Below are 111,883 nucleotides of genomic sequence, written 5' to 3'. Positions count from 1 at the left end.
GGCGGTGGCGGTGAACGTGGGCGGCGCCGGGCTGGCGATCGGTTCGCTGGCCAACCTGATCGCATTGCGGCTGGCGAACCAGCCGCATGGACTGCGGCTGTTCCACCGCGTGTCGATCCCGTTCCTGCTGGTGAGCGCGCCGTTGGTGTATCTGGCATGGCGGTGGCTGGGATAGCAACGCGTAGGAGCACCCTGTGCGCGAATGCTCTGACGCTTCGATCAGGGCCTAGAGCATTCGCGCACAGGGTGCTCCTACACAGGGCAGGCGCCGGGGCCGGCACGCGATCAATCGTCGTCGCGCGGCACGTTGACCTTGCCCTTCACCCCGCTCTGGCTGACGTCGCCGCTGCCCTTGGCGCCGAGGGTGAGGTCGCCACCCACGTCGTGCACGCCGAGGTCGCCCGAGCCCAGCGTGTCCGCATGCACGCTGCCGCCCACGTTGTGCAGGGTCACGTCGCCGGAGCCGATGCTGCCGACCTTCGCGTCGCCCTTGATGCCGCTCACCTTCAGGTCGCCCGAACCCACCGAGCCGGCCTGCAGGCTGCCCACGTCGCTGGCGTCCACGTCGCCCGAGCCCACGCTGGTGTCGAACGCCCCGGCGATGCTGGACACGTGCAGGTCACCCGAACCCACCGAGCTGTGCAACTGCTGCACGCCGTGCACGCTGGCGTCGCCCGAGCCCACGCGCACGGTCACCGGCAGTTCCGGCGGCAGTTGCACGTTGGCTTCGAGGTTCGTGGAGAAGCTGCCGAACAGATGGAACGAGAAGGTGTTCTGCCCGCCCAGTTCGATGATGAGCTGGTCGCCCTCGCGGCGCTGGGTGATCTGCAGCTTGTCCAGCAGCGACTGGTCGGAGGCGCAGGCGCGGCCGTTCACCACCAGTTGCCGCGCGCCCGGCGCGCCGTTGACGTGCAGGTCGTAGCTGTTGACGTCGATCTGCACGCCGCGCACGCCGGCGAGGTCGACCTGCAGGTTGCGCGGTGCCTGGTATTTGCAGCCGTCGGCGGCATAGGCGGCGAACGGGGCAAGCAGCAACAGGGCAAGGGCGGTGCGGCGCATGGCAGGACTCCTGGTTGGGTATCGCCTGTTCTGATGCGGCAGGACGGCAAAAGGTTGCAAGCCGCTTGCCGTAGAGCACACCCCGTGCGCGAAGGCTCTGACGCTTCGATCAGGGCCAAGGGCGTTCGCGCACAGGGTGCTCCTACGCAAAGCCGACGGTCAGCCTTCTTCCCGCTTGACCTGCTGCCACAGCGCCTCCTGCGCGGCGAGGTCGTGTCCGGCCAGCGTGCCGCCTGCCGTGGCGGCCAGTTGCTCCATGCGGCGGAAGCGGCGCTCGAACTTGGCGTTGGCGTGGCGCAGGGCACGCGAGAAATCCACCCCGGCATGGCGGGCGAGGTTGGCCGCCACGAACAGCACGTCGCCGATCTCGTCCTCCAGCCGCGCCGGGTCGGCGCCGGCGTCGAATTCGGCGCGCACTTCGTCGAGTTCCTCGGCCAGCTTGTCGAGCACCGGGCGATGGTCGGGCCAGTCGAAGCCCACGGTGGCGGCGCGTTGCTGCAGCTTGGTCGCGCGCTTCCATTCCGGCAGGCCATGCGAGACGCCGGCCAGCGCGCTGGCGTCGTGCACCCCGCCTTTCGCGGCGCGTTCGGCCGCCTTCAATTCTTCCCACGCCTGCTTCTGCGCGCCGAGGTCCGCGTAATGCGCGTCGCCGAACACGTGCGGGTGGCGGCGGATCATCTTGGCGTTGATCGCCTGCGCCACGTCGTCGAAGTCGAAGCGTCCCTGCTCGGCCGCCATCTGCGCATGGAATACCACCTGCAGCAGCAGGTCGCCCAGTTCCTCGCGCAGGTCGTCGAAGTCGCCGCGATCGATCGCGTCGGCCACCTCGTAGGCCTCCTCGATGGTGTAGGGCGCGATGCTGGCGAAGTCCTGCTGCACGTCCCATGGGCAACCCCGCTCGGGGTCGCGCAGGCGCGCCATGACCGCCAGCAGCTCGTCGATGCCGCGACGCGGGGCGTCGCTCATGGCAGGCCGGCGTCGTGCAGCCTGGCCACCCAGTCGAGGCCGGCGTCGCCCACCGCGATGAACTCGGGGTTGAGCAGCGATTCGCCACGGTCGTAGCGCAACGGCTTGCCGTGCAGGTCGAGCACGGCACCGCCGGCTTCCTCCAGCACGCATTGCGCGGCGGCGGTGTCCCATTCGCTGGTGGGGCCCAGGCGCAGGTAGACGTCCGCGCCGCCGCGCGCCAGCAGGCAGAACTTCAGCGAGGAGCCCAGCGGTTGCAGCACGAAGCCCTCGCCGAGCAGGCGGTGCAGGGCTTCCTCCTGCGAGCCCCCGTGCGAACGGCTGCCGGCGACGACGGCCGGCCGCGCCAGTGCGCGCGTGCCGATGCGCTCCCAGTCGCCGCCGTCCCCGGCCTGCCACCATGCGCCGATGCCGCGCGCGGCGGCGTACAGGTCGCCGGTGACCGGGGCCAGCACCACGCCCAGCACGGGCTCGTGCCTGTCGATCAGCGCGATGTTGACGGTGAACTCGCCATTGCGCTTCACGAATTCGCGCGTGCCGTCCAGCGGGTCGACCAGCCAGTGCCGCGCCCACGCGCGACGCTGCTCCCACGACACCTGGCTGGCTTCCTCGGAAACCAGCGGCAGCACGGGATCGAGCAGGGCCAGGCCCTCGGCGATCACCTTCTGCGCGGCGAGGTCGGCGGCGGTGAGCGGCGAGCGGTCGTCCTTCAGCTCGACGTCGAAGTCCTGCCGGTAGACCTCGAGGATGGCTTCGCCCGCGCGATGCGCCAGCATGGCGATGTCGAGCAGCAGGGAATCTTGGAACGGCGCGCTCACTTCAGTTGCATCCTTCCGGCAAGGTATTCGCGCGCCATGAACAGCGCGGCGATGGAACGGCCTTCGGTGACGTCGTCGCGCGCCACCAGCGTGTGCAGCTCGGCGAGCTTCCACGGCACCACTTCCAGCGGCTCGGGCTCGTCGCCTTCGAGGCGCTCGGGATAGAGGTCCTGCGCCAGCACCACGTGCGCCACGTGGGTCATGTAGGACGGAGACAGCGAGAGCACGTGCAACGGCGTCAGGCGACGCGCGCCGTAGCCCACCTCCTCCTTCAGCTCGCGGTCGGCGCCTTCTTCCACCGTCTCGCCTGGATCGAGCCTGCCCTTGGGCAGGCCCAGTTCGTAGCGCTCGAGGCCCACGCCGTACTCGCGCACCAGCAGCACGGTTTCCGCATCCAGCATCGGCACGATGATGACCGCGCCGAGGCTGCCCGATTTCGTGCGCTCGTAGGTGCGGCGCTCGCCGTTGGAGAACTCCAGGTCAACCTGCTCGGCACGCAGGAAACGGCTGCGCTCGATGTCGCGCTTCGCGTGGATGATGGGCGGCTTGGGCATCGTCGGATTGTAGCCGGCTCACCCGATCGGCGGCGGCAGGGCTCGTGCCTGCTGACGTCCGGCGAACGCGGCCCAGACCAGCAGGCCGAGCACGGCGCCATGCAGGATGCTGCTGCACACGCCCCAGACGCCCATGAACAGGGAAAGACGCTGCAGCGAGAGCTCGCCCGCCTCCCTTGCCGCCGGCAGCCACCAGCCCTGCATCCAGGCGCCGAACAGCGTCACCGCGAATTGCATCGCGCAGGCAAGCAGCACCAGCAGGGCCGGTCGCGGCGCGCACTGCCACAACACCAGGGCCAGCACGCCGCCGACCAGGGTGGCAAGCAGTGTCGGGCTCGCGCCCGCCAGGGCCATCAGCAGGACCATCATGGATCGCACCGTCACCCCGCTCCATCGCGGTCAAGCGAAAGCCGCCGCAACGCTTCGGCGTGGATCGCCGGCGTGCCGGCCAGCACGCTGCGCGTTTCCAGCGTCGGCGCCTGGCCGTCCAGGTCGGTGAACACGCCGCCAGCCTCGCGCACGATCACCGCCAGCGCGGCGATGTCGAGGATGTTCACGTCGGACTCGACCACCAGGTCCAGCGCACCGCGCGCGAGCAGGTGGTAATGGCAGAAATCGCCGTAGCCGCGGATGCGGTTGCTGTCGCGGATCATCGCGCCCAGCGCAGCCCAGCGCGCGTCGCCGGTGAGCGTCTTGACGTTGCCGGTGGAGATCGAGGCCTGCGAGAAATCCACGGTATCCGCCACGCGCACGCGTTCGCCTTCGAAGCACGTACCCTGCCCCGCGCTGGCCCACATCGTCTCGCCGTACACCGGCGCGCTGGACACACCCAGCACCAGTTCGCCGCGATTCATCAGCGCGATCTGGGTGGAGAAGAACGGCGTGCGGCGCACGAAGCTCTTGGTGCCGTCCAGCGGATCGACCAGCCACAGCAGGCCATCGCTCACGCCGTCGAAGCCGTATTCCTCGCCGTAGATGCCCGCCTCCGGCAAGGCTTTTTTCAGCACCGCGCGGATCGCCTGCTCGGCTTCGCGGTCGGCCACCGTCACCGGTGTGGCGTCGCCCTTGATCTCCACGTCCACACCGCGCTTCCAGTAATGCAGGATCACCTCGGCGGCGGCGGCGGCGGCTTCGCGGGCGGCGGCGAGGGCCTGCGCGGCGGTTTCGGCATTCATCGTGCGGTTTTTCCGGTGATGGCGGCGGCCATGCCGCCGCTGCGTGTGATGTGGATGCTGCCGTCGGCACCGGGCCGGCCCAGGGCGGCGAGCCAGCGCTGCAGCGCCGGGTCGGCGTGCCGTGCCTGCAGCATGGCTTCGAGCCGCCAGCCCAGCGGGCTCAATGCGAACTCGCCGGTCGTGCGCAGCGGGCCCTGGCCGTCGTCCTGCCATTGTGCATGGATCACGCCGCCCTGCGCGGCGAGCGTGCCATGCAAATCACCCAGCGGAACATCGCCGTTTTTCATATGCATCGCGGCTTGCCGCCACTGCCAGTCGGCCTGCAGCTCCAGTGGCCAGCCGCCCTGCAGTACGGCATGTTGCGCGTTCAACACCAGCTCGCCGCGCGGCTGGCCCAGCGGCAGGCGAAGGCGCGGATCGGCCAGTGCCGCCAGGTCCGCATGCGCCTGCAGGCCGCTCCATTCCACCTGGCCGGCCGGCAGTTTCCGCATGTGCCCGCGCAGGCCGAACCGCGGCCCCGCGAAATCGAGCTGCAGCTCGACCTGCCCGAAAAGGGCGCGATGCGACAACTGCCACTGCACGCGTCCCGGCACGCGACCGTCCGGCGACCGCACATCATCCGCATGGCCGTCCCACAGCGTGCCGCCCGCCTGCTGCAGGAGCACGCCATGCAGCGACGGCTGCAGCAACGGCATCGCCCAGCGCGCCGGCAACCACCACAGCAGCGCCGCGATGGCCAGCAACGGCACGGCCACGGCCGCAAGGATTTTTCCCAGGAGTTTCAAGCAGGCTTTCCGCAAGTTCCGTGCGCGCACTTGAGCGCGCAGCTACGGCCGCCGATCATAACCGGATGACGAACCCCGCCGACCGCAACGCCGCGCTCGCCGCGCGCGACCTGAAGCACATCTGGCATCCGTGCACCCAGATGCACGACCACGCCGTCGCCGGCGGCGTCCCGATGCTGCCCATCGTGCGCGGCGAGGGCGCGTGGCTGGTCGACGCCGAAGGCCGCCGCTACCTCGACGGCATCAGCTCGTGGTGGACCAACCTGTTCGGCCACGCCAACCCGCGCATCGCCGCCGCGCTGGCGGAGCAGGCGCGCACGCTGGAGCACGTGATCTTCGCCGGCTTCACCCATCCGCCGGCGATCGAGCTGGCCGAGGAACTGGTGCGCATCACGCCGGCCGGGCTGGACAAGGTGTTCTTCGCCGACAACGGCTCGGCGGCGATCGAAGTGGCGCTGAAGATGAGCTTCCACTACTGGCTCAACCAGGGCCATGGCGGCAAGACCCGCTTCATCGCGCTCACCGGCAGCTACCACGGCGAGACGCTGGGCGCGCTGTCGGTGAGCGACGTGGCACTGTACCGCAAGACCTATGCGCCGCTGCTGCTGACGCCGATCCTCGCGCCCTCGCCGGATGCCTACGAGGGCGAACCGGGCGAGACGCCTGCACGGGTCGCCGCGCGCCGCCTGGCCGAGCTGCGTGCCTTGCTGGAGCGCCACGCGCACGAAACCTGCGCGGTGATCGTCGAGCCGCTGGTGCAGTGCGCGGGCGGCATGCGCATGTACCACCCGGACTACCTCGCGGGCCTGCGCAGGCTCTGCGACGAATTCGCCGTGCACTTCATCGCCGACGAGATCGCGGTGGGCTTCGGCCGCACCGGCACGCTGTTCGCGTGCGAGCAGGCGAACATTTCGCCCGATTTCATGTGCCTGTCGAAAGGCCTCACCGGCGGCACCCTGCCGCTGTCGGCCGTGCTCACCACGCAGCATGTGTACGAGGCGTTCTACGCCGAATACAGCGCGGGCAAGGCCTTCCTGCATTCGCACAGCTATACCGGCAATCCGCTGGCCTGCAGCGCCGCGCTGGCCACGCTGGCGATCTTCCGCGACGAACCGGTGCTGGAACGCAATCGCACGCTGGCCGCCCATCTCGCCCGCCGGCTGGAGCCGCTGCGCGACCACCCGCACGTGGCCGAGGTGCGCCAGACCGGCATGATCGCTGCGGTGGAACTGGTGGCGGACAAGGCCACGCGCCGTCCCTTCCCCGCCGAAGACAGGCGCGGCCTGCGCGTGTACCTGCACGGCCTGCGGCGCGAAGCACTGCTGCGCCCGCTGGGCAACGTGGTCTATTTCATGCCTCCTTACGTGGTGAGCGAGGCGGAGATCGACCATCTGGTGGCGGTGGCGGCCGCCGGCATCGAGAGAGCCGTGGAGTAATCACCAGCATGCGCACCATCCGTATCCATGTCGACCTGCCGCTGGCCGTTGGGGCCGAAGTGGCCCTGCCGGCGCAGGCCGGCGAGCACGTGGCGCGCGTACTGCGCCTCGTCGCGGGCGATCCATTGACGCTGTTCAACGGCGACGGCGCGGACTATGCCGCCACGATACGCAGCGTGGGCAAGCGCGAAGTGCTGGTCGAGGTGCTGGACCGGCAACCCGTGGAGCGCGAGTCCCCGCTGCCGCTCACGCTGGCGCAAGGCGTGGCACGCGGCGAGAAGATGGACCTGATCGTGCAGAAGGCCACCGAGCTGGGCGTGGCGCGCATCGTGCCGCTGCTCACCGAACGTTCCGAGGTGAAGCTGGACGCCGCCCGCGCGGAGAAGCGGCTGGCGCACTGGCGCGCGGTGGCCGCCAGCGCCTGCGAACAAAGCGGCCGCGCACGCCTGCCGGAGATCCTTCCCACGCAGGCCCTGCCGGCCTGGCTGGCCTCGCTGGATGGCGATGCCGCGCTGCGGCTGGCGCTGCTGCCCGAAGCGGCGGTTTCCGCGCGCGGGCTGCGCCCCGGCGGCGAGGGCGCGTTGCTGGTGGTGGGGCCGGAAGGCGGGCTGGGCGAGCGCGACGTGGCGCTGCTGGATGAAGCCGGCTTCACCGGCCTGCGGCTGGGGCCGCGCATCCTGCGCACCGAGACGGCCGGCCTCGCGGCCCTGGCTGCGTTGCAGGCCCTGCACGGGGATTTCTGACCGCCGCAAGCGCGGCTATTTTTTCCTGCGCGCCTGCGCCAGGAAGACCACCGCGACGCCGATGAACGCCGCCCCGACACCGTAGAAGGCCGGCTGCCTGGCTATCGCCGCAGCGACGAATTCCATCACCGCCGCCACCGCGAACAACACGCTGGGCAGCCAGGCGCGATGGCGCTCCATCACGCCGCGCCGTCCAGTTCCTCCGGCTCGTCATCCGCGCCGGACAGGTCGTGCACTTCCTGTTCCCCGGGCTGGTCCTGCGCCAGCAGGCGCACCAGCTCCGCCTCGATGCCTTCGAGGTCGGGGATCACCGCCACGTCGTCGCGCACCAGCACCTGGGCACGCACGCCCGGCGGCAGTTCGTTGCCATCGTGGGTGGGGATGATGAGTTCGGAGTTGAGCGTGGTCAGGCGCGGGAAGCCCTGCGTGAGTACGGCGATGAAGGGCATCCTGGGATCGCCGCCCAGCGCCTTCAGCACGGCCACGCGCACGGTGAGCTCGGCGTCGCCCTCGCCCGCGCCGGCGAGGGTGGAAAACGACACCAGCGGCACGCGCCAGCCGCGCCAGGCGAAGCGTCCGACCAGCCATTCGGGCGCACCGGCCACCGCCTCGTGCACCGGCCGGGTGATGACTTCGGCCACGGTGGCGTTGGGCAGCAGCAGGCGCAGGCTGCCGGCCGGCACCAGCACGCAGCGGATTTCGCGGGGCAACTCGACGCTCATGGATAGACCTCGATCAGATGCGCCGCCAGTTCGTGCAGCGTTCCGGAATAGCTCACCAGCCGTTCGGCGAACAGGGCGCCGACCATGTCGGCGGAATACCCGCCTTCGGCGGACTCCACCCATACCTGGCCATTGCGGTCGTGGATCGCCTGCGCACCGGCCACCGCGTCGGTGGAACGGCCGGCGAACACGATGGCGAGCGCATCGCGCCCGAACGCGTTCGCCGCCATGGTGAAGCTGGCGTCGATGGACGGCTCCGGTGCATCGTCGCAGGTGCGCAGCTCGATGCTGCCGTCGCGGCGCAATTGCACCTGGGACGCGGCCGGAACCAGCAACACTTCGCCGGCACGGGCACGGCCACCTTGCCTGGCGAGCCGCACCGGCAGGCTGGAATGCTCCGACAGGCGCTGCAGCACCGCATCGGCCGACTGCGCGCCGAAATGCTGGGTAAGCAGGATGGCGTAGCGCGCGGTGGCAGGCAGGCTCGCGAGGAATTCGCAGACCGAATCCAGCCCATCGGATGTCGCGCCCAGCAACACCACGCGGCTGAGCGCGCTGCCGAGGTCGTCCAGCAGCATCTCGCTCGACTCCCGCTCCCATTCCTTCGGCGCCACGGCCTCCTCGATCGACACCAGCTCCAGCGTCAGCGTCGGCTTGAAATCCTCCGTCGCCGGCTCGACGTCCGGCGCGAGGTAATCCGCGGCGCTCACCTTGTGGATGCCGAAGTCGCCGGCCATGGCCGGCGCCACGGCGACTGCATCGTGATCGACCAGCGCCCAGCCATCCGGCGCAGCGGGCGCCCTGGCCGCCGCTTCCGCTGCAGCGGCCGTCGCGGGCGCTGCCTCGGCATGCGGCAGGGTGCTGAAATCGCCGTCGTGCAGCGGCAGTTCCTGGCGTGGCGCAGCGGGCGTGGAATCCTCGTCGGGCAACTCGCCTTCGCCGGCGAGCAGCGCGGCCAGCTCCGCCTCCAGGTCGTCCGTCGCAGCGAAGTCGTGCCCGTGCCCCGCATGTTCATCCGCGTCGCCATGCAGCGCGGCCGGGTCGGCGAGGGCGTGCATGTCCATTTCCGGCAACGCGACCACCGGCGCATCGGCCAGCGGCTCGGACGGCAGGGCGGATTCAGGCGTGGCCAGCAGGGCCGCCAGTTCCGCCTCGAGGTCGGCCGAGGTGGCGCGATCCTCCGCCTCGTGCCCAGTGCCGTGGTCGTACTGTCCGACCGGCTCCGGCACGTACGGCGCTTCCGGCTCTACTACGACCGACTCGACGGCCGCCGAGTCGGATGGCGGCACTTCGACAGCTTCGGCCACCGTCGGCAGCGTTTCCACGGCCTGTGCATCGGCCGGGCGCGGCGGATCCACGTCGCCGCTGGCCAGTACCTTCATCGCCAGGTGGCGCGCCCAGCGCGCGCGGTCCCAGCCACCCAGCGCGCGGCTGGCGCGGGCGTCGTTGAGCACCAGGCGCGGGCGATCGCCCTCGACCATGTCGAACAGGCGGTCGCAGGCCTCGTCGTCCTCTTCGTCCAGGTTCACCACCAGCACGTCGGGATCGAGCTGGTGCAGCAGCCCGGCGTCGAACCCGGCGACGGCGCCCTCGTGCAGGATGCGCGCACCGCGCTCCTGCAAGGTCTGGCGCAGGTGCCCCCCCAGCTCGGCGTCGTCGAACAGCAATGCCACCGAAGGCAGTGCCTCAACCATGGTGCGGCTCCTGCGAAAGCTGTTCGACGGCGCGCCGCTCCAGTGCCTCGGCGCGCTGGTCCAGCACTTCGGCGATCTGCGACAGCAGCTCGGCCTCCTGGTACGGCTTGCCGAGGTAGCGGTCCACGCCGATGTCGAACGCGCGCTGGCGATGCTTGTCGCCGGTGCGCGAGGTGATCATGATGATCGGCACGTCGCGCAGGCGCGGATCCGCCTTCATGTGGGTGGCCAGCTCGTAGCCGTCCATGCGCGGCATCTCGATGTCCAGCAGCATCAGGTCGGGCACGCGCTCGTGCAGTTTCTCCAGCGCGTCCACGCCGTCCTTCGCGGTGCCCACTTCGTATTCGTGGCGCTCCAGCACGCGGCCGGTGACCTTGCGCATGGTGATCGAATCGTCCACCACCATGACCAGCGGGCGGGCGCGCTGCTCCTCGATCTTCGGCAGCTCGACCGCGGCGAGGCCCTCGGACAGGCGCTGCTCGCGGCGCAGCACGCCATGGCGCACCAGCGGCGCCAGGTCGAGAATCACCAGCACCGAGCCGTCGCCCATGATGGTGGCGCCGAGCACGCCCGGCACCGAACTCACCTGCGGACCGACCGACTTCACCACGATCTCGCGCGAACCCAGCACCGCGTCGACGCGGATCGCCGCACGCAGGTCGCCGGTGCGGGCCAGCAGCAGCGGCGGCTGTTCGCCTTCCGGCACCGCGCCAGGCGGCAGGCCGAGCAATTCGGCCAGATCGTGGATGCCGAACTGCTCGTCGCCGTGCGCGAACACCGGTTCGTGCTCGGCCATGCGCGAGGCCAGTTCCTCGGCGTTGACGCGCGCCACGCCCTGCACCGAGGTCATCGGGATGGCGAAGGTGCTCTCGCCGATGCGCACCAGGATGGCCTGGGTCACCGCGAGGGTGAACGGCAGGCGCAGCACGAAGGTGGTGCCTTGCCCCTGCTGCGACTCGATCGCCAGCGAGCCGCCCAGCTGCTTGATCTCGTTCGCCACCACGTCCATGCCCACGCCGCGGCCGGCCAGCTGGGTGACCGTGCTGGCGGTGGAGAAGCCGGGCTGGGTGATCAGCGCGAGCACCTGGTCGTCGCTGAGGCGGGCATCGGCGGCGATCAGGCCGCGCTCCACGCCGCGCTTGCGGATGGCCTCGCGGTCGAGGCCGCGGCCGTCGTCGCTGACGCGCACCACCACCTCGGTGGCTTCGCGCGTCACCCGGATGCGCACCGCGCCCTCGGCCGGCTTGCCCGCCTTGCGGCGGTCTTCCGGCGATTCGAAGCCGTGCGCCACGGCGTTGCGCAGCATGTGTTCGAACGGTGCCTTGATGCGGTCGAGCAGGTTGCGGTCCATTTCGCCGTGCGCGCCGTCCACGTACAGCTGCGCGCTCTTGCCTTCTTCCTGCGCGGCCTGGCGCAGGGTGCGGCGCAGGTTCGGCACCATGGTGTCGAACGGCAGCATGCGCGTGCGCAGCAGGCCTTCCTGCAGCTCGGTGCTGACGCGCGACTGCTGTACCAGCAGGTTCTCCGCCTGGCGGGTCAGTTCGTCCAGCACGCCCTGGATGGACACCAGGTCGGACACCGACTCGGCCAGCGAACGCGAGTACTGCTGCAGCTGCGAGAAACGGTCGAGTTCCAGCGGGTCGAACGTGGTGGCGCTGCCCGCCTCGCGATGCTCGCGCTGGAAACGCGCGATGATCTGCGCCTCGGTTTCGATTTCCAGCATGCGCAGCTGGCTGCGCAGGCGCTGCACGGTCTGGTCGAGTTCGACCAGGTTGAAGCGGTAGCCGGATACCTGCTGTTCCAGGCGCGAACGGTAGATCGCCACCTCGCCGGCATGGTTCACCAGGTTGTCCAGCAGTTCGGCGCGGACGCGGATCTGCTCCTGCGCCGAAGGCGCATCGGCGCCCTGCTCCGTGGGCAGCAGCTCGGGCAACGGCTCGGCTGCGGCTGCGGTCGCCGCATGCCCCGTTTCGACAGGTTGTGCGGCCGGGGGCACCACGCGGGCCGCCAGGGCCGCGTCGTCGGCGAACCCCTGCTCGCCGGCCAGCGCCAGCAGGTGGTCGATCGCGGACTGCGGGTAAGCCGGCACCTGGCCTTGCCCGATCTGCTGCACCATGGTGTGCAGCTGGTCGAAGCTGGTCTCCAGCACGGCGATCAGCGGGAGCGCCTGCGCCTCGCCCGCCACCGGCTTTTCCAGCAGCGTTTCGATGGCGTGGGACAGGTCGCCCACCGACATCATGCCGGCGATGCGCGCACCGCCCTTGAGCGTGTGCAGGTCGCGCTGCAGTTCGCCCAGGTGGCTGCCCGCGGCCGGCTCGGCATGCCACTGCGCCAGCACGCCATCGGCGTGGTCGAGGATCTCGCGCGCCTCCTCGACGAAGACTTCGAGCAGGTCGGCGTCGATCGACAGGTCCGCATGGATGGGCGCCGCACCGGTGGCCGGCGCGGCGCGCACCGCCTCGTTGGCGGCGCGGCGCGCGGCTTCGGCCGCACGCTGCGCTTCCTGCCTGGCCTGCTCCGCCGCCGCGGCTTCCGCCGCGCGCTGCTCGGCCGCCGCCTTCTCCGCCGCGGCGCGCATCTGCGCCTCGGCGGCCTCGCGGGCGGCGCGTTCCTGCGCCAGCCGGGCCTGCTCGGCGCGTTCCTGCTCGATGCGCTCCTGCTCGGCGCGCTCCTGCTCGGCGCGTTCTTGTTCGGCCAGTTCCTGCTCCAGGCGCTCCTGTTCCAGGCGCTCCTGCTCGGCCTGTTCGCGTTCCGCCTGTTCCTGTGCGGCCTTCGCCTGTGCCGCCTGCTCGGCGGCGGCGCGTTCGGCCGCTTCCTGTTCGGCGGCTTCGCCCGCCTGCCGTTCGGCTTCGGCCTGCCCGGCTTCCTCGGCCGGCGCATCCGGCTCGAATGCGCCCAGTGCGACCATCAACTCGTTGGCGTAGTGGTCGTGCGAGCCATCGTCCAGCGGTGCCTGGGATGCAGGCTCCTCGACCGCGGCTGCCTCATGGGCATCCGCACCGGCTTCTTCCGCAACTTCGTCGGCCCGGGGTTCGGACACGGGCTGCGCCGCCTCCGCAGGATGTTCGGCGATGATGTGCGCGCCCTGCACTTCGGGGTAGCGGTCGCGCAGTTCGGTCAGCTGCAGCGTGAGCTGGTCGACGTTCGGCAACTGCGGCATGGCCACGTCGAACTGGGCCATGGTCTGGTCGACCACGTCGGCCGTGCGGTCGAGCAGGCGCACGCCCTCCACCGGCAGCGGCTGGGCCGTGTGGCGCAGGCGCTTGAGCAGGGTCTCCAGCGGCGACAGCAACTGGATGAGCAACGGGATGTCGACCATCGCGATGGCGCCATGCAGCGTGTGCACGGCGCGCAGCAGGTCTTCGCCCACCGGCAGTTCGCCACTGCCGCGATGGATCGCGGTGCGGATGGTCTGCAGGTACTGCGCGACCTCGCTGCGCAGGATCTCCAGCAGCACCGGGTCGACCGAGGGCAGCGGCGAGATGGCGAACGCGGCCGGCGGCTCCACCGGTTCCGGGGCGGCGATGCTGTCGGCTTCGGTGATGCCGGCGGACGGGACCGACGCGGCGGCGGCATCGAAGCGCGGCACGCGGCGACGCACGACGCGGCGCACGGTTTCCATGGCGGCTGGCGCGTGGTCCTCGATGCGCGCGGAAGCGTCGCCGGCGGCGAGCTTGCCGGCGGTCTGCATGATCGCCTCGATCGGCGCATGCGGCACGCCCTCGCCCTTCAGCGAGGCCAGCAGCTGCGGCAACGCGGCGATGGCGTGGCGCACCACGGCCTGCACGCCCTCGTGCGGCTCGATGGAGTGGTCGAGCACGCGGTTGAGCATGTCCTCCACTTTCCACGCGAACTCGCCCAGTGCGGGGATGCCGACCAGCCGGCCGGAACCCTTGAGCGTGTGGAACGAGCGGCGGATCGGCGTAAGCGCGGCCAGTTGCACGGGATCGGCCAGCCAGACGCCTTCGGCGCCGCGCAGGTTGTCGATCTCCTCCTGCATCTCCTCCAGGAAGATGTCGCGGATGTCGTCGTCGATGCCCTCGGCCTGCTGGTCGAAGTGGAAACCCTCGGCCAGCGCGCCATGCGCCGGCACCTGCTCCTCGATCTCTTCCTCGATCTCGATCCAGTCGGCATCACTGCCAGCGGCGGCGACGGACGCCGGCGGCATGGTGGATTCGGTCTGCGCGAAGCGCAGGCCGTCGACGTCGTGCGCCGGCGCCAGCTGCGGCGCCTCGGGCGCAACCAGCAGGTGGCTGAGGTCGCCGCCCGGGTACACGCTCACCGACTCGGACAGGTTCTCGTGGCCATGCGCTTCCGAAGCAGCCGTCGCCTCGGCCCCTGGCAGCGGACGCTCGGCCGGCAACGGCCAGTAGCCGAGCTGGCCCAGGCTGTGCTCGGCCACGTCGATGATGTGCGCCAGGCCGCCGCGGTGCTCGCGCGCCGCCTCCAGGTAGTACTCCAGCGCGGCCAGCGCATCGGCCAGGTGGTCCATCTGCATGCTGTTGGGCACGCGGCGATCGACCAGCAATTCGTTGTGGATGAAGCGGCCGATGCCTTCGGCCAGCTCGGCGGGACGATCGGCGGACAGCATGCGCGCGGCGCCGGCCACTTCGGCCATCTGCGCGGGCGCATCGGCCAGCCCGGCGTGGTCCCAGCCGGATTCGACGAAGCCGACGATGGCTTCCTTCACCTTGCCGGCGTTGCGGATCGCCTCCTGCATCACCGTGCTGAGGATGCCCTGCACCTCGCTGCGCGGCAGGGTCGTCGCGTCGGCGTCGTCCTGCCGCGTCTCCTCGCTCGCGCCGAGGCTCTCGATGTGGTCGTCCAGCGAGGCTTCCACGTACAGCAGCGCGCCGGCCACGTCGAGCAGGGTGTCCTCGTCGGCGGCACGCAGCTTGTTGGCGACCTCGTCGAGCACGCGGCGCTGCTCGTCCACCACCCGGCGTGGCACCGCCAGCGCCAGCATGCCGAGGGTGTCGGCGACGCGGCCCAGCAGTTCGCATTGCGGCGCCAGCGAGGCCGGATCGGCGTTCGGCTGGCGCTGGAACAGGTCGAGCGCCTCCTTGACGCGCAGCAGGTCTTCCTTGAGCGCCTTGGCCACCGAATCGAGCAGGGCGCGGTTGTGCCCGGCCATCGAGCTGCGGGCGTGCTCCAGTTCCTCGGCGTCGGGCAGCAGGCTGTCCAGCGCGTAGGTGCGGCGCAGCAGCTCCATGTGCGGGCTGTGCTGACGCGACTGCGCCACGATGTAGAGCAGGCGGTTGCACAGCTCGTCGGCTTCGCCACCGCGCAGGCTGTCCTCGCCCTGGTCGATCAGCTGGCGGATGTGGCGGTCGGCCCTGCCGATCAGCTGGCGCAGCTCGGTGGCATGGGCGCCGAGCATGCCGTGCTCCAGGCCCTCCACCACGCCGGCGGCGATCCACCACAGGCGCCGGCCATGCACGTGGTAGCAGCGCGCGGCGATCGCCAGCAGGGTCTTGCGCATGCCGGCCAGCGGTTGCGCCTGCGACTGGCCGCGGAACCACGCCAGCATGTGTTGCTGGAACTGCGGGCGCAGCGCGACCAGCTCGCCATGGCGCTCGCGCGCCTGCGCCTCGCTCATCGCGGCGGGCGCCTGCGTGGGCAGGAAGGCGTCGAGGTTGGGGCGGAACAGCGCCGCTTCGGTCAATGCCTCCTCGCCGAGGCTGGCGCGCAGGTCGTTCAGCAGCGGCAGCAACACCACCGGCACGTCGCGATGGCCGCTGGCGACGCGCTCGAGGTAGTCGGGCAGCTGCATCAGTCCGCGCATCATCGCGGCATAGGCGTCCTCGCGCTGCGCGACCTTGTCCTGCAGCAGCGCGATGGCGAGCGTTTCCATCTCCGTCGCCACCATCGCCGGGCCGGGCAGCTCGACCATCCGCAGCGTGCCCTGCACCTGGTGCAGGTTGTCGGCGCAGGAGCGCATGGCCTCGCCGCGCGCCGGGTTGTCCACGTAGGACTCCAGCGCTTCGCGGGCCCTCGCCAGGGTCTGCTCCAGCTCGGGGCGGACCCACTGCAGGGTGGTGAAATCGATATTGTCTTGAAGTCTCATGCACTTCCCTCAGCGGTCGCGCGGCGAATCGCCACGCCACCATCGAGACTGCCCCAGTCGGTAAATGTCGGCGCCAATCCGTCAGCCCGGCAGCTTGAAGTGGGCCACCGAACGACGCAGGTCGCTGGCCAGCTGCGCCAGCGTACCGATCGAGTCCGCGGTACGGCTGGCACCCTGCGAGGTCTGCGAGGTGATTTCCCGGATCGCGTTCATCGATTGCGAAATGTCCGTCGCCGCCGCCGACTGCTGGCGCGCCGCGCTGGAGATGTTCTGAATCAGCGCGGACAGGTCGTGCGACACGCGCTCGATGTCGCCCAGCGCGCTGCCGGCGTCCTCCGCCTTGCGCGCGCCGGCCACCACTTCGGCGGTGGTCTGCTCCATCGAGTTCACCGCTTCGTTGGTATCGGACTGAATCGTCTGCACCAGCGTCTCGATGCGCTTGGTGGCGCTGGTGGAGCGCTCGGCCAGTCGCTGCACTTCGTCCGCCACCACCGCGAAACCGCGGCCCGCCTCGCCGGCCGAGGCCGCCTGGATCGCCGCGTTCAAGGCCAGGATGTTGGTCTGCTCGGCGATGTCGTTGATGAGTTCCACGATCGAGCCGATTTCCTGCGAGGACTCGCCCAGCCGCTTGATGCGCTTCGAGGTTTCCTGGATCTGGTCGCGGATCGAGTCCATGCCGGAGATCGTCTCGCGCACCACCTCGGCGCCGTGCGAGGCGATCTGCACCGAGCGCTCGGCCACGTCGGCCGACTCGGCGGAGTTCTTCGACACGTGGTCCATCGAGTTGGCGATCTCGTTGATCGCGCTGGTCGCGGTGCTGATCTGCTGCGCCTGCTGCTCGGCCGAGGCGGCCAGGTGGCGGGCGGTGGTCTGCGTTTCCTGCGCCGACGAGGAAACCTGCTCGGAGGTCTCGTTGATCGTGGTCACCAGGGTGCGCAGCTCGTCGATGGCGTAGTTCACCGAGTCGGCGATCGCGCCGGTGATCTCCTCGGTCACCGTGGTCTTCACCGTCAGGTCGCCTTCGGCCAGCGCGCCCATCTCGTCCAGCAGGCGCATGATCGCCTCCTGGTTGCGCTGGTTGAGCGAGGTGGATTCGGCGAAGCGGCGGCGCTGGTCGCGCACCAGGCTGACCACCAGCAACAGGGCGAACGCCACCGCGCCGATCGCGGCGAGCAGGCCCCACCACACGTTCGGGAACAGGCGGCGCAGCGGCAGCTTGCCGACCTGCTCGGCCAGGTCGTTCGCGCGCAGCAGCACCGACTGCGAGTCCAGCGAGGCCTGGGTACCGGCCTGCTTCACCGCGGCGAGGTTGCCGGAGGCGGACACCAGCTTGGCCAGCGGGTCGGCCAGCTTGCCCCAGTTGCCCTGCATGTCGGTGAGGATCTTGCGCGCGTTGGCGTCGCCGATCGGCTTCACGCCGCTGTTGGCGTTGTTCTCGGTCAGCGCCTGCAGCACGATGCCGTACTGCTGCGCGTCGCGCTGCAGGCCGTCGGCGGCGGCCTGGGCGTTGTCGCCGCCCTGCAGCACTTCCTGCACGCGGCGGATGATGCGGTCGGCCGACAGCATCTGGCGCGAGGTGCCCAGCATCTGGTCGGCGCTGCCGTTGCGCTGCTGCAGGATGGTGACCACCTGCTCCATGCTGGAATTGAGCAGCGGCATCTGCTGCGACACGGTGCCCGCGTCCTGGCCGGATTCGAGCACCACGGCCTTGTTCGAGAGGATCTTGCCGATGTCGCCGTCCAGCTGCTTCCAGGCGCCGTCCAGCGCGCTGTAGGCGCGGCCGACCAGCGAGGCGTTGTTGTCGGCATAGGCGTGCATGCCGGTGGTCGCGTCGCCCTTGCCCAGCTTGCGCACGGCCGAGTCGATCGCGTTGCGGGTGCTTTCCAGCTCCTTGAACGAATCGGCGTTGCCGTCGGACGACTCCAGCGCGAACTTCGCGGTCTGCTGCGACAGCACCTGGATCTGCGTGGTCAGCGCGACGGCCTGCCGGTCCTCGCCGTTCTTCACGTTGAGCTGCCAGAAATCCAGCGCCGCGAAGCCGATCGCGACCAGCAACATGACAATGAGCGCGGTATTCCCCCGCTCCTTGCCTACGCCCCCAGTAGTGCTCATGTTCACCTCGTCCGTCTACTTCGCCGGATCGGCCCCGCCCCCTCGGGCGGCAACGGATCCTTGGTCTGCCATCTTGGAATTGCCGGCCCCTCGCGGCGCCGGACCTGCCCTTGCCGTTTGCAACCGCCCCGGCTCAGGCTGCGGCCTGGCGGAAATCCGGGGCGCGCACCAGCTTGCCCATGCTGAATATCGCCATCTGCTGCCCGCCCTCGCCCACCAGCTGCTCGGCGAAGCGGGACAACCGCGGGTCGTCCTCCTGCTCCGCCGTGCGCCGCTGCTCCTCATCCACGGTGCGCTGGCCGAACACCTCGTCCACCAGCAGGGCCACGCTGCCGCCGCCCTGGCGCACCACCAGCAGGCGCGCGCGATCGGTCTGCGGGGTGCGTTCGTCGAACAGGAATCGGCCGAAATCCACCACCGGCATCAGGTTGCCGCGCACGTTGGCCACGCCGAGCAGCCAGGGCTGCGTGCGCGGCACCGTGGTGAGCGGCGGCATCGCCAGCAGCTCGTTGATCTCGCCGATCTCGCTGACCAGGGTGCGCTGCCCCACGCGGTAGCCGATGCCGCGCCACAGGCCGGGCGCGTCCATTCGCTCGCGGGTGTCGGAGGCGTGCGCCAGCGACAACCGCTCGTAGCGGGCCAGGATCTCGAAGGGGGTGGGGCCGGACGGTGCGTTCATGCCGCGCTCGCGCTGGACAGCAACTGGTTGATGCAGGCGAGCAGCTCGCCCTCGTTCACCGGCTTGGTGATGAAGGCCCGCGCGCCCTGGCGCAGGCCCCACACGCGGTCGGTTTCCATCGCCTTGGTGGTGATCATCACGATCGGCACCCCGGACGTGAGCGGATCGCGGGTGAGCGTGCGCGTGGCCTGGAAGCCGTTCATGCCGGGCATGATGACGTCCATGATGACCAGCGCCGGCGGCGCACTGCGCACGCGCTCGATGCCTTCCTCGGCGTTGCCGACCGAGGCCACCTGATGGCCCGCGCGCTCGAGCAGCATGGTGAGCACGCGCACGTCGGTCGGCGAGTCGTCGATGATGAGAATATTGGCCACGGTTCCCCCTGAGAATCCGCAGTCAGCGACCGGCCGCGACGCCGACGTGCTGCTGGATGGCACCCAGCAACTCGTCGCGCGTGAACGGCTTGGTGAGGTACTGCTCGGCGCCCACGACACGGCCGCGTGCCTTGTCGAACAGGCCGTCCTTGGAGCTGAGCATGATCACCGGCGTGGCGCGGAACTGCGGGTTGTTCTTGATCAGCGCGCAGGTCTGGTAGCCATCCAGCCTCGGCATCATGATGTCGACGAAGATGATGGCGGGCTTCTGGTCGGCGATCTTGGCCAGCGCCTCGAAGCCGTCCACCGCGGTCAGCACGTCGCAGCCTTCCTTCTTCAGCAGGGTCTCTGCCGTGCGACGGATGGTCTTGGAATCGTCGATCACCATGACCCGCAGGCCGGCCAGACCATTCGCGTTCGCGTTCAGATTCATTTCTCCCCCTGTCGCCCGACACCGGACTCAGGACAACCAGCATGGCAGGCAACAAGCATGCCGCTGGCGCACATGACAAAACAACACTGGATATTGCGGTCCGCGACCCCGCTCTGCGGCGGGATGCACAGGATTCGTTGTTTACTGCCTGCCTGCCATTGCGTCAAGCAACATTCGCATCGTCAAGCATCCGTCGGCGCGCAATGTGACCCCTGCCGGCCAAGTCGGACCTCCAGCGGCATGTCGCATGTCGGAGGCAGGCGCGCTTGTGGCAACCAGCCGCGTGGGCGAACATCGGCGACCTGTCGCCGGCACCCGCGGCGCAAAAACCTTCTGCGGAGAATCACGATGCCACTTTCGGTCGCCGTGCTGATGGACCCCATTGGCGCGATCAAGCCGGCCAAGGACACCACCCTGGCCATGCTGCTGGAGGCGCAGCGCCGCGGCCATGCCCTGCTCTACATGGAACAGGGCGACCTGGCGCTGCGCGACGGCGCGCCCTGGGCGCGGCTGCGCCCGCTGGCCGTGCGCGACGACAAGCGCGACTGGTCCTCCCTCGGCGAAGCGCAATGGCGCGACCTGCGCGAACTGGACGTGGTGCTGATGCGCAAGGATCCGCCGGTCGACGCCCAGTTCGTCTACGACACCATGGTGCTGGAAGCGGCCCAGCGCGGCGGCGTGAACGTGGTGAACGACCCGCGGGCGCTGCGCGACTGCAACGAGAAGCTGTTCGCGCTGCAGTTCCCGCAGTGCATCGCGCCTACCCTGGTCAGCCGCGACGCCGGCGAACTGCGCCGTTTCGTGGCCGAATGCGGCGAGGCAGTGCTGAAGCCGCTGGACGGCATGGGCGGGCGCGGCATCTTCAAGGTCAGGGCCGGCGACAGCAACCTCAACTCCATGCTGGAAACCCTGCTGGCCGGTGGCCCGCACGGCGAGGGACGGCAGTTCGCCATCGCGCAGAAATTCATCCCGGCGATCAGCGCGGGCGACAAGCGCATCCTGCTGGTCGACGGCGAACCGGTGCCGTACGCGCTGGCGCGCATCCCGCAGGGCGACGAGTTCCGTGGCAACCTCGCCGCCGGCGGCCGCGGCGAGGGCGTGGCGCTGAGCGAGCGCGACCGCTGGATCGTCGCCCAGGTGGCACCGGAACTGCGCCGGCGCGGCCTGCGCTTCGTGGGCCTGGACGTGATCGGCGACTACCTCACCGAGATCAACGTCACATCGCCGACCTGCGTGCGCGAGCTGGATGCGCAGTTCGGCCTTAATATCGCAGGCCTGCTGTTCGACGCCATCGAGAACGCCGCTTCGTGAGTCCTGCCGCCGCACGCCCCGGTGCCGATCCCATCGGCGCCACCCTGCTGTTCTCGCTGTTGCTGCACGGCGTGCTGCTGCTGGGTATCACCTTCCATTTCGCCAGGACCGCCCCCGGCCTGCCCACGCTGGACGTCACCCTGGTCAACGTGGCCAACCGCGAGGCGCCGGACCAGGCCGACTTCCTGGCCCAGGCGAACAACCGCGGCGGCGGCCAGAGCGATCAGGCCGCGCGACCGTCGCAACCGGTTTCCGGCGCCCTGCCCAAGCCGCTGCCGGGCACGGCCATGCAGACGCTCGATGCCGCCGCGCCGCAACCGCGCGAAGCCACTCCGCAGCGCATGGTGACCACCAGCGGGCAAAGCGATTTCAGCGTGGCCAGCGACACCGCCCGCACCGAAGTGCCGCCGCAGGACGTCCCCAACGCCGAAGACCTGCGCCGCCAGCAGGAAATGGCCCAGCTCGCCGCCGAACTGCACGACCAGACCAAGGCCTACGCCAAGCGGCCGCGCAAGAAATACATCTCGGCCAGCACCAGGGAATACCTCTACGCCGCCTACATGCGCGGCTGGTCCGACCGCGTCGAGCGGGTGGGCAACCTCAATTACCCGGAGGAAGCGCGCCGGCGCGAACTGCACGGCGACCTGCTGCTCACCGTGGGCATCAACCGCGACGGCAGCATCCGCAGCATCGACGTGATCCAGAGCTCCGGCCAGCCGTTGCTGGACGCCGCCGCCAGGCGCATCGTGCAACTGGCCGCGCCGTTCCCGCCGCTGCCGGCCGAGGCGAAGGTGGACCAGCTCTACATCACCCGCACCTGGCAGTTCCAGCCCGGCAACGTGCTGCGGAGCAAGTGACGCGGCGCCGGCTTACAATGCGCGCATGAGCCGCACCGAACCCCCGACTCTCACCGGCCACTTCCTGATCGCCATGCCCGGACTGGCCGAGCCGCCGTTCTCGCGCGGCGTGGCCCTGCTCTGCCAGCACAGCGAGGAAGGCGCGGTGGGCCTGCTGGTGAACCAGCTGTCGCACTACCGCTTCGGCGACGTGCTGGCGCAGATGAAGCTGGAATGCAACGACCCCGAGCTGGTCGACGCACCGGTGCTGATCGGCGGCCCGGTGCAGCAGGAACGCGGCTTCGTGCTGCACCGCGAACCCGGCCACTGGGAGTCGAGCTACCGCATCAACACGCAGTGGTCGGTGACCACCTCGCGCGACATCCTGGTGGCGATGGCCGCGGGCGAGGGCCCGCGCCAGGCGATCATGGCGCTGGGCTACGCGGGCTGGGACGCCGGCCAGCTGGAACAGGAGCTGATGGCCAACGCCTGGCTCACCGTGGAGGCCAGCGAGCGCGTGGTCTTCGACACCCCGCTGGAGGAGCGCTGGAGCGCCGCCGCCGGCCTGGTCGGCGTCGACCCGCTGCAGCTCGCCGGCTACGCGGGCCACGCATGATGAGTTGCGCCTTCGGCTTCGACGTCGGCAGCAAGCTGATCGGCGTCGCCGTGGGCAACCGCGTCACCGCCAGCGCCCGCGCGCTCGGCATCGTGGCGGTGCGCGACGGCTCGCCCGACTGGTCCGCACTCGATGCCCTGCGTACGCAATGGCTGCCCGACACCCTGGTGGTGGGCCTGCCGCTCACGCTGGCCGGCGAGGAACAGCCTGCCAGCAAGCGTGCCCGCCGTTTCGCCGAACAGCTCCGGAACCGCTACGGCACCGCCGTGGCGCTGGTCGACGAACGCCACAGCTCGCAGGAAGCCGCGCACCGTTTCGCCGGCGCACGCGCCGCCGGCCTCAGGCGCCGCCGCGACGCCGCCGCCATCGATGCCGAAGCCGCCGCCGTGATCCTCGAACGCTGGCTTGCCAACCCATCTCCCGACTCTCCCGCCCAAGCATCCCCGCCATGAGCCCACGCCTGCGCCACCTCACCACGCTGGAACACCTGCCGCGCGCCAGCATCGAGCGCCTGCTCGACCGCGCCATCGCCCTGCGCGACGCCTGCGCGCACGGCACCCGCAAGCTGGACACGCTGGCCGGGCGCACCGTGCTCAACCTGTTCTTCGAGCCGTCCACGCGCACGCGCACCTCGTTCGAACTGGCCGCGCGCCGGCTCGGCGCCGACGTGGTGAACTTCGACATCGGTTTCTCCTCCACCACCAAGGGCGAGGCGCTGTACGACACCCTGCACACGCTGGAGGCGATGCACCTCGACGCGATCATCGTGCGCCACAAGGTGTCCGGCACGCCGGACGAACTGGTGCGCCACGCGATGAGCGGCGTGTCGGTGATCAACGCCGGCGACGGCAACCGCGCCCATCCCACCCAGGGCCTGCTCGACGCGCTGACCATCCGCCAGCACCGGCCGGATTTCGAGAACCTCGTGGTGACGATCTGCGGCGACATCCGCCACTCGCGCGTGGCGCGCTCCGACGTGCACGCGCTGGCCGCACTGGGCGTGGGCGAGATCCGCCTGTGCGGCCCGGCTGCGCTGCTGCCGGAAGCCGACGAGTTCCCGCAGTGCCGCCTCACCGAGGATTTCGACGGCGCCATCGCCGGTGCCGACGTGGCGATCATGCTGCGCCTGCAGAAGGAGCGCATGGCGGCCACCGAACTGCCCGACGAAGCCGCCTACTTCCGCCGCTACGGCCTCGACGCGCGCCGCCTGGCCCTGGCCGCCAAGGGCTGCCTGGTGATGCACCCCGGCCCGCTCAACCGCGGCATCGAGATCGCCGACGAGGTGGCCGACGGCGCGCAGTCGCGCATCCTCGAACAGGTGGCCAACGGCGTGTTCGTGCGCATGGCCGTGCTGGGCGAGCTGCTGGCGCGCTGAGCCTCCGCGCACCGGAGTCCGCCCGCCCCCACCGGGTGCCGCCTGCGTGCAGGCCGGGGGAAGCGAAGGGACGGGCGCCGGTTCGCGACCGGGCCACCGCACCGGGGCACGGGCAAGCGCCTCAGCCCCTGCGGACTGCCGCCTGACGGCCGCCATCTTGCATCGCAACAAGCACGCAAACGGGCATAATGCCCGCAACGGCTTTCACCACCTGGGGAACACCATGCAATCGAGGACGCGCTTCATCGCGCTGGGTCTGGCCTGTGTCGCGCTGGCGGCCTGCTCGCACAAGGACAAGAACGCACCGCTGGCCTTCGTGCCCGCTGACACGCCCTACGTGGCCGCCAACCTGGCCGTGCTGGACGACGACACGCGCAACGCGCTGCTCGCCCAGGCCGACCTGCAGCTGCCGTCGCAGATCGCGCAGATGCAGGCCTACGCCACCCGCCTGCAGGCCAACGATCCCGATGCCGCGCGCCTGGTGCAGGCCTTCGTCGCCGAGTACAAGGACAACAAGACGGTGGAGGGCTTCGCCCAGTCCACCGGCTTCGACCTCAAGGGCCGCTTCGCGCTGTACGGCGAAGGCATGGCGCCCGTGCTGCGCGTCGAGCTGAGCGACCCCGCTGCCTTCGAAAGCTTCGTGGGCCGGCTGGAAACCGCCTATGGCAAGAAGCTCGACACCGCCACCCTCGGCACGCAGACCTACCGCCAGCACGTGTTCGCCGCCTCCGGCAGCGAACTGGTGCTGGCCGTGGTCGGCAAGCAGATGGTGGCCGCCCTGCTCCCGGCCGACGTCGCCACGCCGCTGCTGCGCCAGACGCTGGGCCTCGATCGCCCGGCGAAGAGCCTGCAGGACGACGGTCGCCTCGACGCGCTGGCCAAGGACAAGGGCTACGCCAAGTGGCTGGTGGGCCAGCTCGACCTCACCCGCGCCTTGCCGCTGGTGCTCACCGGTTCCGACCCGCTGGTCGCCGCGGTGGAGAAGGCCCGTGCCAGCGCCGAATCGACCCAGACCGGCGAACCGCTGGCGAACCTGCTGAAGAGCTCGCCCGACTGCGCCCCCGAGGCCAGCCGCATCGCCGCGCGCGCGCCATCGATGAGCTTCGGCTACACGCGGCTGGATGCCACGCACCAGGACGGGCGCTTCGACCTGGCGCTGGCCGACGACATCGCCAAAGCCTTCAGCGGCCTCAAGGTGGAGCTGCCCGGGCTGGGCAGCGGCGCCAGCACCGCACCGTTCGATTTCAGCCTCGCCATGCCGGTGGCGGCCCTGCGCACGTTCTGGTCGGCGCAGTCGGAAGCAGTGGCGGCCAAGCCGTTCGCCTGCCCGATGCTCGCCGACCTCAACGACAGCTTCGCCAAGCTGGGCGAGGCGCTGCCGAAGACGGCCATCCCGCCGTTCGGCAACCTGCTCGGCCTGCGCATCGCGCTGGACACCTTCGGCAACGACAGCACCAGCAGCCTGCCCGATTTCACCGGCCGCATCGTGCTGGGCACCACCGATCCCGCCGGCCTGCTCGCCACCGGCCAGATGATGGTGCCCGCGCTGGCCACGGTGAAAGCCGCCGCCAACGCCACGCCGGTGGCGCTGCCGAAGGACGTGACCGGCATGCTCGGCCAGCCGGGCTGGCTGGCCAGCGGCGACAAGGCGCTCGCGCTGGGCATCGGCGCCGGCGAGGACGCCAAGCTGGCCGGCACCCTGCACGATGCCTCGGGCGAACCCGGCCAGATGGCGCGCATGCACCTCTCCGGCGCGATGTACCTGGACTGGCTGAAGTTCATGGAGAAAAAGTCCGACAGCCTCGCCGCCGCGGCCGCCGAGATGAGCAAGAGCGACGAGCCCGCGGTCGCCGGCGAACCGTCGCCGGCCGACGAGGCCGCGCAGGCCGCCGCCGACGCGGCCCGCAGCAAGGCGCAGTTCGCCGTGATGGAAGCGCAGGCGCAACGCGTGGACAGCATCGACGCCGAGATGCACGTGACCGACAGCGGCCTCGTCGTCACCAGCCACACCACGCTCAAGCAGTGAAAGAAAGAAGGCGCCCGATGGGCGCCTTCTTCGTTCCTGTGCGTCTGTAGGAGCGCCCCCTGTGCGCGATTGCCTTTCGCTTCGATCGGAGCACAAGGCAATCGCGCACAGGGTGCGCTTCTACATCGGAGGCATGGTTCAACGCTGCAGCAGGCCGCCGCCGAAGCTGTCGCCGCCGCGGGGCTGTTCCACCTCCACGCCGTCCAGGCCCTGCGACAGCGTGTGCGCGTCGCCGCCCTGCGCCAGCTTGATGCGCAGGCGCACCTCGTTCGAGCTGTCGGCGTGGCGCAGCGCGTCCTCGTAGCTGATCTCGCCGGCGTGGTAGAGCTCGACCAGGCTCTGGTCGAAGGTCTTCATGCCGAGCAGGGTGGACTCCTTCATCACTTCCTTGAGCTTGTGGATCTCGCCCTGGCGGATGTAGTCCTGCACCAGCGGCGTGCCCAGCAGCACCTCCACCGCCACGCGGCGCGCCTTGCCGTCCGGCGTGGGGATCAGCTGCTGCGCCACCACGCCCTTGAGGTTCAGCGACAGGTCCATGAACAGCTGCTGGCGGCGATCCTCGGGGAAGAAATGCAGGATGCGGTCCATCGCCTGGTTGGCGTTGTTCGCGTGCAGCGTGCACAGGCAGAGGTGGCCGGTCTCGGAGAAGTTGATCGCGTGCTCCATCGTCTCGCGCGTGCGCACCTCGCCAATCATGATGACGTCGGGCGCCTGGCGCAGGGTGTTCTTCAGCGCGTTCTCCCAGCTGTCGGTGTCGATGCCGATCTCGCGCTGGGTGATGATGCAGCCCTCGTGCTTGTGCACGTATTCGATCGGGTCTTCGATGGTGATGATGTGGCCGGTCGAATTGGCGTTGCGGTAGCCGATCATCGACGCCAGCGAGGTCGATTTGCCGGTGCCGGTGCCGCCCACGAAGATGATGATGCCGCGCTTGGTCATCGCCAGCTGCTTGATCACCGGCGGCAGGGTCAGCTCCTCGATGGTGGGGATCTTCGACTCGATCCGGCGCAGCACCATGCCCACGCAGTTGCGCTGGTAGAAGCAGGACACGCGGAAGCGGCCCACGCCCTGCGCGGAGATCGCGAACTGGCACTCGTGGGTCTTCTCGAACTCCTCGCGCTGCGAGGGCGTCATCACGTTGAGCACCATGTCGCGCGACTGCTGCATGGACAGCGGGCTCTGCGTGATCGGCACGATGCGGCCCTGCACCTTCATCGACGGCGCCACGCCGGCGGTGATGAACAGGTCGGAGGCCTGCTTGTGCACCATCAGCTTGAGGAAGGAGGTGAAGTCGAAGTCGCTCATGGCTTTTGTCCGGGATTCGGGATTCTGGATTGGGGATTCGGCGGAAGCAGCCAGCCTGACACCCAAGGGATTCGTGGAGCGGAAGGCTTTCCGAATCCCGCCTCCCGAATCCCGAATCCCGGCTTCACTTGAACAGGTCCTTGTTCTTGGCGTAGCTGCCCGCCTCGTCGCGCGACACCAGGCCGCGCTTGACCAGGTCCTGCAGGCACTGGTCCAGGGTCTGCATGCCGAACTGCTGGCCGGTCTGGATCGCCGAGTACATCTGCGCCACCTTGTCCTCGCGGATCAGGTTGCGGATGGCCGGCACCGCGACCATGATCTCGTGCGCCGCGATGCGGCCGCCGCCGGTCTTCTTCAGCAGCGACTGCGAGATCACCGCGCGCAGCGATTCGGACAGCATCGAGCGCACCATCGGCTTCTCGCCGGCGGGGAACACGTCGATGATGCGGTCGATGGTCTTGGCCGCCGAGCTGGTATGCACGGTGGCGAACACCAGGTGGCCGGTTTCCGCGGCGGTGAGCGCGAGGCGGATCGTCTCCAGGTCGCGCAACTCGCCGACCAGGATGTAGTCCGGGTCCTCGCGCAGCGCCGAGCGCAGCGCCTCGTTGAAGCCGTGCGTGTCGCGGTGCACCTCGCGCTGGTTGACCAGGCATTTCTGCGAGGTATGCACGAACTCGATCGGGTCCTCGATCGTGAGCATGTGCCCGTATTCATTCTTGTTGATGTGGTCGACCATCGCCGCCAGCGTGGTCGACTTGCCCGAACCGGTGGGACCGGTCACCAGGATCAGGCCCTGCGGCTGCTCGATCAGTTCCTTGAACACGCGCGGCGCGCCCAGGTCCTCCAGCGTGAGCACCTCGGAGGGAATGGTGCGGAACACCGCGCCGGAGCCGCGGTTCTGGGTGAACGCATTGACGCGGAAGCGCGCCAGGCCCGGGATCTCGAACGAGAAGTCGGTCTCCAGGAATTCCTCGTAGTCGCGCCGCTGCTTGTCCGACATGATGTCGTACACCAGCGAGTGCACCTGCTTGTGCTCCAGCGCGGGAATGTTGATGCGGCGCACGTCGCCATCGACGCGGATCATCGGCGGCAGGCCGGCGGACAGGTGCAGGTCCGAAGCCTTGTTCTTCACCGAGAAGGCAAGCAGTTCGGCGATATCCATCTGTGGTTCCCCTCGACCAGTCGTCGGATGCTGTGGCAATGGCTGCAGCGAAGGGACGATGTGCGGATGCGGCGCACCATCGATGCGCGGACACGCCCCGGCCACCCGACTCCCCCTGCAACGAGCCGATACTACTCGCGGCACGGGGCGAACGGCCAGCCTCCGCCGCGGTTTGCGCACCGCGTCACCGAAACCGCGGCGACGCAGGACGACGCCCACTCCGGTAAGGTATGCGGCCACTCCCCGCTACCCTGGTGCTTTCATGACACGCATTGCCTTCGTCGGCGGCGGCAACATGGCGCGCAGTCTGATCGGCGGCCTGCTCGCCACCGGCCTGGCGCCCGCCGACATCCGGGTGTCCGAACCGCTGGCCGAGACGCGCGACCGGCTGGGCCACGACTTCGGCATCGCCACCTTCGCCGAGAACCGGCTGGCCGTGGCCGACGCCGACGTGATCGTGCTGGCGGTGAAGCCGCAGGCCATGCCCAAGGTGCAGGCCGAGTTGCGCATGGCCATGCAGGACCGGCGACCGCTGCTCATCTCGATCGCCGCCGGCGTGCGGCTGGACCAGCTCGAACGCTGGCTGGGCAGGCTGCCCATCGTGCGCTGCATGCCGAACACCCCCGCGCTGATCGGCGCCGGCGCCACCGGCCTGTGCGCCAACGACCGCGTCAGCCCCGCGCAGAAGGCGCAGGCGCAGCACATCATGGACGCCGCCGGCCTCACCCGCTGGATCGCCGACGAGGCGCTGATGGACACCGTCACCGCGCTCTCCGGCTCCGGCCCGGCCTATTTCTTCGCCCTGGTCGAGGCGCTGGAGGACGCCGCCGTGGCGCAGGGCCTGCCGCGCGACACCGCCCGCGCGCTGGCCGCGCAGACCTGCCTGGGCGCTGGCCGCATGCTGGTGGAAAGCGGCGAGGATCCCGCCGAGCTGCGCCGCCGCGTCACCTCGCCCAACGGCACCACGCAGGCCGCGCTGGAAAGCTTCGCCGCCGACGGCCTGCCGCGCATCACCGCCCGCGCCGTCGCCGCCGCCACCCGCCGCGGCACGGAACTGGCTGACGCCCTCGACAAGGAACCGCACTCGTGAGCTACCTGCTCAATGCCATCGCCCTGCTGGTCGAACTGGCCTTCGACGCCGTCGCCACGCTGTTCCTGCTGCGGCTCGCCGCCGAAGCCTGCCGCGCCGACTTCCACAACCCGCTCAGCCAGTTCATCTACCGCACCACCAACCCGGTGCTGGCGCCGCTGCGCCGCGCGCTGCCGAACTGGCGCCGCATCAACCTCGCCGCCCTGCTGGTGGCGTGGCTGGCGATGCTGCTGAAGCGCTTCGTGCTGCTGGTGCTGGTGGGGCTGCTGCCGCATCCGCTCGGCCTGGTCGTGCTGTCGCTGGCCGAGCTGCTGGACTATGCCCTGCTGTTCTACCTGGTGCTGGTGTTCGGCTGGTCGCTGATGAGCATGTTCGCGCCCGACCCCTACCACCCGCTGCAGCGCCTGCTGGGCACCATCGTCGATCCCCTGCTGCGGCCGCTGCGCGGCAGGCTGCAGGTGGGCATGATCGACTTTTCGCCGACGGTGGTGATCGTCGCCCTGCTGCTGGCGAGGATGCTGGTGGCGCAGCCGTTGCTCGATCTCGGCACGCGGCTGGCGGTGATCGGCTGATTCCCGGCGGCCGGACCTCCGGCTGCGGCCGCCCGGTCGAGCCACGTCGAAAGTCATGCCTCCCGCGCGGGTCCGGCCACGCCCCGATCCGCTAGCATGCGCCGACATTCTTCCGGAGTCCTGCGCATGAAAGCGAACCCACGCCGCCTGTCCTGCTGCCTGCTGGCCGCAGCCGTGGCGATCGCCCTCGGCGGCTGCAACAACGCGCCGCCGCAGGCAGCGGGCACCGCCGCGCCTGCAGCCAGCACCGCCCCGGCCCGCGCCGCGACGGCGGCGGTTCCCGCGGCGAAGGCGGACGTGGTTGCCGCGAACGTCGATACCTCGGTGAACCCCGGCGACGATTTCTTCAGCTATGCGAACGGCGCGTGGCTCAAGCACAACCCCATCCCCGCCTCCGAAGCCACCTGGGGCATCGGCAAGCTGGTGCAGGAGGACCTGTACGGCAAGCTGCGCAAGATCAGCGAGGATGCCGCCGCGAAGAAGGACGCCGCGCCAGGCAGCGACGAGCAGAAGATCGGCGACTTCTGGAGCACGGCGATGGACGGCGACCTGGCCGAGCGCCAGGGCCTGGCGCCGCTGAAACCGGAGCTCGACCGCATAGCCTCCATCAAGGACGTGCCCGGCGCGCTCGACGAGGCCTTCGCGCTGCAGCCGCTGGGCGTCCGCGGGTTCTTCGACTTCGGCGTGCAGCAGGACGAGAAGCAGAGCGACGTGATGGCGGTCTACCTCGAGCAGGGCGGACTGGGCCTGCCCGAGCGCGACTACTACTTCAACACCGAGCCCGGCGTGGCCAAGGCGCGCGCGGCCTACGTCGTGCACCTGCGCAACATGTTCAGGCTGCTGGGCGAGGACGATGCCGCGGCGGGCGCCAGCGCCGGCCAGGTGATGGCCTTCGAGACCGCGCTGGCCAAGGTGTCGCGGCCGCTGGCCGACCTGCGCGATCCGCAGAAGAACTACAACAAGATGTCGCCCGCCGAGCTCACCCGCCAGTACACGCCGGGCATCGCGTGGAACCGGCAGCTGCAGGCGTGGAAGCTGGACCCGTCCTACGTGATCGTCGGCCAGCCCGAGTTCTTCGGCGGACTGCAGAAGCTGCTCGCGCAGACGCCGGTACCGGTGCTGCGCGACTACCTGCGCGTGCACCTCGTCGACGACTACGCCGCGACCCTCAGCAAGCCATTCGACGACGAGCACTTCGACTTCTACGGCCGCGTGCTAACCGGCCAGCAGGAACAGCAGCCCCGCTGGAAGCGCGCGCTGCGCGCGGAGAACCGCGCCATCGGCATGATCCTCGGCCGCATCTTCGTGCAGGACTATTTTCCCGCGAAGGCCAAGCAGCGCTACAACGACCTGGTCGAGGCCATCCGCACCGCCTACGGCGAGCGCATCGACAGGCTGGACTGGATGAGCGCCGCCACCAAGGCCAAGGCGCACGAGAAGCTGGCCGCGGTGACCAAGAAGGTGGGCTACCCGGACAAGTGGAAGGACTACTCCACCCTGCAGGTCGGCCGCGATTCGTGGGCGCAGAACGAGATGAACGCGCGGCGCTGGGCCTTCGACGACGAAGTGTCGAAGTTCGGCAAGCCGGTCGACCGCAGCGAATGGGACATGACGCCGCAGACCTACAACGCCTACTACAACCCGTCGAACAACGAGATCGTGCTGCCGGCCGCGCAGTTCATGATCCCCGGCTTCCAGGACGACCAGATCGACGACGCCGTGGTGTACGGCTACGCCGCCGCCTCGACCATCGGCCACGAGATCACCCACGGCTTCGACGACCAGGGCCGCCAGTTCGACGCCAAGGGCAACCTCGCCGACTGGTGGACGAAGGACGACGCGAAGAACTTCAACCAGCGCGCCGCCGTGCTGGCGAAGCAGTTCGACGCCTACGAGCCGCTGCCCGGCCTGCACATCAACGGCAGCGCCAGCCTCGGCGAGAACATGGCCGACCTGGGCGGCCTGCTGATCGGGCTCGACGCGTTCAAGAAGACCGCGCAATACAAGGACGGCGGGAAGATCGCCGGCTACACGCCGCTGCAGCGCTTCTTCCTCGGCTACGCGCTGGGATGGATCTTCGAGGAGCGCGACGCCATGCTGCGCCAGTCCCTGCTCAGCGACGTGCACGCCCCGGCGAAGTGGCGCGTGAACGGGCCGCTATCGAACATCCCCGATTTCTACCAGGCGTTCGACGTCAAGCCTGGCCAGCCGATGTGGCGCGACGCGAAGGACCGCGTGCAGGTCTGGTGATCGGCTTCAAAGCCCCTCTCCCTCCGGGAGAGGGGTTGGGGCGAGGGTTCGGTCAAGGCGCGCTACTGACGTCTCGCGCAAATCACCAACATCTCGCTCCGCCCGAACCCTCACCCGCCTCTCGGCACCCTCTCCCGGAGGGAGAGGGATTCACTTGGTGAGTACATCGCAAATTGCTCCGCGTATCGACTCACTGTGTACGCGCATTTGAACTGCCATCAACTCTCGGCTCCGGTACGGATGGCGTGAAAACCGCGAAGTCGAAAATCTCCGCCGCGAGCCCCTTGGGTGCGTCATCCAATGGCTCGATCCGCACATTCGCGAACGGCGCCCCGGGGGGAGCGTTGAACATGTGCGGGCCGCATCCCTGGCCGGGCTGGCAATTCCATGCGCTTCCCGCATCCGCCTGCACTTCGACGTAGAGCGGACGATCGTCCATCACCTGCTGGAGCACGGATGGCTGCGGGTGGCCCGCGAGCACGGCATAGCGCGAATGGACCCTGCCCATGTAGGCGACGACAAGCGCATTTTTCGGAGCGGTGGCCAATGCAGTCTCGAGCGCCTTCGCCATGCCGTTCTCTTTCCAGGCCAACTGGTCCGATTGCAGATCCGCCGGCCTGGTGGGGACGTCGGGCTCCATCAGGAAGACATCGACATCCCGCCCGCTCTTGCGCAACACGCGAACGGCTTCGACGAGATCGACCATCGCCCTGCTGCCACGACCGTCTGGCACGGCTTTCCAATACCCCATGCGCAGCATCGCCTTGCGGTCATCCGGCGACCCTCGCGACGCGAGATATGCCGCCACGTAGTCCTGCATCCAGGCAGGCCATTCCAGGCCAACGCGGACGGGACGGTCTTTCGATGCCGCCTGCACCAGTTCAGCGACGAGCGCAGGGGTCTCCGTGGTGCCATGTATTTCGCCAACGACGAGGAGCCGCCGATCAGCGGACTGGCGCTCAAGCTGCCGGACGGCGGCGTTCATCGTCATGGCGCCGGCAGGCGCCGGAGCCGCTGCTTGGTCACGGGCGGCACTGGATGCGGCACTCCTGGCGTCTGCCTGGCTTGCACCCAGCATCAGCAGGAACGTCACGAACAACGCCTGCTTCCAGCACTCGATCGAACGCATCTTTGGCTTCTCCCGGATCAGTTGAATGGCCGCTGGATGACCAGCTTCGCCATTGTGAAGCTCCCCGGGCCCTCGCCGGAATGACGAGCAAAGCCTAATCGCCCTGCCGCCCCGCCCACGCCACGATGACCCGATGGATCGCATCCAGCCCGTCGAACAACGCCGCCGGCCCCGGCTGCAGGATGATCGGCGACTTGATCTCGTGCAGCTCGCCGTCGCGCACCGCGGGGATCGCGTCCCAGCCCGGCCGCGCCGCCACCTTCTCCGGCCGGAAGCGCTTGCCGCACCACGAGCCGAGGATGATGTCCGGCGCGCGGCGCGCCACTTCGTCGCCGTTGGCGAGAATGCGCTGCTTCGCCAGCGGCTCGCGCGCCAGCTCGGGGAAGCAGTCCTCGCCGCCGGCGATCTGCACCAGCTCGGCCACCCAGCGGATGCCGGTGATGATGGGGTCGTCCCATTCCTCGAAATACACCTTGGGTCGGCGTGGCAGCCGCGCGGCGGCGACGCGGATGGCGGCGATGTGCTGCTCCGCGCGCTGCGCATAAACCTCGGCCTTCCCGTGCGCGCCGACCATCGCGCCCAGCCGGCGGATGTAGGCGAGGATGCCGTCCACGCTGCGGTGGTTGCTGATCCACACCTCGACGCCGGCCTTCACCAGCTCGCGCGCGATGTCGGCCTGGATGTCGGAGAAGCCGATCGCCAGGTCCGGTTCGAGCTTCAGGATCTCGCCGATCTTCGCGCTGGTGAACGCCGAGACCTTGGGCTTTTCCATGCGCGCCCGCGGCGGGCGCACGGTGAAGCCGGAGATGCCGACGATGCGCTGCTCCTCGCCGAGCGCGTACAACACCTCGGTGGGCTCCTCGGTGAGGCAGACGATGCGCCGGGGGAACGGATCGCTCACGCCGGATCTCAGGGATACAGCAGGCGGTGCGTCCAGGTCTGCCCGTGCCGGCTCCAGCGCACGCGGTCGTGCAGGCGGAACTCGGCGCCGTACCAGAACTCGACCATGTCCGGCTCGACCAGGAAGCCGCCCCAGTGCGGCGGGCGCGGCACCTCGCGACCCTCGAACTCGTGCTCGTAGCGCGCCACACGCTCGTCGAAGCTGTGCCGGTCGGGCAGGGTCTGCGACTGCAGCGAGGCCCAGGCGCCGATCTGGCTGCCGCGGGGACGGGTGGCGAAGTAGGCGTCGGATTCCTCCGCCTGCAGCTTGCGCGCCGCGCCCTCCACGCGCACCTGCACGCCGTGGCGCAGCTGCTTCCAGTGGAAGCACAACGCCACCTGCGGGTGCGCCGCCAGCTGGCCGCCCTTGTCGCTGTCGTAGTTGGTGTGGAAGCGGAAGCCCCGCTCGTCCACCCCCTTGAGCAGCACGATGCGCGAGGTCACCCGGCCGTCGGCCCCCACGCTGGCCAGGTTCATCGCGGTGGGCTCGGGGTCGCCGGAGGCCTTGGCCTCGTCCAGCAACTGCCGGAAAGTCTGCAGAATCTCGGGGGTCAGCATGGCTTTGAAACTTTTCCTTGAATCGTGGCGCGACCGCGCCATCATGACGCGGATGAAGCCGGATTATCTTAACGCAATCCCCCTCTCCGCCCTTGCCCGCGGCAGGCTGCGCCCACCCCTGGCGGAAGCCTGCCGATGACGGCCGCCAAGCCGCATCCGCCCGCCCCGAACGCCTCGCTGGCCGGCCACCTGCTGGACCAGTACGCCGGGCGCATCGCCCGCTCGCGCCGGCCCTACATCATCGGCCTATCCGGCCTGCAGGGCAGCGGCAAGAGCACGCTGGCGCGCGAGATGAAGGCGCAGGCCGAGGCGCGCGGCTGGGCCACCGAGGTGCTGTCGCTGGACGACTTCTACTACTCGCGCGCCGACCGCGAGCTGATGGCGCACCAGGTCCACCCGCTGCTGCGCACCCGCGGCGTGCCGGGCACGCACGAGGTCGAGCTGCTGCTCTCGGTGCTGGCCGCGCTGCCGCAGGCCTCGGAGAAGCTGCCGGTGGCGTGGCCGCGCTTCGACAAGGGGCGCGACACGCGCGTGCCGCCCTCGCGCTGGCCCCGCGTGACGCGTCCGCCGAAGCTGGTGATCGTGGAGGGCTGGGCGCTGGGCATCCGGCCGCAGCTGCAGGCCGCGCTGGAGACACCCGTGAACCGGCTGGAGCGCGAGGAGGATCCCGACGGCAGCTGGCGCCATTGGGTCAACAAGCAGTTGCGTGGCTATCAGCCGCTGTGGCGCAAGTTCGACGCGCTGATCGTGCTGCAGGCGCCCGGCTGGGACGTGGTGCGCCGCTGGCGCGGCGAGACCGAGGAAGAGCTGCTGGCACGGCACGCGCCGCTGGCGATGGACGCGGCCAGCATGGCGCGCTTCCTGCAGCACTTCGAACGGCTCAGCCGCCACGCGCTGGCCACCCTGCCCGCGCTCGCGGACAGCGTTGTGGAATACGACGACGATCGGCATATGACTGGACTCACGCACGCATAGATCGCCGTACCAGACCGGGCTCACGCACGCCCGGTCCGTTGCAGGAGCGCACCCTGTGCGCGATGGCTCTTGTTCCGATCAAGCATCAGAGCCATCGCGCACAGGGTGCGCTCCTGCATGCAGACAACTTACGCCGGCTCCACCTGCACCGCCGTGCCGTAGGACAGCACCTCGGTGACGCCCTCGGCCACGTCGTTGGCGTCGTAGCGCATCGCGACCACCGCGTTTGCGCCCATCGCACCGGCATGTTGCAGCATCAGCTCGAAGGCCTCCTCGCGCGCCTTCTCGCAGAGTTCCGTGTAGATCGTGATGTTGCCACCCACCAGGGTCTGCAGCGCCGCGCCGATATTGCCCACCACGCTGCGCGAACGCACCGTGATGCCGCGCACGATGCCCAGCGTGCGCGTGACGCGATAGCCGTGCAGGTCGTTGCCGGTGGTGACCATGCCGTGCGGGATCGGGAGGCTTGCCATGACGCGGACTCCGGTGGTGAGGGAGCTCAAGTATCCGGCAAGGCCGCGTAGCCGTCGCGTGCATCGGGCCATCGCGGTACCCAGCCGCCGGCGCGCAGGCGTGCATTGCGCAGCCGCTTGCTGCCCACGCCGACGGGCGCCGCCCCCTCGCGCGGCGGCGGTACGTCGAGCCTGCGGGCGATGAAGTCGCACAGCTCGTCCAGCGGCAGCGGCGTGTCGTCCACGCCCAGATACAGCGGCAACGGCGCAGGCAGGCACAGCAGGTGCACGATGGCCGACGCCGCGTCGTCGACGTGGATGCGGTTGGCCCAATGCGGCACCGCGCGCGGCACGCGCTGCACGCCGGCACGCAGACGTTCGGGCAACTGCGTGCGCCCGGGCCCGTACAGGCCGGCGAGGCGCAGCACGGTGGACGGCACGGCCTGCGTGGCCAGCCACTGCTCCGCTTCCAGCAGCAACGCGCCGTTGAAGCCCAGGGGCGCGGGCGGCGTGTCCTCGTCCACCCAGTCGCCACCGTGCTCGCCGTACACCGCGCTGGAGGACACCAGCAGCACCTGCTTCAAGGCACGCGCATCCAGCGCTTCCAGCAGATGGCGCAGGCCATCCACGAACAGCGCGCGGTACGCCGCCTTGTCGCGCGCACCGGGCGCGGGCAGGTAGACCACGCGGTTGATGCCCGCGGGCAAGCCACTCAAGGTGTGCGGCTGCGTGAGATCGGCTTCCAGCCAGCGCAGACCGGACACGGTTTCATGCGGCGAGCTGCGGCGCAGCGCCCATGCCTCGTCGCCTTGCGCCAGCAGGCGCGCAGCGACCCGCAAGCCCAGATCGCCGCAGCCGGCGAGCAATACCCGTTCAGCCATCCAAACACCTGCTGCTAAAGTGGCGAGATGAATCCGTCGCGCAACCTGTTCCTGATTGGCCCGACCGGCGCCGGCAAGACTTCGCTCGGCCGCCGCCTCGCCGCGCATTATGGCCTGCGTTTCATCGATCTCGACCGCGAGATCGAGCGCCGTACCGGCACGACCGTGAACATGGTGTTCGAGGTCGAGGGCGAGGCGGGTTTCCGCCAGCGCGAGGGCGCGCTGCTGGACGAATTCAGCGCGTGCGACGGCGTGCTGCTCGCCACCGGCGCCGGCGCGGTACTGGCCGCGCACAACCGCGCACGGCTGGCCGAATCCGGCTACGTGCTGTGGCTGCAGACCACCATCGACCAGCAACTGGAACGCCTGGAGCACGACACCCGGCGCCCGCTGCTGGCCGGCGCGGATCGCCGCACGCGGCTGGAGGCGATGGCCGCGATCCGCGATCCGCTGTACCGCGAAACCGCCGACCTCGCCCTGCCCGCCATCCACGGCATCGCCGCGATCAGCGCGCAGGCCATCGCCTTGATCGACCGACACTGGCAACGCCAGACACTCAGCGCATGAACCAGCACAACCCCATCACCCTCGACGTCACCCTCGGCGACCGAAGCTACCCGGTATGGATCGGCCGCGGCCTGCTCGGCGATGCCACGCGCTGGCGCGAACGCCTGCGCGGCCGCCACGTGCTGGTGGTCAGCAACACCACGGTGGCGCCGCTTTACCTGGATCGCGTGGCGCGCGGCCTCGACGGCTTGAAATTGGCCAGCTTCCTGATCGGCGACGGCGAAGCGCACAAGAGCTTCGCCAACGTGGAGCGCGCACTGGTCGCGCTGGCCGAACTCGGCGCCACCCGCGACGCCTGCGTGATCGCGCTGGGCGGCGGTGTGGTGGGCGACCTCGCCGGCTTCAGCGCCGCCTGCTGGATGCGCGGCATCGACTTCATCCAGATGCCCACCACCCTGCTGGCGATGGTGGATTCCTCGGTGGGCGGCAAGACCGGCGTCAACCTGCCGGCCGGCAAGAACCTGGTCGGCGCCTTCCACCAGCCGCGCGCCGTGGTGGCCGACATCGATACGCTGGCCACCCTGCCCGTGCGCGAATACCGCGCCGGCCTCGCCGAAGTCATCAAGGGCGCGGCGATCGGCGACGAGTCGTTCTTCGCCTGGCTGGAAGCGCACGCCGGCGCGCTGGCCGCGCGCGGCGACGATGCAGTGGTCGAGGCCATCGCACGCAAGCTGCGCTACAAGGCCGGCGTGGTGGCGCGCGACGAAACCGAGCAGGGCGAACGCGCCCTGCTCAACCTCGGCCACACCTTCGGCCACGCGCTGGAGACCGCAGGCCACTACACCACCCTGCTGCATGGCGAAGGCGTGGCGATCGGCATGCTGCTCGCCGCGCGCCTGTCGGAACGGCTGGGCATGGGCGACGCCGCCGACACCGCGCGCCTGCAACGCCTGCTGGAAACCGTGGGCCTGCCCGTGGCGATCCCGCCCGGCATGGATGCGCAGCAACTGCTGGCGCTGATGCGGCTGGACAAGAAGAACACCGCCGGCACGCTGCGGCTGATCCTGTGGCGTGGCATCGGCAAGGCGGAGATCGTGGGGGGCGTGGATGAAAACGACGTGCTGGCCGTGCTGCGCGAGGCCATCGCATCGCCGTAGCAGCGACTTCAACCGCGATCACGTAGCGCGAATCGCGGCTGAAGTCGCTCCTACAAAGCGCAAGCGCGTCCTATAAACTCTGCGCTCCGGCTCACGCCCAACGCCCAGCCCCATGCGCCTCTACCTGCAAAACCTGCCCGGCAGCGCCGAGCCGCCACGCTATGTCCAGATCGTGCTGGAGCAGGACCTGCTCGGCGGCTGGACGCTGTACCGCGAGACGGGCCAGCAAGGCGGCAAGGCCACGCTCAAGCGCGAGCAGTTCCTGGAGCGCGACGAAGCCATCGCCGCGTTCGAGAAGGCGCGCGACGCCCAGCTCAAGCGCGGCTTCCGCCTGATGTTCAGCCAGGGCCTCGACGGCCCCTACGGCCGCTGACCCGATGGACGCACCGCTGAAGAACGACCGCTTCCTGCGCGCGCTGCGCCGCGAACCCGTCGACACCACGCCGGTCTGGGTGATGCGCCAGGCCGGCCGCTACCTGCCCGAGTACCGCGCCACGCGCGAACGCGCCGGCAGCTTCATGGGCCTGGCGCAAAACCCGGAGTTCGCCTGCGAGGTGACGCTGCAGCCGCTGGCACGCTTCGACCTCGACGCCGCGATCCTGTTCTCCGACATCCTCACCGTTCCCGATGCGATGGGCCTGGGCCTCAGCTTCGCGCAGGGCGAAGGCCCGCAGTTCGCGCGCCCGCTGCGCAACGCCGCCGACATCGCGCGGCTGGCCGTACCCGACATGGACGGCGAGCTGCGCTACGTGATGGACGCGGTGCGGCTGATCCGCAGGGAACTGGCCGGCCGCGTGCCGTTGATCGGCTTCGCCGGCAGCCCGTGGACGCTGGCTTGCTACATGGTCGAAGGCGGCGGCTCGCGCGACTTCGCCACGCTGAAGGCGATGTGCTGGAACGAACCCGCGCTGGCCCACCGGCTGCTAGCCGTGCTCGCCCGCAGCGTGGCCGCCTACCTCTCGGCGCAGGCCGCGGCCGGCGCGCAGGCGCTGATGGTCTTCGACACCTGGGGCGGCCTGCTCGGCCCCGCGCCGTTCCGCGAGTTCTCGCTGCGCTACATGGCGCAGATCGTCGCCGAGCTGAAGAGCGACGCACATGCGCGCGACCTGCCGGTGATCCTGTTCTCCAAGGGCGCCGGCGCGCATCTCGTCGCGATGGCCGACTCCGGCTGCGCCGCGCTGGGCGTGGACTGGACGGTCGACCTCGCCGACGCCCGCCGCGCGGTGGCCGGCAAGGTGGCGCTGCAGGGCAACCTCGATCCCGCGATCCTGCGCGCCGGCCCCGGGGTGATCCGCCGCGAGGCGCGCGCGGTGCTCGACAGCTACGGCAACCATCCCGGCCACGTGTTCAACCTCGGCCACGGCATCACGCCGGAAGTCGACCCGGAGCATGTCCGCGTGCTGGTGGACGAGGTGCATGCCTACGGCCGGACGTTGCGCGGCGGCTGAGGCTTTGCGCCAGGCTATCGCCCTGGCCACGCTTCCCGCACGGCCACGATCATTCCATGCAGAAACCCGCGCCCGTCAACGGCGCGGGGCCTGGCATGGACACGCTCCGATCGCACCGGCTCGGCCGCACATCTCTGCCACGCATGGCGCACCGGCGACACGACGCGCCTCAGCGCGTGTGCACCCAGTGCACGTAGACGCCGTTGGCCCGGTCCTCGTCGCGAAAACCTTCGCGGCCGTCCATCACGATGCCCCAGGTCGAACTCGGCGCGCCGGCGCGGATGCGGTCCACCCGCACGTGTTCACCCTTGGGGATGGCGAAGCGCGTCTCCACCACCAGCACGGCATCGCGCTCGTAGACCAGGGTGGCGGGCCGGCCGCTGCCGGCGCCCCACCCCACGTGCAGTTCGCACGCCGTGGGCGTGTACACGCCGCGCTTGTCCAGGCTCCAACCTTCGGTCTTGCTGAGCAGCGACTGGAGCTCCGGGTGGTCCCAGTCCACGGTGTGGCCGGATGGCGGTTTGCTTCGATGACTCATTCCGGAGGAAATTCCTGGCCTGACATTGGCACCCAAAATGTCCACCACGCGCATGCGCGCGCACTTCGACTGGCGAACACGAAGGTATCGACCGCAAGGTTAAATTCCTGAGAGGCCGACGCGGGTCCGCCCGCGGAAGCAAGTCGCGTCAGCGAACCGCGGCGGCATCGATGGCGCCCGGCAGCCGCGTCCGCAACCAGCGTTCGCACGGCGCCGAGAACCAGCGCTCCACCATCGCACCCAGCAGCCAGCACGACGCCAGCGCCGGCAGGTACCACAACCACCCGTGCGCCGGATCGCCATCCAGCGCGTGGTACGCGCGGATCACGGCGAACACCACGAACATGTGGGTAAGGTAGATCTCGTAGCTCATGCGGCCCCACGAGCGCAGCCAGCCGAAGCCACGCAGCGGCGATGCGCCGCCTTCTCCGGCACGCCACTGGCAGCACAGCAGCAGGCACAGCGTGGAGCATGTGAGCAGCAGCATGTAGCCGTCGCGCAGCCAGTGCCACATCGCCCCGCCATCGAGCAGCACCGCCCCCAGCCCCAGCGCCCCCAGCCAGCCCAGCAGCAGCACGGTGCGCCGCGGCGGACGGCAGGCAGTGGCCAGCAATGCGCCGAGCACGCCGGTGGCGATCGCCGCCATGCCCGGCACGTAGGCCTTCTCCAGCCAGATCTCGTTGCCGTGCAAGGCGGCGCGCGCCCACGGCAGCGACAACGCGAGCAGCGCCAGCGGCGGCACCAGCAGCGCGCGACGCCGCAGCAGCAGGCAGGCCAGCGGGAAGCCGAGGTAGAACGCTTCCTCGATGGACAGCGACCACAGCACGTCCCACGAACCCGGCAGGTAGCCGGTGCGCCCTTCGTACCAGTTGAGATGCAGGCCCAGCGCCGACAGCAGCGCGCGTGGCAACGACTGGCCGGCGCGATGGATCACGTAGTCCTGCACGCCGAGCAGGTGCAGCACGCTCAGCACCGCGAGCAAGGCCAGCAGGCACGGCATGATGCGCGCGAAACGCCGTGCGTAGAACGCAGGCGCGTCGATCGCCGCGAGGCTGCCCCAGCGGCGCAGCGCGTTGCCCGCGATCAGGAAGCCGGAGATCACGAAGAACACGTACACGGCTTCGTAACCGTTCCAGTTCAGCCGGTTCAGCAGCCACGCCGGCAGCACGTCGGCCAGTGCGCTCTTCTCCAGCGGGATGCGGATGCCGAGGTGGTTGAACAGCACCAGCACGATGGCCAGTCCGCGCAGCAGGTCGATGCCGGGATTGCGGGATGCCGCCTTCGTCGTGGTGGAACGAACCGTGTCGCGCATGCATCCTGCCCCGTCGTGTCGAGCCGCGATGGTGGCGGTACGCACGCCGGCAGGCAAGACAGCGACGCGGCCTCAGCCCGGCGGTTCGGTGGTCCAGCGCGCCGCCGCGAAATCGATGAAGGCGCGGGTGCGTGCGGGCAGCTGGCGGCCCGACGGCCACACGATGTGCAGCGGCAGGCCGGGGAGCTGCCAGTCGTCCAGTACGGTTTCCAGCCGCCCCTGGTCGAGCAGCGGACGCACCTGCCATGCCGCCGCCACCGCGATGCCCAGGCCCGCCGCTGCCGCCGCGTTGCAGGCGGCGGCGTTGTCCGCGCGGAAACGGCCGCGCACTTCCACCGGCTGGCGGCGGTTGCCGCGGGCGTAGTCCCAGCGCTGCTTCGCGCCATCGCTCTGCCGCACGATGCATTCGTGCCGGACCAGTTCGGCCGGCTTGCGCGGACGGCCATGCCGCGCGAAGTAGCCAGGCGCGCCCACGGTGAGCATGCGCAGGGTGCCGAGCTGGCGCGCGTGCAGCCGGCTGGGTGCCAGCTCGCCCAGCCGCACGGCGGCGTCCAGCTTTTCGCGCTGCAGGTCGACATGCCGGTCGGCCACCACCAGTTCCACGGTCACGCCGGGATAGCGCTCCATGAAGGCCGCGATCAGCGGCACCAGGTAGGGCGCACTGAACTGGGTCGATCCGCCGATGCGCAGCGCACCGTCGATGCGCGCGCCATGCTCGGCCAGCTCGGAACGGGCCAGGTCGATGTCGGCCAATGCGGTGCGGATGCGCCCATGGAAGGCCAGCCCCGCCGCCGTGGGCTGCGCGCGGCGCGTGGTGCGCTGGACCAGTTCCACGCCCAGTTCGCGCTCCAGCGCCTGCAGCGAACGGCTCACCGCCTGCAGCGAGCGATGCAGCTGGCGCGCGGCCGCGGTGAGGTTGCCCTGCTCCACGATGGCGACGAAGACGCGATAGTCGTCCAGGCTGGCCACGGCATTCTCCCGATTATCGTGATAGTCCATCCATGGTAGCGACTATTCTCCCGAACGGCTGGCAGGCGAAGAATGACTTCCGTCCCTTCCCCACCGGAGACACGCCATGTCCGCACAGCTCCCCGCCGCCATCGACGGCAACGAGACGAACCTCGATCCGGCTTCGCCACTGGCCGCCCTCAGCGCGTTCTACCGCGCCTTCAACGGCCGCGACATCGAAGCGATGGCGCGCAACTGGCATGACGGCGCCGATGTGGCGATGAGCAACCCGCTGGGCGGCATCGCGCGCGGCTGGCCAGCGATCCGCGCGGTGTACCGGCGCATCTTCGAGGGCCGCGCACGCGTGCAGGTGGCATTCCACGACTACACCCTGCACGAGGCCGGCGACATGTTCTATGCGGTGGGCCGCGAGCGCGGCACGCTGGAACGCGACGGCCTCCGGCTGGCACCGGCGATCCGCACCAGCCGCCTGTTCCGCCGCATCGACGGCGCCTGGCGGCAGGTGCATCACCATGGCTCGTTCGACGACGCCAACCTGCTCGCCGCCTACCAGGAGGCCGTGCGATGAATACGGCGGCGACCACCGCCGAACCGGCCGCGCAAGCTCCGGTGCTGCTGTTCGCGGTAGCCACCGGCGTGATCGTGCAGAGCCTGTACGTGGCGCAGCCGCTGGTGGGCGTGATCGCCCATTCGCTGGGCCTGCCCGCCGCGGTGGTGAGCCTGGTCGCCACGCTGGCCCTGCTCGGCTACGCGCTCGGCCTGTTCCTGCTGGTGCCGCTGTGCGACCTGGTGGAGAACCGCCGGCTGGTGCTGGCGACGCTCGCGATCAATGCGGTGGCCCTGCTGGTCGCGGCGCTGCCGGTATCGGCGCCGGTCTTCCTCGCCGCCAGCCTGCTGGTGGGCTTCAGCGCCACGGTGATCCAGATGCTGATCCCGCTGGCGGCCGCAATGACGGCGGAAGCGCAGCGCGGCCGCGTGATCGGCAACATCACCAGCGGCATGATGCTAGGCATCATGCTGGCGCGCCCGCTGAGCAGCGTAGTGGCCGGCTATCTGGGCTGGCACGCCAGCTACGCCGTGCTGGCGGCCTCCATCGTGGTGGTGCTGCTCGCGCTGACGCGCTCGATGCCCCGCCTGCCGCCGCGGCAGCACATGGCGTATCCGGCCCTGCTGTCTTCGCTGGCCGCGCTGTGGCGCGCCGAGCCGCTGCTGCGCGAACGCGCGCTGTCGGTGGCGTCGTGCTTCGGCGCGTTCAGCGCTTTCTGGGGCATGGTGGCGCTGCGCCTTGCGGCAACACCATTCGGGCTGCACGCGAACGGCATCGCGCTGTTCGCGCTGGCCGGCGTGAGCGGGGCGATCAGTGCGCCGTTGGCCGGGCGGCTCGGCGACGCCGGCAAGGCGCGCGTCGCCACGCTCGCGGCGCACGCCTGCGTGGTGCTGGCGACGCTGCTTGCGTGGCTGGGTGGAAACGCACGGCTGCTCGCGTCGCCGACGCTGGCGCTGGCGATCCTGGTGGCCGCGGCGATCCTGCTCGACGCAGGCACCATCGGCGACCTCACGCTGGGCCGGCGCGAGATCAACCTGCTGCGGCCGGAGGCGCGCGGACGCATCAACGGCCTGTACACCGGCGTGTTCTTCATGGGTGGTGCGGCCGGCTCGGCGCTGGCCGGCCTCGCCTGGGCCCGTGCGGGCTGGGATGGCACCTGCCTGGCTGCATTGGGCTTCGGCCTGGCGGCCCTGGTCAGCGGCCTGCGCCGTCGCGCGCCATCGCCGCGAATTGCCGTCTGCGCGTCGTGAGCACAGCTATTCGTCCGCCGGATCCATGCCCGGGAAAAGCACCTCGGTGTAGCCGAATTTGGAAAAGTCGGTGATCCGGGACGGGTACAGCCGACCGATAAGATGGTCACATTCGTGCTGCACCACGCGAGCGTGGAAGCCTTCGGCGCGACGGTCGATGGGAGCGCCATTTGGGTCGATGCCCTGGTAGCGGATCAGGCTGTAGCGGTTCACCGCGCCACGCAGGCCGGGCACGGAGAGGCAGCCCTCCCAGCCCTCCTCCATGTCCTGCGACAGCGGCGTGATGACCGGATTGAGCAGGATGGTCTGCGGCACGGCGGGCGCATCGGGATAGCGTTCGGAATGCTCGAAGCCGAAGATCACCAGTTGCAGGTCCACGCCGATCTGCGGCGCGGCCAAGCCCACGCCGCCGGCCTCATGCATGGTGTCGAACATGTCGGCGATCAGGGCTTCCAGTTCGGCGCTGCCGACCATCCCGTCGGGCACCTGCGGCGCCACGCGCAGCAGGCGCGGGTCGCCCATCTTCAGGATCTCGCGGATCATCGCAGCCTCGACCGGGGAACAGGCTGCCCACTCTAGTGGAGCGAAGATGACGCTGGCGTGCCGGCGCATGAATACGCCGCGGCCGGCCGCAACCCGGGGCATTCGACCAAAGGCTAAACCGCATGGCATTGACCCCCGCCACGCCCGGCGGGACCCTTGCAGGGACTTTCGGGAGAGCAACCATGCACAGCGCAACCGTCAAACCCAGCCCGGCGGCGAAGATCCTCTGGGTCGCCATCGCCATCGTGGGCGCCTGGTGCCTCGGCGTGGTGGCGCTGCGCCGCGGCGAACCGATCAACGCGATCTGGCTGGTCGCCGCCTCGCTGTGCGTGTTCCTGATCGGCTACCGCTTCTACGGCAAGTTCATCGAGCACAGCGTGCTGCGCCTGGATCCCACGCGCGCGCCGCCGTCGGTGCTGCGCAACGACGGCCTCGACTACGTGCCCACCGACAAGTGGGTGGTGTTCGGCCACCACTTCGCCGCCATCGCGGGCGCCGGCCCGCTGGTGGGCCCGGTGCTGGCGGCGCAGATGGGCTACCTGCCCGGCACGATGTGGATACTGTTCGGCGTGGTGTTCGCCGGCGCGGTGCAGGATTTCATGATCCTGGGCCTGTCGCTGCGCAGGGATGGCCGCTCGCTGGGCCACATGCTGCGCGAGGAGCTGGGTCCGGTGCCCGGCCTCGTGGCGATGATCGGCGTGCTGGTGCTGATGATGATCGTGCTGGCGGTGCTGGCGCTGGTGGTGGTGAAGGCGCTCACGCACAGCCCGTGGGGTACGTTCACGGTGGCGGCGACGATCCCGATCGCGCTGCTGATGGGCGCCTACCTGCGCTGGCTGCGGCCGGGGCGCATCCTCGAGGTGTCGGTCATCGGCCTCGCGCTGCTGCTGCTGTCGATCTGGGCCGGCCGCTTCGTGGCGGGCTCGGACACGCTGGGGCCGATCTTCGACCTCGACGCCAAGGCGCTGGCCTGGTGGCTGATCGGCTATGGCTTCTGCGCCTCGGTGCTGCCGGTGTGGCTGCTGCTGGCGCCACGCGACTATCTTTCCACCTTCCTCAAGATCGGCACCATCGCGCTGCTGGCGCTGGCGATCTTCCTCGCCGCGCCGATGCTGCAGATGCCGGCGGTGACCCGGTTCATCGACGGCACCGGCCCGGTGTTCCAGGGCAACCTGTTCCCGTTCCTGTTCATCACCATCGCCTGCGGCGCGGTGTCGGGCTGGCATTCCATCATCGCCTCCGGCACCACACCCAAGCTGCTGGCGAACGAAGGCCAGGCGCGCCTGGTCGGCTACGGCGGCATGCTGTGCGAGGCCTTCGTGGCGATCATGGCCCTGGTGGCGGCGGTGTCCTTGCATCCGGGCGTGTATTTCGCGATGAATGCGCCGGGCGCGCTGATCGGTACCACGGCCGAACACGCGGCGCAGGTGATCAGCCAATGGGGCTTCGTGGTGACGCCTGATGCGCTGGTGCAGACCGCCAAGGACGTCGGCGAGCAGAGCATCCTCAGCCGCGCTGGCGGCGCGCCCACGCTGGCAGTGGGCATGGCGCAGCTGCTGCACAACATCATCCCCGGCGAGGGCATGATGGCGTTCTGGTACCACTACGCGATCCTGTTCGAGGCGCTGTTCATCCTCACCACGGTGGATGCCGGCACGCGCGTGGGCCGCTTCATGATCCAGGAGATCGCCGGCCTCATCCACAAGCCGCTGCAGGCCTCCGAATCGTGGGCCGGCAACCTGCTCGCCACCGCGATCTGCGTGGGGCTGTGGGGTTATTTCCTCTACCAGGGTGCGGTCGATCCGCTCGGCGGCATCAACACGCTGTGGCCGCTGTTCGGCATCGCCAACCAGATGCTCGCCGCGATCGCGCTGATGCTGGCCACCGTGGTGGTGGTGAAGCTGAAGCGCGAGCGCTACGTGTGGGTGCCGGGCATCCCGGCGATCTGGCTGATCACCTGCACGCTGGCGGCGGGCTACGAGAAGCTGGTCGGGCCGATCAGCTTCACCGCGGCCGCCGACAAGTACGCCGCCGCGCTGGCGGGCGGCCAGATGCTGGCGCCGGCCAAGACCGCGGCGGCGATGCAGCAGATCGTCACCAACAACCGCGTGGACATGGCGATGACCGCGATCTTCATGGCGCTGGTGGTGGCGATGACGCTGTTCTGCCTCAACGCGCTGGCCAGGGCCTGGCGCACCAACCATCCCACCGCGCACGAGGAACCCTACGTGGCGCTGGCGGCCACGCAGCACTGACGCCATGGGCATCCACGCGCGACTGCGGGCCACTTGGAAACGGGCGGTGCAAACCGCCCGCCTGTGCTGCGGCGTGCCCGACTACGACGCCTACGTGAGGCACCTGCGCGAACACCACCCCGAACGCACGGTGCCCAGCTACGCCGAGTTCTTCCGCGAGCGGCAGGAGGCGCGCTACAAGGGCGGCGGCGGGCGCTGCTGTTGAGAGCCCGTTCACGGTCCCGGGCGTTCCGCGCCACGGGATCGCGGGCAGGCCCTACAAAGCCGCCGGCAGGCTCTAGAATGCAAGGCTCCCGTGGCCCCGGCCTGGCAATCAGGCAGGGTCACGCGTTTCCGGACGGACGCCAGCGGCGGTTGCGCCAGCGTCCAGGTGCAGTGCATGCCAGCAGCAACGAGCTTCGCCAATTTCGGGTACTTCGCCACCGCGCTGATCGCGACGGCCGCGGTGGCAGTGGCTGCAGGCATCCAATTCCTGCTGGTCGGCTGGCGCCGCGGCGGCGACCGCACGTCCCAGGCCTTCGCCGTGCTCTGCCTGTGCGTGGCGACGCTCGCGTTCGGCCGCGCGGGCGTCTACTCGGCGCAGACCCTGCCCCATGCCATGCTCGCGCTGCGCGTCCTGGCCGGCGCCGTGCTGCTCGCGCTGCCGGCGCTGATGTTCTTCGTCGCCGGCTACACGAACCGGCCGATGCCGCGACGCCTGGCCGTGGCCGTGCTGCTGCTGACGCTGGGCATGTCCGTGCTCAACCTGTTCGAACCGGGCACCGTGATGTACGCCTCGGTGCAGGCTGCGGCGCCCCTGCAACTGCCCTGGGGCGAAACCCTCTACGCCATCGACGGCACGCGCTCGGCATCCGGGCGGGTGTTCTACTGGCTCTGCTACGCAGCCTTCGCGTGGACGTTCTACCGCGCGCTCCGCCAATGCGCAGCGCATGACCAGCGCCTGCGCGGCGCCATGCTGCTGGCCTGCCTGCTGGTGCAGTTCCTCGCCCTGCTGTGGAGCACCGTCGTGATCGACGCGATGGGGCGCCCCTACCCTGCCACCGACGCCTTCGCCTTCCTGTCCTTCGTGCTGCTGATGGGCCTGTGGCTGGTCGGCCAGATGCGCACGCACACGGCGCAGCTCGAACGCACCGCCGCGCAGTTGCGCGCGGAAGCCGCGACCCGCCACCAGGCCGAGCAAAGCCTGCGCCATGCCGCCTGGCACGACGCGCTGACCGGCCTGCCCAACCGCCTGCATGCACTGGACAGGTTGTGCGGCCTGCTCGACGACGCCGAGCGCAGCGGCCTGCACGGCAGCGTGCTGCTGGTCGACCTGGACCACTTCAAGACCATCAACGAATCGCTGGGCCACCGCTTCGGCGACCTGCTGCTGCAGGCCGTCGCCGAACGCCTGTCCGACGCGGTGCCCGATGCCATCGCCGTGGCACGGCTGGGCGGCGACGAATTCCTGGTGCTGCTGTGCCCCACCTCCGCCGATGCCGCCACCGCCGCGCGGCGCGGCACGGCCATGGCCGCGCACGTGCTTGCCCACCTGGCCAAGCCGCTGGTGGTCGAGCGCCGCCCGCAGGCCATCGGCGCCAGCATCGGCGTGGCGAGCTTCCCCGACGCCGGCGTCGGCGCCGCCGACATCGTGCGCCGCGCCGACATCGCCCTGCATCGCGCCAAGGCCGCCGGGCGCCATGCGGCGCGGCTGTTCGAGCCGCAGATGCAGGCCGAGGCGGATGTCCGGCTGGAGCTGGAGCGCGGCTTGCGCCTCGCCCTGCAACGCGACGAGCTGACGTTGCACTTCCAGCCGCAGGTGGATGCCGCCGGCCGGCTTGCCGGCGCCGAGGCCCTGCTGCGCTGGCGCAACCCGGCCCAGGGCATGCTGCTGCCCGGCGGCTTCATCCACATCGCCGAGGAAACCGGGCTGATCCATGCCCTGGGCCTGTGGGTGGTCGATGCCGCCTGCAGCCAGTTGCGCGAGTGGCACCGGCAAGGCCTCGCCGCCGGCATCCACCTTTCGATCAACGTCAGCCCCTGGCAGATCACCCAGCCGCAGTTCGCGGACGACCTCGCCGCGCACGTGCGTGCCGCCGGCATCGAGCCCGCCGCGCTGACCCTGGAATTGACCGAGAGCGCCCTGCTGGGCGATTTCGATGCAGCCCGGCAGACGCTGCAGCAGCTGTCCGATGCCGGTTTCCGGCTGTCGCTGGACGACTTCGGCACCGGCTATTCGTCGCTCGCCAGCCTGCAGCAGTTGCCGCTGGACGAGCTGAAGATCGACCGCTCCTTCGTCCTCGCGCTGCAACCCGGCAGCGCCAACCCCCTGGCCGGCTTCATCGTCGACATCGGCAAGCGGCTGGGCATGACCACCGTGGCCGAGGGCGTGGAAACCGCCGAGCAACAGACCACGCTGGCCGCGCTGGGCTGCAACCTCATGCAGGGCCATTTCATCGGCATGCCCATGCCCGCGGAAGAATTCCAGCACTGGCTGGCCGCACGCCACGCTACCGACGCCGTGCCCGTGGGCGCGCCCTGACCTATACGCCATGCCCCAGACCCAAGCCGCCCTCGCCAACCCCTCCCACCATCGCACCGGCCTGCGCGTGATCGCGGTCTACGAAATCATCAAGACCACCTGCCTCGTGCTGGTGGCCGTCGCCGCCTTCCACCTCGAGCACCAGCAGAACTTCGACCGGCTGGTGTACTGGCTGGGACACCTGACCCTCACCGACAGCAACGAATTGCGCTGGCGGCTGGTGGACGCATTGCAGGACTTCGGCCCCAACCGCTTCGTGGCGGTGGGGCTGGTGGCGCTGGTCTACGCCGTACTGTTCGGCATCGAGGGCGTGGGCCTGTTGATGGGCAAGTACTGGGCGGAGTGGTTCACCGTGATCGCCACGGCTTCGCTGATACCGCTGGAACTCTACGAAACCGTGCGCCACTTCGGCTGGGTGAAATTCGCCACGCTGGTCGGCAACGTGGTGATCGTGGTGTATCTGGTGCGCGTGGCGTTGCACACGCGGGAGCTGCGCAAAGTGTCGCCGGCGCCGGGCAGGCCACTCGAGCCCGTCCGCCCTCACACCTCGTGATGCGCCGCCTCCGCCCCCAGCGCCGCTGACCGGCGCGGCATCAGCTCCACCAGGTACATCGCCCCCAGCACCAGCGCACCGCCGGCCAGCATGCGCCAGGTGAGCGCATCGCTGCCCAGGGCCACGGCGAAGGCCGCGGCGAACACCGGTTCGGTGGTCATCACGATGGCGGCGCGGGTAGCGGGAAGATGGGCCTGCGCCCAGGTCTGCACCAGGATCGCGCCGGCACCGGCGACCAGGCCCATGTAGAGCACGGCCAGCCATGCGGCGCGGTCAGGCGGCAGCATGGGCCCGCCGTGCGGCCACGTCGCAAGCAGGCAGACCAGCGCGATGGCGACCATCTGCAGCGCCGTCAGGCCGAAGGCTACGTCCGGGCGCGACCATTGCCCCAGCAGCACGATGTGCAGCGCATACAGCACGGCCGAGGCCAGCGTGAGCCAGACTCCCGCATCCACCGACACGCCGTTGAGCGAGAGCAGGGCGAGCCCCGCCGTGGCCAGCCCCACCGCGAACCACACCACGCCGGCCATGCGCTGGCCGAGCAGCAGCGTCGCGAGGATGGGCGTGAACACCACGTACATGCCGGTGGCGAAACCGCTGACGCTGGGCGAGATCAGCGCCAGGCCCCAGGTCTGCAGCAACTGGCCGCAACCGTAGATCACGCCCAGCGCGAGGCCACGCGCGACGCCCGTGCGTCCCAGGCGCCAGACATGGCGCGGGAACAACGCCAGCATCGCCAGCGCGGCGACGGCGAAGCGCACGGCGAGGAAATCCGCCACCGGCATGCGCGCCACCACGTCCTTGATGAGCACGAAGGTGGAGCCCCATACGGCGGTCATCGCCAGCAGGCCGAGCGTGGGGAGCAGGGTGGTGCGTGGGTTCATCGGGCGGGATGGCGAAAGTGGCGTGGAAGAAGATGGCAATGCGCGGGCCGCGCGCTATTTCCCCGCCACCTTCCGCGCCAGCTGGCCGGGGACCTGCACGAGGAAATGCGCCCAGATGCCCAGCCAAACCGTCGCCGCCACCAACGGGTTGCGCGCGGCGGGATCGAACTTGCGGAACCAGCGCCACATGCCGCGATGCTTGTGGCGACTCACGAACACCGGCCGGTGCCGGCTGGAGCCGCCCTTGGCGTGCGGCACGCGCACGTCGCCGGCCAGCAGCACGCGCCAGCCGGCGTCGCGCACGCGACGGCACAGGTCCAGGTCCTCGCAATGCAGGAAATAGCCTTCGTCGAAACCGCCCAACCGCTCGAACAGGCTGCGCGTCATCAACATCAGCGCGCCGGATACCGCCTCGGCCTCGACCAGGCCATCCGGCATCACGCCCTCGACTTCGACCCGCTCGCCCTTGCCGCCGGAAAGGCTGGCCAGCGCACGACGCAGCAGCGGATCGCGTCGATGCGAAGCGGGGTCGGGCTCGCCCTGCGCATCGCAGACCACGGCGCCCAGCAGGCCCACCTGCCGCTCGCTCGCGAACACGGCGAGCAGGCGGTCGAGGCTGGACTGGTCCAGCAGGCAATCGGGGTTGAGCACCAGCAGCAGCTCGCCCTTCGCCTGCGCCGCCGCACGGTTCGCCGCCGGGCCAAAGCCGAGGTTGGCATGGTTCTGGAGCAGCCGGAAACGCGGATCGTGGTCGTGCGCGCGCGCCGCCGCCTGGGGCACGCCGTCGGTCGAGGCATTGTCGATCAGCAGCAGTTCCAGCGCCGTGTCGCACGCCAGCACCCGGCGCACGCAGTCGCGCAGGCCCGGCCCGCTGTCGGCGGATACCACGATCACGCTGAGCGGCAACGGCGAGAAGGGAGAGGGCATGTTCACGGCGGAAGTATGCGGCAGGAAACGTGCAGCGGATGCGCAGGCCCGACCGCCCTGCCCACCCCCGGCATGCCTGCGCCGGCAGCCTTCGGCCGCCGGCGCTCCGGCGCGACCCCGCTCAGCCGCACCACGCCCGCGCGTTGCGGAACATGCGCATCCACGGCGAGTCCTCGCCCCACTGCTCCGGGTGCCAGCTCATCTGCACGCTGCGGAACACGCGCTCCGGGTGCGGCATCAGGATGGTCACGCGACCGTCGGCGGCGGTGAAGCCGGCCAGGCCGCCAGGCGAACCGTTGGGGTTGAGCGGGAAATGCTCGGTGGGCTTGCCGCGGTTGTCCACGAAGCGCACCGCGGCCTGCGCCTTGGACGGGCTGCACGCATTGGGGAAATGCACGCGGCCCTCGCCGTGCGCCACCGCCACCGGGATGCGCGAGCCGGCCATGCCCTTGAAGAACAGGCTGGGCGAATCCAGCAGCTCCAGCGTGGCCACGCGCGCCTCGTACTGCTCGGAGGCGTTGCGCAGGAACTTCGGCCAGTGCTGCGCGCCGGGGATGATGTCCTTGAGCTGGCTCAGCATCTGGCAGCCGTTGCACACGCCCAGCGCGAATTTCGCCGGGTCGGCGAAGAACGCGGTGAATTCCGCGCGCAGGTAGTCGTTGTACAGGATCGAGGTGGCCCAGCCGCGGCCCGCGCCCAGCACGTCGCCATAGGAGAAGCCGCCGCACGCGGCGAAGCCGCGGAAGTCGGCGAGCCGGACGCGCCCGCTGGCGAGGTCGGACATGTGCACGTCCACCGCCTCGAAGCCGGCGCGGTTGAACGCGGCCGCCATCTCCACCTGGCCGTTGACGCCCTGCTCGCGCAGGATCGCCACGCGCGGCCTGGCGCCGCCGGCGATCGCCGCGTGGACCAGCGGCGCGGCGATGTCCTCGGCCGGGTCGAACGTGAGCTTCGGGCTGATGCCCGGATCGGCGTCGTCCAGCCGCCACGCCAGCTCGGCGTCGGCGCTGGCCGGGTTGTCGCGCAACTGCTGCATCGCGTGGCTGGTCTCGTTCCAGGCGCGGTACAGCGTGCTCCAGTTCCACTTGAACAGCGTCTCGCCGCCCGAGAAGAGCTTGATGCCCAGCTTCTCCTTGGGACGGCCGATGCGGTAGCTCATGCCGGCGAGGTCGTGCTTCACCAGCAGCGCCTCGAAGGCTTCGCGGTTGGCCGCGGCCACCTGCAGCACCGCGCCCAGCTCCTCGTTGAACAGGGCGCGCAGTGCGGCGTCGGCCCAGCCGTCGAGCTGGATTTCCAGGCCGCAATGGCCAGCGAAGGCCATCTCCAGCAGGGTGACGATGGCGCCACCGTCGGAGCGGTCGTGGTAGGCCAGCAGCAGGCCGCCGCGGTTCGCTTCCTGCACCAGCTCGAACAGCGCCTTCAGGCGCCTGGCGTCGTCCAGGTCCGGCGGCACGCCGCCGCTGCGGTTGAACACCTGGGTCAGCGCGGACGCGCCGAGGCGGTCGCGGCCGGCGCCGAGGTCGAGCAGCCACAGGTCGGTGTCGCCACGGTCGAGCTTCAGCTGCGGCGTGAGCGTGCGGCGCACGTCGTCCACGCGGGCGAAGCCGGTGACCACCAGCGACACCGGCGACACCGTGCGCTGCGCGGTGTCGCCATCCTTCCACACCGTCTGCATGGACAGCGAGTCCTTGCCCACCGGGATGGAGATGTCGAGTTCGGGGCACAGCTCCATGCCCACGGCCTTCACCGCGTCGAACAGCGCGGCGTCCTCGCCGGGGTGGTTCACCGCGGCCATCCAGTTCGCCGACAGGCGGATCTCGCCCAGCGAGGCGATCGGGGCCGCGGCGAGATTGGTGATCGCCTCGCCCACCGCCAGGCGCGCGGCGTCGGCGCTGCCGAGCAGCGCCACCGGCGCGCGCTCGGCCATCGCCATCGCTTCGCCGCGGTAGCCGTTGAAGTCGGCCATCGTCACCGCGCAATCGGCCACCGGCACCTGCCACGGGCCCACCATAGGGTCGCGGTGGTTGAGGCCGCCCACGGTGCGGTCGCCGATGTGGATCAGGAAGCTCTTGCTGCCCACGGTGGGCAGGCGCAGCACGCGCAGCAGCGCCTCGTCCATGCCGATGCCGGTGAGATCGGGCACCAGGTCCACGCGCGGCTTGATGCGCTTCGCGTCGCGGTGCATGCGCGGCGCCTTGCCGAACAGCACGTCCATGGGGAGGTCGATGACGACCTCCCGGGATTCGGGATTCGGGATTCGGGATTCGGGATTCGACAGGCGGGTGACGAGCAGGCGGCGTTCCTGCGTAGCAGTACCCACCACTGCATAGGGGCAGCGCTCGCGCGCGCAGTAGGCCTCGAACTCCGGCAGGTTTTCCTGCGCGATGCCGAGCACGTAGCGCTCCTGCGACTCATTGCTCCACACCTGCATCGGCGACAGCGAGGGATCGTCGCAGGGGATCTTCGACAGGTCGATCTCGCCGCCCACGCCAGCGTCGTTGAGCAGCTCGGGAATCGCGTTGGAGAGGCCGCCCGCACCCACGTCGTGGATGCTGACGACGGGATTCCTGTCGCCGCGTGCCCAGCAGGCGTCGATCACCTGCTGGCAGCGACGCTCCATCTCGGCGTTGTCGCGCTGCACGGAGGCGAAGTCCAGCTCCGCACTCGACGCGCCCGAAGCCACCGAGGACGCCGCACCACCGCCCAGGCCGATCAGCATCGCCGGGCCGCCCAGCACGATCACCGCGTGGCCGGGCTGGATCTCGTGCTTCTGCACGTCGCCGCGGCGGATGTTGGCAAGGCCGCCGGCCAGCATGATCGGCTTGTCGTAGCCGCGGCGCAGGCCGGCTTCGCCGGTCTCGTGCTCGTAGGTGCGGAAGTAGCCGCCCAGGCAGGGACGGCCGAATTCGTTGTTGAATGCGGCGGCGCCCAGCGGGCCGTCGCGCATGATCTCGAACGCGCTGGCCATGCGCGGCGGCAGCGGACGATCCACTTCCCATGGCTGCGAATGGCCGGGGATGCGCAGGTCGGACACCGAGAAGCCGGTGAGGCCGGCCTTGGGCTTGGCACCGCGACCGGTGGCGCCCTCGTCGCGGATTTCGCCGCCCGCGCCCGTCGCGGCACCGGGCCACGGCGCGATCGCGGTGGGATGGTTGTGCGTCTCGACCTTGATCGCGTAGTCGATCTGTTCCTCGTGCGCGCGCCACACGCCGTTTCCGTCGGCGAAGAAGCGCTTGCCCGTGCTGCCCTCGATCACCGCCGCGTTGTCCTTGTAGGCGGACAGCGTGTGCGCGGGCGAGTGCTGGTGGGTGTTCTTGATCATCGCGAACAGGCTCTTGTCCTGTTCCACGCCGTCCACCGTCCAACTGGCGTTGAACACCTTGTGGCGGCAGTGCTCGGAGTTCGCCTGGGCGAACATGAAGAGCTCGGCATCGGTGGGGTCGCGGCCCAGCTCGGCGTAACGCGCGGCGAGGTAGTCGATCTCGTCCTCGGCCAGCGCCAGGCCCAGTTCGACGTTGGCCTTGGCGAGCGCGGCGCGGGCGTCGCCGCCCAGCGCGACGTACACCAGGTCGCCCGGCTGGCCGGCGAGGAACAGGCCCCGCGCCTCGTCCAGCGAACCCAGCACCGACTGCGTCATCGCATCGTGCAGCAGGGCCAGCACGGCCTCGTGGGCGGGCGTGCCCGCCGCGGGCAGGCCGGCAAGCTGCCACGCCGTGCCGCGCTCCACCCGGCGCAGGTCGAAACCGGCGCCGTGCAGGATGTCGGTGGCCTTGCTCGACCACGGCGAGATCGTGCCCAGCCGCGGCACCACCCACAGCGTGGCCGGCGCCGGCGCGGCGTCCTTCGCCTCCAGCACTTCCAGCAGGCGCTGGCGCAGCGCGCCTTCCGGCGCGACGGCGGCATCGAGGAAATACACGAACCACGCGGCCTGCACGTGCGTCCCGCGATGCAGTGCATCGAGGCGGGCGTTGAGGCGTTCGAGGCGGAAGGACGAGAGGGCGCTCTGCCCGTCGAGTGCGATCATGCGGGGAACGGTGCTGCGCTGGGGGAAGCGACGTATTCTAGCTGATGCTGCAGCACGGCATAACCGGGGGCGGGAATGCCGGCCCTCCCGCATGCGGCGGCGCGCAGACTGGAGGGGGGGGATGGCCCCGGGAACGCCTCCGCAGGGCGTCCCTAATCCATTCTGGCCGCATCATCCCCGGAACCCGCCGGAGGCAGCAGCCGACCCAGCGGCAGCCGGGCGAAACCACCTTGAAACCAGCGGGGAAGACGCCTCCGGAACGCGCGCGCCCGGCTCACTCCTTCTGCAACGCCTGCAACAGCTGCTCCGGGGTGAGATACCCGCCGATCTGACGACCGCTGGCGGTGAAGATGGCCGGAGTACCGTTGACTCCCAGCTTCACCCCCAGGTCGAACTCCTGCTGCACGGGATTGGCGCAACTGGCGGCCTTGGGTTCGCGCCCGGCGAATTCGCCATCGAGCGCGGCCTTGGGATCGGCGGCGCACCACGCCGAGACCATGGCCTTGTAGGTCTCCGTGGGCCGCCCGGCCCCGTCGACGACGCCCGAACGCGGCCACGCCAGGTAATCCACCGCCACGCCCGCCTTGTTCAGCTCGGCCATGTGTTCGTGCAGCACCCGGCAATACGGGCAGGTGACGTCGGTGAACACAGTGATGCGGTACTTCGGATTGGCCGGCGCGTAGGAGAGGCGCGCAGCCGCCGGCAGCTTGTCCAGCTCGGCCTTGCGGAACGCCGCCCAGGCGGCATCGTTGAGGCTCTTCTTCGCGCCGAGGTCGACCAGGTCGCCGTTCAGCAGGTACTTGCCGTCCGCGCTGATGTAAACCAGCTGGCCCGACGCGATCACCTGATAGAAGCCCGGCAGCGGCGCGCGGTTCACCACGTCCACCTGCACGCCCGACGCCAGCTTCGCCAGCGCCTGCTGCACCACCTGCAGGTCGGACGCATCGACACCGCTGCCCAGGGCCGGCGTGGCGGCGTGCGCCGGCGGCACGGAAACGGCGGCGGAGTTGTCGGCCGCGCAGGCAGTCAGGGCGAATCCGCTGACGCACGCGGCCAGCAACAGCTTCTTCAGCATCTTGCACCTCGATGGCCGCGGGGAACCGGCCTTGCAGCCGCGATTCTCGCACAGCGACGTCCCTCAGCCGCGCGGATGGTGCTGCGCGTGCAGCCGCTTCAGGCCCTCCTTCGCCACCAGCGTGTAGATCTGCGTGGTGCTGAGCGCGCTGTGGCCCAGCAACATCTGCAGCGCACGCAGGTCGGCGCCGTGGTTGAGCAGGTGGGTGGCGAAGGAGTGGCGCAGCACGTGCGGCGAGATGCGTTTGGACTGGATGCCGACCTTGAGCGCATGGCGCTTCACCAGCGTCCAGAACATCTGCCGCGTCATGCCTTCGCCGCGCTTGCTCAAGAACAGCGCCGCGGGCGTGCGCCCCTTCGCCAGCGCGGGGCGCACGCTGGCGAGGTAGCCCTCGATCCAGCCCAGCGCCACCTCGCCCACCGGCACCAGGCGGTCCTTGCCGCCCTTGCCGGTGATGCGCAGCACGCCCTGGCGCGGATTCAACGCGGCCAGCGGCAGCTCCACCAGCTCGGACACGCGCAGGCCGGAGGCGTACATCAGCTCCAGCATCGCGCGATCGCGCAGGCCCAGCATGCCGTCTGTGTCCGGGGCATTGAGCAGCGCCTCGATCTCGCGCTCGGCCAGCGCCTTGGGCAGGCTGCGCGGCATGCGCGGGCGCTCGATCAGCAACGTGGGATCCTCGAAACCCGGCATCTCGCGGGCGCGGAACGCGTAGTAGCGGCGGAACGCCGATTGCCGCCGCGCCATCGAGCGCACCGCTGCGGGCTGCGCGCCGTGATACGCGGAAATGTCCTCGCGTCGCGCATCGCGCAGCGAACGGCCGCGCCCGGCCAGCCAGCGCGCCAGCGTTTCGAGATCGCGGCGATAGGCTTCCAGCGTACGATCGGCCAGTCCGTCCTCCGACCACACGCGCTCGACGAAGGCCTCGATGCTCGCGGCATCCGCTTCGGCGATACTGGGGGAATCTTCCTTTTTCATGCGTGCGATGCTGGGCATCGCGCGCCGCGAGCGCAAGCATGAGCAACCTGCCCTGCCCCCTGTGGCGCCGGCTGGCCGCACTGGCCTACGACCTGCTGATCGTGGTGGCGATCGTGATGGTGGTGGGCCTGCTGTGCCAGCTCGCCACCGGCGGCAGGCTGATCGCCGCCGGCACGCATGCCGTGGCCCCGCTCTGGTACCAGGTGTTGCAGGGCGTGGTGGTGGCCACCTATTTCATCGTCTCGTGGCGGCGCGGCGGGCAGACCGTCGGCATGCGGCCGTGGCGCATCCGCGTGTGTCGCGACGATGGCGGCACGATCGGCCTGCAGCAGGCCGCGGTCCGCGTGCTGGTCGCCGCGGCGCCCATGCTGCTGCTGGCGCTGGAGCCGGCACTCGGACTGCGCGCCACGTTGTGGGCCGTGCTTGGCGCATGGACCCTGTGGTTCGCGACGGCCCTGTTCGACCGGCGGCGGCGCGCGCTGCACGACTTCGCGGCGGATACCGAAGTGCAACGCGTGGACTGAGGGCAAACCCTTGATCGCCCAAGGGAAGGTGCTTGCGGCGTCGCAACACAAGAATCCGCAATGGCGCTAAGATGGGGCGATTTTCGTCAACGCCGGTCGCCTCGATGCTCTACCAGATCCACGAGTGGCAACGCGCCTTCCTCGGCCCGCTCAGCCATTTCGCCGATGCCAGCGCGCAGATGCTCAACGATGCAAACAACCCGTTCGCCGCCTGGCCCGGCACGCAGCGCCTGGCCGCCGGTTACGAGCTGATCCACCGCCTCGGCAAGGACTACGAGAAGCCCGTCTTCGGCATCCACCAGGTCGAGGCGCACGGCCACGGGATCGCGGTGATCGAGCGCGTGGCGCTGGACACGCCGTTCTGCCAGCTGAAGCGCTTCAAGCGCTTCAGCGACGACCAGGCCACCGTCGAGACGATGAAGAACGATCCGGTGGTGCTGGTGGTGGCGCCGCTGTCCGGCCACCACGCCACCCTGCTGCGCGACACCGTGCGCACCCTGCTGCGCGACCACAAGGTGTACGTCACCGACTGGGTGGACGCGCGCATGGTGCCGGCCGAGGCCGGCCCGTTCGGCCTGGACGACTACGTGGCGCTGATCGAGCGTTTCATCCGCCACATCGGCGCCGAGTCGCTGCACGTGATCTCGGTGTGCCAGCCCACCGTGCCGGTGCTGGCAGCGGTGTCGCTGATGGCCGCGCGCGGCGAAGCCACGCCGCGCAGCCTCACCATGATGGGCGGCCCGATCGACCCGCGGCGCAGCCCCACCAGCGTCAACAACCTCGCCACCACCCAGCCGCTGTCGTGGTTCAAGGGCAACGTGATCCACACCGTGCCGCCGAACTACCCCGGCCGCGGCCGCGAGGTCTATCCCGGCTTCCTGCAGCATGCCGGCTTCATCGCCATGAACCCGGGCCGCCACCTGCAGTCGCACTGGGACTTCTACGAGAACCTGCTGCGCGGCGACCTGGACGACGCCGAGTCGCACCGCAAGTTCTACGACGAATACAACGCCGTGCTCGACCTGCCGGCCGAGTTCTACCTCGACACCATCGCCAGCGTGTTCCAGCAGTTCCTGCTGCCGCGCGGGCTGTGGGACGTGAACGGCGAGCGCGTGACTCCGTCGGCGATCAGGGGCAGCGCCCTGCTCACCGTGGAAGGCGAACTGGACGACATCTCCGGCCTCGGCCAGACCCAGGCCGCGCACGACCTGTGCAGCAGCATCCCGGCCAAGCGCCGCGCCCACAAGGTGATCGAGGGCGCCGGACATTACGGCATCTTCAGCGGCCGGCGCTGGCGCGAGATCGTTTATCCGCAGGTGCGGGATTTCATCCGCAAGTTCGACAAGGCGGCGGACTGACCGCCGAAGAAACGCGTCAGGACATGCCCCACAGGGCGCGGTCGAGGTTCGCGTCCAGCCCGAACGCGGATAGCGCCACGCGGCCGTTCTTCACCTCCACGCCCTCGGCGCGCAACCGTCGCACCTGTTCGCGGAAGCCGCGGCTGCCCTTGGGCAGGGCGATCTCGCCCGAGGAACGCAGCACGCGGAACCACGGCAACTCCATGCCGTCGGGCACCTCGCCCAGCAGCCGGCCGACCAGCCGCGCCCGCCCCGGCAGGCCGGCGCGGGCGGCGATGGCGCCGTAGCTGGCCACGCGGCCGGGCGGGATCGCGGCGATGGCGGCATAGACGCGGGCGTGGCTGTCTTGCATGGCGATAACGGAGACTTGACCAAGCCGGCTGGCAGACGTGTCAGAGTAGCAGGGCCATCGGTCAGTCTCGGGGGCTAGCCATGCACCACTTCGAAGCCGTGCGTTCCCACGTGGGCAGCCTGCATGGGCTGCGCCAGAACGACCCCTACCTGATCAGCTTCGACCTCAGCCTGCCGCATGGCCGCCACCAGGGCATCTACCTGGCCGAGCTGGAAACGGAGTCGGGCCACCGCTACCTGCGCATCTCCACGCCCATCGGCCCGCTGGCGGGCACGGACGCGCAGCGCTGCCTGCGCTTCAACTGGGAGCAGCGCTGCGGCTTCCTCGCCGTGACCGACCTGGACGGCGCGCCCTACCTGCACCTGTGCGAGAACCGCCCCTACGAATTGCTCGACGAGGGCGAACTGCAGCGCGTCATCGTGGAACTGGGCCGGCTGGGCGACCAGCTCGAACAACTGGTCGTCAGCGGCAGCGACGCGTTCTAGCCAACCGGAGCTTTTGCTCCGGCTTTGTTTGCTCCGGCCTTGGCTTCCGCTTCTGCGCGCAGGAAGCGCGCTGCTCTTCGGGGCCCCTATGCGGCGGTGAGGCGTGGACGATCAGGCCGCGCAGCGGGCGAGTCCATGGATGGACTCGCCTTTTCGACCGGGCAGGAGCCCGGCCGAAAAGCCCGGCCACGCCTCACGCACTCGGAGGGCAGGATGCCCGGAGAGCGCCGCATCGGGGTGGCCTTTCTCTTTGGTTCCTTTCTCTTTGGCCACGCAAAGAGAAAGGAACTCGGCCGCCGGCAGGCGGACGAAACCGCTTCGTCGCTTGCGCCCCCCACAAACGAGCGGAAAACTAGCCGAACAAGTGGGCGATCGCGACGAAGCCCCACGCGACCAGCGCGGTGATCGGCAGGGTAAGGATCCACGCCCACACCATGCGCTCCACCACCGACCAGCGGATCGCGTTGGAACGCTTGGCCGAACCCACGCCCATGATCGCGGACGACACCACGTGGGTGGTGGACACCGGCAGGCCAAACGCCGAGGCGGCGAGGATCACGATGGCCGAACTGCCTTCCGCTGCGAAGCCGTTGATCGGGTGCAGCTTCACCATCTTGTGGCCCAGCGTCTTGATGATGCGCCAACCGCCGCCGGCGGTGCCGCCGGCCATGGTCAGCGCGCACACCACCGCCACCCAGGCCGGCACCACGAAACCGCCGTGGGCCGAACCGTTGATGCGCAGGAAGTGCAGCCACGTCGGCAACTGGTCGAACTGCCCCGCCGCGGTGGCGCTGGCCAGCGCCAGCGCGATGATGCCCATGCTCTTCTGCGCGTCGTTCATGCCGTGCGCCAGGCCCATCGCACTGGCCGAAACGATCTGCGCCTTGCCGAAGAAGCTGTTGACGAAGGGCGTGCGGCCGAGCAGCCGCAGCCAGCCGCTGCGGCGCGAGAACCACGCCAGCAGCGCGTACAGCCCGCCCATCAGCAGGAAGCCGATCACCAGGCCGGCGATGGGCGAGGCCACCATCGGCACCACCACCTTGGGGATCACGCCCTTGCCCAGCCACCAGTGCGCGCCGCCCTGCGACCAGACCACCGCGTTGAAGTGCCCGCCCGCCTCGGCCATCGCGGCGCCCACCAGGGCGCCCACCAGCGCGTGGCTGGAGCTTGAAGGCAGACCCAGCCACCAGGTGATCAGGTTCCACACGATCGCCGCCAGCAGCGCGCAGATCAGCAGTTGCGGCCCGGCCTCGACCACGCCGGTGTTGACGATACCGGCGGCGATGGTGGCCGCCACCGCGGTGCCCCACAGCGCGCCGATCAGGTTGGTCACCGCGGCCAGCAGCACCGCCTGACCCGGCGTGAGCACCTTGGTCGCCACCACCGTGGCGATCGAGTTGGCGGTGTCGTGAAATCCGTTGATGTAGGTGAAGGCGAGTGCGATCGCCACCACCACCACGACCAGTCCGAGGCTCATGCGCAGGTCGCCTCAGGAGTTCTTCAGCACGATCGAATAGACGATGTTGCCGACGTCGCGGCACTTGTCGATGGCCTTCTCGATCAGTTCGAACAGGTCCTTCGCCAGCATCGCCTTCATCGCGTCGTTGCCCTCGACGTACAGCGTGCGGTACGGCGCCAGCAGCATGCGGTCGCCTTCGGACTCCAGCGTCTGCAGGCGGTCCTGCAGCTTCTTCACCGGGTCGATGCGCAGGCCGCGGCGCAGCTCGCCGATCATCTCCACCACCACCGTGGCGGAGCGCTCCAGCACCAGCGCGCGCTGGCCGAAGTCCACGCCCTGCAGGCGCACGGACACGATGTCGTAGCGCTCGGCGAACTTCTCCACCGACTTGGGGATCTTGTACAGGGCCGAGTTCAGCGCCTCGATGTCCTCGCGGTCCAGCGCGGTGACGAAGGTGTTCACCAGTTCCTCGCTGATCTTCGAGGCCAGCGACTTCTCGCGCGCCCGCGTGGCGGCGAACGCCGCCATCACCGGCGCATGGTCGGCCTGGGTGACCAGCGCGTGCAGCGCCTTGGCGCTCTCGTGCGCCGCCTCGGCGCTCTGCTCCAGCAGGCCGTAGAACTTGTCGCCTTTGCCGAAGATCGTCTGCAGTGAAAACATGCGGGTCGCGCCTGGTGTCGAATGACGGGAATGTTACAGGACAGCCGTGCCGCGCCGCAGCAGGACGATCCGCGACGGCGCCGGTTTAACCGCTAAACTTCCGCCATGCGTTCCGCCCCCCGCCCCCCGCGATGCTGACCGAAATCGCGCTCGTCCTCGTGCTCGCCCTGTGCAACGGCTTCTTCGCGCTGTCCGAGATGGCGCTGGTCGCCTCGCGCAAGAGCCGCCTCAAGCAGATGGCGCGCGGCAGCCGCCGCGCCACGGTGGCGCTGCGGCACGCCGAAAACCCGGAATACTTCCTCTCCACCATCCAGGTCGGCATCACCCTGATGATGCTGGTCACCGGCGCAGTGGCCGGCGACGCGCTGGGCACGCATATCGCCGACCTGCTGCACGGCGGCCACGCCGCCTGGCTGGAACCCTATGCGCGCATCATCGGCGTGGTACTGGGCTTCGTGCTGATCTCCTTCATCCAGATCGTGGTGGGCGAGCTGGTGCCCAAGCGCCTCGCGCTGTCCGCGCCGGAGCAGGTGTCGGCCATCGTCGCCATCCCGATGCTGCTGCTGTCGCGCGCCACCGCGCCGTTCGTGTGGCTGCTCAATGCCTCAAGCAACCTGCTGCTGCGCGCACTGGGCGTGCGCGGCCACAACCATGCCGCCGCCACCGAAGAGGAGATCCGCCTGCTGGTGGCCGAAAGCGCCGAACAGGGCGTGCTGGACGCGGACGAGCACGCCATGGTCAACCGCGTGCTGCGCCTGGGCGACCGCACCGTGGACAGCGTGATGACGCCGCGCGTGCGCATCGCCTGGCTGGACATGGCCGCGCCGCGCGAGGAGAACGTCGCCGTGCTGCGGCAGACGCCGTATTCGCGCTACCCGGTATACCGCGGCGACGAGAGCGAAGTGGTGGGCGTGGTCGAGGTGAAGCGCCTGCTGCAGTCCTTCGCCGAGGGCCGCCCGCAACTGTTCGAGCACCTCGCCAAGCCGCTGTACGTACCGGCCACCGCGCGTGCGCTCGACCTGCTGGAAGAGTTCCGCGACGCCGAAACGCCGCTGGCCCTGGTGGTGGACGAATACGGCGACATCGAAGGCGTGGTCACCGTCAACGACCTGCTCGCCGCCGTGGTCGGCGCCAGCCAGCTCGCGCACGGCGACACCGCGGAAAACGCGCCCATCGTCGAGCGCGCCGACGGCAGCTGGCTGATCGATGGCAGCCTGGCCACCGACGACCTGCGCGAACTGCTGCACCTCGACCACCTGCCGGGCGAAGCCGAGCACGAATTCCGCACCGCCGCCGGCATGGTGATGGCCGCGCTGGGCCACATCCCGCAAGTCGGCGAGGTGTTCGCGTGGCAGGGCATCCGCTTCGAGGTGGTGGACCTGGACGGCGCGCGCATCGACAAGCTGCTGGTCACCCGCACGATCAAGCAGGAGAGCGGGGACGAAGCGGAAGGCTAGCGGCGGCGCGTAAAGCCAGAGCAAAAGCGTGGCTTGATGTCAGGAAAGGGCTTCCTGCCCTTTCCTGACTCACCCTATCCGGCCAAGGCCGGACAGGGCTCCGTCAATCAGGCTTGGCCTGATTGACGTGCGATCCCTCCGTGGATCGCGGCGATGCTGGCGCGGATCGCGCCAGCATCGCCATCCGCTGCGCGTCGGCCAGGATCCCGTGCAGCACGCGCAGCTCGCGCTGGTCCGGCTGCGCACGCTGGAAGAGTTTCCTCAGCCGCAACATGATCGTGGTCGGCTCGCGGCCCTTGTGGAAGTCGATGTCGTCCAGCGTCTCGGCGAGGTGCGCGTAGAAGCGCTCCATCTGCCCGGCATCGGCGGGCGGCTCGTCGTTCTCGGGTGGTGGCGCAAGGGGGGCATCGCCCAGCATCGCCAGACGCAGTTCGTAGGCCATCACCTGCACCGCCTGCGCCAGGTTCAGCGAGCTGAAATCGTCCACGCTGGGGATGCGCACCATCGCATGGCAGGTCGCCAGTTCCTCGTTCTCCAGCCCGGTGCGCTCGTTGCCGAACAGCAGCGCCACCTGCTCGCCGCGTGCCGCCGCGGCCAAGGCCTGCGCGGCGCCCTCGCGCGGCGACAGCTCCGGCAGTGTGACCCCACGCCGCCGCGCGGACAGGCCCAGCGCGAAGCTCGCCCCGGAAAGCCCCTCGACCAGGGTCTCGTGCACGCCCGCCTCGGCCAGCACCTGCACCGCGTTCGCCGCCAGCGCGTCCGCCTCGCGGTCGGGGAAACGCTGTGGCGCCACCAGTTCCAGCCGCGTGAAGCCCATGGTGCGCATTGCCCGCGCCGCGCCGCCGATGTTGCCCGGATGCGAGGTGCGCACCAGCACGAAGCGGAACAACGAGGCGAGATCGAAGGGGTTCATGGGCGCTATCGGTGAGGCAAAGACCGACTAGGATACGCCAGCCCGCGGCCCGGCTCTGCTAGAATCGCCGGCCGCAACCCCGCTCTTTTGCCAAGCCGAAGCCATGACCCGACCCGCCATCACCATCGCGGTACGCGCCGCGCGCGCCGCCGGCAACGTGATCCTGCGCTACATGAACCGCATCGACGGTCTCGCCGTGGTCGAGAAGCAGCGCATGGACTTCGCCTCCGAGGTCGACAAGCTGGCCGAGGCCGAGATCGTCAAGGAACTGCGCCGCGCCTACCCCGACCACGGCATCCTCGCCGAGGAAAGCGGCGCCGGCGGCAAGAAGGGCAGCCCGCTCACCTGGGTGATCGACCCGCTCGACGGCACCCACAACTACCTGCGCGGCATCCCGCATTTCAGCGTCTCCATCGCCATGCTCGACAAGGGCGTGCCGGTCTACGGCGTGGTGTTCGACCCGCTGCGCGGCGAGCTGTTCACCGCCAGCAAGGGCGACGGCGCCTACCTGGACAAGGGCACCGGTCCCACCCGCATCCGCGTGAGCAAGCGCGAGGACCTGGGCGGCGCGATGATCGCCACCGGTTTCCCCTGGCGCCAGCGCGCCCACCTCGACGCGCAGTTGGCGATGACCCGCGCCCTGCTCGGCCAGGCCGAGGACATCCGCCGTTCCGGCTCCGCCGCGCTGGACCTCGCCTATACCGCCGCCGGTCGCTACGACGGCTACTTCGAGATCGGCCTCAAGCCCTGGGACATGGCCGCCGGCGTGCTGCTGGTGCACGAGGCGGGCGGCCGCTACGGCGACTTCGCCGGCCGCGACGGCATCCCCGCGAGCGGCAACATCATCGCCGGCAACCTCAACGTGGCGAAGGCGATGACCGATGCGATCGGCGCGCAGGCGACGCCGGAGTTGTTGAAGGCTTGAGATCACTTGGGGCGCGCAAAAGCTTGCAAGCCAACTCACTTATGCGTGTCTGAAACGTGGTCAAGGACAAAGATGCCATCGGCCGTATCCGCTGGTGTCTTGTCGAACGTGCCAATCAACGTGACGTGACCACGCGCATGGTGCGCATAAAGTCGTCCCATCACCGCAGCGACTTGCGCACCCTTTCCGGCCTTGTCATTCATCACGAGCTTCAGCGCGCCACGGCAGCGATCATCAATCAGAACACCGTGGTGTGGCCCCAGCACCAAGTCCGCTGCGAGAACGAATTGACGCTTGCCGTATTGCGCAGGGTTGTCGAGAACATCGCAAACAGAAACAGGACGCGACGGATATGCGTTGACTGGCGTGTGAAGCACCCACAGGCCAAGCAGTACCACCAGCAAGCCACGCCCGCACTTTGTTCCGTCGCAAAAATTCATATCACCGCCGAAACTCAGTAGGCCGCTCCAGCTGGTAGATCGCCTCGCCCAGCTCGTCCATCTTGCCGGAAAGGATGGCCTGCGCGTCGTACAGGCCACGGTTGTAGAAATAGCCGCCGATTTCGCCGGCGAAGAAATCCAGCAGGAATTCGGCGTCGAAACGGCCGATCTCCTGCTTCAGCTCCTCGGTGAAATAGAGCTTGATCTTGCGCACGAGGATTTCCTTCTCGTCAGTGCTGAACTGGATGTCGGGCATGGGCTCATCACTCGAACGGATGGAATGCACGTTGCACGGAACGTCCTGGTTTTGGACGTCATGCCCGCGAAAGCGGGCATGACGTCAGTACGGAACAGACGGCTCAATCCAAAGGCTATGCGCCCGCCTCGCGCAGCAAGCCACGCAGGAACGGGATCGTGACCCGCCGCTGTGCCGCCAGCGAGGCCTGGTCCAGGCGGTCGAGCAGATCGAGCAGCGCGCCGAGGTCGCGGGTATGGCGGGTGAACAGCCAGTCGAGCACGCCCTCGTCCAGTTCGATGCCGCGCAGCGCGGCCTGGGCCTTGAGCACGTCGCGGCGTTCGGCGTCGTCCAGCGGCCTCAGCGAAAGCTGGGTGCAGGCGCCGAGACGCGAACGGAGATCGGGCAGGCCCAGACCCAACTGCGCGGGCGTGGTTCCGGCCGCGAACAGCAGGGACGCGCCTTCGGCCCTGGCGCGGTTGTAGAGGTCGAACAGCGCATGCTCGGCCTCGCGTTCGCCGGCGATGGCGCCGAGGTCGTCCAGCGCCAGCAACGCGCCGCCCGCCACGCCGCGGATCGCGGCGGCGCGGTCGGCCAGCTTCGCCAGCGGCAGGTACTGCACGCTGCGGCCGGCTTCGCCGGCGACCTGGCAGGCGGCCATCAGCAGATGGCTCTTGCCGCTGCCCGCGGGGCCATGCAGGTACAGCCACGCTGTGCCGGGCTCGCGCGCAAGCCGCTCGACCGCGGCCAGCGCGGCGGCGTTGGCGCCTGCATGGAAATGCTCGAATCGCTGGCGGCGCGGCCAGCGCAAGGCAAGCGGCAACTGCGGGATCATGGCGTGGCGGGCGGCTCGTGCGGCGGCGGGCCGCCGACCGTGGTGTCCACGGCGACTTCCACCTCGACGACGGTTTCGTGGATCGCCGGATCGGCCTCGCCTTGCTCGGTGTACAGCTCGCTGTGGCGGTAACGCTCCATCAGGTAACGCAGCAGCACCATCACCACCGAGGCGGCCGGCAGCGCCAGCAGCACGCCGAGGAAGCCGAACAGCTCGCCGCCGGCCAGCACCGCGAAGATCACCGCCACCGGATGCAGGCCGATCTTCTCGCCCACCAGCTTGGGCACCAGCACGTAGCCTTCCAGCAACTGCCCCACCACGAACACGCCGCAGACGACCAGCACGTGGTTCCAGTCGCCGTACTGCACCAGCGCGGCGATCAGCGCGGCGCCGAAGCCGGTGATGAAGCCGAGATAGGGCACGAAGCTGAGCAGGCCGGCGACCATGCCGATCAGCGCGCCCACCGACAGCCCCGCCACCAGCGACAGCGCGCCGCCGTAGTACACGCCCAGCGCCAGCATCACCAGCAACTGGCCGCGCACGAAGGCGCCGAGCACGGCGTCCGATTCACGCGCGAGATGGGCGATGGTGGGCTCGATCGAGCGCGGCAGCAGGCGGTCGATGGCGGCCACCAGCCGGTCCCAGTCGCGCAACAGGTAGAACGCCACCACCGGGATCAGCACCAGGTTGGTGAGCCACAGCACGAAGCCCAGGCCGGAGCGCGACACCTTGCCCAGCACCTGGCCGGCGACGCCGCCCACCGAACCGATGTGCGCCTTGATCGTGGCGATCAGCTGGTCGCTGTCGAAGGTGCGCGGATCGAGGTGCAGCTTCGCCTGCAGCCACGGCCAGGCGGTGTGCTCGGCCCAGTCCACGTAGCGCGGCACGTTCTGGATCAGGTTTTCGACCTGGTGCGAGATCAGCGGTATCAGCAGCAGCAGGGCGCCGCCCAGCAGCAGGATCAGCACCAGGAACACGATGCTCACCGCCAGCGTGCGGCCCATGTGCAGGCGCTCCAGCCGGTCCGCCAGCGGATCGCCGAGGTAGGCCAGCATCGCCGCCACCACGAAGGGCATCAGCATCGGCGCCAGCCGCCACAGCAGGAAGGCGATGACCGCGACGATCGCCAGCATCTGCCAGCGGCGGTGAGCCTCGTGGTTCAACATGCAAAAGCCCCGATTGAGAACCGGCTTTTCTGGGGAGTCCGCACATGCACATGGATGTGCGGTTTTGCGCGAGGGACTCGCATCAATGCAACCACTGCAGGCTGGCATCCGTATCCGGATGCGCCTCGCCGCGGATCAACCGTCCGCTGGCCGCGAGGTTCGCTGCCAGCGCATCGGCGGGCATCACCGACTTCACCTCGAACAGCATGCCGTCGTTGTCCGCGCCCAGCATGGCGACGCCGCGCACCGAAGGATCGTTGTCCAGCAGGCTGAGCAGGTTCGCGTAGTCCATCGCGCTGACGAGGCCGCTCACCCACAGCTTCTCGTCGTTGACGGTGGAACCGATCACGTTGAGCTGCTGCCCGATGCGGTCGACCATGCCGTTGCCGGCATCCGCCATCAGCGCATCCTCGGTGGCGGCCTTGTCGCTCCAGCGCTGCGCCTTGCCGCCGGACACCAGGGTCCAGTCGGCACCGCCGCCGTGCAGGCTGCCCAGCAGCACCAGGCCGGTGTGGTACTGCTGGTTGATCGCCACCAGCGTGGCGGGATCGGCGGCATCCACCTTGGCGGGATCGGGCGCGCCCGCGGGGTCGACGTAGGCCACGCCGTAGCCGCGTGCGGCGGCCGCCCCCGCGAGGCTGGCCAGCGCGTCCTTGTCCAGCAACTGGCCGTCGCTGCCGCGCACCATCAACAGCACCGGCGGCTTGCCGCCCGCGTTGTCCGCCACGCCGAGCTGGCTCACCAGGTGGCGCACCGCGCCCGGCTCGAAATCCACCGCGAGGTTCATGCCGGTGGTGGCGCGCGCGTACTGGAAATGCAGCACCAGCGCGGCGGCGTTCTTCAACGCATCGTCGTAGCCCGGCTTGCCGCGCAGGTCCTGCCCGCCCGCCACCCGCGCCAGCACCTGGCTGAGCGCGCTGGCGAAGGCGGCGCCGCGCTGGGTGTCGCTGGTGTCGGTGACCGGCACCGTCACCGAGTACGGCGATGCATTCTGGGCATGCACGGGCGACAACCCGGCCAGGCCCAGCAGCAGGACGACGGAGAACAGGCGCAGCAGGCGCATGGCGAACGGGCGCATCGGCAGGGCACTTCGCGGGGGATACCACGGAAGTCTGCCCAATCGCCCCCGCGGCGTCCATGCCGCTGGCCACGGAACCGGCACGCCAACGCGGCGGCGGCCGGCCGCATGCGGTAGAATCGCGCGTTTCCCACGCCGGTTGCCGCCATGTCCGACGCCCTCACCTACCGCGCCGCCGGCGTCGACATCGACGCCGGCAATGCCCTGGTCGAACGCATCAAGCCGCTGGTCAAGCGCACCAGCCGCCCCGAAGTGATGGGCGGCCTGGGCGGCTTCGGCGGCCTGTTCAACCTCGGCGGCAAGTACAAGGAGCCGGTGCTGGTCTCCGGCACCGACGGCGTGGGCACCAAGCTCAAGCTGGCCCAGCAGCTGAACCGCCACGACACCATCGGCATCGACCTGGTCGGCATGTGCGTGAACGACGTGCTGGTGCAGGGCGCCGAGCCGCTGTTCTTCCTCGACTACTTCGCCACCGGCAAGCTGGACGTGGACACCGCCGCGGCCGTGGTCGGCGGCATCGCCAGGGGCTGCGAACTGGCCGGCTGCGCGCTGATCGGCGGCGAGACCGCCGAGATGCCCGACATGTATCCGCCGGGCGAATACGACCTCGCCGGCTTCACCGTGGGCGCGGTGGAGAAGTCGCAACTGCTCTCCGGCGACGGCATCGTGGCCGGCGACGTGGTGCTGGGCGTGGCCTCCAGCGGCCCGCACTCCAACGGCTATTCGCTGGTGCGCAAGATCCTCGAACGCGCGGGCAGCCCGCTGGACCTCGACCTGGGCGGCACAAAGCTGGTCGACGCTCTGATGGCGCCCACCACCATCTACGTGAAGCCGATGCTGGAACTGCTCGCCGCCGGCTCCCCCCGAATCCCGAATCCCGAATCCCGAATCCCGGTTCACGGCATGGCCCACGTCACCGGCGGCGGCCTCAAGGAAAACATCATCCGCGTGGTGCCCGACGGCCTCGGCCTCGCGCTGGACGCCTCCAGCATCGAACTGCCGCCGGTGTTCGACTGGCTGCAGCGCGAAGGCAAGGTGGCGCGCGAGGAAATGTGGCGCACCTTCAACTGCGGCGTGGGCTTCACCGTGATCCTGCCGCGCGACGCGGTGGCGGCGGCCGCGGCCCTGCTGGCGAAGCATGGCCTCGCCACCCGCGTGATCGGCGAAGTGGTCAAGGCTGCCGGCGACGAGCGCGTCCACATCGGTTGAGCCGCCCGTGACACATGCCCCGCTGAAAGTCGCCGTGCTCGCCTCCGGCCGCGGCAGCAACCTCGCCGCGCTGATCGCCGCGCGCGATGCCGGCAGCCTGCCGGTGGAATTCGTGCTGGTGGGCAGCGACAAGGCTTCCGCCGGCGCGCTGCTGCTGGCCGAAGCGGCCGGCATCCCCGCGCTGGCGCTGAACCCGAAGGATTATCCGGATCGCCCGGGCTTCGACCGCGCGCTGTTCGCGCGCGTCGCCGCCAGCGGCGCGGAGTTGCTGGTGCTGGCCGGCTTCATGCGCGTGATCGACGGTGCCGTGGTGGCGGAATGGGAAGGCCGCGCCATCAACATCCACCCCTCGCTGCTGCCGAAGTATCCCGGCCTGCATACGCACCGCCGCTGCCTCGAGGCCGGCGACGCCGAGCATGGCGCCAGCGTCCACTTCGTCACGGCCGAGCTGGACGGCGGCCCGGTGGTGGCACAGGCGCGCATCCCCGTCGGCGCGGGCGATACCGAGATTTCGCTCGCGGAACGCCTGCTGGCGGAAGAACACAGGCTGCTGCCCGCCGTGGTCGGCGCCATCGCCGAAGGCCGCCTGCGCTGGAATGGTGCGGCGATGTTCGACGGCCAGCCGTTGACGACGCCTCTCACACTCGCCCAGCTTTCGTAGCACCCTGTGCGCGATGGCCTTGCGCTTCGATCAAGGCGCAAGGCCATCGCGCACAGGGTGCTCCTACGGTTCGGGGTCGCCCGTCATTCAGGCATGCGCCCTATAGTCGGCAGGATGAAGACCATCCTCCGCACCGGCCTTGCCCTGGCCCTGGCCCTGCCCGCCGCCGCGTCCTTCGCCGCGAGCGTGCCGGCATCCTTCACCGCCACCTATCGCGTCCTGCAAGGCGGCCAGCTGCAGGGCGACGCCACGCTCACGCTGAAGCCGGCCGGCAACGGCCAGTACGAGTACACCGACAAGGTCACCGGCACCTCCGGCCTCGCCGCCGCGCTGGGCGCCAGCACCCTGGAGGTGTCGCGCTTCATTTGGGCCGGCCAGGTGCCGCAGGCGGTGTCGTACAAGTACGCCTTCGCTTCCGCGTTCAAGCCGAAGAACCGTGAGCTCGTCGTGCAGGGCGACACCGTGCAGATGGACGACAACGGCAAGCACCACAGCTACCCCATGCAGCCGGGCATGGTGGAACGCAACACCCTGCCGCTGGCGCTTGGCCTCGCGCTGCGCAATGGCGCGAAAAGCGCCAGCTTCCCCGTCGGCGGCAGGCAGTCCGTCGAGATGCAGACGTTCAAGGTGGCCGACAGCGAGAAGGTCAGCGTACCGGCCGGCTCGTTCAACGCCGTGCGCGTGGAGCGCACCGACCAGAACCGCGACTTCAATGCCTGGTACGTGCCGGCGAAATACCCGGTGCCGGTCAGGATCGCCCAGAAGGACGGCGGCGACCTCACGCTCGAACTGGTGAGCTACTCGCAGCCGTGATTCGGGATTGGGGATACGGGATTCGTAAAAAGCAGAATCACGCCAGCGTTCCGTATCCCGCTCTTACCGAATCCCCAATTCCGTAATCCCGGATCCCGTCAATTCGGCAAACGCCGGATCCGCGCGCCCAGCGTGCCGAGCTTTTCCTCGATGTTCTCGTAGCCGCGGTCGATGTGGTACACGCGGTCGACCACGGTGTCGCCCTGCGCCACCAGGCCCGCCAGCACGAGGCAGGCGGAGGCGCGCAGATCGGTGGCCATGATCGGCGCGCCGCTCATCTGGGTCACGCCCTTGATCACGGCGGTGTTGCCTTCGAGCTGGATGTCGGCGCCAAGGCGCTGCAGCTCGTGGGCGTGCATGAAGCGGTTCTCGAACACCGTCTCGGTGATGATGCCGGTGCCCTCGGCCACGCAGTTCAGCGCGGTGAACTGCGCCTGCATGTCGGTGGGGAACGCGGGGTACGGCGCGGTGGTGATGTTGACCGCCTTCGGCCGGCGGCCGCCCATGTCCAGCTCGATCCAGTCCTCGCCGCTGGAGATCTGCGCGCCGGCGTCCTCCAGCTTGGCCAGCACCGCGTCCATCGTGTTGGCGCGCGCGCCGCGGGCGCGCACCTTGCCGCCGGTCATCGCCGCGCCGACCAGGAAGGTGCCGGTCTCGATGCGGTCGGGCAGCACCTGGTAGTCGGTACCGTGCAGGCGCTCCACGCCATGGACCACCAGGGTGGAGGTGCCCACGCCCTCGATCCTCGCGCCCATCGAAATGAGGCAGTGCGCGAGGTCGACCACCTCGGGCTCCTGCGCGGCGTTCTCGATCACCGTGGTGCCTTCGGCCAGCGTGGCGGCCATCAGGATGTTCTCGGTGCCGGTGACGGTGACCATGTCCATCACGATGCGCGCGCCCTTGAGCCGCCTGGCTCGCGCCTTGATGTAGCCGCCCTCGACGGTGATCTCGGCGCCCAGCGCCTGCAGGCCGCGGATGTGCTGGTCCACCGGGCGCGAACCGATCGCGCAGCCGCCGGGCAGCGAGACCTCGGCCTGGCCGAAGCGCGCCACCAGCGGGCCCAGCACCAGGATCGACGCGCGCATGGTGCGCACCAGGTCGTACGGCGCGATGCAAGTGCTGGTGGTGCGCGGGTCGACGTGGATCTTCATGCGGTCGTCCAGCACCAGCTGCACGCCCATCTGGCCGAGCAGTTCGATGAAGGTGGTGACGTCATGCAGGTGCGGCACGTTGCCGATGCTCACCGGCGCGTCGGCCAGCAGGCAGGCGGCGAGGATGGGCAGCACGGCATTCTTGGCGCCGGAAATGCCCACCTCGCCCTGGAGCGGCACGCCGCCATTGATCAGGATTTTGGCCATTTATCTACGGGATTCGGGATTCGGGATTGGGGATTCGGAAAGGCGGTATGCGGGACGCTGGCGGGGATCGGCTTTCGCCAATCCCGAATCACGAATCCCGAATCCCGGCCTCTTCCGGCGTCAACGTCTTCAATGCCAGCGCGTGGATCGCGCCGCCCATCAGTTCGCCCAGCGTGGCGTAGACCAGCCGGTGCCGCGCCAGCGGCAGCTTGCCGGCGAACTGGCTGGCGATCACGGTAGCCTCGAAGTGCACGCCGTCGTCGCCGCTGACCTCGGCCTGCGCGCCAGGCAAGCCGGTTTCGATCAGGGTCTGGATGCGTGCAGGGTCCATCGGGTTTCCACGAACTAGGGGACGGCAGGCGCGGCCGGAATCGGCATCGCGTCGGCTTGTGACGTTAAAATGCGAATATGCCATGGTAATGGAAATCCCCTGTCGCAGAAACGACAGCACCGCCGCCATGGGCACCCCGCGCCCCGCATCGAGCCGACATGAACCCACGCCCCGCCCCGCACGCCGCCATCGAACCGCAGCCCGACGCCATCGTGCGCAGCGCCCGCGCGGTGATCGCCACCGAGGCGGCGGCGATTGCCGAGCTGGGGCCGCGCATCGACGGCGCGTTCGTGGAGGCGTGCCGGCTGGTCCTGGCCTGCCGCGGCCGGGTGGTGGTCACCGGGATGGGCAAGTCCGGCCACGTGGCGCGCAAGATCGCCGCCACCCTGGCGTCCACCGGCACCCCGGCGTTCTTCGTGCATCCCGGCGAGGCCAGCCACGGCGACCTCGGCATGATCCAGCCCGACGACGTGGTGCTGGCGCTGTCCTATTCCGGCGAAACCGACGAGCTGCTGTTCATCCTGCCGATGATCAAGCGCCAGGGCATCCCGCTGGTCGCGATCACCGGCAAGCCGAACTCCTCGCTGGCCAGCCAGGCCGACGTGCACATCGACGGCAGCATCAGCAACGAGGCCTGCCCGCTGGGCCTGGCCCCCACCACCAGCACCACCGCGGCGCTGGTGCTGGGCGATGCGCTGGCGATCGCCCTGCTGGAAGCGCGCGGCTTCACCTCGGACGACTTCGCCCGCTCGCACCCGGCCGGCAGCCTGGGCCGCCGCCTGCTGCTCCGGATCAGCGACGTGATGCACGGCGGCGACGACGTGCCGCGCGTGCCGCCCGAGGCCAGCCTCACCGCCGCGCTGGTGGAGATGACCCGCAAGCACCTGGGCATGACCGCCGTGGTGGACGAGGCGCAGCGCCTGCTCGGCGTGTTCACCGACGGCGACCTGCGCCGCGCGCTGGACGACGAGGGCGTGAACCTGCGCGGCGCCACCGTGGCCGCGCTGATGACCCGCGGCCCCAAGACCATCGGCCCCGACAAGCTGGCGGCCGAGGCGGCTCAGCTGATGGAGAAGCACCAGATCCACGCCCTGCTGGTGGTGGACGACGAGCGGCGCGTGGTCGGCGCGCTCAACATTCATGATCTGCTCCGGGCGCGTGTCGTCTGATACGGCTTGCCGTATCAGACAAATCAGGCAAGCCGCTCTTGATCTTGGTCCCACCCAGAACCACGCCCCGTGTCCACTAACTACCTCTCCCACATCCCCCCCGACATCCTCGCCCGCGCCGCGAAAATCCGCGTGGCCGCGTTCGACGTGGACGGCACGCTCACCGACGGCCGCCTCTGGTATGGCGAGGACGGCCGCGAGACCAAGGTGTTCCACGTGCACGACGGCCTGGGCCTGAAGCGGCTGCTGGCGAACGGCGTACAGGTGGCGCTCATCACCGCGCGCATCAGCCACCCGGTGGCGCTGCGCGCCGAGGAGCTGGGCCTCGCCCACGTCTACCAGGGCCAGGGCGACAAGCGCGCCTGCCTCGAATCCCTGCTGGAAGCGCTCAACCTCGCGCCCGAGCAGGCCGCCATGGTCGGCGACGACCTGCCCGACCTGCCGCCCATGCGCATCGCCGGCCTCGCCGTGGCGGTGGCCAACGCCCACCCCTGGGTGGCCGAGGCCGCGCACTGGCAGACCCGGCTGCCCGGCGGCATGGGCGCGGCGCGCGAAGCCTGCGACCTGATCCTGCACGCGCAGGGCAAGGATGCCGCCGAGCGGGAGCGCTGGCGGTGATCGCCTCGCTGCGCCTCTGGTTCCGCGACCGCAAGCTGCCCGCCATGATCGTGCTGGTGGCGCTGGCCGCCGGCCTCGCCCAGGCGCTGCTGTGGTGGGTAAGCGGGGCGCCGAAGGAGAACGACTTCGTGGGACCGCCGCGCTCGGGCTACGTCCTCTACAACGCCAGGATGTGGTCCTACAACCCCGAGGGCATGCTGGCCTTCCGCATGCAGGCGCCGCACATGGAGCGCCGCGAGGACGACGACACCCTGTACATCAACGCGCCGGTCTTCCAGATCTCCCCCAAGAAGCCCGGCATCCCGGACTGGGACGGCCACTCACTGTACGGCTGGGTGGACAAGAGCGGCACCCTGATCAAGCTGCAGGGCCCGGTGCACATGCAGCGCGCCGCCTATGTCGACGCCAAGGGCCAGGCACAGGCGGAGGCGACCCTCGACACCTCCGAGGTCACCGCCTGGCCGAAGGAAGACCGCATGGAAACGGCCGAAGCGGCGCACGCCGTGCAGGGCGCACGTACACTGGACGGCATTGGCATGCGTGCCAACCTCAACGACAACCATCTGGAGCTGCTCGATGCAAGCCACGGTACCCTCCCGCCGCGTCCGCGCCCGCAACGCAAGTCGTGACGCCATCGGCATGGCCTGCGTGGCGGCGCTGCTCGCGCTGGCGCCGCTGGCGGCCAGCGCCAAGAAGTCGGACCGGCAGCAGGTGATGAACTACGCGGCCAGGCACACCGACGCCTACAACGCGCCGAACACGGTCACCACGCTCACCGGCAATGTCAGGATCACCCAGGGCACCATGCTGGTCACCGGCGACGTCGCCAAGATCTACCTCGACGGCGACCAGCAGGTATCGCGCGTGGTGGTCACCGGCAAGCCGGCGCACATCCAGGAACTGGACGAGAACAACAACCTGATGACCGGCGACGGGACCATGCTGGACTACGACAACACCAACAGCATCGCCGTGCTCACCGGCAATGCGGTGGTGAACCAGCAATGCCGCGGCGAGTTCCACGGCGACAAGCTCACCTACAACCAGGACACCAGCCAGATCACCGGCGACACCGCCGGCGACGGCCTGGTGCACGGCGTGATCCTGCCCAAGAACACCACGGCCACGCCGGTCGTGTGCGCCAGGCCGCCCACGGCGCAGCCGGTGCCCGACAACGAGCCGGTGGCCGGCAGGCTGCCCGCCAAGGCTGTCACGCCCGCCCCGGCGAAAACCGACACTCCGGCCAAGGGCCACTGATCGATGCTGTCCGCCGAAGGTCTGCAAAAGAGTTTCAAGGCGCGCCAGGTCGTGCGCGATTTCGGCTTCTCCATCCGCGAAGGCGAGGTGGTGGGCCTGCTCGGCCCCAACGGCGCCGGCAAGACCACCTGCTTCTACATGATCGTGGGGCTGATCGAGGCCGACGCCGGCACGATCAAGCTGGACCAGCAGGACATCACCGGCCTGCCGATGCACCTGCGCGCGCGCTTGGGCATCGGCTACCTGCCGCAGGAAGCCTCGGTGTTCCGTCGATTGAGCGTGGCCGACAACATCATGGCCGTGCTGGAACTGCGCGAGAACCTCACCCCGCAGCAGCGCGAAGCCGAATGCGAGAGCCTGCTCGACGAGCTGAAGATCGGCCACATCGCCACGCAGAAGGGCATCAGCCTGTCCGGCGGCGAGCGCCGCCGCGTGGAGATCGCCCGCGCGCTGGCCGCCAACCCGCGCTACATGCTGCTGGACGAACCCTTCGCCGGCGTCGACCCGATCTCGGTGGGCGAGATCCAGCGCATCGTGCGCCACCTCAAGGAACGCGGCATCGGCGTGCTGATCACCGACCACAACGTGCGCGAAACCCTGGGCATCTGCGATCGTGCGTACATCATGAACGAGGGCGAGGTGCTGTCGCGCGGCACGCCCGCGCACATCCTCGCCGACGAGAAGGTGCGCGAGGTCTACCTGGGGCGCGAATTCAAGCTTTGACGCAAGCTTCACGGCGGGCGACTGGCTATGGCCGCGCCCGCCGGCCGCGGAGTAGGATGACCGTCAGCCCATTCCACAGGCCGGCATGAAACCCGCACTGCAATTCCGACTCCATCAGCAGCTCACCCTGACGCCGCAACTGCAACTGGCGATCCGGCTGCTGCAGTTGTCGCAACTGGAACTGGAGACCGAGCTGCGGCAGATCGCCGAAGGCAACCCGCTGCTGGAATTCGCCGACGAGAGCGAAGACGGCGAAGACGGCACCGACGAGGCCGCGCCGGAAGCCGAATACACGCAGGCGCCCGGTTCCGCCGAAACCGCGACCGACCATGGCGCCGACGCCGACGACAACGCCGAGTGGGCGGACGACGGCGGCGGCAGCGTCGAGACCCCGATCGACTTTTCCAGCAGCTCCGCCGGCGGCAACGCGCGCGGCGACGAGGACTTCGAGCCGCAGAACGCCGCGCCCGAAACCCTGCAGCAACACCTGCTGTGGCAGCTCAACCTCGCCGGCTTCAACCCGCGCCAGACCGCCATCGCCACGGTGATGATCGATGCGCTGAACGCCGACGGCTACCTCGCCGACGGCATCGAGGCGGTGCGTACGGCCCTGCCGGCCGATCTCGACGCCAGCCTCGCCGAGATCGAGGCGGTGCGTCGCCGCCTGCAGGGCTTCGACCCGCTGGGCGTGGCCAGCCTCGACCTGCGCGACTGCCTGCGCAGCCAGTTGCAGCAGTTCGACGACGCCACGCCGCAACGCGAGCTGGCGCTCGCCATCGTCGAAAGCGAACTGGAGCTGCTGGCGCGCAACGACGTCGCGAAGCTGGCGCGCAAGCTCCGCGCCGACGAGGAAGAGGTGGCCGCCGCCGCCGCGCTGATCCGCAGCCTCGACCCGCGCCCCGGCGCGGCGCTGGACGCCACCCCGGTGGAATACGTGGCGCCGGACGTCTATGCGGTGCGCGAGGGCAGCCGCTGGCAGGTGCGCCTCAACGCGGACGCGCAGCCGCGGCTGGGCCTCAACCAGCACTACTGCAACCTGATCGCGCGCGCCCGCGGCGACGACGCCAGTTGGATGAAGGGCCAGCTTCAGGAAGCGCGCTGGCTGCTCAAGAGTCTGGAGTCGCGTGCCGAAACCTTGCTCAAGGTGGCCGGCGCCATTGTGCGGCGGCAGAGCGCCTTCCTCGACTACGGCCCCGAGGCGATGCATCCGCTGGTGCTGCGCGAAGTGGCCGAGGAGGTGGGCATGCACGAATCGACCATCTCGCGCGTCACCACGCGCAAGTACCTGCACACGCCGCGCGGCACCTTCGAGCTGAAGTATTTCTTCTCCAGCGGCGTATCCACCGAGGACGGCGGCAGCGCCTCGGCCACCGCGATCCAGGCGATGTTGCGCAAGCTCATCGACGCGGAGGATCCGCGCAAGCCGCTGTCCGACCAGGCCCTGGCCGCCGAGCTGAAGAACAAGGGCATCCAGGTCGCGCGCCGCACCGTGGCCAAGTACCGCGAGGGGCTGCGCATTCCCAGCTCCAGCGAACGCCAGCGCAAGAATTGACCGGGGAACTTGCCTGCCGCGGAAGCACTCCCAATGTCTGTAGCGAAGGATGTTTGAAGGCGCGCCAGGACAGCCCGACGCGCGCCCGTCCCGCCGCGAAACGCGGCCTGCACCACCCAGAGGAGGCGTACCATGCAATTCCAACTCAGCGGCCAGCAGATCGATGTCACCCCCGCGCTGCGCCAACACGTCGAGTCCAGGCTCGACCGCCTCCACCGCCTCGATGACAAGCTGGTCAGCCTCGCCGTGATCCTCTCGGTGGACAAGCTGCGACATCGCGCGGACGCCACCCTCGGCGTCACCGGCGCCACCCTGCACGCCGAGGCCGCCGAGGCCGACATGTACGCCTCCATCGACGCGCTGTTCGACAAGCTGGTCAACCAGCTGCGGCGCCATCGCGAAAAGATCGTGGACAAGCACCACCGCGCCACGCGCGCGGAGCCTCAGTACGGCTGATGCCCTCCGCAGGCCGCCCCGCACGGGCGGCCTGCCTTTCCCCGCGCACACTCTCCGCCCAAGCTGGCACAATGGCCTGCCCCGCCGCAAACCCACGCTCGGCGCGCGATGCAAAGGACCGAAGCTTGGATCGGCTCACCGCACGACAACTCTTCGACGGCGTCAACGAGCGCATGGCGCTGCGTTGGATCGCCGGCATGCGCGGCGAATCGCGCATGCTGGAGCCCAATGTGGCGCAGTCGCGCCGCCCCTCGCTGATCGGCTACCTCAACGTCATCTATCCGAACAAGATCCAGATCGTCGGCTCGGAGGAGCTGAACTTCCTCGACGCGATGGACTCGCGCCAGCGCTGGGAGGCGATCCACAAGATCGCCGCCACCCGGCCAGTGGCGCTGATCGTCACCAAGGACCAGGCCATCCCCCCGGACCTGCGCGAGGTAGCCGAGGAAACCGACACCCCGCTGTGGGTCAGTTCCAAGCGCGGCCACGAGCTGCTGACCTTCCTGCAATACCACCTCGCGCGCCAGCTGGCGGCGAAGGTCACCCTGCACGGCGTGTTCCTGGAGGTGTTCTCGATCGGCGTGCTGATCACCGGCGAGCCCGGCTCCGGCAAGAGCGAGCTGGCGCTGGAGCTGATCAGCCGCGGCCACCGCCTGGTCGCCGACGACGCCACCGAATTCACCCTGATCGCGCCGGACGTGATCGACGGCACCTGCCCCGAACTGCTGCAGGACCTGCTGGAAGTGCGCGGCCTCGGCGTGCTCAACGTGCGCGAGATGTTCGGCCACATGTCGGTGAAGCCGTCCAAGTACCTGCGCCTGGTGATCCACCTGAAGCCGTTGCGCGAAGGCGAGGACATCGACGCGCTGACCCGCCTCACCGGCGACACCGGCCACCGCGAGGTGTTCGACGTGCAGGTGCCGATGATCACCATCCCGGTGGCGCCGGGCCGCAACATCGCCGTGCTGGTCGAGGCCGCCGTGCGCAACCACGCGCTGAAGAGCAAGGGCATCGATCCCGCGCAGACCTTCATCGACCGCCAGGCGCACCAGCTGCGCCGGCTGCCGCCATGGTGACGCCATGACCGACCAGTCCACGCCGGGCAACCTGTTCGCCAACCCGCACGAAACCCACCTGATCGTGCTCACCGGCATGTCCGGCGGCGGCAAGACGGTGGCGCTGCGCGCGCTGGAGGACCTGGAGTTCTACTGCGTCGACAACCTGCCGCCCTCGCTGCTGCCGCAGTTGGTGGACGCGGCGGGACGCGGCGCCGGCCGCTACCGGCGCATCGCGGTGGGCGTGGACGTGCGCAACCGCGGCGCCGACCTCGAGCACCTGCCCGAGGCGCTGTCCGAGCTGGCCGCCACCGGCGTGCAGTTGCACCTGATCTTCCTCGACTGCAGCGACGATGTGCTGCTCAAGCGCTATTCGGAGACCCGCCGCCGGCACCCGCTGGCCACGCGCGGCAAGTCGCTGGCCAGCGCGATCGCCGAGGAACGCCGCCTGCTGCGCCCGCTGGTCGCGATCGCCGAGAAGGTGATCGATTCCAGCGACCTCAACGTGCACCAGCTGCGCCGCCTGGTCGCCACCGGGTATGCGCAGGCCACCGAGGGCATGACGCTGATGTTCCAGTCCTTCGCGTTCAAGCGCGGGCTGCCGCTGGACTCGGATTTCGTGTTCGACGCGCGCTGCCTGCCCAACCCGCACTGGCAACCGAAGCTGCGCCCGCTGTCCGGCAAGGACGCGCCGGTGCGCGAGTTCCTCGACGCCGAACCGCTGGTGGCCGAATACCTGGCCGACACCACGCGCTGGCTGGACGCCTGGCTGCCGCGCTTCGAGCAGGACGACCGCAGCTACGTCACCATCGCCATCGGCTGCACCGGCGGCCGCCATCGCTCGGTGTACCTCGTCGAGCAACTCGCCGCGCACTACCGCACGACGCGCGAAGGCGTGCTCACCTTCCACCGCGAGCTGGACTGACTGCCATGTCGCCGCGACAAATCCAACAGACGGAAGCACGGCCATGAGCGTCGGCGTGCTGCTGATGACCCACGAGGCGGTCGGCCAGGCGCTGATTTCCGCCGCCCACCACGTGATGCCGAAACTGCCCTTGCAGGTGGAGGCGGTGGAAGTGCCGCCGCAGGCCGACCCCGACGTGATGCGCACGCTCACCGCGCGCCACGCGCGCGCGCTCGACCAGGGCGAGGGTGTGCTGGTGCTGGCCGACCTCTACGGCGCCACGCCGTGCAACATCGGGCTCTCGCTCAGCTCGCTGGGCGTGCGCCTGCGCTGCGTCTCCGGCCTCAACCTGCCGATGCTGCTGCGCGTGCTCAACTACGCCGACAAGACGCTGGACGAGCTGGCCGAGATCGCGGCCAGCGGCGGCCGCGGCGGAATTTTCATCGACAAGGCTTGTCCATGAGCCACTCTCGAAAAGCCTGACCCATGCTCGAAAAAGAAATCGTCGTCTCCAACAAACTCGGCCTGCATGCGCGCGCCTCGGCCAAGCTGGTGCAACTGGTGCAGGGCTACAAATCCACCGTGCTGCTGCTGAACCGCGGCCGCGAAGTCAACGCGCAGAGCATCATGGGCGTCATGATGCTGGCCGCCGGCATCGGCACGCCGCTGACGATCCGCGCCGAGGGCCCGGACGAACAGGCCGCGCTGGACGCCGTGGCCGACCTGTTCGACCGCAAGTTCGACGAGGGGGCATGAGAGCGATGGGATTCGGGATACGGGATTCGGGATTCGGAAAAGCAAAAGCCGCGCATCGGGCGTTGCGGCAAGTCTTGCCGCAACCCGCTTTGCCGAATCCCGAATCCCGTATCCCGAATCCCGGCCTCACGGGCACGCTCCAAGGGGCGTGCCCGTGAGGCACGTCCTGCCCGGCACGCTGGCCTCGCGCGGCATGGCGTTGGGGCGCGCGCGCCTGGTGCGGCCCAGCCGCTACGCCGTGGACAACCGCCCGCTGGCCGAGGACGAAGTCGAGGCCGAGCTGGAACAGCTGCACCGCGCGCTGGACACCGCGCGGCTGGAACTGCGCGAACTGCGCGGCAAGCTGCACGGCGCGCTGGCGCGCGAGGTCAACGAGTTCATCGACGCGCACAGCCTGCTGCTGGACGACGCCGAGCTGCTGCGCGGCCTCGACGACCTGGTGAAGATCGGCCACTACCGCGCCGGCGCCGCGCTGAAGAAACAGCGCGACCGCCTGGCGGCGGTGTTCGAGGCGATGGACGACCCCTACCTGCGCAGCCGCAAGGAGGACATCGACCAGGTGATCGCCCGCGTGGTCTCCGCGCTGCAGCGCCACACCACGCCGGAAGAGCGCAAGATCGCCGCGCGCGTGGGCGAGATCCTGATCGCCGACACCATCGCGCCGGCCGACATGGCCCAGCTCGCCGGCAACGGCCTGCTCGGCGCGGTCACCAGCTCCGGCAGCGCGTATTCGCACAGCGCCATCCTCGCGCGCAGCCTCGGCCTGCCCATGCTGGTGGGCGCGCGCGAGGCGCTGTCGCTGCTGCACGACGACGACCTGATCCTGCTCGACGCCGAGCGCGGCGAAGCCATCGTGCATCCGACCGCGCAGGACCTCGCCCGCTACCGCGCCTGGCAGCGCGAAGCCGCCGCCGAGGGGCGCCGGCTCGCCACGCTCGCCAACGCCGCCACGCGCACCCGCGACGACGTCGCCATCCGCCTGCTGGCGAACGCGGAAACCCCCGCCGACGTGGCGCTGGCGCGCACCCGCGGCGCCGACGGCGTGGGCCTGTACCGCACCGAGTTCCTGTTCCTGCGCCACAAGGGCCTGCCCTCGGAAGACGAGCAGTTCATCGCCTACCGCGACCTGGTGCTGGGCATGGGCGGCCTGCCGGTCACCATCCGCACGCTGGACCTCGGCGCCGACAAGGCCGACGCCGCGGGCCTGGTGATGCGTGGCGAGGACAACCCCGCGCTGGGCGTGCGCGGCGTGCGCCTGTCGCTGCGCTATCCGGCGGTGTTCACCACGCAGATCCGCGCCATCCTGCGCGCCGCCTGCTACGGCCCGGTGCGCGTGCTGGTGCCGATGGTGACCCAGCCCGACGAGCTGATCGCGGTGCGCACGCTGTTCAAGCTGGCGCGGCAGGACCTGAAGCGCGAGAACATCGACCTGCCCGAGAAGCTGCCGCTGGGCGCGATGATCGAGGTGCCCGCCGCCGCGATCAACGTGCGCTCGCTGCTGGAGCACGCCGACTTCCTCGCCATCGGCACCAACGACCTCGCCCAATACGTGCTCGCCGCGGATCGCGGCAACGACGCGCTGGACAACATCTACACCCCGCTGCAGCCGGCCCTGCTACGCCTGCTCTCGCACGTGATCGGCGCGGGGCGCCGCGCGAAGAAGCCGGTGAGCCTGTGCGGCGAGATCGGCGGCGACGTGAACTTCACGGCCATGCTGCTCGCGCTCGGCCTCACCGAGTTCAGCATGCACCCCAGCCAGTTGCTGCTGGTGCGCGACCGCCTCGCCACGCTGGACCACGCCACCCTGCGCAACCACGCCACCCGCCTGCTGCGCGCCACCACCCACGAGCACGTGGCCGAGCTGCTGGCGCAGTTCGGTTAGGTAAAGCCGGCTTCTCCCCTCTCCCGCTTGCGGGAGAGGGGTCGGGGGAGAGGGCACAAGCTTGCCTCACCATCTCGCTCCGCTCATACCCTCTCCCGCCCTTCGGGCACCCTCTCCCGCAAGCGGGAGAGGGGAGAAGCGCGTTGATCCACACCGGATCATCTATGCTTCGATACGAAGCCTACCAAGCGTCAGGCCCAATTTGCCGGGGTCGCCATGAATCGCAACCAGACATCCATGCTTCGCAATTTATTGGCCATAGCCATTTGTGCATTGGTGATTCTCACCACAACATCCGCCAACGCCAAATCCAATGAATCAAAAGATTTAGAAGCCACCATTGCCGCTCTTGCCACAAGTCAAAAATTCCCCCAAATCGGCAATATCCAAGTGTCATTGCATGTTGTATTCAGCGATGAAACAACAACCGGCTCGGGCTTGGCTACTTTTTATAAAGCCGCAGACAATAGATGGGGCATCACCACTATTGTCATGGACAGCCCAAGCAGCTTATCTCATGGAATGAGCATCACATTGAATGGATCATCCTGCGCAACCGCCATTGGAATTGCGAAATTTGCAGGGGTTACCATCAAACATAACTGGGCGCTCGGCGTAGATGGCGGACCTGGCTACCGAGCAATTTCAGCACGCATCAACGATCGCCGCGAACTCAGATTTGGGGCTGCATCCGATCACGATTGCTTAACCAGAATCGACCTGGCGGAATACCCTTCTACACATTAAAGCCTCGCGCATCACCGCCCCAACCCCACCTGCGCGATGAACGCGTCCAGCAACGCACCACGGTATTTTTGCCGGTGGACCAGCATCGACAGCCTGCGGCTCAAGTCCAGGAACGGCGTCTTCAGCGCCTTCAGCCGGCCCGTCGCCAGCGCATCGACCACCGCCACCTGCGGCAGGCAGGCGATGCCCAGGCCGGCGATCACCGCCTGCTTGATCGCTTCGATCTGGTCCAGCTCCAGCACCGTCTCGCCCGGCGGCAATTGCGACAGAACGCGCTCGCTGGTGGCGCGGGTGGCCGAGCCCGGCTCGCGCATCACCCAGCGCGCACCGGCGAAGTCGGCAGGCTTGAGGCCGCGCTTGCGCGCCAGCGGATGATCGGGCGGGGCGCAGACCACCAGCGAATCATCGCGCCACGGCCGCACTTCCAGCTGTGGGTGCGTCACCGGTCCTTCCACGCAGCCGAGGTCGAGGCTGTGCTCCAGCATCGCCGCGGCGATCGCGTCGGTGTTCGCCACGCGCAGGCGGATCGCCACCTGCGGATGCGCGCGCACGAACGCACCCAGCAGCTCGCCCACGCGATAATTGCCCACCGTGTTGCTGGCGCCGATGCGCAGTTCGCCGGAGAGCACGTCGCCATCCTCGCGACCGCGGCGGCCGAACTCGGCGTGGCGCTCCAGCAGTTCCTGCGCCAGCGGCAACAATTCGCGGCCGCGCGGGTTGAGCCGCAGCCGGCCGCGCTCGCGGGCGAACAGCGGCGCGTCGAGCTGCCGCTCCAGCTCGGCCAGCGCCATGCTGGCGGCCGGCTGGGTCAGGTACAGCCGCTCGGCGGCGGCGCGCACGCTGCCCAGCAGCGCGATCTGCACGAACACCTCAAGCTGGCGCGGGCTGATGTTATTCATCATTCGATCTTATACGAATGATCAGATATTCCAAGTTTTACTGATTGCATGAGGGGCGGACAATGCAGCACCAATACCCGGGAGGGTCAGGTTCACCCAAGCCCTCCCGAAGAAGTCGTCATTCCAGCGCAAGCGGGAATCCATCTTGCTCTTGTGAGGCAAAGCGAAGTGGATTCACGCTTACGCGGGAATGACGTCGAGGTGGAACTTTCAGATCTTCCCAAGGCCCGCACCATGAACGCCCCGCTCGCCGCCGCCCTTGCCCGCCCCACCCTGCGCAACCGCGCGCCCGGCCTGCTGCTGGCCATCGTGCTCGCGCTCGCCGCATGGTGGCTGGGCCGGCTGCTGCCGCTGATCGGCGGGCCGGTGATCGGCATCCTGCTCGGCATCGCGGTGCGCAACACCGTCTCGCCGGATGCGCGCTTCACGCCCGGCATCGCCTTCGCCGGCAAGCAAGTGCTGCAGTGGTCGATCATCGCGCTGGGCTTCGGCCTCAGCCTCACCCAGGTGGCGAAGACCGGGCTGGAATCGCTGTCGGTGACCCTGGTGACGCTGACCGTGGCCTTCCTCAGCGCGTGGGCGTTGGGCCGCTGGCTGGGCGTGCACGACAAGCTGAAGATCCTGATCGGCGTGGGTACCGCGATCTGCGGCGGCTCGGCGATCGCCGCGGTGACGCCGATCATCAAGCCCGACGAGCACGACACCGCGTTCGCGATCTCCACCATCTTCCTGTTCAACGTGGTCGCCGTGCTGCTGTTCCCGCTGCTCGGCCACCTGCTGCACCTCAGCGACCTCGGCTTCGGCCTGTGGGCAGGCACCGCGATCAACGACACCTCGTCGGTGGTGGCCGCCGGCTACAGCTTCAGCCACGCGGCGGGCGACTACGCCACCATCGTCAAGCTCACCCGCGCCACGCTGATCATCCCGATCTGCCTGATCCTGGCCTTCGCGGTGGCCGCGCGCGAGAAGAAGAAGGGCGCCACCGACTTCAGCCTGCGCCGCATCTTCCCTTGGTTCATCCTGTGGTTCCTGGTGGCCTCGGCGCTGCGCACCGCCGGCCTCATCCCCGTCGCCATCCAGCCCGCGCTGCACGCCGCCGCCGAGTTCCTGATCATCGTCGCGCTCACCGCGATCGGCCTGTCCGCCAACCTGCGCAAGATGATCGCCAGCGGCCCGCGTCCGATCCTGCTGGGGCTGGGCGTGTGGGCGGCGGTGTCGGTCAGCAGCCTGGCGGTGCAGCTGGTGATCGGGCAGCTTTGACTTCAGCTTGCCGTGTTGATTTCCCAGGGCGTCCCGAAGCGATCCGTCACCACGCCGAAACCGGGCGACCAGAACGTCCCGCCAAAAGGCAGATGCACCTCGCCCTGTTCCGAAAGCGCCTTGAATACGACCCGTGCCTTGTCCAGCGCATCAAACGTCAAGGTGACAAAAAAGCCTTGGGGCCTGACGTAATTTGGCGGAAGCATGTCGACGCCGGTCAGTTCGATGTCGTCCACGACGAGCGTTGCGTGGACGATCCGGCCATGCCATTGCGCATCGACCTGCGAAGACAGTGCCGACTCGCCGTAGGTGAGCATGGTCGTGATCTCGCCGCCAAGGATGCGCTGGTAGGCAGGAAACGCCGCCCGGCATTGACCATCGAACGTCAGGTGTGGACTCGCACGCATGCACGCCGCTCCAAAGATCGAAGATGGAAATCAAAGCAGCATCCGCGCCAGAGCAGCATCGACCAGGATCCTCTGGCTGCAAAACCACCGTTTTCGCCCGTGACCGATGACTCGGCGGCTGTGGTCCCGGGTCATTTGGCCCTACGCATATCCTCCTGCGCAACCGACAACGCCTGCTCGATCGCATCGATCACGACTTGCGGGTGCTCGTACTGGATGTAATGGCCCGAATCCGGCACGATCTCGTTCACGCCACGCGTGGACATCGCGGCCACCTCCAGATGCAGCGACTCCCACAGCAGCGTGCGCTGGTTCCGCTCGTCCTGGGTCTCGTCCTTCGCCTTCGGATAGGGCGAATGGGTCAGCACGATGATCGGCATGTCGCCGTAATGCCTGCGCGTGGCGCGCGCCTGGTCGGCGCTCGCGTAGGCCACGGACTGGCGCTCGGAGGCCGCCGCGGCCTGCCAGCGTGCGGTCGCGGCGTAGCGCGCCTGCGCCGCATTGATGGCCGGACTGAAGCGCGGGTCGGGATCGCCGACGCATTTCTTGTAGGCCGGTGTCTCGGGGACGAGGCCGCGCTTCGCCTCGTCCACGCAACTGCCGTAGTCCTTCAGGAAGGCATCCCATTTGGCTTGCTGGCCCGGTGCGCCGATGGCCCAGCCGCGCACCCATTGGTCCTCGTGCGAGCCTTCGACCGAAACCATGCCGACCACCTCGTCGGGATAGCGGTCGGCATACACGCGGATGTACATGCCTGCCGCCGAGTGGCCGACGAGAACATAAGGCGGGGCGACATGCGCCGCCTTGAGCAAGGCGTGCAGATCCTCGGCGATGTTGGCCGCGGTGCTCGGGCGGCTTGAGCCGTCGCTGAAGCCCAGGCCGGCGCGATCGTAGGAACAGACCTTCGTCCTGGCGGCGATGGCCGGCTGCACCAGTGCCCACGAGATGGTGGAATCGCCCATGCCTGCATCCAGAATGACGGCCGGCGAACCGGAGCCCAGGCAATAGATGTTCATCCTCCGCCCGTGATCCATGTCCACGAGCTGCTGCGGCTTCGTGTACACGGGACTGGTGATCAGCGGCTTGGCGGTTTCCTGTCCCAGGCATTGGCCCGCGTAGGCCACGCCCACGGAAAAGATCGCCGCTGCGGCAATGCGTAGATACATGCTTGTCCCCTGCTCGACTGGCAGCCGTGAAGCGGCCACCCGCTTCCCCTGCACCACTCTATGGCAGGGGCGCGATCACCGTCCATGTGGATTCATTGCAACGTAATCGCCGGCTTCACGGATACATGCGGGCCAGGCTTTCTCCTGCTCCGCCAACGCCGATGCCACCTTGTCGCGCAGATAGATCGGCAAGGCGCATTCCGCCTCCCGCGCACGACTGGGCGGCTCCCAGGTCCTGACCACGCACGCGGACAACGCGGATTCGCGCCCCGGGAAGCGGCGCGCAAGTCAGTCATCCGAGCCTGCCGCGAAGCGCGCGCCCAGGAAATCGATCAGCGCCCGCACCGAAGGCAGCAATCCGCGGCGCGAGGCAAACACCGCATGCACGATTTCGCGCCGCGGCCGCCAGGCGGGAATCACCCGCTGCAGCACGCCGCTGGCCAGTTGCGCGCCGATCATCATGGTCGGCAACTGCACCACGCCCACGCCGGCCATCGCCGCATCGCACAATGCCGGCATGTCGCGGGTGATGAAGCGCGGACGATGGTGGATCGCGGCCTCGGCACCGTCGGGGCCGAACAGGCGCCACACGTGCTCCCCATGCGGCGCGCCGAGGCCCAGGCTGGGAAAGCGCGACAGGTCCGCCGGTCCCTGCACCGCCCCATGCCGCGCCACCAGCGCGGGGCTCGCGACCAGGCACTGGCTGCGCTCGGCCAGCACGCGCATCACCAGTTCGCTGTCCTCCAGCGGCGGCGGGCGCACGCGCAGCGCCACGTCGACGCCCTCGCCCACCACGTCGACGCGGCGGTTGGTCTCTTCCAGGTGCACCTGCACCTGCGGATGCTCGACCATGAAGTCGGCCAACATCCGGCCGACCAGCGCGTCGAGCAAAGCCATCGGACAGGTCATGCGCACGATGCCGCGAGGCTCTGCGCGGGTGACCTCGATGGCCTCCTCCGCGGCATCGGCTTCCACCAGCATGGCCTTGCAATGGGCATGGAAGTCCCGTCCGATCTCGGTCACCGAGAAATGGCGCGTGGAGCGCTGGATCAAGCGCACGCCCAGACGCTCCTCCAGCAGGGCGATGCGGCGGCTGAGCCTGGACTTGGGCATGCCCAGTGCGCGCCCGGCCGGCGCGAAACCGCCGTGCTCGACCACTTGGACGAAGTAGTAGAGGTCATTCAGATCCCGCATGGTGCGCCCTCATCGTTCCACACATGGGACTCTGAGGATAAATCCTGCCGACTACCGGCACCATCGTCCCACGAAGATCATTCCCGTCAACGCCAACGGACAGCATCCCGCGGCCCCCGCGCAACGCTTGGAGTCGACATGAAAAAGATCCTCGGCGTCTACAGCGCCCCCCGCCCGCACTGGGTCGGCGACGGTTTCCCGGTGCGCTCGCTGTTTTCCTACGACAGCCACGGCCGCGAGCTGAGCCCGTTCCTGCTGTTCGACTACGCCGGTCCCCACCGCTTCGACGCCGCCGCGCGTCCGCGCGGCGTGGGCCAGCACCCGCACCGCGGTTTCGAGACCGTCACCATCGTCTACGAGGGCGAGGTGGAACACCGCGATTCCACCGGCGCCGGCGGCAAGATCGGCCCGGGCGACGTGCAGTGGATGACCGCCGCCTCCGGCATCCTGCACGAGGAATTCCACTCGGGCGAATTCACCCGCAACGGCGGCACGCTGGAAATGGTGCAGCTCTGGGTGAACCTGCCGGCCAAGGACAAGCTGGCCGCACCGGGCTACCAGACCCTGCTCGACGCCGACATCCCGTCGGTGGCGCTGCCCGACGGCGCCGGCCAGCTGCGCGTGATCGCCGGCGAATACGCCGGCCATCGCGGCCCGGCCCGCACCTTCACCCCGATGGACGTGTGGGACATCCGCCTCAAGGCAGGCAAGACGGCGGCCTTCAGTCTCCCCGCCGGCCGCACGCTCGCTCTGGTGGTGCTGAAGGGCACCGTGCTGGTGAACGGCAGCGAGGTGGTGCGCGAGGCGCAGATGGCGGTGCTGGAACGCGACGGCAGCGAGATCGCGCTCGAAGCCAACGGCGACGCCACCCTGCTGCTGCTCGACGGCGAGCCGATCGACGAGCCCATCGTCGGCTACGGCCCGTTCGTGATGAACACGCACGAGGAAATCGGCCAGGCCGTGACCGACTTCAACAGCGGCCGCTTCGGCCGCATGCAGTAAACCCAGCGCCGACCCGGATCCGTGCCGGCGCCTTCCTTCCTACATCACGGAAGAACCACGGGCAGACCGCCCCGTACCTGACACACCACCGCTCTATCTTCGACACGCGTGCCGCGTTCCGGCACATCCACGCAACGGAGTACTTCCATGGCAAGCGAACCCATCCGTGATCCCCTGAAGGACGAACTGCTGACCCCGCAGAACTCGGCCCTGATCGTCATCGACTACCAGCCGGTGCAGGTGAACTCGATCGCCTCGATGGACCGGCAACTGCTGGTCAACAACATCGTCGGCACGGCCAAGGCAGCCGTGGTCTACGGCCTGCCGATCGTGCATTCCACGGTCAACGTCAAGACCGGATTGAACAAGCCGCCGATCCCGCAGTTGCGCAAGGTGCTGGACAAAGTCCCCACCTACGACCGCACCTCGATCAACTCGTGGGAGGACGTCGAATTCCGCAAGGCGGTAGAAGCCACCGGCCGCAAGAAACTGATCATGACGGCACTGTGGACCGAGGCCTGCCTCACCTTCCCCGCGCTCGACGCGCTGAAGGCCGGCTACGAGGTCTACGTCGTCGCCGATGCCGTCGGCGGCACCTCGGTCACCGCGCACGAAATGGCGTTGCGGCGCATTGAGCAGGCCGGTGGCAAGATGATCAGCGTGGCGCAGCTGTTCTGCGAACTGCAACGCGACTGGCAACGCCAGGAGACGGTGCCAGCCTTCATCAACCTCTTCATCGAGACCGGCGGTACCGCGGGCATCCAGTTCTCGTACGACCGCACCGAGTAAATGCAGCACACGACGCGTCCCTGCTGATGCCGGGACGCGTCGTGAATCGTCCATCCGTAGGCGCGCGGTGCACGTGGCGCTGCCGGCCCGCGATTTACGCCTTGCCCTGCTCCACCAGCGTCAACGCCACCTTGTCTCGCAGGTACACCGGCAACGCCTGCTCGGGTGGAAGCGCATGCCCTGCCCTGAATTCGCGGGCGGCGAGCTCGGCCACGTGCACGGCCTGCGGGTAACGTGCCCCGTCAGCGAAGCCAGGCGCACGGCCCAGTCGTTCGCCCAACACGGCTTCGTAGGTGGCCCAGCCGCTGCCCACCACTTGCCAGGAGCCGGCTTCGGGCAGCAGCAGGGATTCGGCGGTGCAGACCCGTTCGCTGTCCAGCGCAATGAGGCCGCCTTCGCCGTCGCGGCGGTAGCTGGCGGCATAGATCTCGCCCATGCGGGCGTCGATCACGGCAAGGATGGCGCTGTCGGCTTCGCCATCGTCCGGCGCCTCCAGCGCCAGCGCGGCAAGCGAGGAGACGGTGACCACGGGCAGGTCCAGCGCCAGCGCCATGCCCTGCGCCAGCGACACCGCGAGGCGCACGCCGGTGAAAGCGCCGGGACCGCGGCCGACCGCGATCACGTCCAGAGCGTGGCGCCCCAGGCCCGCCTCGGCCAGCAGCTCGTCGGCCATCGGCAGCACGCGTTCGGCGTGGCGGCGCGGTGCGAGTTCGCTGCGGGCGATCACTTCGTCGCCGTGGATCAGGGCGACGGAGCAGGCTTCGGTGGCGGTTTCGATGGCGAGCAGGTTCATGGCCGGCCCATGATAGCGGCAGGGGCTTCGCCCAGGGCCGGCGTGTATGCGTACCAGTCGATGCGGCGAGTGAGGTACATCAGCAACGCCACCGTGGCGAGCAACACCAGCGCACCGACCAGCAGGGCGTATTGCTCGGCTGCGATCAGGCCGTAGAGCATCGCGTAGATCAGCGCCAGCACGCCGCCCAGCAGGCAGCCGGCGTTGCGCGCGCGCAGCACGGCGACCGCATAGCCGCCCACGATCACCACCACCGCCGCCGCGGCTATCGCATAGGCCGCGCCGAAACCGATTTGCTCGGACAGCGCCAGCAGCACCACGTAGAACGTGGCCAGCGCCATGCCCACCAGCAGGTATTGCACCGGATGCACGCGCAGCCGCTTCAGCACCTCGAACAGGAAGAACACCACGAAGGTCATCGCAATGAACAGCAGGCCGTATTTGCCCGCGCGCACGTTGCGCTGGTAGACGTCCACCGGCTGGTACAGCTGCACGCCGAAGCTGGAGCACGGCAAGGCATTCACCACGCCGTCGTCGCGCTCGTTCCAATGCTGGCCATAGCTGCGATTGAGGTCGAGCAGGTGCCAGTGCGCGCTGAAGCCGTTGGCGCCGATGCTGCGTTCCAGCGGCAGCGCCGCACCGGCAAAGCTGGGGTCGCGCCATGGCGCGCGCATGGTGACGTCGGTGCTGCGCGCCAACGGCAGCAGTTGCAAGGCCTCGGTGCCGGCCAGCTTGAGGGTGATCGCCACAGCGATGGGCTGGCCGCCCAGCGCATCGAGGTCGATCGGCACCACCACGACCGGCCACGGGCCGAAGCGTTCGGCGGATGACTCGAAGCGCACCGGCTTGCCGTTGATGCTCAGCTCGTCCACCTGCTGCAGGCCGCGCAGGTCGGCCACGGGCAGGCGCAATTCGGCCTTGCCGCCTTGCCATGCGGCATCGCTGCCCGCACGGAACTGCGCAAGATCCTCGGCACGGAACGCGGCCTGCAGTTTCGCCGTGGCCACGAACACGGATGCGGCGTAGATGCCGTATTGGCGCGTGGAGGTAGCCAGCGCCACGTCGACATGCAGCGTGTCGGCCAATACCGTTTCGCTGCCTGCGCGCCATTGCGGCGGCTGCCCGTCCGGCGTCACCAGCCGGCGCGTGGGCACCACCAGCATCGGCCCACCCAGCACCTGGTTGCCGCCCCAGCCCTGCGCGATCTGGTTGACCGCCTCCGTGCGCAAGGCCTGCCGCTCGGCGACCAGGCCGCTCACCTGCATCAGCGGCAGCGTCATCAGCAGCGCCAGCACGCCGATGCCCAGCACCTTGGCCGTAGCCGTTTGCATCCACTTGCCCATGTCCCGGCTCCTTCGATTCGGAGCCTGCATCACAGCAATCCACGATGCCCTGGCGCGGGCGCCTGCGGGTGGCGGCCGGGACGTTGTGTGGCTTTTATGCGATGGCGAGGCTGTCGCGCGAGATGCCGGCCAGCGACTTCGCGCCGGTCAGCGTCATCGCCACGCGCATTTCGCTGGCGATCAAATCGAGCAGATGGGCCACGCCCCGCTCGCCGTTTGCGGCCAGCGCATAGACGAAGGCGCGCCCCAGCAGCACGCCGTCGGCGCCCAGCGCCAGCATGCGCACCACGTCGAGGCCGCTGCGCACGCCGGAATCGGCGAGGATCTTCAACTCGCCCTTCACCGCGTCGGCGATCGCCGGCAGCGCACGTGCGGACGACAGCACACCGTCGAGCTGGCGCCCGCCGTGGTTCGACACCACGATGCCGTCCGCGCCGAAGCGCACGGCTTCCTTCGCGTCCTGCGGATCGAGGATGCCCTTGATCAGCATCGCGCCCTTCCAGGATTCGCGTATCCATTCCAGGTCGCGCCAGCCGATCGAGGGGTCGAAATTCTTGCCCAGCCAGCCGATGTAATCCTCCAGCCCGATGCGATGGCCGAGGTAGGCCGACACGTTGCCGAGGTCGTGCGGACGGCCCAGCAGGCCCACGTCCCACGACCAGCGCGGATGGCACACCGCCTGCCACACGCGGCGCAACGCGGCGTGCGGGCCGGACATGCCCGAGTGCGCATCGCGGTAGCGCGCGCCCGGCACCGGCATGTCCACGGTGAACACCAGGGTACGCACGCCGGCGGCCCAGGCGCGGTCCAGCACGTTCTTCATGAAGGCGCGGTCGCGCAGCACGTAAAGCTGGAACCAGATCGGTCGCGACACCTGCGCCTGCACTTCCTCGATCGGGCACACCGACACCGTGGACAGGGTGAACGGCACGCCCTTCGCCGCCGCCGCGCGCGCCGCCTGCACCTCGCCTCGCCGCGCATACATGCCGGTGAGGCCCACCGGCGCCAGCGCCACCGGCAGGCTCAGCTGCTCGCCGAACAGCTCGGTGGAGAGATCGACCTCGCCGACCTCCCCGAGCACGCGCTGGCGCAGCGCGAGGCTGCGCAGGTCTTCCACGTTCCGACGCAGGGTCTGCTCGTCGTAGGCGCCACCGTCGATGTAGTGGAACAGGAACGGCGGCAGCCGACGCTGCGCGGCGACGCGGTAGTCGAGGGCGGAGGAAATGATCATGGCGATGCTAGAGCCTGTTTATGATCTCCGCATGGCCCGCGCCGGGAACTGTTTGCGCGCAGGCCAAGGAAGAACGAGAGAGTGGACGTCCGTCCACGACCGAGTGATGACGCTGGAATGTTGGCAAACAGACCCGGCCCGCACGCGGGGAGAGTCCATGGATGGACTCGGCCTTGAGGAGCGAGGAAGGGTTGCCTTGCATTAGCCGCCATGCGGCAGCGCGCGGCTTGACCTGACGGCCAGTCAGGCGCGGCGCCACGCACTACCACCTGACGGCCAATGCAAGGCAGCGCGGGCCATGTGGAGATCATAAACAGGCTCTTAGCTGCGTGTCCGCCACCATCGTGCCCTGATGGAACACGATCTTCCAGCCGCCTGCATCGCGCCGCCAGATCGTGGCGCGGCGCGTCACGCGCGCGTCCTGGCGCAGGGTGTAGGTGAGCAGGTAGACCGCTTCGGCAAGCTGGCGGCAGTGGAAATCGGAAGTCTCCCACGGGTCGGGCTGCGGATCGCGCCGGCGTTCGTCGAGCACGTCGAGCACATGCTCGCGGCTGTAGCGGTTGCCGGAGGCGCCCACCTCCCAGAAATCCTCCGCCGTCATCGCGAGATGGTCTGTGCGCGTCGTGCCGAATTCCGGGCGATGGAAGATCGGTTCGCGCTGGCGCAGCTCCTCCTGCACGGAGAGCAAGGCGGGATCGGTGCGCAGGTCGGGCTCGTGGTTCATGCGGCGGGTTCCTGGAGTTCGCAATGCACGCTTTGCTCCCCTCTCCCACTTGTGGGAGAGGGGCCGGGGGAGAGGGCGCGTGCTGGCCGGGTTGTCGCCACAAGCAAAAGCCCCTCTCCCCAACTGCTCTTCCTCGCTCCTCAAAGCAGGGCCATCCATGGCCCTTCCCCGCGTCCGCAAGCGGGAGAGGGGCTTTCAAGCGAAGAACGCCTGCACATCGCCAAGATCCCGGGTACGCGGCATCGGTGGCAGGCTGGCGAGGAACAGCTTGCCGTAGTTCTTGCTGGCGATGCGCGGATCGCACAGCACCAGCACGCCGCGGTCGGTGACGCTGCGGATCAGCCGGCCGGCGCCCTGCTTCAGCGCGATGGCCGCGGCGGGCACCTGCCAGCCCATGAAGGGGTTGATGCCCTGCTGCTCCAACGCCTCCAGCCGCGCCACCAGCACCGGATCGTCCGGCGCGGCGAACGGCAGCTTGTCGATCACCACCACGCTGAGCGCGTCGCCGGCCACGTCCACGCCCTCCCAGAAACTCGCCGCGCCGAGCAGCACTCCATGGCCGGAATGGCGGAACTCCTCCAGCAGCTGGTGGCGCGGCGCCGTGCCCTGCACGAACAGCGGCCACGGCACGCGCTCGGCCAGCAGCTCGGCGGCGCGGCGCAAGGCGCGATGCGAGGTGAACAGCAGGAAGGCGCGACCGTTCGATGCATGCAGCACCGGCAGCACGGCGTCGAGCACGCGCTCGGTGTAGTCGCGCGCGGCGGGATCGGGCAGGCCGTCGGGCAGGTAGCACAGCGCCTGTTCCGCATAGTCGAACGGGCTTTCCAGCAGCAGCGCCTGCGGTTCGTCCAGGCCGAGCTGGCGCGCGAAATGCTCGAACCGGCCGGCCACCGACAGCGTGGCCGAGGTGAACACCCAGGCGGCCTCGCTGCGCTCGCGCATCGCACGCAGCGGTGCGGCGAGGTCCAGCGGCGTGGCGTGCAGCGCGAAACCGCGCGGGAAGAGTTCGTACCAGCGCACGTCGCGTTCGGACGTCTGTTCGAGGATGCGATCCAGACGTTCGGCCAGCATCGCCGCACGCTCGTACACATTGGCGAAGCCGCGCGAGCGTTCGGCCTGCGAGGCCAGCAGGTCGGCGAGCGTGGCCAGCAGTTCGCCGGTTTCATGCAGGCCATCGCGCACCTCGCCCGCGGCCTCCAGCGCCGCGAACGTGCCGCGCGGCGGCAGCGGATCCATGGCGAGGCGCAGCTTGCGCAAGGCATCCTGCAAGGCTTCCACCGGCTCCAGCAGCAGGCCGATGGCGCCGGTGACGCCGCTGCATTCGCGCAAGGCGTCCTGCGCGAGGTCGGCGAGCTGGCGCGCGCTCACGCTTTGCGAGAAGAACTGCCCGGCGAGTTCGGGCACCTGGTGCGCCTCGTCGAGGACGAAGGCCGCCGCGCCGGGCAGGATCTCGCCGAAGCCTTCCTGCTTGAGCGCGAGGTCGGCGAACAGCAGGTGGTGGTTCACCACCACGAGGTCGGCTTCCTGCGCCTCGCGGCGCGCCTTGACCACGTGGCAGTCGTCGTAGAACGGGCACTCCACGCCCAGGCAGTTCTCCGGCGTGGAGGTGACGCGCGGCCACAGCGGCGATTCCTCCGGCACCTCGGCCAGTTCCATGCGGTCGCCGCGCCGCGTGCGCGCCGACCATGCGCGTATCGTCGCCAGCTGCGCGGCCTGCGGCTTGTCGAAGCTGGCGCCCTCGCGCACCGTCTGGTCGAGCCGGTACAGACAGAGGTAGTTCGCGCGTCCTTTCAGCAACGCCGTCTTCAGCCGCATGCCAAGCACCGAGACCACTTTCGGCAGGTCGCGGAAATACAGCTGGTCCTGCAGCGCCTTGGTGCCGGTGGAGACGATCACGCGCTCGCCCGAGAGCAGCGCGGGCACGAGGTAGGCGTAGGTCTTGCCGGTGCCGGTGCCGGCCTCGGCGATCAGCGTCTCGCGCCCGGCGATGGCCTGCGCCACCGCCTCGGCCATCGCCTGCTGCGCGGCGCGCGGCGCGAAGTTCGGCAACTCGCGCACGAACGGCCCATCGGCACCCAGCAGCGCGGCAACGCGGTCGGGCCGCGTGTCATCGGAAGCTATCATCGCCGCAGTATCGCCCAGCGCCTGCATGCGGCAAACCGGTTTCGCGCAAGGCATGCGACGGCAGCCCGCGCTCCGGAGCGGCGCAAGTCCTCCGGCAACCCGGCGGCGCGGGGGCACCGCCGGGTTGCCGGAAAGGCGTCCTCCCGACGCAGACCTGCATGCTTGCGGGGCAAGGCATGCATACCACTCCAACCGTCGGGTCGGCGGCGTGTCCCGCGGACGCCCCGTCCTGTTGCGGAGCGCCGCGGACGGCGGCGACGGCCCGGGATACCCTGGCCATCGGCAGCCGCAGCGGCACACTACGACCCGTCTCGGGGAGTTAGACGTTTGAGGGGCGGAAAATTGAAATGCGGCCTTCCCGCGGGCGTGACGGCCGTGGTTCCGGCCTGGAACGGCCTCCCGCAGGCGCGGCGCCATGGCGCCGCGGGACGGGTCAGAACCGGTTGACGCCCTGCACGTGGCACTTCGGCAGCCACTTCTCCGCGGAGTCGAAGCCGGCATCGTCGCCGGCCTGCCGGCGCAGCTGCGCGATGGTTTCCCAGTTGCGCGCGCACAGCGGGCCGAACTTGGGGCCCACCGTCCACGATTGCTGCGCGAGCTTCTGCGCCATCTCGTAGTTGTGCTGGTACACCGCCACTTCAGCGCGGTCCTGCAGCAGGTCGGGCGAGTTCGGGCTTTGCTTGATCGCCTGGTCGAGCGTGGCTGCGGCCGCGTCGTAATGGCCGGCCTGCACGCTGGCTTCGGCGGCCTGCTGCCAGGCGGAGATGCCCGGATCGGCCAGCGGCTGCACCGCGATCACGGACTGTTCGCGCTCGCCCGCGGCACGGATCGCCGCGACCATGGCGGCGGGCTGCATCGCGGGATGCCTGGGCGGCGCTTCGACCGGCGCCTGCGTGGCGCAGGCCGCCAGCAAGGCCGTCGCCGGCAACAGGGACCACGCGCGCAGGATTCGATGGGTGAAGCTCATGCTCAGTTTCCGTTGGAAGGTTGGGCTGCCACGGGCACCGCGGCGGGATTGGCGACGGCGCTGGACGACGCGGCCGCCGGGCCGCCGCCACCGAACAGGCTCTGCCAGAAGCCGCAGCCCTCGACGTCGTCCGGCAGCGAGCCCGCCACCACCGGCACCTGCTTCGCGCCGGTGCACTGCGGCTCGGTGGGCTTGCCGTCGGCGGGATTGATCCACGCCATCTGCAGGCCGTCGCCCGGCGCGCTGGGCAGCGGCCGCGTGGGCAGCCTGGCGAACAGGTTGCGCCACACCGGCAGCGCACCGGTGGCGCCGAACAGGTGGGCCGGCTTGTTGTCGTCGCGGCCCAGCCAGAACACCGCCAGGTGGTCGCCGGTGAAGCCGGCGAACCAGCTGTCGCGCAGGTCGTTGCTGGTACCGGTCTTGCCGGCGGCGTGCAGCGGGGCGAGGCTGGAGTCGCCCAGCGCATGCGCGGTGCCGTACAGCGCCACCTGCTGCATCGCCCAGGTGACCAGGCGCACCGCCGGCTGGTATTCGCCCGCGCCGGTCTTCACCTCGTAGCGCTTGATGGTGTTGCCGTTGCCGTCCACCACGCCGCGCACGGCGAGCAGCGGCAGCGCGTGGCCGTCGGAGGCGATGTACTCGTACATCTGCGCCACCTGCAGCGGCGAGAGGTCCAGCGCGCCGATCAGCAGCGATGGCCCGGAGTTGACGTTGTCGAGGCCGAAGGACTGCAGGAAACCGCGGATGCGCGGCAGGCCCACGGCGAGGCCGAGGCGGATGCTGGCGAGGTTCCACGACTGCTCCAGCGCCTCCACCATCGGCACCATGCCGTGGCTCTGGTTGTCGTCGTTGTGCGGTTCCCACAGCGTGCCGTTCTGCATGCGCATGCTGATCGGGCTGTCGTCCAGCGCGGTGGCGAGGTTCCAGCGCGAGGGATTGGTCAGCGCCACCAGGTAGACGAAGGGCTTGATGGTGGAGCCGATCGGCCGCTGCGAATCCAGCGCGCGGTTGAAGCCCTGGTCGCCGGCGAACTTGCTGCCCACGATGGCCAGCACGCTGCCGTCGTGCGCGTCGGTGACCACGCCGGCCGCCTGCACCGGGTCGGCGCGCTTGCCCAGGCTCTTCATCGTCGCGTCCACGGCCTGCTCGCTGTAGAGCTGCGCGGCCGGGTCCAGCGTGGTGAAGATCGACAGGTTGCCCGCGCGCAGCGTGTCCTCGTCGAAGTCGCTGGTGATCTGCTGGCGCACCAGCTGCATGAAGGCGGGGAAGCGGTTGTGCGGCAGCTGGCCGTTCTGGATCACGTCCAGCGGCGTGGCCTGCGCGGCCTTGGCCTGCTCCGCGCTGAGCAGGCCGGTGTCGGCGAACTCCTGCAGCACCAGGTTGCGCCGCGTCAGCGCGCGGTCCGGGTAGCGGCGCGGGTCGTAGTAGCTCGGGCCCTTCACCAGACCCACCAGCATCGCGACCTCCTGCGGGCGCAGGTCGCGCAGCGGACGGCCGTAGTAGAACTCCGCGGCGGCGGCGAAGCCATGCACCGCCTGGCCGCCCTGCTGGCCGAGGAAGACTTCGTTGACGTAGGCCTCGAGGATGCGGTCCTTGCTGTAGTGCATCTCCAGCAGCATCGACATCAGCGCCTCGTTGATCTTGCGCTTGAAGGTCTGCTCGCGCGAGAGGAACAGGTTGCGCACCAGCTGCTGGGTCAGCGTGGAGGCGCCCTGCACGGTGCGGCCGGCGCGCAGGTTGGCGAAGGTGGCGCGCAGGATCGCGCTGAAGTCGATGCCGATGTTGTGCTTGAAGTCGCGGTCCTCGACCGCCTGCAGGCCGCCCACCAGCAGCGGCGGCAGGTCGGCGAGGTGCACGATGCGCCGGTCCACCTGGTCGGCGCCGTACACCGTGGCGATGCGCGCCGGGTCGAGGTGAGTGAGCTCGATGGGCCTGCCGTTGCCGAGGTCGCGCACCGACGCGATGGCGCCCTTGCCCAGCACCACCTCGATGCGCTTGGGCAGTTCGCCGCCTTCCGGCCCGGCATAGCCGCGCGAGGAAATCGTGTAGCGCGAACCCTTCATCGTCCAACTGCCCGCCACCTGGCCCGCACCGTCCTGGGTGTAGCCGGCGAAGGTGAGCTCGAGCTGCAGCGTCTCCGCCGTCATCGGCTCGCCCACCGCCAGCGGCAGCGGCCGCGCGAACACGCGCGTGGGCACGGCGAACACCAGGTCGTTGAAACGCTCCTGCACGCGCTTGTTCAGCACCAGCGTGTATGGCAGCACGAAACCGACGAACAGGCCGAGGCAGACCCAGAACGGGATGCGCAGCCAGGGCCAGCAGGCCTGGAAGATCAAGCGGAGGCGGGTCAGCAACGCGGGAGATCCAGGGGACGGAAGCCTGGATGATAGGGCCTGCCGCCCGGCGCGGATATGAACGGAGCGGGCGCTTTCCGGGGCAGCGCGGAGATCAAGACCCCCAAAAGCACCGTGCCTGATTTGTTGATATCGCCCATGGCGATATCAACCGGCCTTGTCGCCCGCCTTGTGCGCGATCCACGCGCCGATCACGGCCGATACGTAGGGGATGGCCTGCGCGGCGAGGATGAACATCCACAAGGTGCCTTCGATGTAGCGCGTGCCGTAGCCGTGCGCCATGCCGACGATGCACAGCGTCAGCGCCACCGCCATCAGCAGCTCCTCGCGCACCGGCGCGAAGGCGGCGAAGCTGCTGCCGCCCATGCGCCGGCTCTTGGCGGTCACCACGAACGAGGTCTTCTCGCGGGTGAGGCCGTGCAGGATGCCGCGCGCGATGGCGTGCGAGAGGCTCATGCTGGCCAGCGAGGCCATCAGCGTGTCGTACCAGCCGCAGGGCACGCGGGCACGGTACAGCACGATGCCGAAGATCGCCTTGGCGAAGAAGAAACCGATCACCGGGATCAGGAACAGCTGCATCGGCAGGCTGAAGTACTGCGGGAACGCCACCATGCCCGCGGTCCAGAACAGCGCCATCAGGGTGAAGATCAGGTGCAGCGCGTCGGCGAACCAGCTGAACCAGCCGGTAAGGAAGTGGAAGCGCTGGCCGCCGGAAAGCGGGCCCTTCTGCGTCATCCAGCGCCAGCGGCCCTTGAGGATCTGCATCGCGCCGAAGGCCCAGCGGTAGCGCTGGCTCTTGTACGCCTTGAAATCGGCGGGCGTGAGGCCCTTGCCCATCAGCTCGTCCACGTAGACCAGCTCGTAGCCGGCATGCATCAGGCGCAGGCCGAGCTCGGCGTCCTCGCAGATCGTCCACTCCGACCAGCCGCCGGTGCCCTCCAGCGCGCTGCGCCGGACCATGGTCATGGTGCCGTGCTGGATGATCGCGTTGCGCTCGTTGCGGTGGTGCATGCCGATGCGGAAGAAGCCGTCGAACTCCCACGCGGTCATGCGGCGGAAGCGGTTGTGCTCGAAGTCGCGATGCGCCTGCGGGCACTGCACCACGGCCACCTTGGGGTCGTGGAAGTAGCCGGTGAGCGTGGCCAGCCAGTCGTGGCGCACCACGTAGTCGGCGTCGATCACCGCCACCACGTCGGCCTCGGGCGAGGTTTCCTTCAGGCCGAAGTTCAGCGCGCCGGCCTTGAAGCCCGGCCATGGCTCCAGGTGGAAGAAGCGGAAGCGCTTGCCCAGCTTCTCGCAGTAGTCCCGCACCGGGCCCCACACCGCCGGATCCTTGGTGTTGTTGTCGATCACCAGGACTTCGTAGTTCTCGTAGTCCAGCTCGGCCAGCGAGTCCAGCGTGACGATCACCATGTCCGGCGGCTCGTTGTAGCAGGCCAGGTGGATCGACACGAAGGGCTGCTTCTCCGGCGTGTCCGGCCGCAGCATGCCGGCGTGGCGCACCCAGGCGCGCCGCCACAGCACTTCGGTGAACTCGAAGCCGTTGATGAGCAGGATGGCGAGGATGGCGATCTGCGCGGGGAACAGCAGCACCAGCATCGTCCAGTCCACCCAGCTCAGGTAGAACTGGAACGGCAGCGTGGCCGACCACACGATCAGCCCGCAGGCGAGCTGGATCAGCATGCAGAAGAACAGCCGCCCGGTGAGCTTGAAGCGCGTGTAGCGTCGCGCGAACCACACCATCGGCAGCAGCGCCAGCAGGCTCGCCGCCAGCGCCTTCCACGGCCACGCGGTGTCCTCGGTCACCGGGCCGGTGAACGGGAACTTGGGCTGGCGGTCGGCATTGAACATGCCCCAGTACGCCTCGGTGCGGCCCGAGAGCTGCTCCTTCCACGGCTGGTCGAAGGCCTCCATCACGTAGTAGTCGATGTGGTCGCGCTTGGCCAGGTTGAACCACTGGCGCAGGAAGATCGCCTCGTTCGACACCGAGGGATAGGCGTACTTGACGCGGTCACCGTTGGATGGCCAGCCGATCTCGCCGATCACGATGTGCTTGTCCGGGAACATCTTCTGCAGCGTCTGGTAGCTGCCCAGCGCCGCGGCGAGCGCCGGGAACCGATCCAGCCCCTTGCCGTTGCCGGTCAGCGGGATGCCGTTCCAGTACGGGAACAGGTGCACGGTGATGAAGTCCACGTGCTGCGCCAGCTCGGGATACTTCTCCCAGATGTAGTCCGGCTCGGCGGTGGACACCGGCTGGTGCAGCGCGGCGCGCACGCGATCCAGGTAGGCCATCATCTGTTCGGGCGTGACGTTGTTGCGGAACAGCACCTCGTTGCCCACCAGCACCCGGTTGATGGTGCCGGGATAGCGCCGCGCCTGGGCGATCAGCGCGTCGATCTCGCGGTCGTTGTTGTCCAGCCGCGTGTCGATCCACGCGCCGGCCAGCACCTTCAGCCCCTCGCGCTCCGCCAGGCGTGGAACCTGCGGAGTCTGCAGCATCGAGTAGGTGCGGATGTTGGAGCTGTACTGGCGTATCAGCTTGAGGTCGCCGTCGATCTGCTCGTCGCTGGGGAACCTGCCCTTCAGCGGATCCTGGTAGCGCTGGTACGGCTCCAGCGCGAAGCCGCCGATCGGGCCATGCCAGTCCTCCGGGCCGTGCGGCCGGTTGCCCGCCCACCACAGGCCGATGTTCAGCGCGGCCACGAGCAGGGCCAGCAGCAGGGCGACAAGCAGCGAAGGACGGCGTTGCAGGTTGGAAGGATCGGCGCTCAAGAAAATCCCCGTGGGCGCCGCTCCAGGCGCGGGCCTAACCCGATGAGCTTAACCAAAGCGTGCCGGCGCTCACAATAAAGGCCGGGCCTGGTGGTCAGCGCAAGCTCAGGGCGAACCGCGTGACGCCCCGGCCGGACGCTCAGCCCTGTACCGAAGAAATGCGCAACGTCCACGCGGGCGCTTCCGCCAGCTGCCGGCGCACGACCGGCGGCAAATCGACATGGACACCATCGCCCGCCTGTCGCCACGCCAGCTCGCCATCCACGCCCAGCACCTGCAGGCGCGCGCCCGGCACGGGCCGCAGCGAGCGCAGCGTGATGCTGGCCGGCAACTGCTCGCCCTCGTCGGCCAGCCAGATCGCATTGACGCTGCCGTCCTTGCTTTGGGTGAAGCGGAATTGGCCTTCACCGTAGGGAGCGATGGCGCGGCTGCCGTGGATGGCCGAACCGTTGACCTGCATCCAGGCGCCGATGGACTTGAGCCGCTCCAGCGCCGCCGCCGGCAACTCGCCGTCGGGCTGCGGACCGACACCCAGCAGCAGGTTGCCGCCCTTGGCCACGATACCGACCAGGGTGTGCACCAGTTCGCGCGGCGACTTGTAGGTGTCGTGCGGGCTCCACGACCACGAGCCGCCCGCCGTCATGCAGGTTTCCCACGGGTACGGCAGCGGCTGCTCGGGCACGGCCTGCTCGGGCGTGCGGTAGTTCTCGTAGGGCCCGCTGACGTCGCGGTCGACCAGCACGATGCCCGGCTGGTTGCGGCGCGCGATGGCGGCCAGCCCCGGCATGTCGATGTCCTGCGCCCACGGCACCTCCATGCCGTGGGCCCTGGCGTCGGGATGCGCGTCCGCGTTCACCCAGCCGGCGTCCAGCCACATCAGGTCGATGCGGCCGTACTGCGTGGTGAGCTCGTCGATCTGCGCGTGGGTGAAGTCGACGAAGCGCTTCCACAGCTCCGGATACTTGCGCACGTCGTAGTTGTTGTTGCGGTCCGGCGTAGCCCACAGCGGCGACCAGTAGTCCGGGTGGTGCCAATCGGCCTTGGAGAAATACGCGCCGATGCCGAAGTCGCGCCGGCGGAACGCGTCGAACACCGCCTTGGCGACGTTGGCGCGCGGGTTGGCATGGAACGGCACGTCGGGCGCGGTGACGCGGTACCCGGTCTGCGCCGTGTCGAACATGCAGAAGCCGTCGTGGTGCTTGGTGGTGAACACCAGGTAGCGCATGCCGGCGGCGTGCGCGGCCTCCGCCCACTGCGCCGGATCGAACTTCACGGGATTGAACCGCGTGCGCAACTGCTCGTATTGCCGTTTCCACTCGACGTAAGGTGTGTTGTTCGGGCGCTTGATCCAATCCTCCGAGCACAGCGTCCACGACTCGACGATGCCGAGCACGCTGTAGAGGCCCCAGTGCAGGATGAGGCCGAACTTCCAGTCCGACCACTGCGCCAGCTTCTGCTTCACCAGCGGATCGGTGACGGGCACGTAGCCGTCGCCCGTGGGCTTGGCATGTTCCTGCTGCGCGACCTGCGCAGCATCCCTGGCCTGGTCCTGGCCGAAACCCTTGCCGAAGGGCGACAACAGGGCCAGCGCTCCAGCGCCTTGCAGCATGCGGCGACGGGTGACCATGGCAGTTCCTCGTGCGGTCGGTAGGCAGGCGGCAAGTCTTGCACAGGCTTGGCGCGGACGAGGACGCCCTGCCACAGGTCATGCTTGACTCCGCGCCACGTGTATTGTTGTATTGATACACATGGATGCCTCCCTGCTCACCATCCAGCCCAACGCCCCCGAGCCGATCTACCGGCAGATCGTGGAGCAGTTGCGGCGCCTGATCGCCGGCGGCCAGCTTGCCGCGGGCGAGCTGCTGCCCTCGGTGCGCGACGTGGCCGGCTTCCACGCAATCAACCCGATGACGGTGTCGCGCGCCTACGGCCTGGCCGAGACGGAAGGCCTGCTCGAACGCCTGCGCGGCAAGGGCATGGCGGTGGCGGCCACGCGACGGGCCAGCCAGAGCGAGAGCCAGCGCCTCGCCCTGCTGGAGCCGCAGATGCTGGAACTGGCCCGCCATGCGCGCGAACTGGAACTGCCCGCCGAGCCCGTGCTGCGCCGGCTCACCAGGCTGCTGGGCGACTGAATTCAACGCACACCACGGATCGAACTGGGGAAAGATCATGAACGCCGTACTGAAGGACACCGCGCACAACACCGCTCCGCTCGCCGCCTGGGGCCTCACCCACTGCTACGAGGGCAGCAACGTGCTGCGCGGCGTGGATCTCGCGCTGGAGCCGGGCAGCGTGCTGGGCCTGATCGGGCGCAACGGCGCGGGCAAGTCCACCCTGATCCGCGCCATGCTGGGCCTGCTGCAGCCGCTGTCCGGCAGCGCCTTCGTGTTCGGCGAGCCGGCGCTGAAGCTTGGCGACGACGCCAAGGCGCGCCTCGCCTACGTACCGCAGCAGCCCGAGGCGCTGGCCTGGCTCACCGCGCAGCAGATGCTGGACTTCGTGGGCCGCTTCTATCCGCGCTGGGACGCGGAGTTCGCGCGCCGGACGCTGGAGCGCTGGAAGCTCCAGCCCAACAAGCTGCTGGCCAAGCTCTCGCCCGGCGAACGCCAACGCGTGGACCTGATCCGCGCCCTGGCCTCGCAGCCGGAACTGCTGGTGCTGGACGAACCCGCCGCCGCGCTCGATCCGGTGGCGCGCCGCGAGCTGCTGCGCGAGGTGGCGCTGCGCGCGGGCGAGAGTGGCACCACAGTGCTGTTCTCCACCCATATCGTCTCCGACCTCGAACGCGTGGCCTCGGAGATCGCCTTCCTGCACGAGGGCCGCCTGCTCCTGCGCTGCGGCGTGGACGAGACCAAGGAGCGCTACGCGCGCCTGTGGCTGCCCGCATCGAAGAGCGCCGCAGCCCCCGCGCAGGCCCTGAGCCGGCGCCGCCACGACGACGGCAGCCTCAGCCTGGTGGTGGAACGCGACGCGCAAGGCCGCTGGCCCGAAGCCGCCGGCCTGCCCGGCGCGCGCGTCGACGCGCTCGGGCTGGAGGACCTGTTCGTGGAGATCGCGGAATGAAACCCATGCGGCTGCTGGCGTTGCCATGGATGGCGCTGTCCAGGCCATGGCGCAAGGGGATCGGCATCTGCTTCGCCCTGCTGTTCGCCGCGCTGGTGATCGGCGGCGCGGTCGGCCGTCACCATCCGGCCTGGACAACCCATCTCGGAAGCGCCACGGCCTTCATCGACGGCCTCTTCTGGGCCGGCGTGCTGTCGCAATCGCTGCTCCTGGCGCGCGAGGCCCATCACCTGCGCCTGCCCACGCTGGGCCGCGAGGTCGGCGCGAGTCTCGCGCTCTACGTCCTGCTCACCATCGCCCTGCCCGCGCTGCTGCTGGCAGGGCTGGGCGGCAACGCCGCCGTGGCGCTGACCGAGATCGCGATGGGTGCCGCGCTGGGCCTGGCCTACGCCACCTTGCCGCCGTATTTCGGCATCTGTGCCTGTTTCGCTCCCAGCCTGGGCAACCATGCAGGGCCATGGCTGCCCATGCCCTCGACCTCGCCCGACCGGTTCCTGATGTGGGCCGTGCCGTGCACGGCCCTGCTGTGGCTGCTGGTCGGCGTTTTCTGGCGCAGCGCCGTGCGGCGCGATTCCGGGCTGAGCGGCGCGCGCAGGCCGATCATGCTCAACCTGCGCACGCTGGCGTGGTACGGCCGCAACCGCAGCAACTACCTGGAGGTCCAGCAGATCCGCCGCCGCTGGCAGTGGGCGCAGCCCGTGGCCGACTTGCGCCACTGCGGCCCGGACCACCCCGTGCGCAGCCTGCGCATCGCGATGGGCGGCTGGAGCATGCCGCAGACATCCGCCAGCCGGTGGCGGCAACTCGGCATCCTGCTCGCCAGCATGCTGCTCCCCGGCTTCGTCATGACGACGATTACACACGGCGACGACGTCCTGCGCAGCATTTTCGGCAATGCCGACATGCTGCTCTTCGCGTTGTGCATCGTGGGCGCGGTCATCGCGCTGGGCCAGGTGCAGACGTTGCAGCGCCGCTGGAGCCGCCACAACGCGGAACTGCCGCTGCTGGCCCTGCTGCCGCAGCTGGGCGACGCCGCGCGGATCAAGCGCGAGTTGCTGCTGGCCAACCTGCTTCCGGCGTTCGCCGTGCAGGCCTTGCTGATGCTGGCCATGCTCGGCCTCGCCGCCGGCCTGCACCTGGATGGCGACTCCGTCGCCATGTTGCTGCTGGGCCAGCTCACCGGCATGGGCATGCTGGCGACCCTGGCCCTGGTCATGCTGGGCGGCGTGCCTGTCCGCGATGGCTGGCTGGTGGTGCTGAGCACCTGTGGCTACCTGCTGGTCAATCTCAGCGTCGTGCTCGCGCTGCCGATGGTCGACGACACGCCGTTCATACGCCTGCCCGCCGTCGCATGGGCCGCCGCCATCGCATGGGCAGGATTGTCCGTGCCACTGCTGCGGCTTGGCGTGCGCGGCTGGCAGGGTCTGCAAGGCAGGCCGCATCCGTTCCTGCCGATGGCTTGAGCCATGACCCAGACGAACCCATCCCCAGGCATGTCCCCGTTCACCGCCTTCATCACGCCATGGCGCACCGTGCACCGCTCGCTGCGCTGGCTGGGCGGGGTGGTCAGCCTGCTGCTGTGCGTGGCCGCCACGGTCGTCGCGTTCTCCGTGCGCGACCCGCACGGCTGGCTCTTCGGCCTGATGCTCTACGCCTTCGGCGCAGCCTATTTCTGGCTGTGCGTGATGGCCTGCCTGCTGCTGGTGGCCACCGACGCGCGACGCCTGCGCCTGCCGGGCGTGGAGCGGGTCGTGGCCGGCAGCATGCTGCTTTACGGCCTTGCCTCGGTCGCATTGCCGCTGGCGCTTTTCATGCCGGCGCGCGGCGATGCCGCCACCATCACGCTGGTGTCCGCGCTGGCCGCCGGCGCCGGCCTGGCCGTCGCCCTGCTGCCGCGCTACTTCACCCTGGTGCTGGGCTTCCTGCCGGCACTGGCCATCGGTGCGCGGCATCGCATCCACGTTCCTTTCCCCGGCGAACCGGGCTTCGTCGCCCTTGGCGCGGCCCTGCTGGTCGTACTGGTGATGGTGAACATGTTCCGCTGGCGGCAGCTGCTGCGTGCCGAAGCGCCCGTGGAAACGGGCATGGGCGGCGCCATGGTGATGCAGTATCGGCACAGTGGCGCGATGGCCGGCAGCTACGGCGCCCTCGGTGCGGCGTGGGGCGACACGCTGCGCCACGACGGTGCCGCGTCGGCCCATCTGCGGCAGGGCAAGGCCACGCCATCGGTATGCCTCGACGGCGTTGGCCCGAACTCGCCGGTGCTGGCGCTGCGCGTGGCGCTGGGCGAAAACCTCGCACCGCAGACCTTGCGCGCGCATGCGCGCCGCTTCATGCGCCTGGGCCTGCCGCTGCTGCTGTTCATTCCCGCGATGGCAGTCATGCAGGCCGGCGAGGCACACGGCGACGTGCTGCACAAAGTGATGCGCGGCGTGGGCATCAACGTGATCGCCTGGTTTGGCCTGATGGGCGGCATGGCGCTGATGGCGATGGGCAGCCTGTTGCCATGGGCGCGCTGGCGTCGCGCCAATGCCGAACTTCCGCTGCTGGCGCTGCTGCCGGGGCTGGGCGAGGCCGCCTCGCTGCGCCGCGACCTGTTGCGCGCCGCACTCGGGCGACCGCTGGCACTGCAAGCCCTGCTGCTTGCGCTGGTGCTGGGCGTCGCGCTCGCCATGCATGCCGGTCCTTCACTGCTGCTGTTCGCCACGCTGTGCCAGTTCGGCTGCGCCGCTGTCGTGGCGGCAAGCGTGCTGGGCGCGTTCGGCGGCAAGGCACTGCCGGGCTGGGGCATGGGCGTGCTGCTGACCGGCATGGGCGCGCTGGCCGCCGCAAGCACTTTCGTGCCGCTGTTCGCCACACTGGGAAAGGATCCGCAACCCTTGGCGGCGGGCGCCGTCGCCGGCCTCGCCGTCGCATGGGCCACCGCGACCATGGTGCTGCTGTGGCTGGGGCGGCGCGGCTGGCGCGGTCTGCGGCAGCGGCCGCATCCGTTCCTGGCGAATTGAAACGAACACATCCCGGGGAAGACTGGCATGGATCACGCAATCACATTTACCGGCGGCTTGCTGGCCTGCGTCGTGGCGGGACTGGCCATCGACGCGACGGTAGGGCTGCTGCATCGCCTGGCGCAACGATCCGGCCACCGGCAAGCCCTGCCGCTGCTGCGCGGCGTGCTGGCGGCGCTGACCGGCGTCCTGCTGGGCGAAGGACTGCCATTGCTGTGGCCGGCATTGCTGCCATGGCGACCGGTGGTGCTGGGCGCCTGCATCGGCCTGGCGTTCGGCGCCATGCGGAACGGCGGGAGCATGCGCATGGCCCGCCGGCACGCGACGCCATCCGCGGAGGCGCGCCCATGAGCTTCGCCAGCATCAAGTCGCTGCAGCGCGGCCACGGGCTGCCGTTCGTCATCGCATCGAACATCCTCCACGAGCAGACGACGCTGGCGCGCAGGCATTGCCGCGCCTGGTTCACGCTGGGCGGCATCGGCCTCGCCATCGTGCTGGCCGGCGCGTTCGCCCTGCCCCGGCCTTTCGCGGACACGACGCTACGCGTCGCCCTGGCCGGCGCGGGCCTGTGCACCGGCATCGGGGAACTGCTGGCCCGCCGCCGCGCCCAGCCCCGCATCCTCGCCGCGGCGCACGCCGCCGGCGCGGGCAGCGCGCGCGACGGCTGACACCCTTTCCTTCCAGACCTCGGGACGCGGGGTTCGCGTCCACCTTCGCAACGACACAAGGATCGAACGATGAAGAAGCGAGCACTACGACTGGCCATGGCGATCGGCCTGGCCCTGGCCACCGGCGGCGCGATGGCCGCGGCCAACGGCGCCGACGTCACC

General features: G+C 69.4%; 110 protein-coding genes (2 of these 110 only partly in view). 55 read left to right on the top strand and 55 right to left on the bottom strand.

Annotated features, from left to right (window positions below):
* A protein-coding gene (locus IHE47_RS06345; protein WP_192105024.1) for an SLC13 family permease crosses the window boundary here: on the top strand, positions 1-175 show its final stretch. 956 nt of this gene lie to the left of the window's left edge; the window shows 175 of its 1,131 coding nt (coding positions 957-1,131); its start codon lies off the left edge, out of view; the stop codon is at positions 173-175.
* Between the two features lie 110 nt (positions 176-285).
* Here the strand turns inward: IHE47_RS06345 and IHE47_RS06340 are convergent, their stop codons facing one another.
* From IHE47_RS06340 to IHE47_RS06310, 7 genes are all read right to left on the bottom strand, one after another.
* On the bottom strand, positions 286-1,059 hold the full coding sequence (locus tag IHE47_RS06340) for a DUF4097 family beta strand repeat-containing protein (protein ID WP_192105023.1): 774 nt from the start codon (positions 1,057-1,059) through the stop codon (positions 286-288).
* A gap of 159 nt (positions 1,060-1,218) precedes the next feature.
* On the bottom strand, positions 1,219-2,025 hold the full coding sequence (mazG, locus tag IHE47_RS06335) for a nucleoside triphosphate pyrophosphohydrolase (protein WP_192105022.1): 807 nt from the start codon (positions 2,023-2,025) through the stop codon (positions 1,219-1,221).
* The gene (cysQ, locus tag IHE47_RS06330) at positions 2,022-2,843 is read right to left on the bottom strand and encodes a 3'(2'),5'-bisphosphate nucleotidase CysQ (RefSeq protein ID WP_343227443.1); all 822 of its coding nucleotides are present in this window, start codon (positions 2,841-2,843) and stop codon (positions 2,022-2,024) included. The genes mazG and cysQ overlap by 4 nt, the downstream gene beginning before the upstream one ends.
* Positions 2,840-3,397, bottom strand: a complete 558-nt coding sequence (gene nudE, locus IHE47_RS06325; RefSeq protein WP_192105021.1) for an ADP compounds hydrolase NudE — start codon at positions 3,395-3,397, stop codon at positions 2,840-2,842. The genes cysQ and nudE overlap by 4 nt, the downstream gene beginning before the upstream one ends.
* 18 nt (positions 3,398-3,415) lie before the next feature.
* Entirely contained in the window at positions 3,416-3,766 is a 351-nt protein-coding gene (locus IHE47_RS06320; protein ID WP_192105020.1) for a hypothetical protein, read from the bottom strand.
* An 11-nt stretch (positions 3,767-3,777) separates the two neighbouring features.
* Positions 3,778-4,572, bottom strand: a complete 795-nt coding sequence (locus tag IHE47_RS06315; RefSeq protein ID WP_192105019.1) for an inositol monophosphatase family protein — start codon at positions 4,570-4,572, stop codon at positions 3,778-3,780.
* On the bottom strand, positions 4,569-5,357 hold the full coding sequence (locus IHE47_RS06310; RefSeq protein ID WP_225561657.1) for a type II secretion system protein N: 789 nt from the start codon (positions 5,355-5,357) through the stop codon (positions 4,569-4,571). The genes IHE47_RS06315 and IHE47_RS06310 overlap by 4 nt, the downstream gene beginning before the upstream one ends.
* Positions 5,358-5,422: 65 nt before the next feature.
* On the opposite strand from IHE47_RS06310, the gene IHE47_RS06305 reads away from it, so the two are divergent.
* Together IHE47_RS06305 and IHE47_RS06300 are read left to right on the top strand one after the other, a co-directional pair.
* Positions 5,423-6,793: an adenosylmethionine--8-amino-7-oxononanoate transaminase gene (locus IHE47_RS06305; protein ID WP_192105018.1), complete on the top strand. Its 1,371-nt coding sequence runs from the start codon at positions 5,423-5,425 to the stop codon at positions 6,791-6,793.
* 8 nt (positions 6,794-6,801) lie between these two features.
* Positions 6,802-7,536 (top strand): 16S rRNA (uracil(1498)-N(3))-methyltransferase, encoded by a 735-nt coding sequence (locus IHE47_RS06300; RefSeq protein WP_192105017.1) that lies wholly within the window; start codon positions 6,802-6,804, stop codon positions 7,534-7,536.
* A 15-nt stretch (positions 7,537-7,551) separates the two neighbouring features.
* On the opposite strand, the gene IHE47_RS06295 is transcribed toward IHE47_RS06300, so the two are convergent.
* From IHE47_RS06295 to IHE47_RS06260, 8 genes are all read right to left on the bottom strand, one after another.
* Positions 7,552-7,716 (bottom strand): hypothetical protein, encoded by a 165-nt coding sequence (locus tag IHE47_RS06295; RefSeq protein ID WP_192105016.1) that lies wholly within the window; start codon positions 7,714-7,716, stop codon positions 7,552-7,554.
* Positions 7,716-8,258 carry a chemotaxis protein CheW gene (locus IHE47_RS06290; RefSeq protein WP_192105015.1) on the bottom strand — a complete coding sequence of 181 codons (543 nt, stop codon included), beginning with the start codon at positions 8,256-8,258 and terminating at the stop codon, positions 7,716-7,718. Before IHE47_RS06290 ends, IHE47_RS06295 begins: the two co-directional genes overlap by 1 nt.
* Entirely contained in the window at positions 8,255-9,952 is a 1,698-nt protein-coding gene (locus tag IHE47_RS06285; protein WP_192105014.1) for a chemotaxis protein CheB, read from the bottom strand. The genes IHE47_RS06290 and IHE47_RS06285 overlap by 4 nt, the downstream gene beginning before the upstream one ends.
* Positions 9,945-16,019, bottom strand: coding sequence for an Hpt domain-containing protein (locus IHE47_RS06280; protein ID WP_192105013.1), 6,075 nt, complete (start codon positions 16,017-16,019; stop codon positions 9,945-9,947). Before IHE47_RS06280 ends, IHE47_RS06285 begins: the two co-directional genes overlap by 8 nt.
* Positions 16,020-16,100: 81 nt before the next feature.
* A complete protein-coding gene (locus IHE47_RS06275) occupies positions 16,101-18,131 on the bottom strand; it encodes a methyl-accepting chemotaxis protein (protein WP_192105012.1) in 2,031 nt (676 codons plus the stop codon).
* Between the two features lie 133 nt (positions 18,132-18,264).
* Positions 18,265-18,810, bottom strand: a complete 546-nt coding sequence (locus IHE47_RS06270; protein ID WP_192105011.1) for a chemotaxis protein CheW — start codon at positions 18,808-18,810, stop codon at positions 18,265-18,267.
* On the bottom strand, positions 18,807-19,184 hold the full coding sequence (locus IHE47_RS06265) for a response regulator (RefSeq protein ID WP_192105010.1): 378 nt from the start codon (positions 19,182-19,184) through the stop codon (positions 18,807-18,809). Before IHE47_RS06265 ends, IHE47_RS06270 begins: the two co-directional genes overlap by 4 nt.
* Positions 19,185-19,206: 22 nt before the next feature.
* On the bottom strand, positions 19,207-19,617 hold the full coding sequence (locus IHE47_RS06260; protein ID WP_192105009.1) for a response regulator: 411 nt from the start codon (positions 19,615-19,617) through the stop codon (positions 19,207-19,209).
* A gap of 41 nt (positions 19,618-19,658) precedes the next feature.
* Here IHE47_RS06260 and IHE47_RS06255 point away from each other — a divergent pair, with 41 nt between their 5' ends.
* The 7 genes from IHE47_RS06255 to IHE47_RS06225 all read left to right on the top strand — a co-directional run bounded on the left by IHE47_RS06255 (position 19,659) and on the right by IHE47_RS06225 (position 25,781).
* Positions 19,659-19,826 carry a hypothetical protein gene (locus IHE47_RS06255; RefSeq protein ID WP_192105008.1) on the top strand — a complete coding sequence of 56 codons (168 nt, stop codon included), beginning with the start codon at positions 19,659-19,661 and terminating at the stop codon, positions 19,824-19,826.
* 139 nt (positions 19,827-19,965) lie between these two features.
* Positions 19,966-20,928: a glutathione synthase gene (gene gshB / locus IHE47_RS06250; RefSeq protein WP_192105007.1), complete on the top strand. Its 963-nt coding sequence runs from the start codon at positions 19,966-19,968 to the stop codon at positions 20,926-20,928.
* A complete protein-coding gene (locus IHE47_RS06245) occupies positions 20,925-21,785 on the top strand; it encodes an energy transducer TonB (RefSeq protein ID WP_192105006.1) in 861 nt (286 codons plus the stop codon). Before gshB ends, IHE47_RS06245 begins: the two co-directional genes overlap by 4 nt.
* A 25-nt stretch (positions 21,786-21,810) precedes the next feature.
* Entirely contained in the window at positions 21,811-22,380 is a 570-nt protein-coding gene (locus tag IHE47_RS06240; protein ID WP_192105005.1) for a YqgE/AlgH family protein, read from the top strand.
* Positions 22,380-22,832, top strand: coding sequence for a Holliday junction resolvase RuvX (gene ruvX, locus IHE47_RS06235; protein WP_192105050.1), 453 nt, complete (start codon positions 22,380-22,382; stop codon positions 22,830-22,832). The genes IHE47_RS06240 and ruvX overlap by 1 nt, the downstream gene beginning before the upstream one ends.
* Entirely contained in the window at positions 22,829-23,755 is a 927-nt protein-coding gene (locus tag IHE47_RS06230; protein ID WP_192105004.1) for an aspartate carbamoyltransferase catalytic subunit, read from the top strand. Before ruvX ends, IHE47_RS06230 begins: the two co-directional genes overlap by 4 nt.
* A gap of 223 nt (positions 23,756-23,978) precedes the next feature.
* Positions 23,979-25,781, top strand: coding sequence for a hypothetical protein (locus IHE47_RS06225; RefSeq protein ID WP_192105003.1), 1,803 nt, complete (start codon positions 23,979-23,981; stop codon positions 25,779-25,781).
* 138 nt (positions 25,782-25,919) lie between these two features.
* On the opposite strand, the gene IHE47_RS06220 is transcribed toward IHE47_RS06225, so the two are convergent.
* Together IHE47_RS06220 and IHE47_RS06215 are read right to left on the bottom strand one after the other, a co-directional pair.
* Positions 25,920-27,086, bottom strand: coding sequence for a PilT/PilU family type 4a pilus ATPase (locus tag IHE47_RS06220; protein WP_192105002.1), 1,167 nt, complete (start codon positions 27,084-27,086; stop codon positions 25,920-25,922).
* A 124-nt stretch (positions 27,087-27,210) separates the two neighbouring features.
* The gene (locus tag IHE47_RS06215) at positions 27,211-28,248 is read right to left on the bottom strand and encodes a type IV pilus twitching motility protein PilT (RefSeq protein WP_192105001.1); all 1,038 of its coding nucleotides are present in this window, start codon (positions 28,246-28,248) and stop codon (positions 27,211-27,213) included.
* Positions 28,249-28,510: 262 nt separating this feature from the next.
* On the opposite strand from IHE47_RS06215, the gene proC reads away from it, so the two are divergent.
* The 3 genes from proC to IHE47_RS06200 all read left to right on the top strand — a co-directional run bounded on the left by proC (position 28,511) and on the right by IHE47_RS06200 (position 32,160).
* On the top strand, positions 28,511-29,338 hold the full coding sequence (proC, locus tag IHE47_RS06210; RefSeq protein ID WP_192105000.1) for a pyrroline-5-carboxylate reductase: 828 nt from the start codon (positions 28,511-28,513) through the stop codon (positions 29,336-29,338).
* Positions 29,335-29,910 carry a YggT family protein gene (locus tag IHE47_RS06205; RefSeq protein ID WP_192104999.1) on the top strand — a complete coding sequence of 192 codons (576 nt, stop codon included), beginning with the start codon at positions 29,335-29,337 and terminating at the stop codon, positions 29,908-29,910. The genes proC and IHE47_RS06205 overlap by 4 nt, the downstream gene beginning before the upstream one ends.
* A gap of 126 nt (positions 29,911-30,036) precedes the next feature.
* The gene (locus tag IHE47_RS06200) at positions 30,037-32,160 is read left to right on the top strand and encodes a M13 family metallopeptidase (RefSeq protein WP_192104998.1); all 2,124 of its coding nucleotides are present in this window, start codon (positions 30,037-30,039) and stop codon (positions 32,158-32,160) included.
* Between the two features lie 190 nt (positions 32,161-32,350).
* Here IHE47_RS06200 and IHE47_RS06195 read toward each other — a convergent pair whose 3' ends face one another.
* The 3 genes from IHE47_RS06195 to pdxH all read right to left on the bottom strand — a co-directional run bounded on the left by IHE47_RS06195 (position 32,351) and on the right by pdxH (position 34,786).
* Positions 32,351-33,289, bottom strand: a complete 939-nt coding sequence (locus IHE47_RS06195; protein WP_192104997.1) for a hypothetical protein — start codon at positions 33,287-33,289, stop codon at positions 32,351-32,353.
* 94 nt (positions 33,290-33,383) lie between these two features.
* Positions 33,384-34,190, bottom strand: coding sequence for an ABC transporter substrate-binding protein (locus tag IHE47_RS06190; RefSeq protein WP_192104996.1), 807 nt, complete (start codon positions 34,188-34,190; stop codon positions 33,384-33,386).
* Positions 34,191-34,198: 8 nt separating this feature from the next.
* Complete coding sequence (gene pdxH, locus IHE47_RS06185; RefSeq protein WP_255523484.1) at positions 34,199-34,786, bottom strand: pyridoxamine 5'-phosphate oxidase; 588 nt, start codon at positions 34,784-34,786, stop codon at positions 34,199-34,201.
* 135 nt (positions 34,787-34,921) lie between these two features.
* On the opposite strand from pdxH, the gene IHE47_RS06180 reads away from it, so the two are divergent.
* Positions 34,922-35,761, top strand: coding sequence for a kinase (locus IHE47_RS06180; protein ID WP_192104995.1), 840 nt, complete (start codon positions 34,922-34,924; stop codon positions 35,759-35,761).
* A 128-nt stretch (positions 35,762-35,889) separates the two neighbouring features.
* On the opposite strand, the gene IHE47_RS06175 is transcribed toward IHE47_RS06180, so the two are convergent.
* On the bottom strand, positions 35,890-36,234 hold the full coding sequence (locus IHE47_RS06175; RefSeq protein ID WP_192104994.1) for a YbjQ family protein: 345 nt from the start codon (positions 36,232-36,234) through the stop codon (positions 35,890-35,892).
* Positions 36,235-36,260: 26 nt separating this feature from the next.
* Complete coding sequence (locus IHE47_RS06170) at positions 36,261-37,094, bottom strand: NAD-dependent epimerase/dehydratase family protein (RefSeq protein WP_192104993.1); 834 nt, start codon at positions 37,092-37,094, stop codon at positions 36,261-36,263.
* A gap of 27 nt (positions 37,095-37,121) precedes the next feature.
* On the opposite strand from IHE47_RS06170, the gene IHE47_RS06165 reads away from it, so the two are divergent.
* The 4 genes from IHE47_RS06165 (at position 37,122) to hemE (ending at position 40,206) form a co-directional block, all read left to right on the top strand.
* On the top strand, positions 37,122-37,661 hold the full coding sequence (locus tag IHE47_RS06165; protein ID WP_192104992.1) for a shikimate kinase: 540 nt from the start codon (positions 37,122-37,124) through the stop codon (positions 37,659-37,661).
* Positions 37,658-38,758, top strand: coding sequence for a 3-dehydroquinate synthase (gene aroB / locus IHE47_RS06160; protein WP_192104991.1), 1,101 nt, complete (start codon positions 37,658-37,660; stop codon positions 38,756-38,758). The genes IHE47_RS06165 and aroB overlap by 4 nt, the downstream gene beginning before the upstream one ends.
* Positions 38,759-38,870: 112 nt before the next feature.
* Positions 38,871-39,131 (top strand): WGR domain-containing protein, encoded by a 261-nt coding sequence (locus IHE47_RS06155; RefSeq protein ID WP_192104990.1) that lies wholly within the window; start codon positions 38,871-38,873, stop codon positions 39,129-39,131.
* 4 nt (positions 39,132-39,135) lie between these two features.
* Positions 39,136-40,206 (top strand): uroporphyrinogen decarboxylase, encoded by a 1,071-nt coding sequence (gene hemE, locus IHE47_RS06150; RefSeq protein ID WP_192104989.1) that lies wholly within the window; start codon positions 39,136-39,138, stop codon positions 40,204-40,206.
* A 169-nt stretch (positions 40,207-40,375) separates the two neighbouring features.
* Here hemE and IHE47_RS06145 read toward each other — a convergent pair whose 3' ends face one another.
* From IHE47_RS06145 to IHE47_RS06135, 3 genes are all read right to left on the bottom strand, one after another.
* Complete coding sequence (locus IHE47_RS06145; RefSeq protein ID WP_192104988.1) at positions 40,376-40,744, bottom strand: hypothetical protein; 369 nt, start codon at positions 40,742-40,744, stop codon at positions 40,376-40,378.
* 148 nt (positions 40,745-40,892) lie between these two features.
* A complete protein-coding gene (locus IHE47_RS06140; RefSeq protein WP_192104987.1) occupies positions 40,893-42,056 on the bottom strand; it encodes an acyltransferase in 1,164 nt (387 codons plus the stop codon).
* 72 nt (positions 42,057-42,128) lie between these two features.
* A complete protein-coding gene (locus IHE47_RS06135) occupies positions 42,129-43,025 on the bottom strand; it encodes a LysR family transcriptional regulator (RefSeq protein ID WP_343227442.1) in 897 nt (298 codons plus the stop codon).
* A 106-nt stretch (positions 43,026-43,131) separates the two neighbouring features.
* Here IHE47_RS06135 and IHE47_RS06130 point away from each other — a divergent pair, with 106 nt between their 5' ends.
* Complete coding sequence (locus IHE47_RS06130; protein ID WP_192104985.1) at positions 43,132-43,593, top strand: nuclear transport factor 2 family protein; 462 nt, start codon at positions 43,132-43,134, stop codon at positions 43,591-43,593.
* Positions 43,590-44,822, top strand: coding sequence for an MFS transporter (locus IHE47_RS06125; protein WP_192104984.1), 1,233 nt, complete (start codon positions 43,590-43,592; stop codon positions 44,820-44,822). The genes IHE47_RS06130 and IHE47_RS06125 overlap by 4 nt, the downstream gene beginning before the upstream one ends.
* Positions 44,823-44,828: 6 nt before the next feature.
* Here IHE47_RS06125 and def read toward each other — a convergent pair whose 3' ends face one another.
* Positions 44,829-45,365 (bottom strand): peptide deformylase, encoded by a 537-nt coding sequence (gene def, locus IHE47_RS06120; RefSeq protein ID WP_192104983.1) that lies wholly within the window; start codon positions 45,363-45,365, stop codon positions 44,829-44,831.
* Positions 45,366-45,547: 182 nt separating this feature from the next.
* On the opposite strand from def, the gene IHE47_RS06115 reads away from it, so the two are divergent.
* The 4 genes from IHE47_RS06115 to IHE47_RS06100 all read left to right on the top strand — a co-directional run bounded on the left by IHE47_RS06115 (position 45,548) and on the right by IHE47_RS06100 (position 50,694).
* Positions 45,548-47,620, top strand: a complete 2,073-nt coding sequence (locus tag IHE47_RS06115; RefSeq protein WP_192104982.1) for a carbon starvation CstA family protein — start codon at positions 45,548-45,550, stop codon at positions 47,618-47,620.
* A 4-nt stretch (positions 47,621-47,624) separates the two neighbouring features.
* Complete coding sequence (locus tag IHE47_RS06110; protein ID WP_225561656.1) at positions 47,625-47,825, top strand: YbdD/YjiX family protein; 201 nt, start codon at positions 47,625-47,627, stop codon at positions 47,823-47,825.
* A gap of 174 nt (positions 47,826-47,999) precedes the next feature.
* Entirely contained in the window at positions 48,000-50,141 is a 2,142-nt protein-coding gene (locus tag IHE47_RS06105) for an EAL domain-containing protein (RefSeq protein ID WP_192104981.1), read from the top strand.
* Positions 50,142-50,151: 10 nt separating this feature from the next.
* Positions 50,152-50,694, top strand: coding sequence for a DUF2127 domain-containing protein (locus IHE47_RS06100; RefSeq protein ID WP_192104980.1), 543 nt, complete (start codon positions 50,152-50,154; stop codon positions 50,692-50,694).
* Here the strand turns inward: IHE47_RS06100 and IHE47_RS06095 are convergent.
* From IHE47_RS06095 to xerD, 5 genes are all read right to left on the bottom strand, one after another.
* The gene (locus IHE47_RS06095) at positions 50,682-51,578 is read right to left on the bottom strand and encodes a DMT family transporter (protein ID WP_192104979.1); all 897 of its coding nucleotides are present in this window, start codon (positions 51,576-51,578) and stop codon (positions 50,682-50,684) included. The genes IHE47_RS06100 and IHE47_RS06095 overlap by 13 nt on opposite strands.
* Before the next feature lie 54 nt (positions 51,579-51,632).
* A complete protein-coding gene (locus IHE47_RS06090) occupies positions 51,633-52,505 on the bottom strand; it encodes a glycosyltransferase family 2 protein (RefSeq protein ID WP_192105047.1) in 873 nt (290 codons plus the stop codon).
* A gap of 121 nt (positions 52,506-52,626) precedes the next feature.
* Positions 52,627-56,529 (bottom strand): phosphoribosylformylglycinamidine synthase, encoded by a 3,903-nt coding sequence (purL, locus tag IHE47_RS06085; protein ID WP_192104978.1) that lies wholly within the window; start codon positions 56,527-56,529, stop codon positions 52,627-52,629.
* A gap of 274 nt (positions 56,530-56,803) precedes the next feature.
* Positions 56,804-57,604: a DsbC family protein gene (locus IHE47_RS06080; RefSeq protein ID WP_192104977.1), complete on the bottom strand. Its 801-nt coding sequence runs from the start codon at positions 57,602-57,604 to the stop codon at positions 56,804-56,806.
* A gap of 63 nt (positions 57,605-57,667) precedes the next feature.
* Positions 57,668-58,582: a site-specific tyrosine recombinase XerD gene (gene xerD / locus IHE47_RS06075; protein ID WP_192104976.1), complete on the bottom strand. Its 915-nt coding sequence runs from the start codon at positions 58,580-58,582 to the stop codon at positions 57,668-57,670.
* Between the two features lie 38 nt (positions 58,583-58,620).
* On the opposite strand from xerD, the gene IHE47_RS06070 reads away from it, so the two are divergent.
* Entirely contained in the window at positions 58,621-59,106 is a 486-nt protein-coding gene (locus IHE47_RS06070; RefSeq protein ID WP_192104975.1) for an RDD family protein, read from the top strand.
* Between the two features lie 104 nt (positions 59,107-59,210).
* The gene (phaZ, locus tag IHE47_RS06065) at positions 59,211-60,464 is read left to right on the top strand and encodes a polyhydroxyalkanoate depolymerase (protein ID WP_192104974.1); all 1,254 of its coding nucleotides are present in this window, start codon (positions 59,211-59,213) and stop codon (positions 60,462-60,464) included.
* A gap of 16 nt (positions 60,465-60,480) precedes the next feature.
* On the opposite strand, the gene IHE47_RS06060 is transcribed toward phaZ, so the two are convergent.
* The gene (locus tag IHE47_RS06060) at positions 60,481-60,816 is read right to left on the bottom strand and encodes an MGMT family protein (RefSeq protein WP_192104973.1); all 336 of its coding nucleotides are present in this window, start codon (positions 60,814-60,816) and stop codon (positions 60,481-60,483) included.
* A gap of 80 nt (positions 60,817-60,896) precedes the next feature.
* On the opposite strand from IHE47_RS06060, the gene IHE47_RS06055 reads away from it, so the two are divergent.
* Positions 60,897-61,301 (top strand): hypothetical protein, encoded by a 405-nt coding sequence (locus IHE47_RS06055; RefSeq protein WP_192104972.1) that lies wholly within the window; start codon positions 60,897-60,899, stop codon positions 61,299-61,301.
* A gap of 352 nt (positions 61,302-61,653) precedes the next feature.
* Here the strand turns inward: IHE47_RS06055 and IHE47_RS06050 are convergent, their stop codons facing one another.
* Entirely contained in the window at positions 61,654-62,778 is a 1,125-nt protein-coding gene (locus IHE47_RS06050) for an inorganic phosphate transporter (protein WP_192104971.1), read from the bottom strand.
* 12 nt (positions 62,779-62,790) lie between these two features.
* On the bottom strand, positions 62,791-63,420 hold the full coding sequence (locus IHE47_RS06045) for a pit accessory protein (protein WP_192104970.1): 630 nt from the start codon (positions 63,418-63,420) through the stop codon (positions 62,791-62,793).
* A gap of 131 nt (positions 63,421-63,551) precedes the next feature.
* Between IHE47_RS06045 and IHE47_RS06040 the strand changes: the two genes are divergently transcribed.
* A complete protein-coding gene (locus IHE47_RS06040; RefSeq protein WP_192104969.1) occupies positions 63,552-64,877 on the top strand; it encodes a hemolysin family protein in 1,326 nt (441 codons plus the stop codon).
* A gap of 103 nt (positions 64,878-64,980) precedes the next feature.
* Here IHE47_RS06040 and IHE47_RS06035 read toward each other — a convergent pair whose 3' ends face one another.
* On the bottom strand, positions 64,981-65,790 hold the full coding sequence (locus IHE47_RS06035; RefSeq protein WP_192104968.1) for an RNA methyltransferase: 810 nt from the start codon (positions 65,788-65,790) through the stop codon (positions 64,981-64,983).
* Between the two features lie 103 nt (positions 65,791-65,893).
* On the opposite strand from IHE47_RS06035, the gene IHE47_RS06030 reads away from it, so the two are divergent.
* Positions 65,894-66,715 (top strand): inositol monophosphatase family protein, encoded by an 822-nt coding sequence (locus IHE47_RS06030; RefSeq protein WP_192104967.1) that lies wholly within the window; start codon positions 65,894-65,896, stop codon positions 66,713-66,715.
* A 35-nt stretch (positions 66,716-66,750) separates the two neighbouring features.
* Here the strand turns inward: IHE47_RS06030 and IHE47_RS06025 are convergent, their stop codons facing one another.
* The 5 genes from IHE47_RS06025 to IHE47_RS06005 all read right to left on the bottom strand — a co-directional run bounded on the left by IHE47_RS06025 (position 66,751) and on the right by IHE47_RS06005 (position 70,469).
* The gene (locus tag IHE47_RS06025) at positions 66,751-67,119 is read right to left on the bottom strand and encodes a hypothetical protein (protein ID WP_192104966.1); all 369 of its coding nucleotides are present in this window, start codon (positions 67,117-67,119) and stop codon (positions 66,751-66,753) included.
* A gap of 37 nt (positions 67,120-67,156) precedes the next feature.
* Entirely contained in the window at positions 67,157-67,411 is a 255-nt protein-coding gene (locus IHE47_RS06020) for a DUF2164 domain-containing protein (RefSeq protein ID WP_192104965.1), read from the bottom strand.
* 115 nt (positions 67,412-67,526) lie between these two features.
* Positions 67,527-68,225, bottom strand: a complete 699-nt coding sequence (hda, locus tag IHE47_RS06015) for a DnaA regulatory inactivator Hda (protein ID WP_192104964.1) — start codon at positions 68,223-68,225, stop codon at positions 67,527-67,529.
* Positions 68,222-69,391 (bottom strand): AI-2E family transporter, encoded by a 1,170-nt coding sequence (locus IHE47_RS06010; protein WP_225561655.1) that lies wholly within the window; start codon positions 69,389-69,391, stop codon positions 68,222-68,224. Before IHE47_RS06010 ends, hda begins: the two co-directional genes overlap by 4 nt.
* A gap of 82 nt (positions 69,392-69,473) precedes the next feature.
* Positions 69,474-70,469, bottom strand: coding sequence for a DUF2066 domain-containing protein (locus tag IHE47_RS06005; RefSeq protein ID WP_225561654.1), 996 nt, complete (start codon positions 70,467-70,469; stop codon positions 69,474-69,476).
* Positions 70,470-70,616: 147 nt separating this feature from the next.
* Here IHE47_RS06005 and purM point away from each other — a divergent pair, with 147 nt between their 5' ends.
* The 3 genes from purM (at position 70,617) to IHE47_RS05990 (ending at position 73,152) form a co-directional block, all read left to right on the top strand.
* Positions 70,617-71,678: a phosphoribosylformylglycinamidine cyclo-ligase gene (gene purM, locus IHE47_RS06000; RefSeq protein ID WP_192104963.1), complete on the top strand. Its 1,062-nt coding sequence runs from the start codon at positions 70,617-70,619 to the stop codon at positions 71,676-71,678.
* A 7-nt stretch (positions 71,679-71,685) separates the two neighbouring features.
* Positions 71,686-72,339 carry a phosphoribosylglycinamide formyltransferase gene (purN, locus tag IHE47_RS05995; protein WP_192104962.1) on the top strand — a complete coding sequence of 218 codons (654 nt, stop codon included), beginning with the start codon at positions 71,686-71,688 and terminating at the stop codon, positions 72,337-72,339.
* Positions 72,340-72,453: 114 nt separating this feature from the next.
* Entirely contained in the window at positions 72,454-73,152 is a 699-nt protein-coding gene (locus tag IHE47_RS05990) for a DUF3108 domain-containing protein (protein WP_192104961.1), read from the top strand.
* Between the two features lie 98 nt (positions 73,153-73,250).
* Here the strand turns inward: IHE47_RS05990 and murA are convergent, their stop codons facing one another.
* Both murA and IHE47_RS05980 read right to left on the bottom strand, forming a co-directional pair.
* Positions 73,251-74,510, bottom strand: coding sequence for a UDP-N-acetylglucosamine 1-carboxyvinyltransferase (murA, locus tag IHE47_RS05985; protein ID WP_192104960.1), 1,260 nt, complete (start codon positions 74,508-74,510; stop codon positions 73,251-73,253).
* Between the two features lie 88 nt (positions 74,511-74,598).
* Complete coding sequence (locus IHE47_RS05980; protein ID WP_192104959.1) at positions 74,599-74,841, bottom strand: BolA/IbaG family iron-sulfur metabolism protein; 243 nt, start codon at positions 74,839-74,841, stop codon at positions 74,599-74,601.
* 158 nt (positions 74,842-74,999) lie between these two features.
* On the opposite strand from IHE47_RS05980, the gene IHE47_RS05975 reads away from it, so the two are divergent.
* The 13 genes from IHE47_RS05975 to IHE47_RS05915 all read left to right on the top strand — a co-directional run bounded on the left by IHE47_RS05975 (position 75,000) and on the right by IHE47_RS05915 (position 85,960).
* A complete protein-coding gene (locus IHE47_RS05975) occupies positions 75,000-76,010 on the top strand; it encodes a KpsF/GutQ family sugar-phosphate isomerase (protein WP_192104958.1) in 1,011 nt (336 codons plus the stop codon).
* A 69-nt stretch (positions 76,011-76,079) separates the two neighbouring features.
* Positions 76,080-76,628 (top strand): HAD hydrolase family protein, encoded by a 549-nt coding sequence (locus tag IHE47_RS05970; RefSeq protein WP_192104957.1) that lies wholly within the window; start codon positions 76,080-76,082, stop codon positions 76,626-76,628.
* A complete protein-coding gene (gene lptC, locus IHE47_RS05965) occupies positions 76,625-77,257 on the top strand; it encodes an LPS export ABC transporter periplasmic protein LptC (RefSeq protein WP_343227441.1) in 633 nt (210 codons plus the stop codon). Before IHE47_RS05970 ends, lptC begins: the two co-directional genes overlap by 4 nt.
* On the top strand, positions 77,205-77,885 hold the full coding sequence (lptA, locus tag IHE47_RS05960; RefSeq protein ID WP_225561653.1) for a lipopolysaccharide transport periplasmic protein LptA: 681 nt from the start codon (positions 77,205-77,207) through the stop codon (positions 77,883-77,885). Before lptC ends, lptA begins: the two co-directional genes overlap by 53 nt.
* Before the next feature lie 3 nt (positions 77,886-77,888).
* The gene (lptB, locus tag IHE47_RS05955; protein WP_192104956.1) at positions 77,889-78,608 is read left to right on the top strand and encodes an LPS export ABC transporter ATP-binding protein; all 720 of its coding nucleotides are present in this window, start codon (positions 77,889-77,891) and stop codon (positions 78,606-78,608) included.
* Between the two features lie 85 nt (positions 78,609-78,693).
* Positions 78,694-80,160, top strand: a complete 1,467-nt coding sequence (locus tag IHE47_RS05950) for an RNA polymerase factor sigma-54 (protein WP_192104955.1) — start codon at positions 78,694-78,696, stop codon at positions 80,158-80,160.
* Between the two features lie 132 nt (positions 80,161-80,292).
* Complete coding sequence (gene raiA / locus IHE47_RS05945; RefSeq protein ID WP_192104954.1) at positions 80,293-80,616, top strand: ribosome-associated translation inhibitor RaiA; 324 nt, start codon at positions 80,293-80,295, stop codon at positions 80,614-80,616.
* A gap of 125 nt (positions 80,617-80,741) precedes the next feature.
* Positions 80,742-81,692, top strand: coding sequence for an HPr(Ser) kinase/phosphatase (gene hprK, locus IHE47_RS05940; RefSeq protein WP_192104953.1), 951 nt, complete (start codon positions 80,742-80,744; stop codon positions 81,690-81,692).
* A gap of 4 nt (positions 81,693-81,696) precedes the next feature.
* Positions 81,697-82,596, top strand: coding sequence for an RNase adapter RapZ (gene rapZ, locus IHE47_RS05935; protein WP_192104952.1), 900 nt, complete (start codon positions 81,697-81,699; stop codon positions 82,594-82,596).
* Positions 82,597-82,639: 43 nt separating this feature from the next.
* The gene (locus tag IHE47_RS05930) at positions 82,640-83,038 is read left to right on the top strand and encodes a PTS fructose IIA subunit family protein (protein ID WP_192104951.1); all 399 of its coding nucleotides are present in this window, start codon (positions 82,640-82,642) and stop codon (positions 83,036-83,038) included.
* 23 nt (positions 83,039-83,061) lie between these two features.
* Positions 83,062-83,331: an HPr family phosphocarrier protein gene (locus IHE47_RS05925; protein ID WP_192104950.1), complete on the top strand. Its 270-nt coding sequence runs from the start codon at positions 83,062-83,064 to the stop codon at positions 83,329-83,331.
* Positions 83,332-83,485: 154 nt separating this feature from the next.
* Entirely contained in the window at positions 83,486-85,213 is a 1,728-nt protein-coding gene (gene ptsP, locus IHE47_RS05920; RefSeq protein ID WP_192104949.1) for a phosphoenolpyruvate--protein phosphotransferase, read from the top strand.
* A gap of 216 nt (positions 85,214-85,429) precedes the next feature.
* Positions 85,430-85,960, top strand: a complete 531-nt coding sequence (locus tag IHE47_RS05915; protein WP_192104948.1) for a hypothetical protein — start codon at positions 85,430-85,432, stop codon at positions 85,958-85,960.
* Between the two features lie 11 nt (positions 85,961-85,971).
* Here the strand turns inward: IHE47_RS05915 and IHE47_RS05910 are convergent, their stop codons facing one another.
* Positions 85,972-86,859: a LysR family transcriptional regulator gene (locus tag IHE47_RS05910; RefSeq protein WP_192104947.1), complete on the bottom strand. Its 888-nt coding sequence runs from the start codon at positions 86,857-86,859 to the stop codon at positions 85,972-85,974.
* Positions 86,860-87,093: 234 nt separating this feature from the next.
* Between IHE47_RS05910 and IHE47_RS05905 the strand changes: the two genes are divergently transcribed.
* Positions 87,094-88,119 (top strand): putative sulfate exporter family transporter, encoded by a 1,026-nt coding sequence (locus tag IHE47_RS05905; protein WP_192104946.1) that lies wholly within the window; start codon positions 87,094-87,096, stop codon positions 88,117-88,119.
* A 2-nt stretch (positions 88,120-88,121) separates the two neighbouring features.
* Here IHE47_RS05905 and IHE47_RS05900 read toward each other — a convergent pair whose 3' ends face one another.
* The 3 genes from IHE47_RS05900 to IHE47_RS05890 form a co-directional block, all read right to left on the bottom strand.
* Positions 88,122-88,526 (bottom strand): VOC family protein, encoded by a 405-nt coding sequence (locus tag IHE47_RS05900; protein ID WP_192104945.1) that lies wholly within the window; start codon positions 88,524-88,526, stop codon positions 88,122-88,124.
* Between the two features lie 131 nt (positions 88,527-88,657).
* Complete coding sequence (locus IHE47_RS05895) at positions 88,658-89,692, bottom strand: alpha/beta hydrolase (RefSeq protein ID WP_192104944.1); 1,035 nt, start codon at positions 89,690-89,692, stop codon at positions 88,658-88,660.
* A 288-nt stretch (positions 89,693-89,980) separates the two neighbouring features.
* Positions 89,981-90,886, bottom strand: a complete 906-nt coding sequence (locus IHE47_RS05890; RefSeq protein ID WP_192104943.1) for a LysR family transcriptional regulator — start codon at positions 90,884-90,886, stop codon at positions 89,981-89,983.
* Between the two features lie 138 nt (positions 90,887-91,024).
* On the opposite strand from IHE47_RS05890, the gene IHE47_RS05885 reads away from it, so the two are divergent.
* Together IHE47_RS05885 and IHE47_RS05880 are read left to right on the top strand one after the other, a co-directional pair.
* On the top strand, positions 91,025-91,888 hold the full coding sequence (locus tag IHE47_RS05885) for a pirin family protein (protein ID WP_192104942.1): 864 nt from the start codon (positions 91,025-91,027) through the stop codon (positions 91,886-91,888).
* Between the two features lie 147 nt (positions 91,889-92,035).
* Complete coding sequence (locus IHE47_RS05880; RefSeq protein WP_192104941.1) at positions 92,036-92,677, top strand: hydrolase; 642 nt, start codon at positions 92,036-92,038, stop codon at positions 92,675-92,677.
* A gap of 94 nt (positions 92,678-92,771) precedes the next feature.
* On the opposite strand, the gene tsaB is transcribed toward IHE47_RS05880, so the two are convergent.
* From tsaB to IHE47_RS05835, 9 genes are all read right to left on the bottom strand, one after another.
* Positions 92,772-93,470, bottom strand: coding sequence for a tRNA (adenosine(37)-N6)-threonylcarbamoyltransferase complex dimerization subunit type 1 TsaB (gene tsaB, locus IHE47_RS05875; protein WP_192104940.1), 699 nt, complete (start codon positions 93,468-93,470; stop codon positions 92,772-92,774).
* Complete coding sequence (gene creD, locus IHE47_RS05870) at positions 93,467-94,813, bottom strand: cell envelope integrity protein CreD (protein ID WP_192104939.1); 1,347 nt, start codon at positions 94,811-94,813, stop codon at positions 93,467-93,469. Before creD ends, tsaB begins: the two co-directional genes overlap by 4 nt.
* Before the next feature lie 94 nt (positions 94,814-94,907).
* Positions 94,908-96,044, bottom strand: a complete 1,137-nt coding sequence (lldD, locus tag IHE47_RS05865) for an FMN-dependent L-lactate dehydrogenase LldD (RefSeq protein WP_192104938.1) — start codon at positions 96,042-96,044, stop codon at positions 94,908-94,910.
* A gap of 307 nt (positions 96,045-96,351) precedes the next feature.
* Positions 96,352-96,768, bottom strand: coding sequence for a DUF4440 domain-containing protein (locus IHE47_RS05860; RefSeq protein ID WP_192104937.1), 417 nt, complete (start codon positions 96,766-96,768; stop codon positions 96,352-96,354).
* A 195-nt stretch (positions 96,769-96,963) separates the two neighbouring features.
* Positions 96,964-98,892 (bottom strand): ATP-dependent DNA helicase, encoded by a 1,929-nt coding sequence (locus tag IHE47_RS05855; RefSeq protein WP_192104936.1) that lies wholly within the window; start codon positions 98,890-98,892, stop codon positions 96,964-96,966.
* 433 nt (positions 98,893-99,325) lie between these two features.
* Positions 99,326-99,859 (bottom strand): tetratricopeptide repeat protein, encoded by a 534-nt coding sequence (locus tag IHE47_RS05850; protein ID WP_192104935.1) that lies wholly within the window; start codon positions 99,857-99,859, stop codon positions 99,326-99,328.
* Between the two features lie 2 nt (positions 99,860-99,861).
* Positions 99,862-102,213, bottom strand: coding sequence for a penicillin-binding protein 1B (gene mrcB, locus IHE47_RS05845; protein ID WP_192104934.1), 2,352 nt, complete (start codon positions 102,211-102,213; stop codon positions 99,862-99,864).
* Between the two features lie 147 nt (positions 102,214-102,360).
* A complete protein-coding gene (locus IHE47_RS05840; protein ID WP_192104933.1) occupies positions 102,361-104,985 on the bottom strand; it encodes a glycosyltransferase family 2 protein in 2,625 nt (874 codons plus the stop codon).
* 139 nt (positions 104,986-105,124) lie between these two features.
* On the bottom strand, positions 105,125-106,612 hold the full coding sequence (locus IHE47_RS05835; protein WP_225561652.1) for an alpha-L-fucosidase: 1,488 nt from the start codon (positions 106,610-106,612) through the stop codon (positions 105,125-105,127).
* Between the two features lie 121 nt (positions 106,613-106,733).
* Between IHE47_RS05835 and IHE47_RS05830 the strand changes: the two genes are divergently transcribed.
* From IHE47_RS05830 to IHE47_RS05800, 7 genes are all read left to right on the top strand, one after another.
* Positions 106,734-107,117, top strand: coding sequence for a GntR family transcriptional regulator (locus IHE47_RS05830; RefSeq protein ID WP_192104932.1), 384 nt, complete (start codon positions 106,734-106,736; stop codon positions 107,115-107,117).
* A 37-nt stretch (positions 107,118-107,154) separates the two neighbouring features.
* Entirely contained in the window at positions 107,155-108,048 is an 894-nt protein-coding gene (locus IHE47_RS05825; RefSeq protein ID WP_192104931.1) for an ABC transporter ATP-binding protein, read from the top strand.
* Positions 108,045-109,511: a hypothetical protein gene (locus tag IHE47_RS05820; RefSeq protein ID WP_192104930.1), complete on the top strand. Its 1,467-nt coding sequence runs from the start codon at positions 108,045-108,047 to the stop codon at positions 109,509-109,511. The genes IHE47_RS05825 and IHE47_RS05820 overlap by 4 nt, the downstream gene beginning before the upstream one ends.
* A 30-nt stretch (positions 109,512-109,541) precedes the next feature.
* A complete protein-coding gene (locus tag IHE47_RS05815; protein WP_192104929.1) occupies positions 109,542-111,053 on the top strand; it encodes a hypothetical protein in 1,512 nt (503 codons plus the stop codon).
* A gap of 27 nt (positions 111,054-111,080) precedes the next feature.
* Positions 111,081-111,404, top strand: a complete 324-nt coding sequence (locus tag IHE47_RS05810; protein WP_192104928.1) for a hypothetical protein — start codon at positions 111,081-111,083, stop codon at positions 111,402-111,404.
* A complete protein-coding gene (locus tag IHE47_RS05805; protein ID WP_192104927.1) occupies positions 111,401-111,721 on the top strand; it encodes a hypothetical protein in 321 nt (106 codons plus the stop codon). Before IHE47_RS05810 ends, IHE47_RS05805 begins: the two co-directional genes overlap by 4 nt.
* A gap of 69 nt (positions 111,722-111,790) precedes the next feature.
* Positions 111,791-111,883 carry the 5' end (the start) of a pitrilysin family protein gene (locus tag IHE47_RS05800; RefSeq protein ID WP_192104926.1) on the top strand. 2,574 nt of this gene lie beyond the right edge of the window, so 93 of the gene's 2,667 nt are visible here — the first part of the coding sequence; it begins with the start codon at positions 111,791-111,793; its stop codon lies beyond the right edge, outside the window.

The organism is Rhodanobacter sp. DHB23 (genome assembly GCF_014842975.1).
In the GTDB taxonomy this organism is placed as follows: domain Bacteria; phylum Pseudomonadota; class Gammaproteobacteria; order Xanthomonadales; family Rhodanobacteraceae; genus Rhodanobacter_A.
Note: the sequence above shows the minus strand (reverse complement) of the source record. Positions and strands in the feature narration are given on the sequence as shown.

Excerpts from the sequence above, each read along its gene's own strand:
- hda (WP_192104964.1), bottom strand. The coding sequence starts at position 68,225 with ATGATCCCGCAGTTGCCGCTTGCCTTGCGCTGGCCGCGCCGCCAGCGA.
- IHE47_RS06090 (WP_192105047.1), bottom strand. The coding sequence starts at position 52,505 with ATGCCCTCTCCCTTCTCGCCGTTGCCGCTCAGCGTGATCGTGGTATCC.
- IHE47_RS05835 (WP_225561652.1), bottom strand. The coding sequence starts at position 106,612 with ATGGTCACCCGTCGCCGCATGCTGCAAGGCGCTGGAGCGCTGGCCCTG.
- ruvX (WP_192105050.1), top strand. The coding sequence starts at position 22,380 with ATGAGTTGCGCCTTCGGCTTCGACGTCGGCAGCAAGCTGATCGGCGTC.
- IHE47_RS06005 (WP_225561654.1), bottom strand. The coding sequence starts at position 70,469 with ATGCGCCCGTTCGCCATGCGCCTGCTGCGCCTGTTCTCCGTCGTCCTG.
- IHE47_RS06220 (WP_192105002.1), bottom strand. The coding sequence starts at position 27,086 with ATGAGCGACTTCGACTTCACCTCCTTCCTCAAGCTGATGGTGCACAAG.
- creD (WP_192104939.1), bottom strand. The coding sequence starts at position 94,813 with ATGGGCAAGTGGATGCAAACGGCTACGGCCAAGGTGCTGGGCATCGGC.
- IHE47_RS06125 (WP_192104984.1), top strand. The coding sequence starts at position 43,590 with ATGAATACGGCGGCGACCACCGCCGAACCGGCCGCGCAAGCTCCGGTG.
- IHE47_RS05850 (WP_192104935.1), bottom strand. The coding sequence starts at position 99,859 with ATGAGCTTCACCCATCGAATCCTGCGCGCGTGGTCCCTGTTGCCGGCG.
- IHE47_RS06100 (WP_192104980.1), top strand. The coding sequence starts at position 50,152 with ATGCCCCAGACCCAAGCCGCCCTCGCCAACCCCTCCCACCATCGCACC.
- IHE47_RS06165 (WP_192104992.1), top strand. The coding sequence starts at position 37,122 with ATGAATCCGTCGCGCAACCTGTTCCTGATTGGCCCGACCGGCGCCGGC.
- IHE47_RS05990 (WP_192104961.1), top strand. The coding sequence starts at position 72,454 with ATGAAGACCATCCTCCGCACCGGCCTTGCCCTGGCCCTGGCCCTGCCC.
- IHE47_RS06280 (WP_192105013.1), bottom strand. The coding sequence starts at position 16,019 with ATGAGACTTCAAGACAATATCGATTTCACCACCCTGCAGTGGGTCCGC.
- mazG (WP_192105022.1), bottom strand. The coding sequence starts at position 2,025 with ATGAGCGACGCCCCGCGTCGCGGCATCGACGAGCTGCTGGCGGTCATG.
- IHE47_RS06140 (WP_192104987.1), bottom strand. The coding sequence starts at position 42,056 with ATGCGCGACACGGTTCGTTCCACCACGACGAAGGCGGCATCCCGCAAT.
- IHE47_RS06130 (WP_192104985.1), top strand. The coding sequence starts at position 43,132 with ATGTCCGCACAGCTCCCCGCCGCCATCGACGGCAACGAGACGAACCTC.
- IHE47_RS06200 (WP_192104998.1), top strand. The coding sequence starts at position 30,037 with ATGAAAGCGAACCCACGCCGCCTGTCCTGCTGCCTGCTGGCCGCAGCC.
- IHE47_RS06060 (WP_192104973.1), bottom strand. The coding sequence starts at position 60,816 with ATGCAAGACAGCCACGCCCGCGTCTATGCCGCCATCGCCGCGATCCCG.
- IHE47_RS06315 (WP_192105019.1), bottom strand. The coding sequence starts at position 4,572 with ATGAATGCCGAAACCGCCGCGCAGGCCCTCGCCGCCGCCCGCGAAGCC.
- IHE47_RS05885 (WP_192104942.1), top strand. The coding sequence starts at position 91,025 with ATGAAAAAGATCCTCGGCGTCTACAGCGCCCCCCGCCCGCACTGGGTC.
- IHE47_RS05915 (WP_192104948.1), top strand. The coding sequence starts at position 85,430 with ATGAATCGCAACCAGACATCCATGCTTCGCAATTTATTGGCCATAGCC.
- murA (WP_192104960.1), bottom strand. The coding sequence starts at position 74,510 with ATGGCCAAAATCCTGATCAATGGCGGCGTGCCGCTCCAGGGCGAGGTG.
- IHE47_RS05980 (WP_192104959.1), bottom strand. The coding sequence starts at position 74,841 with ATGGACCCTGCACGCATCCAGACCCTGATCGAAACCGGCTTGCCTGGC.
- lptA (WP_225561653.1), top strand. The coding sequence starts at position 77,205 with ATGCAAGCCACGGTACCCTCCCGCCGCGTCCGCGCCCGCAACGCAAGT.
- IHE47_RS06340 (WP_192105023.1), bottom strand. The coding sequence starts at position 1,059 with ATGCGCCGCACCGCCCTTGCCCTGTTGCTGCTTGCCCCGTTCGCCGCC.
- IHE47_RS06240 (WP_192105005.1), top strand. The coding sequence starts at position 21,811 with ATGAGCCGCACCGAACCCCCGACTCTCACCGGCCACTTCCTGATCGCC.
- IHE47_RS06040 (WP_192104969.1), top strand. The coding sequence starts at position 63,552 with ATGCTGACCGAAATCGCGCTCGTCCTCGTGCTCGCCCTGTGCAACGGC.
- IHE47_RS05895 (WP_192104944.1), bottom strand. The coding sequence starts at position 89,692 with ATGTATCTACGCATTGCCGCAGCGGCGATCTTTTCCGTGGGCGTGGCC.
- IHE47_RS05860 (WP_192104937.1), bottom strand. The coding sequence starts at position 96,768 with ATGAACCACGAGCCCGACCTGCGCACCGATCCCGCCTTGCTCTCCGTG.
- IHE47_RS06290 (WP_192105015.1), bottom strand. The coding sequence starts at position 8,258 with ATGAGCGTCGAGTTGCCCCGCGAAATCCGCTGCGTGCTGGTGCCGGCC.
- nudE (WP_192105021.1), bottom strand. The coding sequence starts at position 3,397 with ATGCCCAAGCCGCCCATCATCCACGCGAAGCGCGACATCGAGCGCAGC.
- IHE47_RS06260 (WP_192105009.1), bottom strand. The coding sequence starts at position 19,617 with ATGAATCTGAACGCGAACGCGAATGGTCTGGCCGGCCTGCGGGTCATG.
- IHE47_RS05890 (WP_192104943.1), bottom strand. The coding sequence starts at position 90,886 with ATGCGGGATCTGAATGACCTCTACTACTTCGTCCAAGTGGTCGAGCAC.
- IHE47_RS06010 (WP_225561655.1), bottom strand. The coding sequence starts at position 69,391 with ATGTTGAACCACGAGGCTCACCGCCGCTGGCAGATGCTGGCGATCGTC.
- IHE47_RS06275 (WP_192105012.1), bottom strand. The coding sequence starts at position 18,131 with ATGAGCACTACTGGGGGCGTAGGCAAGGAGCGGGGGAATACCGCGCTC.
- IHE47_RS06110 (WP_225561656.1), top strand. The coding sequence starts at position 47,625 with ATGGGCATCCACGCGCGACTGCGGGCCACTTGGAAACGGGCGGTGCAA.
- IHE47_RS06295 (WP_192105016.1), bottom strand. The coding sequence starts at position 7,716 with ATGGAGCGCCATCGCGCCTGGCTGCCCAGCGTGTTGTTCGCGGTGGCG.
- IHE47_RS05815 (WP_192104929.1), top strand. The coding sequence starts at position 109,542 with ATGTCCCCGTTCACCGCCTTCATCACGCCATGGCGCACCGTGCACCGC.
- pdxH (WP_255523484.1), bottom strand. The coding sequence starts at position 34,786 with ATGCTGACCCCCGAGATTCTGCAGACTTTCCGGCAGTTGCTGGACGAG.
- IHE47_RS06055 (WP_192104972.1), top strand. The coding sequence starts at position 60,897 with ATGCACCACTTCGAAGCCGTGCGTTCCCACGTGGGCAGCCTGCATGGG.
- IHE47_RS05975 (WP_192104958.1), top strand. The coding sequence starts at position 75,000 with ATGAACCCACGCCCCGCCCCGCACGCCGCCATCGAACCGCAGCCCGAC.
- phaZ (WP_192104974.1), top strand. The coding sequence starts at position 59,211 with ATGCTCTACCAGATCCACGAGTGGCAACGCGCCTTCCTCGGCCCGCTC.
- aroB (WP_192104991.1), top strand. The coding sequence starts at position 37,658 with ATGAACCAGCACAACCCCATCACCCTCGACGTCACCCTCGGCGACCGA.
- def (WP_192104983.1), bottom strand. The coding sequence starts at position 45,365 with ATGATCCGCGAGATCCTGAAGATGGGCGACCCGCGCCTGCTGCGCGTG.
- IHE47_RS06035 (WP_192104968.1), bottom strand. The coding sequence starts at position 65,790 with ATGAACCCCTTCGATCTCGCCTCGTTGTTCCGCTTCGTGCTGGTGCGC.
- IHE47_RS05805 (WP_192104927.1), top strand. The coding sequence starts at position 111,401 with ATGAGCTTCGCCAGCATCAAGTCGCTGCAGCGCGGCCACGGGCTGCCG.
- IHE47_RS06050 (WP_192104971.1), bottom strand. The coding sequence starts at position 62,778 with ATGAGCCTCGGACTGGTCGTGGTGGTGGTGGCGATCGCACTCGCCTTC.
- raiA (WP_192104954.1), top strand. The coding sequence starts at position 80,293 with ATGCAATTCCAACTCAGCGGCCAGCAGATCGATGTCACCCCCGCGCTG.
- IHE47_RS06225 (WP_192105003.1), top strand. The coding sequence starts at position 23,979 with ATGCAATCGAGGACGCGCTTCATCGCGCTGGGTCTGGCCTGTGTCGCG.
- IHE47_RS05910 (WP_192104947.1), bottom strand. The coding sequence starts at position 86,859 with ATGAATAACATCAGCCCGCGCCAGCTTGAGGTGTTCGTGCAGATCGCG.
- IHE47_RS06230 (WP_192105004.1), top strand. The coding sequence starts at position 22,829 with ATGAGCCCACGCCTGCGCCACCTCACCACGCTGGAACACCTGCCGCGC.
- IHE47_RS05820 (WP_192104930.1), top strand. The coding sequence starts at position 108,045 with ATGAAACCCATGCGGCTGCTGGCGTTGCCATGGATGGCGCTGTCCAGG.
- tsaB (WP_192104940.1), bottom strand. The coding sequence starts at position 93,470 with ATGAACCTGCTCGCCATCGAAACCGCCACCGAAGCCTGCTCCGTCGCC.
- IHE47_RS05825 (WP_192104931.1), top strand. The coding sequence starts at position 107,155 with ATGAACGCCGTACTGAAGGACACCGCGCACAACACCGCTCCGCTCGCC.
- IHE47_RS06285 (WP_192105014.1), bottom strand. The coding sequence starts at position 9,952 with ATGGTTGAGGCACTGCCTTCGGTGGCATTGCTGTTCGACGACGCCGAG.
- IHE47_RS05810 (WP_192104928.1), top strand. The coding sequence starts at position 111,081 with ATGGATCACGCAATCACATTTACCGGCGGCTTGCTGGCCTGCGTCGTG.
- IHE47_RS06105 (WP_192104981.1), top strand. The coding sequence starts at position 48,000 with ATGCCAGCAGCAACGAGCTTCGCCAATTTCGGGTACTTCGCCACCGCG.
- IHE47_RS06020 (WP_192104965.1), bottom strand. The coding sequence starts at position 67,411 with ATGCCCGACATCCAGTTCAGCACTGACGAGAAGGAAATCCTCGTGCGC.
- IHE47_RS06270 (WP_192105011.1), bottom strand. The coding sequence starts at position 18,810 with ATGAACGCACCGTCCGGCCCCACCCCCTTCGAGATCCTGGCCCGCTAC.
- IHE47_RS06300 (WP_192105017.1), top strand. The coding sequence starts at position 6,802 with ATGCGCACCATCCGTATCCATGTCGACCTGCCGCTGGCCGTTGGGGCC.
- gshB (WP_192105007.1), top strand. The coding sequence starts at position 19,966 with ATGCCACTTTCGGTCGCCGTGCTGATGGACCCCATTGGCGCGATCAAG.
- IHE47_RS06175 (WP_192104994.1), bottom strand. The coding sequence starts at position 36,234 with ATGGCAAGCCTCCCGATCCCGCACGGCATGGTCACCACCGGCAACGAC.
- IHE47_RS05830 (WP_192104932.1), top strand. The coding sequence starts at position 106,734 with ATGGATGCCTCCCTGCTCACCATCCAGCCCAACGCCCCCGAGCCGATC.
- IHE47_RS05950 (WP_192104955.1), top strand. The coding sequence starts at position 78,694 with ATGAAACCCGCACTGCAATTCCGACTCCATCAGCAGCTCACCCTGACG.
- IHE47_RS06195 (WP_192104997.1), bottom strand. The coding sequence starts at position 33,289 with ATGCGTTCGATCGAGTGCTGGAAGCAGGCGTTGTTCGTGACGTTCCTG.
- IHE47_RS06255 (WP_192105008.1), top strand. The coding sequence starts at position 19,659 with ATGGCAGGCAACAAGCATGCCGCTGGCGCACATGACAAAACAACACTG.
- rapZ (WP_192104952.1), top strand. The coding sequence starts at position 81,697 with ATGACCGACCAGTCCACGCCGGGCAACCTGTTCGCCAACCCGCACGAA.
- IHE47_RS06145 (WP_192104988.1), bottom strand. The coding sequence starts at position 40,744 with ATGAGTCATCGAAGCAAACCGCCATCCGGCCACACCGTGGACTGGGAC.
- IHE47_RS05930 (WP_192104951.1), top strand. The coding sequence starts at position 82,640 with ATGAGCGTCGGCGTGCTGCTGATGACCCACGAGGCGGTCGGCCAGGCG.
- lptB (WP_192104956.1), top strand. The coding sequence starts at position 77,889 with ATGCTGTCCGCCGAAGGTCTGCAAAAGAGTTTCAAGGCGCGCCAGGTC.
- IHE47_RS05855 (WP_192104936.1), bottom strand. The coding sequence starts at position 98,892 with ATGATAGCTTCCGATGACACGCGGCCCGACCGCGTTGCCGCGCTGCTG.
- purL (WP_192104978.1), bottom strand. The coding sequence starts at position 56,529 with ATGATCGCACTCGACGGGCAGAGCGCCCTCTCGTCCTTCCGCCTCGAA.
- IHE47_RS06320 (WP_192105020.1), bottom strand. The coding sequence starts at position 3,766 with ATGATGGTCCTGCTGATGGCCCTGGCGGGCGCGAGCCCGACACTGCTT.
- hemE (WP_192104989.1), top strand. The coding sequence starts at position 39,136 with ATGGACGCACCGCTGAAGAACGACCGCTTCCTGCGCGCGCTGCGCCGC.
- IHE47_RS05900 (WP_192104945.1), bottom strand. The coding sequence starts at position 88,526 with ATGCGTGCGAGTCCACACCTGACGTTCGATGGTCAATGCCGGGCGGCG.
- IHE47_RS06305 (WP_192105018.1), top strand. The coding sequence starts at position 5,423 with ATGACGAACCCCGCCGACCGCAACGCCGCGCTCGCCGCGCGCGACCTG.
- IHE47_RS06170 (WP_192104993.1), bottom strand. The coding sequence starts at position 37,094 with ATGGCTGAACGGGTATTGCTCGCCGGCTGCGGCGATCTGGGCTTGCGG.
- IHE47_RS06030 (WP_192104967.1), top strand. The coding sequence starts at position 65,894 with ATGACCCGACCCGCCATCACCATCGCGGTACGCGCCGCGCGCGCCGCC.
- IHE47_RS06215 (WP_192105001.1), bottom strand. The coding sequence starts at position 28,248 with ATGGATATCGCCGAACTGCTTGCCTTCTCGGTGAAGAACAAGGCTTCG.
- IHE47_RS05925 (WP_192104950.1), top strand. The coding sequence starts at position 83,062 with ATGCTCGAAAAAGAAATCGTCGTCTCCAACAAACTCGGCCTGCATGCG.
- IHE47_RS06045 (WP_192104970.1), bottom strand. The coding sequence starts at position 63,420 with ATGTTTTCACTGCAGACGATCTTCGGCAAAGGCGACAAGTTCTACGGC.
- lldD (WP_192104938.1), bottom strand. The coding sequence starts at position 96,044 with ATGATCATTTCCTCCGCCCTCGACTACCGCGTCGCCGCGCAGCGTCGG.
- IHE47_RS06070 (WP_192104975.1), top strand. The coding sequence starts at position 58,621 with ATGAGCAACCTGCCCTGCCCCCTGTGGCGCCGGCTGGCCGCACTGGCC.
- purM (WP_192104963.1), top strand. The coding sequence starts at position 70,617 with ATGTCCGACGCCCTCACCTACCGCGCCGCCGGCGTCGACATCGACGCC.
- IHE47_RS06180 (WP_192104995.1), top strand. The coding sequence starts at position 34,922 with ATGACGGCCGCCAAGCCGCATCCGCCCGCCCCGAACGCCTCGCTGGCC.
- xerD (WP_192104976.1), bottom strand. The coding sequence starts at position 58,582 with ATGAAAAAGGAAGATTCCCCCAGTATCGCCGAAGCGGATGCCGCGAGC.
- IHE47_RS06095 (WP_192104979.1), bottom strand. The coding sequence starts at position 51,578 with ATGAACCCACGCACCACCCTGCTCCCCACGCTCGGCCTGCTGGCGATG.
- proC (WP_192105000.1), top strand. The coding sequence starts at position 28,511 with ATGACACGCATTGCCTTCGTCGGCGGCGGCAACATGGCGCGCAGTCTG.
- IHE47_RS05880 (WP_192104941.1), top strand. The coding sequence starts at position 92,036 with ATGGCAAGCGAACCCATCCGTGATCCCCTGAAGGACGAACTGCTGACC.
- IHE47_RS06115 (WP_192104982.1), top strand. The coding sequence starts at position 45,548 with ATGCACAGCGCAACCGTCAAACCCAGCCCGGCGGCGAAGATCCTCTGG.
- IHE47_RS06155 (WP_192104990.1), top strand. The coding sequence starts at position 38,871 with ATGCGCCTCTACCTGCAAAACCTGCCCGGCAGCGCCGAGCCGCCACGC.
- IHE47_RS06080 (WP_192104977.1), bottom strand. The coding sequence starts at position 57,604 with ATGCTGAAGAAGCTGTTGCTGGCCGCGTGCGTCAGCGGATTCGCCCTG.
- IHE47_RS05905 (WP_192104946.1), top strand. The coding sequence starts at position 87,094 with ATGAACGCCCCGCTCGCCGCCGCCCTTGCCCGCCCCACCCTGCGCAAC.